Consider the following 112550-nt stretch of genomic DNA (forward strand, 5'->3'; position numbering starts at 1 on the left):
TGGGGCCTTCCGGCGTCAGGGCCTCGAACCCCCGGATGGCAGCGGCCACCTGACGCGCTGCGACCTCGCCCTGGACAACGACGGGCCAGACCAGCACATGGCAGGGCCAGCGCTCGCGGATGCGGTGCAGGATGTCGCGGATCACCGCGCCGGTCGGACTGGTGATCACGCCGATCACGCGGGGATAGCGGGGCAGGGCGCTCTTGCGGCCCGGTTCGAACAGGCCCTCGTCGCGCAGCTTCGCTTTCAGCCGCTCCAGCTGGGCCAGCAGGGCGCCGGCGCCGGCCGCTTCCATGCTGTCGATGACGATCTGGTAGCTGGAGCGCGCCGGATAGCTGGTGATCTTGCCGGTGACGATGACCTCCAGCCCCGTCTCGGGCTGGATCGACAGGCCGCGCACCTGCCCCTTCCAGACCACGCCGTCCAGCGAGGCCTTGTCGTCCTTGAGCGTCAGATAGACATGGCCCGAGGCATGGCGATTGACCTTGGAAATCTCGCCGCGCAGCCGGACATGGCCGAACCGGTCCTCGAGCGTGCGCTTTAGGGCGAAGGCCAGCTCGGAGATCGAGACGGCGGGATTGTTGTCGCCCGTCGTCGGAGCGGCCGGGGCGGTCCCCTCGAAGGCATAGGAATCGTCGGTCATGTACCCTCAGGCTTAGACCCCCGGAGGTCCGACAGGCAATGTTGGGGACGGGCGGCTTGACCCCACGGCCCGGTGCCGTCATGTCGCGGGCATGAATATCCTCCTCGTCGGATCGGGTGGGCGCGAGCATGCGCTGGCCTGGAAAATCGCCCAGTCGCCGCTGTGCCGGAAGCTGGTCATCGCACCGGGCAACCCGGGCATGGAGCGGCTCGGCGAGCTGCGCAGCGATGTGCGCGCCGACGATGCCGGGGCGCTGGCCGCGCTGGCGCGTGAGATCAAGGCCGATCTGGTGGTCGTGGGCCCGGAGATGGCGCTGGAAGCCGGGCTGGCCGACCGGCTGGACAAGGTGGGCATCCCCTGTTTCGGGCCGACGGCCAAGGCCGCGCGGCTGGAGACCTCCAAGGCGTTCGCCAAGGCCTTTCTGGAGCGGCATGACATCCCGACAGCGGGCTATGGGGTCTATGAGACGCTGAAGGACGCGCGCGAGGCGCTGTCGGTGTTTCGGCCGCCCTATGTGATCAAGGCCGACGGTCTGGCGGCCGGCAAGGGGGTGGCGATCAGCCCCGACCGCAAGGATGCCGAGGCCGAGATCGAGCGGATGCTGGGCGGCCGGTTCGGCAGCGCCGGGGCCCGGGTGGTCATCGAGGAGTTCATGGAGGGCGAGGAGGGCTCTCTGTTCGCCCTGTGCGACGGCAAGACCGCGCGCCTGTTCGGCGGGGCCCAGGACCACAAGCGGGCCTTTGACGGCGACCTCGGCCCCAACACGGGCGGGATGGGGGCCTATTCGCCCGCGCCGGTGTTCACGCCCGAAATGGTCGAGGCGGTCGAGAGCCGGATCGTCAAGCCGACCATGGAGGGCATGGCGGCCGAGGGCCATCCCTATCGCGGGGTGCTGTACGTCGGCCTGATGGCGACGGAGGACGGGCCGCGCGTGGTCGAGTTCAACGCCCGCTTCGGCGATCCGGAATGCCAGGTGCTGATGATGCGGCTGAAGAGCGATCTGGTGCCGCTGCTGCTGGCCTGCGCGCGGGGGGATGCCTCGCGGGCGCCGGAGCCCGAGTTCCACGACGGTGTGGTGATCACCGTCGTGCTGGCAGCCAAGGGCTATCCCGACAGTCCGCTGACGGGGTCGGTCATCCGGGGCGCCGAACAGGACTTCGGCCCCGATGTGAAGGTCTTCCACGCGGGTACGAAGCGGCGCGAGGACGGCTGCCTGATCGCCTCGGGCGGTCGGGTGCTGAACGTCTGTGCCCGCGGAGCCGATATCGCCGAGGCGCGCGAGCGGGCCTATGCCGCTGTGCGCAAGATCGACTGGCCCGGCGGGTTCCACCGCTCGGACATCGGCTGGCGGGCGATGGAGCCGCGCTAGGCCGCCTGACGCGCCTGTTCGGGAAGCTGGGTGACGGTCTCGATCAGCTCGGCCGCGTCGAAGGGCTTGGCCAGATGGCGGTCGGCGCCGGCGGCCTGGGCGGCGGCCACGTGTTCGGCCAGGGCGTTGGCGGTCAGCATGACAACCGGGGTGCGCTCGCGGCCGTCGCTGGCCTCGATTGACCGGATTTCCCGCGTGGCAGTCAGGCCGTCCATCACCGGCATCTGCATATCCATCAGGACGATATCGAACCGGTCCTCGCGATAGGCGTCGACGGCCTGCTGACCGTTTTCGACCAGAACCATGCGGGCGCCGACCTGGGACAGGATCAGCTCGACCACCTTGCGGTTGGTGGGATGGTCGTCGGCGACCAGAATGTTCAGACCCTCGCGGCTTTCGGCCATCGGGGCCGCAGGCGCCTCGTCCACCGGCGCGGCGACCCGCTTGAGCGGGACCGACAGCATGAAGCAGGCGCCGCCGCCGGGCTCGCTCTCGCAGTCGAGAGTGCCGCCCATCATTTCCGCCAGCTGGCGGCAGATGGCGAGGCCGAGGCCCGAGCCCCCGAACTGGCGGGTGATACCGCCGTCGGCCTGTTCGAAGCGGCTGAACAGCCTATCGCGGGTGGCCGCGTCGAAGCCGATGCCGGTGTCCGAGACCGCCAGCCTCAGGGTCTCGCGACCGCTGGCTTCCACGCCCGCGCCGATCGTCAGCTGGACCATGCCATCGGCGGTGAACTTCACGGCATTGGACACAAGGTTGGTCAGGATCTGCTTCAGCCGGACTACATCGCCCTCGATCCAGCGGGGGCAGTCTTCGGCGATCTCGACCATGTACTGCAGGCCCTTCTCGCGGGCGCTTTCGGCGTAGAGCTGGGCGGCTTCCTCGACCGCCTGATGCAGGTCCATGGGTTCGGGCGTCAGCTGCAGTCGTCCGGATTCGACCCGGGCGAGGTCGAGGATGTCGCTAAGCAGGATCTGGAGCGTGCGGCCCGAGGCGTCGATCAGCTTGAGCATATTGCGCTGCTCTTCGCTGAGGTCGGTGTGCGACAGGGCCTGGGCCACGCCGATGACGCCATTCAGGGGCGTGCGGATCTCGTGGCTCATATTGGCGAGGAACTGGCTCTTGGCGGCATTGGCCGCCTCGGCGGCGTCGCGCGCCTCGGCGAGGGCCTGGGCGTCGCGCTTCAGCTCGGTGATGTCATTGACCGCCGTGACGATCCCGCCGGCGGCCGTCATCCGGTCCTGGACGCGCAGCCAGCGATTGCCGGCGATGGGCTGTTCCAGGGTGTTGGACAGGCTCTTGCGCGCCTCAATGCGACTGGCGATCCACTCTTCCTCGCGTCCGATGGCCTCCTGGTAGAGGCCCTCGGAAATGCCGATCTCGAGGATCTGGCGGAAGGTCATGCCCCGCTCGAGTTTGGAGCAAAGCTCCGGGTTCACCTCGGCGTAGCGGGCATTCCACAGGACCAGCCGGTCCTGGGAGTCGTAGAAGCCGAGGCCGTCGGGCATGGCGTCGATGGCTTCACGCAACTGGCGCAGCGCGCTGGTGCGCGACCAGTAGGTCAGTCCGGTTGAGGCCGCCGCCGCCACGACCAGAACACCGATGGCCGCGGCGATCACGCCCAGCACCTCAATTCCGTAATAGGCGGTGCCCTCGACGGCGAGCGACGGGTCCGGGGTGATGGTGGAGGCGCCCATGGCGATGAAGTGGAGCGCGCTGACGGCGAGGGTGCCGGTAAAAGCTGCGCCCAGGGTGAATTTCCAGCCGCCCCGGGAATGCAGCCAGCCTGCCAGGGTGGCGAACACCATACTGGTCAGCAGGGCGGTAGCGACCAGGGCCGGGTCCCAGCTCAGGGTACCCGGCATACGCAGGGCCGACATGCCCACGAAATGCATGGCGGCCACGCCGCAGATGCCGAACAGACCGGCGAGGATGCGCGCGGCAAGGGTGCTCTTGCCGGCCAGGGCGATCAGGGCAGTGCCGGACGCGGCCCCCAGGGCGAGGGCGAGCGAGGCGAAGGTCAGGCCCATGTCATAGGCCAGAGGAATACCGGGATCGTAGCCGAGCATGCTGGTGAAGTGGGTGGTCCAGACCGCCAGTCCGCCCGTCACCACGGCGCCGGCACCGAACGCCAGCCGCGTCTGACCGCGTGACCGGCGCGCGCGCTCATACAGCGACATCGCCGTCATGAGGCCCCCCAGACAGACGGTGGCCGCAAGAGCGACCATCACCCAGTGGTGCTGGGTCGTCAGACAGAGCAGTACGGTATTCACGTAGACGCCATTCCCCTATTCGCGGGAGAAGCTAGGCCGGAGTCGTGAATATTCCGTGCGTTCGGGCAATTCCCGCAGCGCCAAAGGCTGTCTTGCGGATTTCACACTTCCCGCGCATCACAGGGCATGCCTGACGTCCAGACCTCTTCGCCCGTCGTGCCGTCGCCCGGGTCGCGCCTGTGGACGGCGGGGGCGTCCGGGGGTCTCGCAGTGCTGATCCTGCTGGCGCTGGCAGTCTACGATCCGGCCCATGCGGCGCCGCTGATCGGTGGTGCGCTGCTGGTGGCGGTTACCACCTGGCTGGTCGCCAATCAGAGGCCCGTCATGCCGGAAGGGAATGAGGATTCGGACGGGGGCACCCGTGACGAGACCCGGCCGGCCGGTCAGATTGCCCTGCTCGAAGAGGTGTTCGAAACCGTCAGCGACCCGCTGCTGGTCGTGCGGGGCGGGGAGCCCGACGACATGGCCGGGCGCCGGGTTGTGCTGGCCAACCGGGCAGCGCGAGACCTGCTGCGCATCCCGCGCGAGGGGGCGATTCTGGTTTCGGTGCTGCGTGATCCGACCCTGCTGGAAGCCGTGGACGAGGCCCTGTTCGGCGGGGTCAGCCGCGAGACCAATTTCGACTCGGGCGGGGTGCAGGCCCGGCACTGGCGGGCGATGACCCGGCCGCTGCCGGCCTCGGCGACCGAGACGCTGGCGCTGGTGCGGTTGCGCGACGAGACCGATGTGCGGCGCATGGAGCTGATGCGGGTCGATTTCCTCGCCAATGCAAGCCACGAGCTGAGGACGCCGCTGGCCTCGTTGTCGGGCTTCATCGAGACGTTGAAGGGCCATGCGCGCGAGGACTCGGTCGCCCGCGATCGCTTCCTGGACATCATGGCGGCGCAGGCCGAACGGATGTCGCGGCTGGTCGCGGACCTGCTGTCGCTGAGTCGGATAGAGCTGAACGAGCACGTGCCGCCGTCGGGGCATCTGGATCTGGGCCGGGCGACGACGGATGTGGTGGACGCGCTGAGCGTGCTGACCCAGCAGCAGGGGGTCGAGATCGCGGTGGCCGCACCGGACGACGCCGTCCGCATCCGTGGCGAGCGCGACGAGATCGTTCAGGTGATCCAGAACCTGATCGACAATGCGATCAAATATTCGCCGCGCGACGGCCGGATCGAGGTGGACATCCGCACGGGCCTGTCGCCCGCAGAGGCGGCCGCGTCGCGCATGACGGGGGCCGCGCGCCTGCCGCTTCTGACGCCGGACCGGGGCGAGGACCTGACCTATGCCGCCGTGACGGTGCGCGACCACGGGCCGGGCATGTCACGCGAGCACCTGCCGCGCCTGACCGAGCGATTCTATAGGGTCGAGGGTCAAAAGAGCGGCGAGCGGCCCGGTACGGGGCTGGGTCTGGCGATCGTCAAACACATTGTGAACCGGCATCGCGGCGGGCTGGTCGTGGAGAGCATACCGGGTGAGGGCGCGGCCTTTACCGCCTTCTTTCCCCTGTCGAATCGCACGGCTGTGACAGAACCTCTGACGGTGTAACCGAACTGTCATGGACCCGTCGTAATCCGCTGACCAATCGCGGGCAGGGTCCGCGCACTTTCATGGTGGCCCGCACGGCGACCTGATTCCCCGTATCGCGGACCTCGATGACCCTGACCGTCCTTCTGATCGTGATCCTGCTGGCGGCGGCGGCCTTTGTGCTGGGCCGGCGCCGGGCGGCGCGTCGGGCCGAGGCCCTGACCGGGCGGGCCCGGGCCCATTCGCGCCCGGTGCAGCACGGGGCCTATGCGATGATCTGGGTCGCGGCACCGGCCCTGTTCGTGCTGATCGCCCTGTCGATCCTGTCCGGCCCGATTTCGCACCAGCTGATCCAGACCGGTCAGCCCGAGGCCGTCGAGCGCCTTGAAGGCTTCCGCAAGAATGCCTTCGTCGCCGACGCGGCGCGGGTCGCTGACGGAGAGCCGGCCCAGGCCATCTGGGAGCCCGAGGTCGCCCAGCACCTGGCCCCCGAAGGCGCCCGGGCCGCCCGCATACAAACGACCCTGATGTGGGCCGGTGTGGTCGGGGCCCTGCTGGCGGGACTGGTCGGCGGTCTGGTCGCCTTCATGCGGATCCGTCCGGACTTCCGTGCGCGCAACCGGGTCGAGGGCTGGATCGTGGGGTTGCTGCTGGTCTGTTCGGCCATCGCCATCCTGACGACCATCGGCATCATTGCCTCGCTGCTGATCGATGCGACGCGCTTCTTCTCGGCCGTGCCGCTGCCGGAGTTCCTGTTCGGCACCCAGTGGAGCCCGCAGACTGCCATCCGCGCCGACCAGGTGGGCTCGACCGGGGCGTTCGGCGCCCTTCCGCTGTTCGCCGGGACCTTCCTGATCATGCTGATCGCCATGGCCGTGGCCGCGCCGGTCGGCCTGTTTGCGGCCATCTATCTGTCGGAATACGCCGGGGCCGCCAGCCGCGCGATCATCAAGCCGGTTCTGGAGATTCTGGCCGGGGTGCCGACCGTGGTCTACGGCTTCTTTGCCGCGCTGACGGTGGGGCCGGCCTTCCGCGAGGGCTTCAACACCCTGGGGCGCTGGCTGGTCGGTGGACCGCTGGACGGGCTGGGGCAGTATCTGATGCTGGTCCAGAACCAGATGGCGCTGGTCGCCGGGGCCGTCATGGGCATCATGCTGATCCCGTTCGTCTCGTCCCTGTCCGACGACATCCTGAATGCCGTGCCGCAGTCGCTGCGCGACGGCTCCTATGCCATGGGGGCCACCAAGTCGGAGACCGTCAGCCGGGTGCTGATGCCCGCCGCCCTGCCGGGGGTGGCCGGTGCGCTGCTGCTGGCCATGTCGCGCGCCATCGGCGAGACGATGATCGTGACCATGGCCGCAGGTCTGGCCGCGCGGCTGACGCTCAATCCCCTGGACACGGTCACCACGGTGACGGTGCAGATCGTGACCCTGCTGACCGGGGACCAGGAGTTCAACTCGACCAAGACGCTGGCCGCTTTCGGCCTGGGCCTGACCCTGTTCGTGGTCACCCTGGCGCTGAACGTCATCGCCCAGCGCATCGTCCAGACGTATCGGCAGCAGTATGACTGAGACCCGTGACGCCCTGGCGGCGACCCGTCTGGAGCGGCTGAGAGGCGGGCTGAAGCGCCGCTATGCCCGCGAGATGCGGTTCCGCATGTACGGCATCCTGGCCATCGCCGTGGCCGTGGCCTTCCTCGCGCTGCTGCTGGGCCGGATCGTGGAGCAGGGACACACTGCCTTCTATGCCCACGAGGTGTCGGTGCCGGTCTATCTGGACCCGGCCAAGATCGATCCGTCCTATCCGCAGGGCACCAATTTCGAGCAGATGGTCGCCGAGCAGCAACTGGCGACGCAGGGCCTGAGCGGCGATGCCGCCGGGCCGATGGCCGCCGAGATGCGCGGCCTGTTCTCGTCCGAGCTGAAGTTCCAGGTCGCCGAGCAGGTGGCTGCCGATCCGTCGCTGATCGGGCAGACGGTGACCTTCGACGTGCCTGTGTCGGATGACGCCGACCTGTTCTTCAAGGGCAAGATTTCGCGCGACACGCCGTCGGAGCAACGCCGCCTGACCGACCGCCAGATCGGCTGGCTGGACCAGATGGAAGACGCCGGCCGGGTGCACAGCCACTTCAACGCCCGCCTGTTCACCAGCGGGGACTCGACCGAGGCGGAGCTGGCCGGGGTGCTGGGGGCCGTGGTCGGTTCGGCCCTGATGCTGATGGTGACGGCCCTGCTGGCCATTCCGGTCGGCGTTGCGGCGGCGGTCTATCTGGAAGAGTTCGCGCCCCGGAACCGGCTGAGCGCCCTGATCGAGGTCAACATCAACAACTTGGCCGCCGTGCCGTCGATCGTCTACGGCCTGCTGGGTCTGGCGCTGTTCATCAACTGGATGCACCTGCCGCGGTCGTCGCCGCTGGTGGGGGGTCTGGTGCTGGCGCTGATGGCCCTGCCGACCATCATCATCGCCACCCGCTCGTCGCTGAAGGCGGTGCCGCCGTCGATCCGCGAGGCGGCCCTGGCCATGGGGGCGAGCCGCACCCAGACGGTGTTCCAGCACGTCCTGCCGCTCGCCCTGCCGGGCGTCATGACCGGCGCGATCATCTCGCTGGCGCACGCGCTGGGCGAGACCGCGCCCCTGCTGCTGATCGGCATGGTCAGCTTCATTCCGGGTGTCGCCAGCTCGATCACCGAGCCGAGCGGCGCCCTGCCGTCCCTCATCTACATCTGGGAGAATGCCTCGGAGCGCGCGTTCCACGAACGGACCGCCGCGGCCATCATGGTTCTCCTCGCCTTCATGATCGTGATGAACGCCGCCGCCATCCTGCTGCGGCGTCATTTCGAGCGCCGGTGGTAAACGCATGAAACAGACGATCTATCGCTCGCAGGACGGACTGGAAGGGGGCGCGCCCGCCGCCGGGGTGCCGGCCGAACTGGCCGCCGCCGCCCAGGCCGCCACCGACCCCAAGGGCGCCGCGCCCGTCGGCCCGACCAAGATCGCCGCGCGCGACGTGTCGGTCTTCTATGGTGACAAGCAGGCGCTGTTCGACGTCAGCCTGGACATTCCGGACAAGACGGTCACCGCGCTGATCGGCCCGTCGGGCTGTGGCAAGTCGACCTTCCTGCGCACCATGAACCGGATGAACGACACCATCGCCGGCGCCAAGGTGACGGGCCGGATCGAGATGGACGGCGAGGACATCAACGCCCGCTCGCTGGACCCGGTGCTGCTGCGCGCCCGCGTCGGCATGGTGTTCCAGAAGCCCAACCCCTTCCCGAAGTCGATCTTCGAGAACGTCGCCTATGGCCCGCGCATCCACGGCCTGACCCGGTCCAAGGATGAACTGGCGGGGGTGGTCGAGGAATCCCTGCGTCGTGCCGGCCTGTGGGAAGAGGTCGCCGACCGTCTGCACTCGGCGGGCACGGGCCTGTCGGGTGGCCAGCAGCAGCGTCTGGTGATCGCCCGCGCCATCGCGGTCAATCCGGAAGTGATCCTGATGGACGAGCCGTGCTCGGCCCTGGACCCGATCGCCACCGCCAAGATCGAGGAGCTGATCGACGAGCTGCGCGAGCGCTATTGCATCGTCATCGTCACCCACTCGATGGCCCAGGCGGCCCGGGTGTCGCAGCGCACCGCCTTCTTCCACATGGGGCGGCTGGTCGAGACCGGCGATACCGAGGAAATCTTCACGAATCCGCGGGAACGGCGCACGCTCGACTACATCACCGGCCGGTTCGGATAGGGCACCCGATGAACCAGCACACCGTCAAATCCTACGGGGACGAGCTGAACCAGCTGACGGCCATCGTCGCCCGCATGGGGGGACTGGCCGAGGCGCAGGTGGCCGATGCGATCGAGTCGGTGGCGCGTCGCGACGTCGCCCTGGCCCGTGCGGTCGTCGAGCGCGATGCCCGGCTGGACGCCCTTCATGCCGATATCGAGAAGAAGGCCATCCGCCTGATCGCCCTGCGCCAGCCGGTCGCCTCGGACCTGCGCAAGACGCTGTCGGCGATGAAGCTGGCGGTCGACCTCGAGCGCACGGGTGACCTGGCCCGCAATATCTCGAAGCGCGCCCTGATCCTGGCCGAGGGCGAGCCGATGCTGCCCCTGACCCGGTCGATCGAGCGGATGGGCAAGCTGGTGTCGAACCGGCTGCGCGATGTGCTGGATGCCTACACGGCCTCGGACGTCGACCGGGCGATGGGCGTCTGGACCTCGGACGACGAGGTCGACGAGCACTACAACAGCCTGTTCCGGGAATTGCTGACCTATATGATGGGCGATCCGCGCACCATCACGGCCTGCACCCACCTGCTGTTCATGGCCAAGAACCTGGAGCGGATCGGCGACCACGCGACCAATATCGCCGAGACCATCCACTATGAGATCACCGGCGGCGACATGATCGGTGAACGGCCGCGCTGGACGCCGACCCCGTCGGATTCCGATGTGATGGCGGCCGACGATCCCCTGCGTCCGCAAGAGTCCTGAGACCGGAGACCCCTATCGTGCAGCCCTATGTTCTTGTGATGGAAGACGAGGACGCGCTGGCGACCTTGCTTCAGTACAATCTGGAAAAGGAAGGCTACCGCGTCGTGGTGGCCGGCGACGGCGAGGAAGGCCTTGTCCAGATCGACGAGCGCCTGCCCGATCTGGTGCTGCTGGACTGGATGCTGCCCAAGGTGTCCGGCATCGAGGTGTGTCGGCGCATCCGCGGACGGCCCGAGACCCGCAACCTGCCGATCATCATGCTGACGGCGCGCGGCGAGGAAACCGACCGGGTGCGCGGTCTGGATACCGGCGCCGATGACTATCTGACCAAGCCTTTCTCGATGACCGAGCTGATCGCCCGCATCCGGGCGGTGCTGCGCCGCATCCGTCCGGGCCTGGCCGACGACCGGATCAACCACGGCGACATCGTCATCGACCGGGTGGCCCACCGGGTGCGCCGGGCGGGCAAGGAAATCCACCTCGGCCCGACCGAATTCCGCCTGCTGGATCACTTCATGCAGCACCCGGGCCGGGTGTTCAGCCGCGAGCAGCTGCTGGACGCGGTGTGGGGCTCGGACGTCTATGTCGAGGCGCGCACGGTCGATGTGCACGTCGGCCGCCTGCGCAAGGCCCTGAACGTCGAGGGCACCGCCAACCCGATCCGCACCGTGCGCTCGGCGGGCTATTCGCTGGACCTGGACGGGTAGGTCGCGCACTCTCGGGGCCAGCAGTGGCGGACGAGAGGAGAATGCCGATGTTGGGACTGGCCTTGGCCGCGACTTTGGCGGCCCTCTCGCCGTGTGACGCGCCCGTGGGCACGTCGATGCTGCTGGACACCGATGCGCGCATCATTGTGATCGGGGAGTTGCATGGCACTGCCGAGGTGCCGGCGGCCTTTGCGGAAATGGTGTGCGAGGCGGCGCAGCGCGGGCCGGTGACCGTGGCGCTGGAACTGCCGCAGGGCATGCAGCCGGAGATGGATGCCTTTCTGGCCGCCGAGGATGATGCCGCCGCGCTGCTGGCGCTGGAGGGCACGCCCTTTCTGGACCCCACGATGATAGATGGCCGCACCAGCCTGGCCATGGTGGCGATGCTGAACCGGATCCGGGCGCTGCGGGCCGAAGGGCTCGATGTCACCATTCACCTGTTTCAGCCGTCGAGTGGCCGCCCTGCCGGCTTCGTCCAGAGCTGGTACGAACTGGACATGGCCAAGGCGTTGTCCGAAGGGATCTATGCCCGGCCGGAGGCGAGGGTACTGGCGCTCGTTGGAAACCTCCACGCCAGCAAGACGGCGATAGACGACATGCCACACGTTGGCCTGCCAGCCTTCGCCCACTTTCGCCCGGCGGAAGTGTTCTCACTGCAGGTGATGTGGCAAGGCGGGGAGGCCTGGACCTGCAATCCCGAGTGCGGATCCCACGCCTATCCTTCCGCTCATGATGCCAGCGCCCGCGGCGTCATTCTGGAGCCGGATGACGAGGGGGCGTACGATGGCCTGCTGGCGGTCGGACCGACGACGGCATCGCCGCCGGTCCAAGCCGAATAATCAGACGGCCGCCCCTGCCTCCAGCTCATAGACCTTGGCGCAGTATTCGCAGGTGACGTGGATCTTGCCGTCGGGCTCGACCATCTCGGCGCGTTCCTCGTCGGTGAAGCTGTCGAGGACGGTGGCGATGCGGTCAGGCGAGCAGCGGCAGTGGGCCACGAGCGGCTGGGCAGCCTCGAGGCGCACGCCGTCCTCGTGGAACAGGCGATAGAGCAGGGTCTCTGACGGGACCAGGGGATCGATCAACTCGTCGGCGCCGATGGTGCGGAACAGGGCGCGGGCGCGGTCCCAGGCATCCTCGGTATCACCGCGCGCGGCATCGCCGGCCAGCCGCTGGATCATCATGCCGCCCGCACGCCAGGCGCTGCCGGTGTCGTCGGTCAGGCGGCCGACGGCGAGACGCACCTCGGTCGGGATCTGCTCGGACTGCTGGAAATAGTGCTCGGCGCACAGCGACAGGCTGTCGCCCTCGATGGGGGTAATGCCCTGGTGGCGTTCGAAGTCCGGCCCCTGGTCGAGGGTCATGACGAACACGCCCTTGCCCAGCAGGCGGTGCGCGCCGGGTCGGGCCTGATCCGCAGTCAGGGCGGCCAGTTCCCCTTCGTCATAGCGGCAGTAGCCGCGCAGCGTGCCCTCGGTGCCGTAGTCGGCGACGACGTAACGGACCGGGCCGTCGCCCTGGGCCTGCAGGATCAGGCGGCCCTCGAACTTGAGCGCCGAGCCGATCAGGGACGCGAGCGCGCAGGCTTCGCCCAGCAGCTCGGCCACCGGGTCCGGATAGGCGTGCGCCGACAGCACGGCGTCGATGGCCGGGCCCATGCGCACGATGCGGCCGCGCACGGGCTGGTCCTGGATCTGGAAGGCGGCAACCCGGTCGTCGGGCAGGCGGGAGGCGTCGGTCACGTCGATATCCTGTGAGGCAAGGGCGCACAGATAGGGGGAGGGGGCGGCCAATTTAAGCCCTTGCAAGCGTTGCCTTATGATATGGCCGGAAACCCCGGCGGGGGCTGTGCCGTTGTTCCCGTGCCCCTCACAGTGATCACAAGGCGTCCGATGTCTTCCAAGCCCCAGCTGAAACCGCTCAAGGATCAGGCGATCGTCATCACCGGGGCCACGTCGGGCGTGGGCCTGACGACGGCGCGGCGGGCGGCGCGGGCGGGGGCCTGTGTGTTCCTGATCGCGCGGGGCGAACAGGACCTGAAGACGCTGTGCGAGGACATCCAGGCCGAGGGCGGCCGGGTGGCCTGGGCCGCAGCCGATGTCGCCGACTATGACGCCCTGTCCGAAGCCGCCGACAAGTGCCGGCGCCTGTTCGGTGGGTTCGACACCTGGGTGAACAATGCCGGCGTGTCGATCTTCGGCCCGATCCGCGAGACCACGCTGGAGGACCAGCGGCGCCTGTTCGAGACCAACTACTGGGGCGTGGTGAACGGTTCGCTGATCGCCGTCGAGCATCTGCGCGGCCGCCCCGGCGGCGGGGCCATCGTCAATGTCGGCTCGATCCTGTCGGATGCGCCCATCCCGCTGCAGGGCATCTATGCCGCATCGAAACATGCGGTGAAGGGCTTCACCAATTCGCTGCGGATGGAGTTGATCCGCGAAAAGGCGCCGGTGTCGCTGAGCCTGGTCAAGCCGGCCGCGATCGACACGCCCTACAACCGTCATGCCCGAAATCTGACCGGTCAGGCCGTGCAGAATCCGCAGCCGGTCTATGGCACGCATGTGGTGGCGGACACGGTCCTCTATTGCGCCAGCCATCCGATCCGCGAGATCACCGTGGGCGGGGGCGGTCGGCTGATCGCCTCCTTCTATTCAGCCCTGCCGGGGGTTGCCGAGCCGCTGTTCGCGCGCTTTGCTCCGTCGATGATGCGCGACAAGACCCACGACTATCACCCCTGGGATGACGGTCTGTACGACCCGACCAATGACGGCCTGGCGGACGAACTGCATTATCCGGTGGTGCGCCGCTTCAGCACCCTGGCCGAGGTGCGCAAGCACCCGGGGATCGCCGGGACGGTCGTGGCCCTGCTGGCGGCCGTCGGGGTGGGCTACATCCTGCTGAACCAGAAGTCCGGGCCGACGCGGTTCGAGCGCTGGAAGGCGCAGGCTGACCCGCGGCGCTGGCGAATGCCGTCGATGCCGTCCATGCCCTGGCTGTCGCGCCTGCGCTCTGACGGCATGGATGGACGGCTTGAGGCCGTTCAGGCCGAGCTGGACCGCTACGGCGGGCGTGCGCGTCGCGGCCTGGAGCAGGCCGGAGGTCGGGCGCGCCGCTATGCTGCCGATGCCGGCGGCTATGCCCGGGACCACGCGAAGGAGGGCGGGGCGGTGGCCGCCGCCACGGCCCTGCTGGGTGTGCTGGCGCTGCTGGCCATGAAGACCGGCCAGAGCGACGACTGAGCCGTTGCTGCACGTGCGAAGGTGGGCCAAGGTCGGCCCATGACCGCGCCGACCCTGATCTTCGACTTCGATTCGACCCTCGTCGCCTTCGAGACGCTGGAGGTGCTGGCCGAGCTGTCGCTGGCCGACGCCCCCGATGCGGCGGCGATCCGGGCCGAGATCGCGGCCCTGACGGATCAGGCGATGGCGGGATCGCTCGGCTTTGGCGAGGCGCTTGAGCGGCGGCTGGCCCTGTTGCCGTTGAAGCGCGAGCATGTGGAGGCCCTGGCGGAACGGGCCGTGGCGCGGCTGGCGCCGTCGGTCGCCCGCAACGTCGAGACCCTGCGGGGGCATGCGGATCACATCGTGATCGTGTCCGGGGGCTTTCGCGAGGTGATCGCGCCCGTGGCCCGGCATCTGGGCGTTCCGGACGAGCGGATCCTGGCCAATGACCTGATCTATGACGACACGGGCCGGGTGACCGGTGCCGACCGCACCAATCCCCTGTCCATGGATGGAGGCAAGGTCACGGCGATCGGGGCCCTGGACCTGTCGGGGCCGGTGGTCATGGTGGGCGACGGCTGGACGGATGCCGAGGTGCGGCTGGCGGGCCTGGCTGACCGGTTCCATGCCTTTTGCGAGGTGGTGCGCCGCCCGCGCGTGGTCGAGGCGGCCGACGCCGTCGCCGTATCGCTGGACGAGGTCCTGCACGCCGAAGCCCTGATCGGGCGCTGGTCCTATCCCCGCAGCCGCATTCGCGTGCTGTTGCTGGAAGCGGTTCATCCGGCGGCGGTGAAGGCGCTGGAAGATGCCGGATATTCGGTCGAATGCGAGAGCGGGGCGCTCGACGAGGATGCCCTGATCGAGCGGCTGAAGGGCGTTCATGTGCTGGGCCTGCGCTCCAAGACGGTGCTGAGCGAACGGGTCATCGAACGGGCGGACCGGCTGATGGCGGTCGGCGCCTTTTGCATCGGTACCAACCAGATCGATCTGGATGCGGCCAGCCGGCGCGGGATCGCCGTGTTCAACGCCCCCTATTCGAACACCCGTTCGGTGGTCGAGCTGGCCATCGGCGTGCTGATTGCCCTGATGCGAGGCGTGGTGGATCGCTCGACCGCCATGCATGAGGGCCGCTGGATCAAGAGCGCCAAGGGCTCGCGCGAGCTGCGCGGCAAGACGCTGGGCATCGTCGGCTATGGGGCGATCGGCTCGCAGCTGTCGGTGCTGGCCGAGGCGCTGGGCATGCGGGTGATCTATCACGACCTGTCCGAGCGGCTGGCGCTGGGCAATGCGCGGCCGGTGGACAGCCTCGACGCCCTGCTGGCCGAGGCCGACGCGGTCAGCCTGCATGTCGACGGGCGGGCGGGAAACCGGATGCTGATCGGGGCGGCGCAGCTGGCGCGCATGAAGCCGGGGGCGCTGCTGCTCAACCTGTCTCGTGGGCATGTGGTGGACGTGGATGCGCTGGCGGCGGCGCTGTCGGACGGGCGGCTGGGCGGCGCGGCCGTGGATGTCTTTCCCGAAGAGCCGCGCACCAATCAGGATCCGTTCGACAGCCCCCTGCGCGGGCTGGCCAATGTCATCCTGACCCCGCATGTCGGCGGGTCGACCGAGGAGGCGCAGGAGGCCATCGGCGCCTTCGCGGCCTCACGCCTGCTGGGCTATCTGAACCGGGGGGACACGACCTTCTGCGTCAACCTGCCGAATGTGCAGCTGTCGGATGTGCAGGGGGCCCACCGGCTGCTGCACATCCACCAAAACCAGCCGGGGGTGCTGGCCGCTCTCAACCAGGCGCTCTCGGACGCGGGGCTGAACATTCTGGGCCAGCATCTGAAGACCGACGGTCGCACCGGCTATGTCATCACGGACGTGGATCGTGACTATCAGGCGGGGGCCCTGGAGGTGCTGAAGGGTGTGCCCGGAACGCTGCGGTTCCGGACCTTGTACTGAGAGTTGACCCAACGGCATCTTGCACAGCGCCTGCGGGCGCGCGCACTATGTCCCCCAACGGTCGGGCTTCACGACCGAGGGAGGATCAACATGTCTCGTTTCATGCGTAATGCCGCAGCTGCGGCCCTGACTCTGGCCGCCGGCGTCGCCCTTGCGGGGACCGCCAGTGCCCAGAGCTATAGCCGTCTGGTCGTGTTCGGGGACAGCCTGAGCGACAACGGCAACCTGTTCCTGTTCACCGGCGGCACCCAGCCGCCCGCGCCCTTCTACTATCAGGGCCGGTTCTCGACGGGGCCGGTGTTCGTGGAACTGCTGGGCTTCAACCTGGGCCGGTTCGCGGCCGGGGACTCGAACGCCGGCAGCATCAACTATGCCTTCGGCGGTGCCCGCACGGATCTGGCCGGAGCGCCTCCCGGAATGCGGACCCAGCTGAACGCCTATCTCGGCGGCGGCGGCACCTTTGGCCCGAATGATCTGGTCAGCGTGCTGGGCGGCGCCAACAACATCTTCCAGGGCCTGCCCGCCGCCGGGGCCTCGAGCAATCCGGCCGGAGCCATCCAGGTCGTGTCGCTGGCCGCAGCCGCCGACATCAACCTGATCGTGAACAATGTGGCCACGGCCGGAGCCGGCACCATCCTGGTCACCAATCTGCCCAAGCTGAGCCTGACGCCGCAGTTCGCCAACTCGCCGGCCGCGCCGCTGGCCGACTATGCGGTAACGACGTTCAACGGCGCCCTGCTGAGCGGTCTGAACACCGTGGCGGCCAACCAGCCCGGCTCCAACATCATCCTGATGGACCTGTTCAAGATCGGTGACACCATCGCCGGCAATCCGACGGCCTTCGGCGTGACCAATGTCACGGACCCCTGCTTCAACCAGGTCGCCCTGACCCTGTGCTCGAACCCGGATGATTATTTCTATCTGGACGGTGTGCACCCGACGGCGGCCGGTCACCGGGCCATTGCCAGCCTGGCCAACGACTATCTGTACTATGGTGACCGCGGTGCCGCGACGGCCCACCAGGGCGAAGTGTCGATGCGCCAGCGCGAGGACTCGCTGGATATGGGCTCCGAGGCCCTGTCCGGCTGGGCCGCCTGGGAGCCGGGTCACACCAGCCTGGACGTCAGCCTGATGGGCGACCGGACGGACGTGGACGCGCGCGGGATCGTGCCGGAAGCCGAGGTCGAGGGCCAGGGCATCCGCCTGGCGCTGGAACACAGCATGTCCGCATCGTGGAAGATGGGCGTGGCCGGCAGCTATCGGGAGGCCGAGACCATCGCCGGGCCGACCCGCTTCGACAGCGAGAATTTCTCGTTCGACGCCTTCCTCGGCTGGCGGTCGGGCCCGATGTTCGCGAACGTCACGGCCGGCGCCTCGCGCGACACCTATGACGACATCCAGCGCGCCACGGGCGTGGGCCCCGTCGTCCATACCGGCGAGACCGAGGGCTACAGCCGCGGTGTCCGGGTGCAGGGCGGAACCTGGTTCGACATGGGCGGCATCGCCCTGTCGCCGCGCGTTGCGCTGACCTGGGCCTCCACCGACGTGGACGGCTATATCGAAAACGGTGTGGCCGCCCAGTACGCCTATGAGGACCGCACGGTCGAAGGTCTGACCGGCGAGGTCAGCCTGCGCGCCGAGGGCGGCATCGAGGGCGTGACCTTCTATGTCGAAGGTGGCTATCGCGACAGCCTGGATGACAGCTCCGACCCGGTCGGCACCGGCATTGCCGGCAGCCCGTCGCAGGTGCTGTACCGCGAGGTCGAGGACGCCATGGGTGGCCAGATGCTGGCCCAGGTGGGTGCCGAGGTCGACTGGGGCCCCGCCCGCGTCGGTCTGGGGCTGAAGGGACGCTTCGGCGACAATGCCGACAGCTTCGTCGGTGGCATCACCCTGCGCATGCCGCTGCAGTAGCCTCCAGCTATACTGCTGAATGAAGGAGGGCGGGGCCGCAGGGCTCCGCCCTTTTTCATGCCGAAAGGTTCCCGGGGTGCGACGGTCTGCCACGCCGGGTGCCTCATTCTCGTCGAAGGCGACCTTCAGAACGCGCCCTCATCGATTGAGACCGGTGCCTGTCCCACGGGGACCCGCCGCTCCTCCTGCCGCACGTTCCAGAACGGAGACGCCGCCAGATGCGACGCCTTGACGCCCGACTGCGTACCCTCGCCACCCAATCCGGCCAGTCCCTGGGACTGGTCGCCATGGCCGTGATGGCCATGGCCGCCGCCCCCATCGCCCTGCCCACCGGTGATCCTGCCGCTATGGAAGACGAAGGGCCGGTCGCCCCACCCGTCGTGGCCGTGGCGGAGCCCGCAGGCCCTGTGACCCGGGAAATCCGCTTCGAGATGCCGCTCAAGGGCTATGCCATCAACTCGCGCTTCGGCATGCGGCGTCTCGGCGGAGAGGGTGCTGCCCGTCCGCACAACGGCGTGGATATGGCGGCCCCGACGGGCACGGGCGTGTTCGCCTCGGCCGAGGGCGTCGTAGTGCGCACCGGCTATCAGCCCGAGGGCTACGGTCGCTTCGTCGAGGTCGCCCACCCGAACGGCATGACCACCAAATATGCGCACATGAGCCGCGTGGACGTGGCGACCGGCATGGCTGTGGCCGGCGGCGATCGCCTGGGCCTGGTGGGTTCGACCGGCTATTCGACCGGGCCGCACCTGCATTTCGAAGTGCGCCGCGGCGGTTCGCCGATCAATCCGGCCCGCGTGCTGGAGCGCAGCTTTGACGTGGTGGTGATCGAGGGCTCCTGAGCCCCGACCTGTCTTCATGACAAGGAATTCATGAAAACCCGACCGGATACGGCCCGGCTCAGGTTGTCAAAGACCCTTTACATATCCTAGGAGTCCCCCTGTCGAGTTTTTAAAGGGGGGCGCTATGGACGCCGCACTCAGCCTGAATGGCATCAGCAAACGCTATGGCGGGTTCCAGGCGGTCAAGGATCTGAGCTTCTCGGTTCCGAAGGGGAGCATCTGTGGCTTCCTGGGGCCGAACGGGGCGGGCAAGACGTCCACCCTGCGCATGATCCTGGGCCTGCAGCCGCAGACCTCGGGCACGCTGGAAATCCTTGGGGCGTCCGATGGACGGCAGGTGCGCAACCGCATCGGCTTCCTCCCGGAAGAGCGCGGCCTCTACAAGAAGATGACCCCGGTCGATGCGATCGCCTTCTTCGGCGCCCTGAAGGGCCTGCCGTCCGGCGAGGGGCGCAAGCGTGCCCGCATCATGCTGAAAGAGCAGGGGCTGGAGCACGCCCAGGCCAAGAAGATGAAGGAGCTGTCCAAGGGCATGGCCCAGAAGGTGCAGCTGATCGCCTCGGTGGTGCACAAGCCCGAGTTCGTGATCCTCGATGAGCCCTTCTCGGGCCTGGATCCGATGAACCAGCAGGGTCTGGAAGAGATGATCCGCGGGCTGGCCGCCGATGGCGCCACCGTGCTGTTCTCGACCCACGTCATGCAGCACGCCGAACGCCTGTGCGACAAGGTGGTGCTGCTGGCCCGGGGCCAGAAGGCCTTTGAGGGCACGGTCGACGAGGCGCGCAGCCAGACGCTGCGGCACCTGTCGCTGGAAGGGGACATCGCAGCCGAGGCGGTCCGGGCCCTGCCGGGCGTCGCCTCGGTCGAGACGGTCCGTCAGGATGGCGAGGTCAAGACGCTCAAGGCCCAGCTGAACGCTGGCGCCCGGGGGCAGGAGACGCTCAAGGCGGCCTTCTTGGGCGGTCTGGACGTGCGCAGCTTCGAACTGCGCGAACCGACCCTGCACGACGCCTTCATCCACCTGACGGGGGTCGACCCCAATCAGGACCAGACCGTCAAACGGGCCGAGACGATGGAGGCCGCCCGATGAACCGCATTCTGTTGATCGCTCGGCGCGAATTCGCCGCCTACGCCATGACCGTCGGCTTCTGGCTGTCACTGCTGGCTTTGCCGATGTTTGCCTTGCTGGGCGTGGCCATGCCCATGCTTATGAAGAGCAGTGAGCCGGTGCGAGAGGTCGTGCTGCTTGAGGACGGACCCCAGGCATCCGGTCTTGCGGCGGCTGTCCGCGAGGCACTCGCGACGGATGTCGAGCGTCAGGCCGAGATCGCCCGCGAGGCTGCAGAGAAGGCCGGAGAATTCGCAGGTGCGGGCATGGGCGCCGAGGCGGCCGCCGGCGCTGCATCTAGCGTGGCCAGACCGAAACTGAATCTGGTCGAGGCCCCGGATGATCTGGCCGACACCGTCACTGCAGAAGAGCGCGAGGCGCGCATCCGCTACTATCTGGGCGACGAGGTCGAGAAGGCGCAACAGCTCGATGCCGTCGTCATCCTGACCCGCAATGAGGAGGGGCGACCGACCGCGCGGGTATGGTCCCGCCGGGCGACGGACAACACGGTGCGCAACTTTGTTCGCGACGCCATGAAGGACGCCAATCGGGCCGAGGTCTTCGGCGAAGCGGGGATCGATCCGGCCATCGTTCGGGAAACCGGCGCCTATGATCCCAAGGTGGTGGTACTGTCACCCAGTGCCGCCAGCGGCGGAGAGGTGTCCTTCCGCGACAAGCTGCCAGGGATCATCGGCTTCGGCTCGGCCTTCCTGCTGTGGTCGCTGATCATCACCGGCGCCTCGATCCTGCTGAACAGCGTGATGGAAGAGAAGTCGAACAAGATCCTCGAGGTGCTGATGTCCTCGGCCTCGGCGACCGAAATCCTGACCGGCAAGGTGCTGGGCGTGGCCATGCTGACCGCGACCGTGCTGTTGGCGTGGGGCGGGATCGGGGCGGCGGGCCTGCTGAACTTCGCGCCCGAGCAGGCCATGAATGTGGGGCAGATCCTGCTGACCGACGGCATGCTGCTCTATTTCGCGGCCTACGCCATCGGCGGCTATCTGATGTATGCGGTACTGTTTGCCGCCATCGGCGCCTTCTGCGAGACGCCGCGCGACGCCCAGACGCTGATGGGGCCGATCATGATGGTGCTGGTCGTGCCGATCATCGTGGTGCAGATGGCGCTTCAGACCCCCGACGCCCCGCTGGTCAAGATCCTGTCCTGGGTGCCGTTCTTCACGCCCTTCCTGATGGCGGCCCGGGCCCACTCCGACCCGCCCATGATCGAGATCGTGGGCACGATGGTGGGCATGTTCGCCATGGCCCTGTTCATGGTCTGGGTCGCGGGGCGGGCCTTCCGCGCCGGCGCCCTGTCGGACGTGAAGCTGAGCTGGAAGAGCTTCCTCGGCGCCGTCCGGGGTGGGGGACGGTAGGGACCCTGCGTCACCTCCCCGTCAGCGACGGGGAGGGGGACCCGCCCGCAGCAACTCGCGCACAGCAAAAGGCCGCCCCGGTTTCCCGGGGCGGCCTTGAAGCATTTCAGCCTTGTCGCGGGGTTTAGCGGCCGCGCGGCTTGGGCATCGGCAGCAGGCCTTCGCGCTGGGCGCGCTTGCGGGCCAGCTTGCGGGCGCGACGGACGGCCTCGGCCTTTTGACGGGCGCGCTTTTCCGACGGCTTTTCGTAGTGCACGTGGCGCTTCATTTCACGGAAGCTGCCTTCGCGCTGCATCTTCTTCTTCAGGGCCTTGAGCGCCTGATCGACGTTGTTGTCGCGGACGAAAATCTGAACCAGGGGTCTCTCTCCTTTGACTGCCCGCCGCGTCCTTTCTGAAGGGAGACGGGCAGACAAAAACACGGTTTCCCGCAAACCGAGGGCTTCCGGGTGAAGGCGAGCCGGATACACGAACCCGCCCCCCCTGTCCAGTTCGGTGTCGCAGATCGTCGCGGCCTGTTGCGGGGGCTCGTCAGTCTGATGTGGCAGGCCTATCATGCCGCCATGTCTTCCGTCGACGATGCCGATCTGTGGGCCCGGGAAACCGAACAGGCCGTGCTGGACCAGGCCGTGCTGCTTGCGCCACGACTGGGCTGGAGCCCGGCCATGGTGCGCGCCGCCGCACAGGCTGCGGGCCTGTCGCAGGGGGACCAGGACCTGCTGCTGCCGCACGGGCCGCGCGACCTGGCGGCCCTGCTGTCGCGCCGTCACGACGACCGGGCCTTTGCCGCCCTGGCCGAGGTCGATCCCGCCTCGCTCAAGATTCGCGAACGCATTGCCCGGGGCATTTCGGCGCGGATGGAAGCCGGGGCCGAAGACCTTGAGGCCTGTCGCAAATGCGCGGGCTTTCTGGCCCTGCCGTCCAACAGCGATCTGGGTCTGAAGCTGGCGTGGGAGACGGCCGACCGGCTGTGGGTCTGGGCCGGGGACACGGCCACGGACTGGAACCACTATTCGAAGCGCACCATCCTGTCCGGCATCCTGATTCCCGCCCTGACGATGCGCTGGTTCGACGGTCGCGACACGGCCGAGGCATTTGTCGCCGACCGCATCGAGAACGTCATGGCCTTCGAGAAGTGGAAGGCCGGCAAGGACTTTGACGCCCCGCTGCGCAAGGTCACCGAAGTGCTCAGCCGGATGCGATACGGGCCGAAGGCCGAGGCCTAGAGCAGGGGCCTAGAGCGGGCGCACGCGGTTGACGTGGGCCATCTTGCGGCCGGGGCGGGCCTCGCCCTTGCCATAGAGGTGCAGCCGCATGTCGGACTTGCCAGCCAGCTTTTCCCACTGGTCGATGTCGTCGCCCAGCAGATTGGTCATTTCGACGTGGGCGTGGGCATTGGTGGGGCCCAGCGGCCAGCCGGTGATGGCGCGGATGTGCTGTTCGAACTGGTCGCAGACGCAGCCGTCCTGGGTCCAGTGGCCGGTGTTGTGGACGCGGGGGGCGATCTCGTTGACCAGCAGGCGGCTTTCGCCGAGGTCGAACAGCTCGATGCCCAGCACGCCGACATAGTCCAGCTGTTCCAGTACCGCGCGGGCGATGGCGCGGGCCCGGCGCTCGGTCTTTGACTCGACCTCGGCGGGAGCAACGGTGGTCTTGAGGATGCCGTCCCTGTGAGTGTTCCAGCCCAGCGGATAGACGGCGGTCTTTCCGTCCCAGCCGCGGGCGCAGATGATCGACAGCTCGCGCACGAAGGTGGCCTTGGCCTCCAGCACGGCGGGCCGTTCGCCGATGGCACGCCAGGCGCCGGCGGCCTGTTTCGCGGATTTGATCCAGACCTGGCCCTTGCCGTCATAGCCCTCGCGCCGGGTCTTGAGCAGGGCGGGCAGGGGGATGACCTTCAGGGCTGTCTCGAGCGAGGCCAGGTCATCGACCATGGCGAATTCGACAGTGGGAACGCCGGCCTCGTTGAGGAAGGTCTTCTCGAGGATCCGGTCCTGGGCGACGGCCAGGGCGCGCGGGCCGGGGGCAACGCGCACGCCGGTTTCGGCCAGCAGCTCGACCGAGCGGGCGGGGACGTTCTCGAACTCGAAGGTGACGACGTCACAGACCCGGCCGAACACATTGAGGGCCGTCGGATCGTCATAGGCGGCGACGATCTGGCCGCGCGAGACGCGCCCGGCGGGGCTGTTTTCCTCGGGGTCGAGGATGACGACATCGAAGCCGAGGCTGGAGGCGGCCTGGGACAGCATCCGCCCAAGCTGGCCGCCGCCAAGAATGCCGACGGTCGAACCGGGGGGCAGGGCGGAGGGAAGCGGGGCGGGATCGGCGCTCATCAGTCCTCGACGGTATCGGGTACGGATTCGGTCTGGGCCTCGCGGAAGGCGTCCAGCCGCCCGGCCAGCACGGGGTCGTTCAGCGACAGTATCTGGGCGGCGAGGATGCCGGCATTCTTCGCACCGGCCTCGCCGATGGCCAGGGTGCCGACCGGGATGCCGCCGGGCATCTGGACGATCGACAGCAGGGAATCGAGGCCGCTGAGGGCCTTGGACTGCACCGGCACGCCCAGCACGGGCAGGGAGGTCATGGAGGCGACCATGCCGGGCAGGTGGGCGGCGCCGCCGGCCCCGGCGATAATGACCTTGATGCCCTTGTCGCGGGCCTCGCGGGCGAAGGCGACCATGCGGTCCGGCGTGCGGTGGGCCGAGACGACCCGGGCCGACCAGGCCACGCCCAGACGGTCGAGGCTGTCGGTGGCGGCCTTCATGGTGGGCCAGTCCGAGCGGCTGCCCATGATGACGGCGACCGGCGCCGTGTCATCGCCGGAGGGCGGTGTCGGTTCCACGGAGGACGGGGCCATGGGTGTCCCTCGAAGGCGCGCCCGTGCGGGCGGGAAGGGGCCGGTTACAGCACCCGCGTTGCGCCTGCAACCAAGCACGGTAGCATCAGGGCGGGCGAGAGCGCCTGAGTCGGGCCGTCGGGGCCCGTCGACTGACTGTGGAGCCCTGCCGTTTCCGTGTCCCAGACCGCCGTCCCCGTTGCCGATCCCGAAGCCCTGGAGGCCGAACTGCAACGGCTGCGGGCCGAGGTGGAGGCCCTGCGCGCGCGCGCCGAGGCGGCCGAGGCGGCGGCGGACCACGATGTCCTGACCCCGGCGCTGAACCGGCGCGGCTTCGTCACGGCGCTCCACCGGGCCATGGCCTATTGCAAGCGGCATCAGGTGCCCGCCGTGCTGCTCTATCTGGACCTGGACGGCTTCAAGGGAGTCAATGACACCCACGGCCACGCAGCGGGCGACGCGGCCCTGGTCCGCGTGGCCGAGCTGATGCGCGACAATCTGCGGGAATCGGATGCGGTCGGCCGGCTGGGCGGGGACGAGTTCGGCCTGTTGCTGATGAATGCCGGGGTCGAGGAGGGCCGGGACAAGGCCGCCCGCCTGTCAGAGACGCTCAGGACCGAGGGGTTCGTCCATGAGGGCCGACGCATTCCGCTGGGCGGATCGTTCGGAGTCCGGGCCTGGAACGGTCAGGCCGATGTCGAGACCTGGCTCGCCGAGGCGGACGCCGCCATGTGGCTGAGGAAGCCGGGGCGCTGACGCCGGACGTCAGGCGATGATGTCGGGAAGGATGCGGTCCTCGATCTTCACGATCTCGTCGCGGAGGGCCAGTTTTTTTCGCTTCAGGCGGGCGATGCGGAGTTGGTCCGGGACGGCGGTTTCGGACAGGGCCTCGATGGCCGCATCCAGATCAGCGTGCTCCTGACGCAGGCCCTTCAGACGGATGTGGAGGGCCAGTTCCTCTTCCGTAAGACTCGCGTCGTCGTTCATCGCTGCCGATTACCCCTGAAGTCGCGGTTATATACCCGAGCCGGGCTCAGGCCGAAAGACACGCGGCGAGACGGGTCAGCTCATTTCGCGGCGTAACCGGCGACCAGGCGCGGGCGACGGCGACCAGGGCGGTCAGGCTGTCGGAGCCGGCGCCCGCCTCACGCGGCAGATGCTCCAGCGCCTGCATCAGATGGTGTTCAGCGCGGCGCTCCAGCTCGATGGTCTTCTGGCGCATGTCCAGACGGGCGCCGGGCTCCAGATCCGGGTGGGGCGACTTCAGGCGGCGGCGCAGGGCGCGCAGGGGCTCCACCGTCGTCTCGTCCCAGGCGCGGGCGATGTCGCAGGCGGCCTCCACGGTCTCGCCCGAGGCAGCCTCGCCCCGCGCCGCCAGCCAGGTTGCCCAGAGCAGCAGGGGCACATTCTGTCCGTGCCGGTCCTGCAGCTCGAGACAGGCGTCGGACACGCCCTCACGGCCATACGCCTCGAGCGCCCAGTCCCAGAAGGCGGGGGCGCTCACGCCGACGCTCCGCCGGTCAGGCCGCTCCAGCGGCGCACCGGGGTCCAGTCGAGGTCGAACAGGTCCAGCACCCGGCCGACGCTCTGGTCGATCATCTGCTCCAGACTGTCGGGGCGGGCATAGAGGGCGGGCAGGGGCGGGGCGATGATGGCGCCCATCTCGGACAGGGCGGTCAGGGTGCGCAGATGGCCGAGGTGCAGCGGGGTCTCGCGCACCATCAGGACCAGACGCCGGCGCTCCTTGAGCGTGACGTCGGCGGCGCGGGTCAGCAGGGTCGAGGTGATGCCGGTGGCGATCTCTCCGGCGCTGCGGATCGAGCAGGGGGCGATCACCATGCCGCGCGTGCGGAACGAGCCCGAGGCGATCGAGGCGCCGACGTCACCGACCTTGTGCACCACATCGGCGCGGTCGGTCAGGTCCTGGGGCGAGAGGTCGGTTTCCTGCGACAGGGTCAGCAGGGCGGCGCGCGAGACGACGAGGTGCGACGAAACGCCCAGGTCGCGCAGGGCGTCCAGCATGCGCACGCCGTAGATTACGCCCGACGCGCCGCTGATGCCGACGATCAGGGGTCTTTGGTCCGTTTGTACGGCAGCGTTCACAACTTTGACCCTTTTGCCGGAGAGGCTGATCAGGCCCGGCGGCGGCCGGAATCACCGAAACGTGATTCCACACGGTCGTCGGACGGGCGCTCAATCTACTGGTCCCTTAGACAAGGAGGCGCAAGCCATGACCATCGAGGCGCGTATTCGCGAACTGGGAAACCGTCACCGCAATCTGGATGCCGCGATCCAGAAGGAAACGACCCACCCGGCCACCGATCCGCTGTACCTCAAGTCTTTGAAGCTGCGAAAACTCAGGCTCAAGGAGCAGATTGCCGGGCTTGAGCGACAGAGCGGCTAGCCAGACGCCACCCAGAAATGACGACGGCCCCGGAGATACTCCGGGGCCGTTTCTGTTTGGGCGTTGAACGCGGCGTCAGTCGTTCGAGCCGAACACGGACTCGGCCGTGTGATGGTCGCGGCGCTCGGCGGCTTCCGGCTCGAACTCGGCCTCGGCGGCCGGCTCGGCGTCGGCCGACTGCAGGGTCGCGCCGCCCTTCCTGGCGTCCTCGCGGGCCTTCTTCTCGGCCGCCTTCTTGATCACCTCGTCGAGGGCGATCTGGCCGACCAGGCCCAGGGTTACGGGGTCGACCGGCTTGATGTTGGCGCTGTTCCAGTGGGTGCGGTTGCGCACCGTCTCGATTGTGGCCTTGGTCGTGCCGAGCAGTTTGGCGATCTGGGCGTCGGCCACCTCGGGGTGGTTCTTGACGAACCACATGATGGCGTCGGGGCGATCCTGACGGCGCGAGACGGGGGTGTAGCGCGGCGGAGCCTTGGCGGGCTTGAGCAGTTCGGCGTGGCGGCTGACCACGGCCTTCATGCGGTAGCTGGAGTCGGACTGGGCCTTGTCCAGTTCGTCGCGGGTCAGCTGGCCGTTGACCAGCGGGTCGGCGCCGCGGATGTCGCGCGCCACGTCGCCGTCGGCGATGCCGCGAACCTCGAGCGGGTGCAGGCCGCAGAAGTCGGCGATCTGCTCGAAGGTCAGCGAGGAATTGTCCACCAGCCAGACCGCAGTGGCCTTGGGCATGAGAATGTCGGTCATGACGTCGTTCCGGTTCAGGAGGGCTCCGGAAGGCGGAGCCGGAAACAGCGGCGCCCGACCTTTCGGCCGGGCGCGGAGAGTTTCCGTATAGGCCCATTCGCCTGAAAAGAAAACGCCATATGGCGAGGTCATACAGCCAAGGTTCATCTGCGACAGTGAACAGTGAGGCTCATGGAGGCGTTTGGGCCTCGGGACCTTTGGTGGAGGAAAGACGATGTTGAATTTGGCAGGCATGGCCGCCGTATCGGCCCTGGTCATGGGCGGCAGCGCCCCGGTGATGGATCATCAGGATCCGCAGCGGGCGCCGGGCAACTATCAGGATCCGCAGCGGGTCGCCCCCCGTGGCAGCTATTCGCGCACCTGTAGCGGCGACTATGTGAACCAAGGCCGGCTGTACGCCGACTGCCGTGACGAGCGCGGCCGGATTCGCGGCACCTCGATCGAACTGAACCGCTGCGGCCCCTATGACATCGCCAATGACAACGGACGTCTGGTCTGCGGCCCGGTCCGCGGGGACTTTGAAGACAGGCGCAACGACAATGGCGGCGGCTGGGGTGGTGGCAACGGCGGCTGGGGCAACCGGGCCGAGATCACTGTCTATCGGGACGCCCGCTTCCGTGGGGCCTCGACGACCTTCACGGGCGAAATCCCGAACCTGGATCGCACGGGCTTCAACGACCAGATCAGCTCCATGCGCTTCCGCGGCGAGTGGGAGGTCTGCTCGGACGCCTATTTCCGGGGCAACTGCCAGCGCTTCAACGGCGATGTCAGCAATCTGGACCGCTGGGGCCTGAACGATCGCATCTCGTCGCTGCGGCCCGTGGGCCGGGGTGGCCGGGGCGACCGCTGGTAATCAGCCGGTCACCAGAACGATCTTGCCGATGTGCTCGCCCGCTTCCAGCCGGAGGTGGGCGAGACCGGCATCCTTCAGCGGGAAGGTCGCCTCGATCGGCGGCCGCACCTGGCCCGCCTCAACCCAGGGCCAGGCGATGCGTCGGACCTCGGCCATCAGCCTGGCCTTTTCGTCGGCACTGCGGGACCGGAGGGTCGACCCGGTCAGCACGATCCGCTTCAGCATCATCCGCATCAGGTCGATTTCGGCCCGCGCGCCGCTGAGGGTGGCGATCACGCACCAGCGCCCGCCGGGCTTGAGCACCGCCTGATTGAGGGCGGCATAGTCGGCGCCCACCATATCCAGAATGACGTCGGCCCCTCCGGCCTCGCGAACGGCGGCCTCCAGATCGTCCGAGCCGGCATCGAGGCTTAGGTCCGCGCCCAGATCGCGCGCCGCCCGGGCCTTGGCCTCGCCGCGCGAGGTGGCGATGACGCGGGCGCCGGCCGCCTTGGCCATCTGGATGGCGGTGACGCCGATGCCGCTGGTCGCGCCGTGGATCAGGAAGGTCTCTCCGGCCTTCAACCGGCCGTCCTCGAACACATTGGTGAAGACGGTCGAAAGGGTCTCGGGCAGGGCGGCGGCCTGAACGAGCTCCATGTTGTCGGGAACGGGGAAAAGGTGCCGGGCGTCAACGAGCGCCTGTTCGGCATAGCCGCCCCCGCCAAGCAGGGCGCACACCCGGTCGCCAACGGACCAGCCGCTCACGCCCTCGCCCAGCCGGTCGATCTCGCCTGCAATCTCGAGGCCCAGGGTCTCCGGAGCACCGGGCGGCGGGGGATAGAGGCCCTGACGCTGCAACAGGTCGGGGCGGTTGATCCCGGCAGCCCGCACCCGGATGCGGACCTGGCCGACGGCCGGTTCGAGGTCCGGCACCTCGACCAGCGTGAGCGCCGTCGCGGGACCTGTGCCGCCCTCGATGGTGATCTGTTTCATGGGGCCGCCCTTGCAATCATCCGTGTCCGGGCGTTCAGATAGGCCCCTGAGACGCGTGAACCAAGGAGGCGGACATGTTGATCGACGACGCCGAACCGCGGCCGCAGCGGGGGGATCTGGTGGCCCGGCTGGCCCGCGAGGACCTGGATCTCTATTCCGTCGAGGAATGTGAGCAGCGGATCGTCGAGCTGGAATCCGAGATCGAACGGGTGCGAACCGCCATGAAGGGCAAGACGGCGCGCAAGTCCGCCGCCGATGCGCTCTTCAACTTCGGCTCGTAACGGCACGGCGGGCGTGGCATGACCGTTGCAGGCAACCGGGAGGCCGGGCTTTACGCGTGGCAAACGGGTATAGCTGCAGGTACTGAGTGTTGATGACCGAAGAGACGTCCATGCCCCACCCCCTGCCGGGTGCCGCCGCCGGAGACGCACGGCTGTCTGTGGTGACGGAGTTTGCCGGCTCGGACCTGTTCGACCGCACCTTCCGCGAAGGCATGGAACTGGTCGAAGAGACAGCGGCCTATCTGGATGGCGAGGGCCGTCGGGACTCCAAGCTGCTGTCGCGGGCGACCGCGCTCGCCTATGCGGGCGAAAGCATGCGCCTGACCACCCGGCTGATGCAGATTGCGTCCTGGCTGCTGGTGCAGCGGGCCGTGCGCGAAGGCGACATGACCGCCAGCGCCGCCTGTGAGCCGCGCTATCGCCTCGCCGCCCGAAAGATCGATGCCGAGACCCCGCCGCCCGCCGACCTGCCGATCGCCCTGGTCGAGTATGGCGTGCGGGCCGAGAAGCTCTACGACCGGATCCACTATCTGGACCGGCGCATGTACGTCGATGCCACACCGCCGGCGGACACACCCAACCCGGTTCAGAGCCAGTTCGACCGCCTGTCGGCGGCCTTCGGCGGAGGCCCTGCGGCCAGCTGATCCGGCCTACGGCCCGACGTCGTTCGCATCGACGCGGCCGTCCTGCACCGCGCGGGGCAGGGAGACGGCGATGCCGAGCGCCTCGGCCAGCTTTTCGTCGCGATTGTAGACGTCCTCGCGGAAGGCCACTCGGCCCTGACCGTCGACAAAGGCGGTCCAGTACAGCAGGCGCACGCCGATTTCCCGTCCGGTGGTCACACGGGTGGTGCGGCGGGTTTCCTGGGCCGTGTCGAACTCGGCCAGCTTCTGCGGGTCGGGCGACAGCAGCAGGCGGGCAAAGTCGACCGCGTCCTGCACCCGCACGCAGCCGTGGCTGCGGTGGCGATAGGCCAGGTTGAAAGCCGCCTTGGACGGGGTGTCGTGCAGGAAGATGGCGTAGCTGTCGCGCAGCTCGAACTTCACATAGCCGAGGGCCGAGTGGGGGCCTGCGCGCTGAATGACCGTGCCGTTCGAGACGTACATGTCATTGGCGGCCAGATAGCCGGGGCCACGGGGCAGGATCTCGTTCCGGGCAATGCCGGCGGGCACGTACCAGGGGGGATTGGCGACGACCGAGGCGAACGGCTTTTCGAGGCTGGGCGTCTGGTTGGCCGCAGAGCCGACCACGACCCGGTTCGAGTGAACGGGGCGCCCGTCCTTCCAGTAGACCATGATGGCGGCGGCCGTATTGACCTCGATCCGCTCGGGCTCGACGTCGCGAGCCAGCCAGCGGCGGCGTTCGAGGTTGAGGGCGATCTGGCGGGCGCGGTCCTCGGCCGAGGCCGAGAGAGACTGCTGGGTGCCCGAGCCGATGCGGGCGTCGACCACCAGGCCGTGACGAACCTGGAAGCTGCGGACCGCTTCCTGAAGCTCGGGGCCGTAGTAGTTGTCGGCCAGACCCAGAAGGCGCGCGCCTTCGGCCGCAGGCAGGTCGCCTTCCGCCACCAGACGCCGGATCAGGGTCGGGATGCGGCGATCCACGTCGCCGGGCTCGATATTGGCGCCGATGCTGAAGGTCGGCCAGCCACCGTCCTCGCGGATCATGCGGCGGTAGCGGACATAGCCCGCCGACAGATTGTTGTAGCCGATGTCGGTGGGGGCCAGACCCTCGTACCAGGACACCAGGTCGCGATTCAGGGCCTGATAGAGGCCGAGCGGCAGGTCGATGCGGTTCTTGCGCATCTCCCACAGGTCCTCGACCGTCTCGGGGCGGATGCGACCCTCGCTGAGCACGCGGGCGTAGCGCAGGGCGGCGGCCGTGGTCAGCATCTCGGCCATGCCGCGATTGGCAGCCAGGGCGTCGAAGTCGAAGAAGTCGTACTGGGCCAGACCGTGGCGCTCGGCCTTCGAGGCTGCGTTGCGGAGGGCCTGGAGGCGCGGCGCCGTCCAGACAGGCGTCCAGCCGTTCATCTCATAGAAGGCGCGCACGTCCGGCTGCTCGATCTCGGGCAGGCGGGCCAGCTGGTCATTGAAGCTGTTGTAGAAGGCGACGGCGGCCGGATCGCGCGACGGGGGAACGCCTTGAGGGCGGCCCATCGGCGGGTCCTGCGGGGCATTCTGCGCATGGGCGGCCTGGGCGGCCCCCATGATGGCGGCGGTGGCCGCTCCCAGACCCAGTTGTCGACGCGTAATCATCTGGCGTGTGCCGTTCCGTTCGTGGCGAAGGGCGGGTGCGCCCCCGTCAAATCATAATCGACGCCAGCTTATCGGCGTTCCAGACAAACAGAAAGCGCCGCCCCCGAGGGACGGCGCTCTGTGTCTTCCGGGACGCACCCGAGAAAGTCAGGCCGAAGCCTACTTCTTCATGAAGCCGCCGAACTTCGAGTTGAAGCGCGACACGCGACCGGCGCGGTCCATCAGGTGCTGGTTGCCGCCGGTCCAGGCCGGGTGCGTCAGCGGATCGATGTCCAGGTTCAGGGTCGCGCCTTCCTTCTGGTAGGTCGAGCGCGTCTGGTAGGAGGTGCCATCCGTCATCGTCACGGTGATGAAGTGATAGTCGGGGTGGGTGTCCGCTTTCATCGCGTTGGTCCGGTCTGTTCGGGCGCGGTGACGATGCCGACCGTCGGTGCGCAAAAATGGGAAACCCGCCGAAAGCTCCGGCGGGAGAGGGGCGGCGTTTACACCGGGTAGCGTTCCGGGGCAAGAGGCGCAGGCCATGACCGCCACGCCCCCGTCTTCCCCCACCGTTGCCGATCCGGATGCCGGAGCCCAGGGTCGCCCCGGCGCGGGCGCCCAGTTGAGCGAGCGGCTGAGCGAGGCGGGCGAGCGCCGCAGCCGGCAGAAGGATATCCGCCCGCTTCTGCGCCTGTGGCCGTTCGCCGTCCAGCACCGGGGCCATGTGGCCCTGTCGGTGTTCTGGCTGCTGATGTCGACCGGAGCGTCGCTGGGCCTGACGGTGACTTCGCGCGGGGCCATCGACAACGGATTCGAGGCCGGGGGCACCCGGCTGGACTTCTGGTTCCTGCTGCTGGGCCTGAATGCCCTGTTCCTCGGGGTGTCATCGGCGGTGCGGTATTATTTCGTGACGCGGACGGGCGAGCGGATCATCGCGGACCTGCGCACGGCGCTGTTTCGCCGGGTGCTGACGCTGGATCCGGCCTTCTTCGTGCGGATGAGGACGGGCGAGGTGCTGTCGCGCCTGACGACGGACATCCAGCTGATCGACACCCTGATGACGACGTCCATCAGCTTTGCCCTGCGCAATCTGCTGACCATGATCGGCGGGCTGATCCTGCTGTTCGTGGTCAGTCCCAAGCTGACGGGGCTGGTGCTGCTGGTGGTGCCGCTACTGATCCTGCCGCTGTTCCTGTTCGGGCGGGTGGTGCGGAAGCTCACGGTCGCATCGCAGGACCGCTTTGCCGAGGCCGTCGGATTTGCCGGCGAGAGCGTCGATGCGATCGAGACCGTGCAGGCGTTCGGGCGCGAGGCCTCGACCATCGGACGCTTTGGCGCATCGGTCGAGGCGGCGTTCGGCGTGTCGCTGAAGCGGATCCGCGCGCGGGCGTGGATGACGGCCATGATCATCACCCTGATGTTCGGGGGGGTGACCCTGGTGCTGTGGCTGGGCGCGCAGGATGTGATCGCCGGCCGGATGTCGCCCGGGGCGCTGCTGCAGTTCGTGCTGCTGTCGGTGTTCGTCGCCGGAGCCGTCGGTGCGCTGGGCGAAAGCTGGGGCGATGTGCAGAAGGCCGCCGGTGCCATGCAGAGGGTCGACGAGCTGATGCGGGCCTCGCCCGACATTCGCCCGCCCGCGCGGCCCGCCGCCCTGCCGCAGCCGCCCGTGGGTGCCGTGGAGATGCGCGAGGTCAATTTCGCCTATCCGGGGCGGCCGGACCTGCCCGCCCTGAAGGACTTCACCCTGGCCGTGCAGCCGGGCGAGACCGTGGCGCTGGTCGGGCCGTCGGGGGCGGGCAAGTCGACGGTCTTCCGCCTGTTGCTGCGCTTCTATGATCCGCAGTCGGGGCAGGTGAGGGTGGACGGGGTCGAGGCCTCGACCGTCGACCCGGTCGACCTGCGGGCGCGCTTTGCCTGGGTCTCGCAGGAGGCGCCGCTGTTCTCGGGATCGGCGCTGGAGAACATCCGCTTCGGTCGTGAGGATGCGCCGCTGGAGGACGTCCGGGATGTGGCCGAACGGGCCCAAGCCCTGTCCTTCGTGGAGGCCTTGCCGGAAGGGTTCGACACGCCGCTGGGCGAGCGGGCGCGCAGTCTGTCGGGCGGCCAGCGCCAGAGGCTGGCCATCGCCCGGGCCCTGATCCGTCAGGCGCCGATCCTGCTGCTGGATGAGGCAACCAGCGCGCTGGATGCCGAGAATGAGCGTCTGGTGCAGGTGGCGCTGGATGAGGCCATGCAGGCGCGCACGACCTTGGTGATCGCCCACCGTCTGGCGACCGTGCTGCGGGCCGACCGGATCGTCGTCATGGACGAAGGGCGTGTGGTCGAGGTCGGCACCCACGCCGAGCTGGTCGCGCGCGGCGGTCTGTACGCCCGTCTGGCCCGGCTGCAGTTCCGGGCCGACTGAACCGGCGGATCAGGTCGCGCGCAGGATGGCGGCGATCTGGGGATGCAGGTCGGAGTTGGCGACCAGGATTTGCTGGCCGTCGTGCACATTGCCGGTGCCGTCGATGGTCGAGGCCACACCGCCGGCCTCGGTCACGAACAGCAGGCCCGCCGCCACGTCCCAAGGCTTGAGATTGCGCTCCCAGAAGGCGTCGTAACGACCGGCGGCCACCCAGGCGAGGTCGAGCGCCGCAGAACCCAGACGCCGGATGCCGGCGACCCGCTGGCCCATGGCGTGGATGTCCTTGATCGCCTGGCCGTGGCCCGTCTTGCCCATGAAGGGCAGGCCCGTGCCGATCAGGCACTGGCTGAGGTCCTTGCGGCCGGTCACGCGGATGCGGCTGTCGTTCAGATAGGCGCCCTTGCCCTTTTCGGCCCAGAACAGCTCGTTCATCACCGGGTTGAAGGTGACGCCCGCCACGATCTCGGCCGTACCGTCCGGCGCGCGCCGCTCCAGCGCCACGGTGATGGCGAAGTGGGGCATGGCGTGCATGAAGTTGGTGGTGCCGTCGATCGGATCGACGATCCAGGTGTGCGACTTGTCAGTCCCCTCGATCAGGCCGCGCTCCTCACCGAGGAAGCCATAGCCCGGGCGCGCCTTGGTCAGCAGTTCGAACAGGGTCTGCTCGGCCTTGATGTCGGCAGCGGTGACGAAGTCGGCGGGGCCCTTGCGGGACACCTGCAGCTGGGCGACCTCGCCGAAGTCGCGCAGCATCGGACGGGCGGTCTTGCGGACCGCGTCGATCATGGTTTGCAGAAGGGCAGAGGCGAGGGCCATGGGGAATCTCCTGGTCCACAAGTCCTGAAAGGCATCGGCCCGGACAGGCGGAGAAGTTCAAGAAAGAGGACGGCCCGGCTGGACCGCCCGGATCAGTCCGCGCGGCGGACGTATTCGCCGGTGCTGGTGTCGACCACGATCTTTTCGCCCGTCGACATATAGGGCGGGATCATGATGCGCACGCCGTTGTTGGCGATGGCCGGCTTGTAGGAGGACGAGGCGGTCTGGCCCTTCACGGTCGGCTCGGTCTCGACGACCTCGAGGACGACCTGCTCCGGCAGTTCCAGGCCGATCGGACGACCCTCGTGGCTCTCGATCACCACCTTCATGCCTTCCTGCAGGTAGGGGATGCGGTCTTCGCCGACCCAGTCCTTCTGCAGTTCGATCTGCTCGTAGTTCTCGTCGTCCATGAAGACCAGCGAGTCGCCGTTGTCGAACAGATAGGAATAGTCCCGCTGTTCTAGGGTGACGCGCTCGACCTTGTCTTCCGACCGGAAGCGCTCGTTCAGCTTGTTGCCGGTCTCGAGGTTCTTGGCCTCGACGTTGGCGAAGGCGCCGCCCTTGCCCGGCTTGACGTGGCTGGCCTTGGTGACGACCCACAGGCCGCCGTTGTGCTGCAGGACCATGCCGGGCTTGATGGTGTTGCCGTTGATTTTCATAGGGTCACAGGGGGATGGGGCGGCGCGGACGGCGCCTCTTTGAACTGGCGCGGACCCCTAGAGCACACCGTTGAAAAGGGCAAGGCTGCCTCCAGATTGCATCTTGCCGAACAACGCAACCGGAGATAAGAAATAACGTCGATACACACTCAGGGGTAGAAACATGACCGCGACCACAGTTGATGCTGCTGACGTCGAGTACATTCTGAGCCTGAGCGACGAGGACCTCGCCGCCGAGCTGGTGACCGCCGGTGCCGGCACGGAGTACGACGACCCCGGTGTGGAGAGCGCGCTGATGATGGTCGCGAAAATCTCGAAGAGCTCGACCGCCTTGCCGGGCAACTGGTTCCTGGAACGGGCGGAAAGAATGTTTCGCCGGGCCTGGCCCACAATCAGAGGCCCGATATGCCGCGCCTACAAAGACAATCCTGAATTGGAATTTGGCGGCGTTGAGTGGCTGACCTACCTGATCAATGTCGTAGCGCCTGGGTCTGGCATCGGCAGCCGCCTTGTGGCCCGCCTTATCCGATGGGCCGTCAAGGAAGGGCTCGACGCCCTTTGCGAGGTTGACACCTAGCCCACCGGATCAGGTGCGGTCAGTTGGCGTCGTCCACGCGATTGGCCAGCCGGACGCCGGATCCTATGGGCGAGGCCATCTTGCCCGCCCGACCGTCCATCTTGCGGGCCTCGTGGGCGAAGGCGGCGGCCATGCCGGCCGATGACATGGCGGCGGCGATCTGCAGCCAGCGGCTGGCGGGCCGGAGCGCAATCCAGACGGCATTGACGACCTGGGCGGCGCCCCACAGGCCGAGCGCACGCGTACGCTCGGGGCGCGCCGGGGCATTCCAGACGCGCAGCGCCGACAGGGTGGTGGCCGAGAACATGGCCGGCAGGATCAGGCCCAGCGAGCCGCGAGGGCGTTCCGTGACCGGCTGGTCCTCGCCGCCCTTCCGACGCGGTCGGATAGAGAGATTGGCGATCGTGGCCGCAGCGAAGGCAAAGCCCACGGTCAGACCCACGCCCATCAGGACGTGCGAGCCCTCGCGGTCGCGGGCATTGATCAGGTCGACCGCTTCGTCGCGGACGTCATCAAGGTCGAGCATTCCGTCACCTCCAGCCTTCGGAGGGAATGACCCGGACCGACGTCCGTTCCCGATCCGTTGCCCGATCAGTTCCCGGTGGCGCCCGCGTCGGTGACGATCTCCTTCATCGCCGACTGCAGATAGTTCTGGGCGCCCATCAGCTCGATCAGCTTGTGCTGGTTCTCGAGGAAGTCGATGTGCTCCTCGGTGTCGGCGAGGATGCGCATCAGAAGATCACGGCTGACGTAGTCGCGGGCTTCCTCGCACTGGGTGACGGCGGCCGAGGTGGCCTTGCGGCTGTCCAGCTCGAGCTGGAGGTCGGCGCCCAGGCATTCTATGGGATCCTCGCCCACCTTCAGCTTGTGCAGGTCCTGCAGGTTGGGCAGGCCATCGAGGAACAGGATGCGCTTGATGAGCATGTCGGCATGCTTCATCTCGCCGATCGATTCTTCGTAGATGACGTTGCCGAGGTGCGACAGGCCCCAGCTCTCGAACATGCGGGCATGCAGGAAGTACTGGTTCACCGCCGTCAGTTCGTTGGTCAGCACCGCATTGAGGGTGCGGATGATCGCCGGATCGCCCTTCATGGCCGAGGCCCTTCTCATTGGAGGCGGCTGATCCGCGGTCGCGCGGAATCATCGCCTGTTTCAAGCACGGGCGAAGTGTAGCACAGGGCCGGGATGCGGCCAAAAATAATCTGATATTTCAGTAAGATGAGAACGAGTTTGCGTTTCGCTCTCGACAGGCGCGGTGGCTATTCGGCCGCCATGGCCCAGGATTCCCGAGTGTCCTGAATGATCTGGCGCATTTCGCAAACGCATTTGGCGCACTGGGCGGTGCACTGGTTGTGGGCGAAGACCTCACGCGGGCGGGTGGCGCCGGCATCGATGGCGCGGGCGACGTCGCGGGGTCGCAGGCCGTTACAGTTACAGACATACACGGGCAGGCACGCCAGGCTAGTTGATAACGCCTCGCTATAGCATCGATAAGGGCGACTGCAAATCGTTCGCATGCGCATTCCGGCGTTGACGAATGCGGCCCGGCGTCGCACTTGCGGCGCATGGCCAAGATCCCTGCCTCGACCCGCCCGCCGTGCCGGCTGTATCTGATCACGCCGCCGGCCCTGCCCGATCTGGCGGGCTTTGCGGATCGCCTCGGCGAAGCGCTGGACGCGGGGGACGTGGCGGCCCTGCAGATCCGCCTCAAGGACGTGCCCGACAACGACATCCGTCGCGCCGTCGAGGTGCTGGCGCCCGTGGCCCAGGCCCGCGGCGTGGCCGTCATCATGAACGACCGGGCCGATCTGGCGCGCGGGTGCGACGGTGTGCATCTGGGCCAGCAGGACGGCTCGGTGGCCGAGGCGCGGCGCCTGCTGGGCGCGGACGCCATGATCGGCGTGACCTGTCACGACAGTCGGCATCTGGCCATGGAGGCCGCCGAGGCCGGGGCGGACTATGTGGCCTTCGGCGCCTTTTTCCCGACGCGCACCAAGGCGGTGCAGCACGTCGCGAAGCCCGACCTGTTGGCGATCTGGCAGGAAACCATGGAGATTCCGTGCGTGGCCATCGGCGGCATCACTGTGGACAATGCCGCGGACCTGGCCCGGGCCGGGGCCGATTTCGTCGCCGTGAGCAGCGGCGTCTGGGATCACCCGCGTGGACCGGGTGCGGCCGTACGAGAGTTGAACACTGCAATTCGCGCGTAAGCTTCAGGGGATATTAAAGGCCGGACCTTAAGCATCACGGGCTGTTTGAGTGATGTGGATAAGCCGAATGCCTCTCAGCCCCGCGCTGGATGTCGCCAAGCCTGCCCGGCCCGACGCTGCCTCGATGAGGCCGGCGACTGTCACCGAACGTGTCAGCGAGCCTGTATTCTCGCAGCCGTTGGTACCGATCCTGACGGCGGTGGGCGTGGCCCTGCTGATCGTGCTGTCGATCAATTTCGCCCGGACAGCGGGCCTGGTGGCCGCGCTGTGGGGCGCCGGCGGTCTGGCGACCGTGGTCTGGCTTCGGACCTCGCGCGGCAATGTCTATGACCTCGCCTATGGTGGGCTGGTCGCCCTCGGCATTCTTGTCGGGGAGTTCCTGGTCGGAAATCCGCCGCTGCTCTCGGTGATGTTCACCGTTGCCAATATGATCGAGATTGTGCTGGCGGTGACGTTGGCCCGCCGGTTCGCGCCGGGCCTGAACCTGAGCACCGTCACCGGATGCGGGCGATTCCTGCTGGGGGCGGCGCTGATTGCGCCCGTTCCTGCGGCCCTGTTCGCCGCGCTGTGCCTCTATGCCATGAGTGGCGCGGACATTGGCGCCTCCTTCCAGACATGGTGGTTCGGACATGCCTTGGGGCTGGCCATCATCGGGACCTTTGGTCTGGCGCTGACGCGCGGGCACATGCAGGTGCTGCGCCGTCCGTGGAAGGTCGTCGAGACACTGGTGCTTCTCGGCCTGCTGACCGCCGCCTCGGTGCTGGTCTTCTGGTTCGCTACGGTTCCGATGAGCTTCATCGTCATCCCGCTGCTGATCCTGATCGCCGTGCGGCTGCGCGTGCTCGGCATTGCCACGGCCCTGATGATCACCACCGTCATTGCCGTGGGCAGTGCCATGCTTGGACATGGTCCGTTCGCTCTGAGCGGCGAGGTGGCGGACCGCGCTGTGCTGGCCCAGGTGATGGTCCTGCTGGGCTTCCTGCCCATTCTGCTGGTGGCGGCCCTGCTGGAAGAGCGCGATCTGCTGGCCGAGCGTGCGCGCGCCGGTCAGGTGCGGGCCGAGCGGGCCTCGGAGGCCAAGTCGCGCCTGCTGGCCAATGTGGCCCACGAGATCAAGAGCCCCGTGGGGGGCATTATCGGTATCGGCGAGCTGTGGAAGTCCGGGCAGATCGGTGAGGTCACCGATGCCCAGAAGGACATGGCCGACATGCTGGTCCGCACCTCGCGTCAGATCGAGGCCCTGTCGCATGACCTTCTGGACGTCGCCCGCGCCGAGTCGGGTGCGGTTAAGGTCGATCTGCGGCCCACGGATGTGCACGGTGTGCTCGAGGACGTGGCCCGCGTCACGGCGCTGCGTCCGGATGCGGCGGGCGTCCGGATCGAGATGGAATGCGCCGTCGACGGCATGGTGGTGCTGGCGGACTCGCAGCGTCTGGCGCAGGTGCTCGGCAATCTGTCCAGCAATGCGGTCAAGTATGGCGGATCCGGGGGGGTGGTGACGCTCAAGGCCATCCGCGTGACCGGCGCCGTGCGGATCGAGGTCATCGATCGCGGCCCCGGCCTGTCGCCGGAGAAGCAGGCGCAATTGTTCGAACCGTTCAACCGGCTGGGTCTGGAACGCTCGACCATCGAGGGCCACGGCATCGGTCTGGCGCTGGCCAAACGTCTGGTCGAACTGCAGCGCGGGGATATTGGCGTGGTGTCAGAGCCCGGGGCAGGGGCCACCTTCTGGGTGGAGCTGCCGGCGGCCTGATCTGCAGCACTTGCGCTCGGCAGGCGGGCGGACGATGGTTCGCCCCATGAAGATGACCTCGCTGATCCCGTCCGGCGCCGCCGCGGCCCTCGCGCTTGCCGCTATCGCGTTCGCACCCGCCGTCGCCTCGGCCCAGGAGGCCGATGCCAGCGACATCACCCGCGACCTGAACAGTGGCCCGCCCGTGGCCACTCCGACACCGTCACCTGTCCCTGTGCCCCGCCCGGCACCCGTGCCCCGTCCGGCGCCCGTGCCCCGGCCTGTACCCACACCGACCCCACAGGCTCAGCCTCAGCCTTCGACAGAACCCGAGGCCGTTGCGCCGCCGGCAGCGCCGGCTCCCGGGGTGGCGACGGCTCCGGCTGCGCCTGCGCCGGTTGCCCTTACGCTGGCCGAGCGCCGGGCCCTGCCGTTCCGCATCGACCTGCCGGCGGACGGCGCCCTGTATGCCGGCCGATCAGGACCGGACTTCGACATCTATTCCGTTCGTCGCGAGGGCCGCGGCCTGCTGATGATCTATGTCGGACCGACCCCGGACTTTCCCATCTATACCGGCGAGGAGCGTCAGCGGGCCGGACGGCGATCCATCGTGGTGACCGAGGATGGCAAGACCCTGGCGCTGGAGCACCTGTTCCGTCTCCGCGATGGCGTGCAAATCCACATCTGGGTGTCGGCCGTTACCGACGAGGACCGCGCCCTGGCCGATGCGATCGGCCATACGATCGAGCCGCGCTAGGCGGCTCTTCGTACCGGCCGGGTCTGTCCGTCGGGTAGCAGGCGCAGGCCGCGCGCCCCGGTCATGATCAGGACCTCCTGTCCCGCACGGGCCCAGGCCGCCAGGGTTTCCTGATAGGGCGCGCGCCGCCAGTCGTGGGGTCGAGCCGCGTCGCATTCGACGATCAGGCGGCGGCCCTGATCCTCGCTGTGCAGGACAAAGCCACAGGTGGAGGGCTTCCACTCCGGCCCGAGGGCGTCGGTCAGCAGCCACAGGCAGTTGAAGATGCGACAGTCGACGGGGCGGTCAGCGTAGATCCGGCATCCTGCCGACTTGCTGAAGTGGCTGCACCAGCGGCCGGCCGGCTTTTCGAGGGCGGTGACGCCCATCAGCTTGCAGCACAGGCCGCAGCCGTCACACGACCGGTCCGACGCGCCTTGCAGGGTCAGGTTTCCGACCGCACGGCCAGGTCACCTCCGGCCATTTCCAGATCGTCGAGCGGGCCGTCCTTGGGCATCGTCGTCTCCTGCTGCGCGGAAAGGCTTGCCATGAGGGGGCCGAATCCGCAAACCTGCAAATGATTATCAATTACGACTCAGGGAGGCGGCCATGATCCTGATGATGGCGCCGGCGGGCGGGCTGGCACGGCTGCTGGATTTCGACCTAGAGCACCTCGCGCCTCGACAGGTGCCAGAGGGCAAGGGTCAGGACCAGCAGGCCCCCGCCCAGACCCAGCCCCAGCGCGGTGTGCATGCGCCATCCGTCGGTCGCCAGCATGTTGATCGGCATCTGCCAGGGCAGGAAGACGCCGATGCGGGCCGAGGTGGCGACCACGGCAAAGAAGGTGCCGCCGATCCCGACCACCAGCCCCGGAACGAAGCTTGAGAAGCGGAGCGCCAGCCACAACTGGACCGCGATCAGCAGCACCGCCGCCAGATAGATGCGCCCCATGGTCTCCAGATAGGCCCGGGTCTCGAATGCGCCGGTCGGGTCGAGCTGCGGCTTGAGGGTCACCGCCAGTCGCACTGCGGCCCAGCTCAGCACGAGGACTGCGACGCTCATAAGGGCGACCACGAGGAAGACGCTGACGGCCTTGGCGGCATAGAGGGTCCAGCGGCGCAGGGGCAGGGCGCGAAGGTGGTCCCATGAGCGGGGGCTGTGCTCCATCTGGGCGACGAGGGCGGTAAGGGCCGTCACGCTCATCGGCAGCATGAAGAAGGCCCAGATCCCGAGGCAGCCGATCATCCACATGTCCCACGGCTGGGGGGTCTTGCCGCGCAGCACATTGAAGAAGGTAAAGACGGCGATCAGGCCGGGGGCGGCGACCGCGAGGGCGGCGGCCAGCGAGCGATTGAGTTTGCGCAGTTCGACAGTCAGAACCCGTAGCATCAGGCAGCCTCCTCGGTCGGGGTCGGGGACATCAGGGTGATGTCGCGATAGATGTCTTCCAGGGACCGGGGGCAGGGGCTCAGCTCATGCACCCCGATACCGGCCTCGACCAGGGTGCGGTTCAGCTGGCGCGCGACGCCCGGCGCATCATCGGACGGCCGCAGGCTGACCAGCCCCCCTTCCGGTTCGACGGACAGCGTCAGGCCCAGACCCGCCAGCAGGGCGCGGGCCTGCTCGGGGGCATCGCAGCCCAGTCTCAGGCGGGGCGCCTGACCGGCGCGCAGACTGACCAGATCATCTTCGAGCACCAGACGGCCCTGATGAACGATGCCGACGCGGTCGGCGACGTGCTCGACCTCGCCCAGCAGGTGGCTGGACAGCAGGACGGTGGCCCCGGTGCGCACCGGCAGGTCGCGCAGGAAGATCCGCATGTCGGCAATGCCGTCGGGGTCGAGGCCATTGGTGGGCTCGTCGAGGATCAGCACCGCCGGGGATCCCAGCATGGCCCGCGCAATGCCCAATCGCTGGCGCATGCCGAGCGAATAGCCGCCCACGCGGCGATCGGCCTGTCGGCGCAGGTCGACGATCTCCAAGACCCGGTCGACCTCATTGCGGGACAGGCCCAGGAGGGTGCGGGTGATGTCCAGATTCTCGCGCCCCGAAAGGTGGGCGTAGAAGCCGTGGGCCTCCAGCAGGGCGCCCATGCAGCGTGCGGCGCCCAGCCGGTCGGCCCGGGCATCGATGCCGGCGATCCGGATCGTGCCTTGGTCGGCGCGGATCAGGCCCAGCAGCATCTTGAGCGTCGTGGTCTTGCCGGCCCCGTTACGGCCCATGAATCCATAGACACAGCCTTTGGGGACATTCAGCGAAACGGCGTCGACGGCAAGGGTGGCGCCGAAGCGACGCGTCAGGTTTCGGGTCTCGATGGCGAGCATGTGCAGCCTCTCGTGTTTTAACTCTTGTATAAAGTTGCGAGGCGTGGAAATTTAAGTCAAGATTAAAGTTCAGACAGGAAGGATCCCATGGCCGCTGACGACCTCGCCCGCTTTCGCACCCTGTGTGGCCACTACCGATGGCTGGCCGTGTTCATGGTGGTCAGCGTCGGTGCCCTGCTGGCCCTGATGTATTTCGTGGCTCCGGCGATCCTGGCGGCGCGGGGAGACTTCAGGGGCACGCCCAACGGCTGGCTGAGCGCGGTGGTCTGGGGAGCGCCGTCGCTGTTCTACCTCTATGCCGTCTGGTCACTGGGCCAGGCCATGGGGCGTCTGGCCAAGGGTGACCTGATCCAGCCCACACTGGCACGGGCGCTGAGGCGGGTCGGGCTGGCCCTTGGGATCGGTGGTGTGCTGAGCGTGTTCGGCGTGACCAATCTGACGCGGCTCATCCAGAGCGGGCATGGGGGCTGGCTGCATTTCGACGTCAGCGGCATGACGCTGGGCATGATCGGCGGGGCGCTGTTCCTGCTGGGCCGGGTGCTGGACCAGGCGACGGCCGTTCAGGCCGAGCTGGACGAGATGATCTGAATGCCCGTTCGCGTGACCCTTGATGCCGTTCTGGCCAAGCGCGGCCGGACGGCGCGCGACCTGGCCGCCGAAGTCGGCCTGAGCGAGACACAGATGTCCCTGTTCCGGTCGGGCAAGGTGAAGGGCATCCGCTTTTCGACCCTCGCCCGAATGTGCGCGGCGCTGGGGTGCCGGCCCGCAGACCTGCTGGACTACGAGCACGACCCGGCGGATCTGGCCGCTCCCGAAAACGACTGAGGGCGCGCTCCTCGCGGAACGCGCCCCCGATGTCGTCGGTGTAGTGAGGCCTAGCGGCGCGGGAAGTAGTTGTTCTCGCGGTCGGCGTCGGCGGTCTCCCAGTTGGGATCGACCTCTGTCTGCACCAGGGTCTTGTCGGTCACATACTGCCAGCTGACTTCCTGGTTGTTGAAGCGCCAGATCTCGGCCGGGATGCGGACGATCTCGCTGGTGCCGTCCTCGAAGGTCAGCTTCAGGATGATCGGCATCACCACGCCGCCGACGTTCTTGAAGGTGAAGCGGTAGACGTTCGAGTCGAACGAGTCGGCCTCGGCGATCATGGCCGTCATGCCGTCACGGGCGCCCTGGCCGATGGCCCGGCGCTGCTCTTCGGTCAGCGGATAGCCGTGGTCGGCGGTGTCGTCGTAGGCATCGATGCCCGGATTGCGCTCGATAACCGTCTCGATGCCGCTGTTGTTGGCGACCGTCAGCGGCACCGGCGGGGTGTCGTTGTTGGTGTTGCCCCCCGTGGACGGGCGACGGGCCGGACGGTCGGCATCGGTTTCCGGACGGGCCTTGATGACGTTCTCGACCGAGATGTCGACGTGGTCGGTCGAATAGAACCAGCCGCGCCAGAACCAGTCGAGGTCCATGCCCGAGCTCTCTTCCATGGTGCGGAAGAAGTCATAGGGCGTGGCGCGCTTGAACTGCCAGCGGCGCGCATATTCCTGGAAGGCGCGGTCGAACAGCTCGCGGCCCATGACGGTCTCGCGCAGGACGACCAGGGCGGTGCCGGGCTTGCGGTAGCCGATATTCCCCTGATTCAGGGCGGTGTCGTAGCGGGTCATCAGGGGGACCTGATTGTCCGATGTCATATAGCCGATGATGCCGCGCGGCTCGCCGCTGGCCGGGAAGTCCGGGTCCCACAGCTTGGTCGCCTGGTATTCGAGGAAGGTGTTGATGCCCTCGTCCATCCAGGTCCACTGACGCTCGTCGCTGTTGACGATCATCGGGAAATAGATGTGCCCGATCTCGTGGATGATGACGTCGACGAGAGCGTATTTGGTGCGGTCGCCGTTGATGATGTTGCCTTCGGCGTCCCGCGTCGGACGGGCGCCGTTGAAGGTGATCATCGGGTATTCCATCCCGCCCACCGGGCCGTTGACGGACTGGGCCGTGGGATAGGGGTAGGGGAAGGTGAAGGAGCTGTAGACGTCGATGGCGTGGGCCACGGCGCGGGTGGAATAGGTATCCCACATCGGCCGCGCTTCCTTGGTGTAGAAGGACATGGCCATCACGGTCGGGGCGCCGGGCGCGTCCTGTTCGACGGCCATGGCATCCCAGACGAAGCCGCGCGAGGACGCCCAGGCGAAGTCACGGACGTTCTCGGCCCGGAAGCGCCAGGTGCGGGTGTCGGTGGAGCGTCCCTGTTCGCGGGCGAGGGCCTCGTCGGGCGTGACGACATAGACCGGCTCGTCGGTGCTGCGACGGGCCTCGGCCATGCGGGCCTGCTGCTCGCGGGTCAGGACGTCGCGGCCGTTCTGAAGCTCGCCCGAGGCGGCCACGATGTGGTCCGCCGGAACGGTGATCGAGACTTCGTAATTGCCGAACTCGAGGGGGAATTCGCCGGAGCCGAGGAAGGGCAGGGTGTGCCAGCCCTCATAGTCGGAGTAGGCGGCCAGGCGCGGGAACCACTGGGCCGCCTGGAAGATGCAGTTGCCGGCGGGCGTCGGCCCGGGGAAGCACTCATAGCCGCTGCGGGCGCCGGTCACGGCGGTCTCGCCGAACGGCATGCGGTAGCTCATGTCGAACACAAAGGTCTCGCCGGGCGCCAGCGGACGCGGCAGGTCCACGCGCAGGAGGGCGTCGACCTGGGTGGTGTTCAGCGCGCGACCGTCGGTGCCCTTGACCTGGATGTCCGAGAAGCCGCCTTCCCAGGTTTCGCTGCGCGCCAGCCCCAAGGTCTCATAGCGGCTGTAGGTCTCGGACGAGGAGGAAGGCGAGGCCACGCTGGCCATCGAGCCCTTGGCCATGTCCTGCTGGTCCAGCAGGATCCAGACGTAGGTCAGGGTGTCTGGCGAGTTGTTGTGATAGGTGATCCGCTGGCTGCCGCTGAGGGATTTGGTATCCTCGTCGAACCGAACGTCGATGACGTAATCGACCTGCTGCTGCCAGTAGCGGTATCCGGGCGCGCCCGAAGCGGTGCGATAGTCGTTGGGGCTGGGCCAGCCCTCGCCCTCGAACTGGCGGAAGGCATCCTCATAGGTGCCGCGGCTCTGGTCGACGGCGCCGACACTGACCTGGGCCATGGCGGACCCCGCCATGAGGGCCGCCGTCCCGACGGCAGCAAGCAGAAGACCGATACGCATGGAAACCCCACTGGATTGAACACCCCGAATGGGCGGGGACCTTAACGGGCCGGCGGGGGGGCGCAAGCGGCGGAATATTACAGACAGTTCACAGTCCGCGTCGGCCCAGCCAGCCCTGGACCAGTTGCGGCCAGGCCGCGGCGGGCCGGCCCTCGATCAGGCGGATGCCAAAGCCATGGCCGCCCTCCTCGAACAGGTGCATCTCGACCGGCACGGCGTCGCGGCGGAGGGTGTCGGCCAGCATGAGCGAATTCTCGACCGGCACGGCGGTGTCGTCCATGGCGTGAAGCAGGAAGGTCGGGGCCGCGCCCTGCCAGTCCATCTGTTCCAGACTGTAGGCGGCGATCCGGTCGGGGGAGGGGTTTTCACCCAGCAGCTCGCGCCGCGACCCGGCGTGGGCGAAGGGGTCGGTCAGGGTCGCCACCGGATAGAGCAGGATCAGGGCATCCGGCCGGTGCGAGGCATCGTCGAGGGCATCGACCGCGGCATAGGTCGCATCGCGCCGGGCGCCCAGCAGACCGGCCAGATGGCCACCGGCGGAAGCCCCCAGCACGACCACCTGCTCCGGCGAGCGGCCCTCGGCCAGCGCCTGACCCCGGACCAGTCTCAGGGCGCGCTGGGCGTCCTGAAGCGGGGCGTCGGGCCCGGCGGCCCATCCGTCAGCGGGCAGGCGATAGCGCAGGACGTAACAGGTGTAGCCCATGGCGGCGAACACATGCGCGCAGTCCATGCCCTCCTTGTCGACCACAGCCCAGCGATAGCCGCCGCCCGGAATCAGCAGGAGGGAGACACCGTTGGCCTCAGCCGGCCGCACCACGGTCAGCAGGGGGTCGCGCGTGTGTTTCGCGATCCGGTCGTGATAGCCGGGGTCGGTCGAGCGCTCGATCACCTCGGCGGTGACCGTCACGGCCTCGCCGCCCGGCGCCGCGCCGGGCCACAGGCGCAGTGTTTCGATCGTCGGTTCGTCGGCGGCCAGCGCCAGACCGGGCGACATCAGCCCCAGAGCGGTGAGACCCAGAGCCTGCCGCCGGTCCAGCATGGCGGGATCAGACCCGCTCGACGGCCATGGCGACGGCTTCGCCGCCACCGATGCAGAGCGAGGCCACGCCCTTCGTCTTGCCTTCGGCTTCCAGCGCGCCGAGCAGGGTGGCGAGGATACGGGCGCCCGAGGCCCCGATCGGGTGGCCGAGGGCGCAGGCGCCGCCGTTGATGTTCACCTTGTCGCGGCTCATGCCCATTTCCTTCATGGCGATCATCGGCACGACGGCAAAGGCTTCGTTGATCTCCCACAGGTCGACGTCGTCGACCGACCAGCCGGCCTTCTTCAGGGCCTTCTGCATGGCGGGCACGGGGGCGGTGGTGAACAGGCCGGGCTCATGGGCGTGCGCCGCGTGGGCGACGACCCGGGCGACGATCGGCAGGTTCATGGCCTTGGCGACGCTCTCGCGGGTCATGACCAGGGCGGCGGCGCCGTCCGAGATCGAGCTGGCATTGGCGGCGGTGATGGTGCCGTCCTTGGCGAAGGCTGGACGCAGGGTCGGGATCTTCTCGGGGCGGGCCTTGCCCGGCTGTTCGTCGGTGGTGACCGTCTCGGTGCCCTTGCGCGTGGTCACCTCGACCGGGGTGATCTCGGCCTCGAAGGCGCCCTTTTCGATGGCGGCATTGGCGCGGCGCAGGGACTCGATGGCGTATTCGTCCTGCTGCTCACGGGTGAACTGATACTGGCCGGCGGTGTCTTCGGCGAAGGCGCCCATAAGCTTGCCGGGGGTGTAGGCGTCCTCGAGACCGTCCATGTACATGGTGTCGACGATCACATCGTGGCCGATGCGGGCGCCGCCGCGGTGCTTGTTCATGACGTAGGGGGCGCCGGTCATCGACTCCATGCCGCCGGCGACGATGACGTCGGCTGTGCCGGCAAGAAGAGCATCGTGACCCATGATGGCGGCCTGCATGCCCGAGCCGCACATCTTGTTGACGGTGGTTGCCTCGACATGTTTGCCCAGACCGGCGCCGATGGCGGCCTGTCGGGCCGGGGCCTGGCCCAGACCGGCCGGCAACACGCAGCCCATGAAGATCTGCTCGACCTTGTCGGCGGGGACGCCGGCACGATCGACGGCGGCCTTGACGGCGGTGGCGCCCAGATCGGTCGCCTTCACGCCGCTCAGGGCGCCCTGGAAGCCGCCCATCGGGGTGCGGGCAAAGGCGACGATGACGACGGGATCATTGGATTGGGTCATGGAAAACTGTCCCTGAACTCGAATTTGGATGGGGGCTAGATCGGCCTTTGTGCGCTGCAACGCAAGTCTGTTCGCAGCTGCGGTCAGTCGGCGGGCGGGCGGCGGGGGCCGAACAACTTGCGCCTCTGCCGGGCCAGAGCCAGCGGACGGCCGTCGGGCGCGAAGGCCACGCCGTCGTCCAACGCCCAGCCCCCGGAGACGTCGCGGGTGCAGAACTGGAAGATGGCCCAGCCCTCCGGCGACGTGTCGGGCGTGATGGGCTCGATCAGGTCATAGCGCAGATCGACGCTGGCCGACGGCACCGGCGGCAGGGGCAGCACGCTCATGTAGGACGGGAAGATGCCGTCCAGCAGGAAGCACAGGGTCAGCTCGTCCAGAGGCCGGCCGTCGCGCGTGCGCATCCAGAGTCGCAGCGTCGGGTCGGTCAGGGGCGCGCCGCCACCCAGCTTCGGGCCGCCGTCGAACCGGTGCTCGATATAGCGCGTGAACCAGGGGGCAAGGCGCGGGTCGACCGGCGTGGGATCAAGGGCATCGAATGGCGTGGGCGAGGGCGTGAGGGGCCGCACCTCCGGGCCGTGGCCCAGCGTGCCAAAGGTCCCCATGGCCGTCAGGGCCGGTCGACCGGGCTGTCCCGCGCGGACGGAGGCATAGGCTACGGATCGACCGCCCCGGTCGAGGGAGGGCGTGAAGGTGATGCCCTCGAACCGGGCGGCGGCCAGATACTGCACCGTCAAAGTCATCAGCGGGGGCTGGATATCCAGACCCTCACGCATGGCCCGCACGGCCAGCGCCGCCATCAGGCCCCCGAAAGGAGCCCCCCTCAGCGGGTCGGTGGCGAGGGGCGCATTGGAGAAGTCCGGGGTCAGGGTCGCGATGCGCGCGACGTCCTCGCCAGGGCGCAGCGCAAGGGCGTCATCAAGGGACTGGACAGGCTCGGAGAGGGTCATGGGGCTACAGGTGCGGCGAGTGCATTGCTAAAAAGGACGGACGTCGGAGCATAGAGGCAGGGTTCAGAATAACAACCCACTTGCAATCAGGCTGCCGTGACGTCACTTTTTGCACATGGGACGCACCGCAGACTATTCCCGACAGAGCTGTTCGATCGCCGCCACCCTCGAGGTGATCGGCGATCCATGGACGCTGCTGGTCATTCGTGACGCCTTTCAGGGCGTGAGCCGCTTCGAGCAGTGGCAGGACCGCCTGGGCGTGGCGCGCAATGTGCTGGCCGCCCGGCTCAAAACCCTGGTCGCGCATGGCGTGCTGGAGGTCCGGCCCTATTCGGAACGGCCCCCGCGCAACGAATATGTGCTGACGGCCAAGGGCAAGGATCTCTCGGACGTGTTGCTGACGATGCACGGCTGGGGCTCCAAGCACCTGTATGGCGAGGCAGACTCGGGCGTGACCTTCACCCACAAGACCTGTGGGTCGGAGCTGTCGCCGCGTCTGGCCTGTTCCTGCTGCGGCGAGATCGTGAAGCGGAGCGACATCGCGGTCGCCTTTGAAGCTGACCGGCCCACGGTCGCCGATGTGCTGCCCAAGGACGAAGCGGCCTGATCGTGTCGCCGGCCGTCACCCTGATCGGCAGCCCGGTCTCGCCTTATGTGCGCAAGGTGCTGGCCTGCTGCGCCATCAAGGGTGTCGAGGTGAAGGTCGACCCGATCTCCCCGTTTCTGGGGGACGACGGCTTTTCGAAGATCAGCCCGCTGAGGCGTATTCCGGTCTGGATCGAGGGTGACTTCACCCTGTGCGACTCGAGCGCCATCGTGCAGTACATCGAGGAGACGCGGTCCGGGCCGGCGCTGTGGCCGGCCGATCCGAAGGCCCGGGCGCAGGCGCGCTGGCTGGAGGAGTACGGCGACACCCGGCTGTTCGACGTTCTGGGCTGGAAGCTCTTCTTCCAGATGGCGCTCAAGCCGCACTTCTTCGGCGGCGAGACGGACCAGGCGGCGGTCGCCCATGCGCGCGACGTCGAACTGCCCGAGATCCTCGACTATCTGGAGAGCGTTTCGCCGCAGGAGGGCTTCCTGTTCGGCGAGGCGGTGTGCGTGGCGGATTTCGCGGTGACGGCGGCGTGCATGAACCTTGAGACGATCCGGGTGCGGGTGACCGCCGACCGCTGGCCGCGTTTTGCAGGCCTGATCGCGCGGGTACAGGACACACCGCTCGGCAATCTCAACCGGCTGGCGGGACGTCTGATGAGGGCGCCGCTGGAGCAGCATCGCGATTTGCTGCCGGAGTTCGGGCTGGCGGCGACGGAAACGACCCTGCTGGGCCGCGAGGTCCGACGCGGGCCGATGACGGCGAACTAGGCGGGCACCGTCAGCGGATCCCGTCCCCCTTCAGGGCGATAAGGGGGATGACGATGTCTTCCTCGTCGTCGAGATGGCGCGTCAGCGAGGGCAGGGCCGCGTCAAAGGCATCGGCCAGCCGGTGGGCCGGCGAGGCCGCATCCGGTGCATTGCCGGCCACCGCCATGTGAAATCCCCGCCCGGCCTCGAACAGGGCCTGCAGATGGCCATGGACAGCGTCGTGATCCCGGTCCAGCAGGTCTATGCCTGCGGCGATGTCGGGCTCCATCTGGCGGAAAACCGGGAAATAGTGCCCGCTCTCGATGCGATGATGACCGTCCAGGTGCTGCAGGAAGGCCTGCAACGCCGGGATCAGCTGCGCATGCAGGCCCCGGGGATTGGCGGGGTCCGCCCGAAAGGCCGTGGTCAGGCCGGTCATGTGGTCGCCGTGGTGCCGGAAACCGGCATGCATCTGCAGCCAGTGCGCAGCGACGGGGTTCAGCCCGGCCTCGCCCCATCGGCTGCGCGGAAAGCGGTCGCGAAGGGCCAGCCACTCGCCCGGCAAACCCTGCCGATGCGCCAGATCGAGGGGATCAGACAACCGCGGTCGTGCTCGCGATGAAGCCACCGCCCAGCAGGCGGTCCGGATCGGCCGGGTCGTAGAGGGCGCAGGCCTGACCCGGAGACACGCCTTCCTCGCCCTCGTCGAAGGCCACGCCGACCGCGTCGCCGTCACGGAACAGGCGGGCGGGCAGGGGCGGGCGGGTCGAGCGCACGCGGGCCAGCACCGGACGCCCGGCGGCGGCGGCCGTCTGGATGTCGGCTTCGTCGCCCAACCAGTTGGTCTCTTCCAGAGTCAGCGAACCGGTCAGCAGGGCCTCACGGGGCCCGACGATGACGCGGCGGGTCTCGGGCTCAAGCCGGACGACGAACAGGGGATCGCCCACAGCGACGTTCAGGCCCCGGCGCTGGCCGATGGTATAGTCGGTGATGCCGGAGTGGGTGCCCAGCACGCGGCCGTCCATGTGCACGATCTCGCCCGCCTCACGCCCTTGCGGACGCAGCCGGTCGATCAGGGTCCGATAGTCGCCGGACGGCACGAAACAGATGTCCTGGCTATCCGGCTTGGCGGCGATGCGCAGGCCGAGGTCGGCCGCCAGACCCCGGACCTGGGGTTTTTCCAGATCGGCCAGCGGGAAGCGCAGATAGTCCAGCTGGTCGCGGGTGGTGGCGAACAGGAAGTAGGATTGGTCGCGCGAGGGGTCGATGGCCTTGCGCATCTGGCTGCGGCCGTCGGGGCCGACGGCGCGACGCACATAGTGGCCGGTCGCCATGGCCTCGGCGCCCAGATCGCGCGCGACATCCAGCAGGTCGCGGAACTTGACGGTCTGGTTGCAGCGGATGCAGGGGACCGGCGTGCGCCCTTCCAGATAGCTGTCGGCGAACTGGTCGATCACCGCCTCGCGGAAGCGGCTTTCGTAATCGAGCACATAGTGGGGGATGCCGAGGGTCTCGGCGGCCAGACGGGCGTCGTGGATGTCCTGACCCGCGCAGCAGGCGCCCTTCTTCTTGAGCGCAGCACCGTGATCGTAGAGCTGCAGCGTGACGCCCACGACGTCATAGCCCGCCTTGTGCAGCAGGGCCGCCACCACGGTGGAGTCCACGCCGCCGGACATGGCAGCCACCACGCGCGATCCGACCGGCAGGCCCACAGCCGCGCGCGCGGAGGCGATGGCCGCGTCCATGTCGGCCGGAGCCATCGCGGGAATGGGGCAGGCGGTATCCTGCGGGCGGGAGATCACCGTGGTCATGCGCGGCATATAGAGGGCCTGCCCGGCTTTTTCGAGGCTCCGATACGCAGATGGCCGCCCCTGCGTCGCAGGAGCGGCCATCTCAAGCCTTCGGGGAGAAGAAGCCTAGTTGCGGTAATGCTGGATGCGGGTCGTCCGCAGCCCCTGCATGCCCCACTTGTCGATGGCCTTTTGCCAGGCCAGGAATTCCTCGGCGGTCAGGCGGTAGCGCGCCAGTGCATCCTCAAGGCTCAGCAGCCCTCCGCGCACAGCGGCCACGACCTCGGCCTTCCGGCGGATCACCCAGCGGTCCGTGTTGACCGGCGGCAGATCGCGCAGGGTCAACGGCGTGCCCGTGGGGCCGACCACATAGGCTTCACCGTCCTTGTTCAGTCGTCGCTCTTGCAACATGGGCTTATGCCTCTTTCACCACCATCACTGAGCGGAACCATAAGCCTCTGGCGCTAAAGGCCGTTTAAGCGTCGTGGTGAAGGAAGGGCTAACGCGCCGCCGCCGGGACGACGCGTTTCGCGGGGCTGAAAGGGTCATTTTTTCCATCGAATTCGACCTCCTCAGGCCCCGGATCAGCGTTTGATGCTGATCAGTTCGGCCAGCATTTCGTCGGCCGTGGTGATGATCTTGGACGAGGCCGAATAGGCCCGCTGGGTGGTGATCAGGCCGGTGAACTCGGCGGACAGGTCGACCGTGGAGGCCTCCAGCTGGGACGCGCCGATGTAGCCGGCGCCGCCCGATCCGGCCGTCTTGAGGTTGAACGTGCCGGAGCCCTGGCTGACGCGGAAGGCGTTGCCCGCCACCTCGGTCAGGCTGTCGGCGCTGGGGAAGGTGGCGATGGCGACCTGGGCGATCTTGCGGGTCACGCCGTTGTCGAAGATGGCGGTCACGAAGCCGCGTTCGTCAATCTTGACCTCGCTCAGGTTGCCGAAGGCCGTACCGTTGGTGATGGTGGCCTGGACGACCGAGGCGCTGTCGTACTGGGTCAGGCCACCGGCGGCGGCCGTCAGGTCGAAGGACAGGGTCTGCTCGTCGATGCCGAGGCCCGCAGCCCAGTTGAACTCGCCCGCCGCCGGAGCGCCGGCGCTGGAGGCGCCGAAGTCCAGGGTGGCGGTGGCCGGGTCGGCGAACAGGGCCTGGGCGCCCAGGGCCTGCATGGCGTTGACGTCGAGACGGCCGTCCTGGGTGAAGGCCACCAGACCGGTCTTCAGCTGACCGTTGGCCAGACCGGCACCGGTGACGACGTCGCCGGACGGAATGGCGCGGATTTCGGCATACCACTGGTTCGGCGTGGTGCTCTTGAGGAAGGACATGGCGATGGTGCGCTGGCCGCCCTTGGAGTCCGAGACCGGAATGGTGACCTCGAAGTCGGGCTTCACGCCCGTGCCGGTTTCCGGATCCCACATGGCCATGGAGTTGGTCAGCGGGTCATAGGCGGTCGGCCCCGGCGGGACGGCGGCCGCGTCGGTCGCCTCGCTGGAGATCACCTGGCTGGATTTCAGGTTGGCGTTCAGCTGGATGCGGGTGGTGGCCTCGGCCGTGCCGCCGACTGAGCCGACGTTGATGGTGCGCAGGCGCGACAGGTCGGACGGGTCGGTGGCGATGTCGCCGTTGGCATCGACCGGCCAGCCCTGCAGGTACAGGCCCGCCGTGTTCTTCAGATAGCCGAGGTTGTCGACGCGGAAGGCACCGGCGCGGGTGAACAGGCGGGTGTCGGTAACCTCAAGGTTTTCCGGCTTTTCCGTCACGACGAAGAAGCCTTGACCGGCGATGCCCAGATCGGTGGCCGAGGTCGTGCGCTGCAGCTGACCGTTCTGGCTGATGAAGTGGCGGGCGGCCGCCTGGACGCCACCGGCCGAATAGCCGGACCCCTGGCTCTGGCTGTTGACCACGGTAGCGAACTCGCTGCTGGTCCGCTTGTAGCCGACGGTGTTCACGTTCGCGATGTTCTGCGAGATCGCGGCGAGGGCGGCGGAGTTGGCGGTCAGGCCTGAAACGCCGGCCAGCAGGGCGCTGTTGATGCTCATGGGGTACTCTCCTTAGGACAGGAATTTCAGGGGGTTCATGGCCGAGGCAATCGAGGCCATCAGGCTCTCGTCCTCTTCCGGATCGGTGGGTGTGGTGGGGCTGGCCGCGCTGCCTTCCTGCAGGGCGATCACGCTGCTGAGCGGCAGGATGGAGCCGCCCACGGTCAGATACGGCTGGCCGTCATAGAGCTCGACGCCCGAGATGCGGCCGCGGATCAGGACCTGGCTGTCGACGGCCTCTCCGGCGCCGTCCTTGGCCACGACCTTCAGCGTATAGACACCGCCTTCGGACACCTGGCCGCCGCCGGTCGTCTGGCCGTTCCAGGTGAAGTCGTGCACGCCGTCGGTGGTCTCGGGGGCGTCACCCGACCAGACGACATTGCCGCTGCCGTCGACGACCTGGAGGGTGACCTCGGCGGCGTTGCCGGCCAGCTCATAGCTCCAGGAGGCCTCGCCGTCCTCGAAGCGGGTGGCGGACCAGACGGCCGTCGCGTCCTTGCCGATATAGGTGGCGGCCGTGTTCAGGCCGGTGCCCTGCTGGGCGGCCAGCAGGCTGGTTAGCAGGTCGTTGGTCAGCAGTTGCTGCTCGACGCCGGCCATCTGGGTCAGCTGCGCGGTGAACTCGTTGGAATCGACCGGGGACAGCGGGTCCTGGTTCTTCAACTGGGCGGTCAGCAGGCTGAGGAAGGTCTCGAAATTGCTGAACAGGCTGGTCGTACCGGCCCCGATCCGGTTGGCGGCAGCATTGGTGGTGATGGCATCGACCATGGATCAGACCTTCAGATCGACGCGGTCGCGCGTCAGGGTAAGGGGTTGCCAGACTGCGGCCTCGATCACCGGCGTATCCGCCTGATCGTGGAGGCTGGAGGCGCGGGAGAAGGCGCGACGGTCAAAGCCGCCAAAGCCCTGACCGGCCGATGACGGGTCGCGCTCGGTGAACTGCAGGGCGTCGTTGTCGAGGTGCAGGCCGGCCTGTTCCAGCTGGCGACGCAGCTCATCCGCCCGGCCCCGGAGCTCGGTCGCGGCGGCCGGATTGTCGAACGCCAGACGCGCGGCCAGGCGACCGTCGGAGTCGATCTCGAGGCTGACGTCGACGCGGCCCAGCCCCTCGGGCGTCAGGGCCATTTCGAAGCGGGTCGTGCGTCCGCTCAGGCGGTTCTGGATCTGGGCGGCGATCAGGGCGGTGGTCTCGACCGTCGCGCGCGACAGGGTCGAGAGGCCGAGGTTACGGTCATGCACAGCCGGGCTGAGCTTGAACTCGCCCGAGGGCTGGCCGCCGGTGTTCAGGGCGCCCTCTGCACCGCCGTCGAGAGCCTGAGCCGGGGGAGGGGCCACCGGCTCGCCTGCGGTCCGGGCCACCGGAACCGGCGCCTGGGGTGCCGTGGCCGTCGGGGTGGCGCCCCCGGGCGCAGGCGCAGGGGTTTGCGGACCGGTGGCGCCGTCCGAGGTCTCGCGCGCCTTCGTGCCCGACGCCGGCTCGGCGGCATTGGACGACCGTCCGGATGCAGCTTCACGCGCCTCGTGCGTGGCCAGCAGCCGTTTGATCAGGGTCGGAGCGACAGCCGGGGTCGGTTGCTGACCTTGCGCGGCGGCATCGGGCGTCCTGGCCTGCGCGGGCGCCTGCTCTGCGGCTTCCGGCAGCGGTTCGGTCGACGGGCCCGGGTTCACCTGGGCGGCGTCGGCGTTCTTCTTGCCCGCGACGACCGTCGGCTGATCCGGCAGGACCGGCGGGCCCTCTGCGGGCTTACCGACCGTCGGGGGCACGTGCGGCAGGACTTCGGGGCGGCCCTGGTCCCTGGCTGTCGTCTCGGCTTCATGCGGGAGGATCTGGGGTTCGATGGGCTTCGTCGTCGTCACCGGCGGTTCGTCGGGCAGAACCTCCGGCGTCTCCCCGGGCTTTGCGGTGTTGACGGGGGCAGGGGGAAGGATCTGGGGCTGGCCGTCCGCTTCGGCCGGGACGAGGGTCTGGGCATCGGTGTCCTGGAGGTCGGCGTCCACTGTCACCTTGTCAGCGACGTCAGCGTCGGCACTCCGCCGGACGGGAGCTGCGGCCTGCACCGGCGCTTCCACCTGTTGCATGTCGCCGAGGATGTCGGCGAAGGCCTGACCGGCTGCGGCACTGCCGGCACGCCCCGGGGACCGGGTCGCGGCCTCGGTGGCCGCCCCGCCCTGCAGGGGAGTGAAGACAGTGTCTGCGCGCATCGGGCCGGTGCCCCTCCGAAATGGTTCCAGCCCGGACGGACCGGGCCGGCCAAACCCGTCGCAAGGGCCGGGCCACTTCGGCGATGGCTAGAAAAACCAACGAAAGCAAAGCGTTTTAACCCAATCAGGAAACGGCACCTTCACCCTGCCGGGGCGAAACTTGCCGTGCGGGCGGACGATTCTTGCCCGGTGGTCCGGGCGGCCGGCACGGGCCGTTCGGCTTGGCCCGACCCTTGCGCCGAAATCGGTCGAAGGAATGAGCGCCGATTATGAACGCCAAGAATTACAATGACCTGGCCTCGAGCCCTGCCGTCCCTGCCGGGCAAATTGCGCAGGCGTGCGGGAAGAGCTTGCCGGGTAACGCCCGTCCGGAGGTCTGCTGATGTCGCTGAATGCCATCATGAATACGGCCAACAGTGGCCTGACGGCAGCCCAGACCCAGCTGCGCGTGGTTTCGGACAATGTGTCGAACGTCAACACGCCGGGCTATGTGCGCAAGATCGCCGAGCAGCAGACCCTGGTCAGCATGGGCGTGGGTTCGGGCGTCGAGGTGGCGCGCATCCGTCTGGCCACCGACCGCTTCCTGCAGGCCGCCAGCTTCAACGCGGGGGCCGACGCCGCCCGTCAGTCGGTTCGCTATGAACTCTATGACCGGCTGCAGGGTCTATTCGGTGATCCGGGCGGGGACAATGGCTTCTTCCAGGGCGTCGACAAGGCGTTTGCCGCCTTCGCCGCCGCGGCCGAGGACCCGGCGTCGTCGCCGCGCCGGCAGGAAGCCCTGTTCCGCACCCAGGCGCTGTTCGACGAAGGCAATCGCATCGCCGGGCAGATCCAGGCCGTGCGCGAGGACGCCGATGGCCGCATCCAGAGCGCCGTCGATCAGGCCAACAGCCTGCTGCAACAGATCGAGGCCCTGAACATCGAGATCGCGCGGTCCAGCGCGATCGGCGGTGACGGCTCGGGCGCCGAGACGGCGCAGGCGGCCCTGATCGGCCAGCTGTCCGAGCTCATGGACGTCCGCGTTTCGACCCGGTCGGTCGGCGGGGTGTCGATCCGGACGGGGGCCGGGGTGCTGCTGGCCGGCGAGGGCCATGCGACGCTGGAGTACAACCGCGCCGGCACGGTCAATGCCGAGACCGCCTTCAACGAAATCTGGGTGACCGAACCGCGCGGACAGAAACGCCCCCTGCTGGAAAGCATCACCTCGGGCGAGATCAAGGGGCTGGTCGAGACGCGCGACATCGAGGCGCCCCAGGTCGCCGAGCGTCTGGCCGAACTGCTGACGCGGGTCGCGGACGAGCTGAACCGCGCGCACAATGCCAACTCCTCGGTGCCGGCGCCCACGACCCTGACGGGGCGCAACGTCGGCCAGTCGCTGGAAACGGCCCTGACCGGCTTCACCGGTAATACGGCGGTGGCGGTAACCAACACTGCGGGCCAGGTGCAGGCCCGGGCCGACATCGTGTTCGGCGCGGGGACGATCACTATCAACGGCACGGCCACCACGCCGGCGGGCTTTCTGGCCACCCTGAACGCCGAGCTGGGGGGCGCGGCGACCGCCAGCTTCACCAACGGCGTACTCAGCCTTTCGGCGACGGGTACCAATGGGGTGGTGGTGGCTGACGACCCCGCCAATCCGTCGAACAAGATCGGTCGCGGATTCTCGCACTTCTTTGGTCTGAACGACCTGATCACCAGCGACCGCCCGGCCATTTACCAGACAGGCCTGACCACCAGCTCGCCGCACGGCTTCACGCCCGGCGAGACCATGACCCTGCGTTTCACGGGAGAGACAGGCGCCAAGATTCGCGACCTGAGCGTGGCCATCCCTGCGGGCGGGACGGTCGGCGACCTGCTGACGGCCCTGAACGATCCCGCGACCGGGGTCGGACGGTTCGGGTCGTTCGTGCTGGACAGCACGGACGGCACCCTGAGGTTCAACGCCCTCAACACCCCGGCCCCGCGCATCTCGGTGCTGGAAGACCGGACGACCCAGGTGCCGTCGGGTGTGTCGATCACCGAGCTGTTCGGCATCGGCGGCGGCGTTCGTGCTTCGCGCGGCGACGGCTTTTCGATGCGCACCGACATTCGCCAGAGCCCCTCGCTGCTCGGCCTGGCGCGCTTCGACTTCGCCGCGGGCGTCGGCAGCACGGCCTTGACGTCCGGGGACGGACGCGGGGCGCTGGGGCTGGCGGACGCCGGTCAGGTCAACGCCGCCTTCCAGAGCGCGGGCGACTCCCTGGGCGGGCAGATTTCGGCGTCCCGCTATGCGTCCGAACTGGCCGGGGATATCGGCGGACGGGCGGCCCTGACCAAGACCGCCATGGACAGCGCGGTGGCGCTGCACAGCGAGGCCGCTGCCCGCCAGCGCGCCGAGGAAGGCGTCAATTTGGACGAGGAACTGGTGCTGATGACCACCTATCAGCAGGCCTTTAACGCCTCGGCGCGCCTGATACAGGCCGCCCGGGACCTCTATGACATTCTGTTGGGAATGGTCTGATGCATCGCGTCTCTACCTTTGGAAACTACCAGACGGCCCTGCTGGACCTGATGACGGCCCAGAGCCGCGCGCAGGAGGCCCAGGAGCGGGTCTCGACCCAGAAGGTCGCCACCGACCTGACAGGGTTCGGCCGCAGCTCCGAGACGTTGACGGCGCTCAAGTCGACCCAGAGCCGCATCCAGGGCTTCATCGAGGCGGGCGAAACGGTCGCGGCCCGGCTGGAAACCCAGAGCCTCGCCCTGAACCGCACTGCCGAAGGCGTTGGTGGCGCGCGCGAAGCGATCGCCGCCGCGCTGGCCAGCGGCCGAACCGACGGCCTGATGCTGGAAATCCAGGGCTATTACCAGATCACCCAGGACGGGCTGAACAGCCGTCACCAGAACCGCTATCTGTTCGCAGGCGGCCAGAGCGCCGACGCCCCGGTCACGGCCATGACCCTCGCCGATCTGGCGGCGCTGCCGTCGGCGGCGGACGCCTTTGCCAATGACACCCTGAAGCAGGTGTCGCGCCTCGACGAGGGGACCTGGATGGAAACCGGCTTCCTCGCCAACGAGATCGGTGAGCCCGCCTTCGACATCTTCCGCGACATCCAGCTGTATCATCAGACCACGCCGCTGAACGGCAGCATGGATGACGCGACGCGGGATTTCCTGACCGCCCAGCTGAACCGTCTGGATCAGGCACGCGAGACGGTGACGAACTTTGGCGCGCGCAACGGCTCGCTGCAGAACCGGGTCGACTCGATCCTGTCGTCGCAGAACACCCAGAAGGTGGCGCTGGACGAGATGCTTTCGAAAAAGACCGATGCCGATCTGGCAGAGGCGTTGACCGATCTGGAGCTGTCGCAGGTGGCCATCCAGGCGTCGGCGCAGGTGATCAACCAGCTGCGACAGGTCTCGTTGCTGAATTTCCTGAGCTGACAGCAACCCGGCCGACGTCGGCGCATTTGACACAGGTTCCGCCGACTACGCGGCTCCGGCCCTGTCCGGAGTGATTTCCTCGTGGGCAAAACGCGGCTTCCGTTTTAGTTAAGACCCCATGGCGACCGCCGATTTCGAGATTGAGAGCGACGAGGCGGGGGCCCGCCTGCGCCTGATCGGCGACTGGACCACGGCGGGACTCTCGCGCCACCGGGGCCGGCTTGGCCCGCGCTTGGGCCGTGAGCTCGGCGACCGGTCGGTCAAGGCCCTCGACCTGTCAGACATGGGCCGGCTGGATACGACCGGTGCCCTGATCCTGTCGCGGGTGCTGGGCCGGGATCTCGACGCCGATGCCTGGTCTTCGCGTCCGGAGGCCGGTCGCATCTACCAGCGGGTGGTCAAGGTCGAGTGCAATGAGGGGAAACCCCTCAAGCGCACGCGGGGCCTGACCCGCATGTTCGCCAAGATCGGGCACGGCGTCTACGACATCGGTGGCGAGGCCATCCTGTCGATGGCTTTCCTCGGCCGCCTTATCACGGCGACCGGATCGGCCCTTAAACACCCCGGGCGCATCCGCTGGCCTGCCTGGGTCAGCCAGATCGAACGCGCGGGTCTGGATGCCATTCCGATCGTGGCTGTCACCTCCTTCTTCATCGGCGCCGTGGTGGCCTTCATCGGCGCGGACCTGCTGCAACAGTTCGGCTTCGACGTCTTTGCCGTCGAACTGATCGCCATCTCGGTGCTGCGGGAATTCGCCGTGGTGATCGCGGCTATCCTTCTGGCCGGCAGGTCCTCGTCTTCGTTTGCGGCCGAGATCGGGTCGATGAAGATGAATCAGGAAATCGATGCCATGCAGGTCATGGGCGTCAATCCGTTCCAGGCGCTGGTCATTCCGCGGCTGGCGGCCATGGTGATCATGCTGCCGCTGCTGACCTTCATCGCCATGTTGGCCGGTCTGTTCGGCGGCGCACTGGTCGCCTGGAGCCAGCTGTCGCTCGGGCCGGACTTCTTCCTCCAGCGGTTGGGGACCATTACCGACATCGGCAACCACCTGTTTGTCGGTCTGGTGAAGGCGCCCGTGTTCGCCGTGGTGGTGGCCGCCATCGGCTGTCGCCAGGGCATGGCGGTATCGGGCGATGTCGAGTCGCTGGGGCGCCGCGTGACCGCCGCCGTGGTGCAGGCGATCTTTGCCATCATCTTCCTCGACGCCGTGTTCGCCCTGATCTTCCTGGAGCTGAACCTGTGACCGGGGAGAAGGACGTCGTCATCGAGGTCGAGGGCCTGCTTAGCCAGTTCGGCGACCGGGTGATCCACGAGGATCTGGACCTGACCGTCGAGAAGGGTCAGATTCTTGGCGTGGTGGGGGGCTCAGGCACGGGCAAGACCGTGCTGCTCAACACCATCATCGGTCTCAAGGAGCCCGACGGTGGCGTCGTCCGGCTGCTGGGGCACGACATGGCCGCCGCAACCAAGGAAGAGCTGGCCGACATTGAGCGCCGCACAGGGGTGCTGTTCCAGCAGGGGGCCCTGTTCTCGGCGCTGAGCGTTCTGCAGAACGTGGCCTCGCCGCTGGTCGAGCACACCGACCTGCCGCGCAGCCTGATCGAGGAAATCGCGGCGATGAAGATCGCCCTGGTCGGTCTGGGCCCCGAGTCGCATCACCTGAAGCCGGCCGAATTGTCGGGTGGGATGCGCAAGCGCGCCGGTCTGGCCCGCGCCCTGGCGCTGGATCCCGAACTGCTGTTCCTCGACGAGCCGACTGCGGGTCTGGACCCGATCGGGGCGGCGGCCTTTGACGAGCTGATCCGGTCGCTGGCCGACGACCTGGGGCTGACCGTCTTTATGATCACCCACGATCTGGATAGCCTGTACGCCATCTGCGACAAGGTCGCGGTGCTGGCGGACAAACATGTCGTGAACACGGCCACGGTTTCCGAGCTCGAGCGTTCGGACCATCCATGGATCCGGGAATATTTCCACGGTCCGCGGGGGCGCGCTGCCCACAGGACCGGCTGAGGAGCCACACAGGATATGGAAAGAGACGCCCACTACGCCGCAGTCGGCATCGCCACGGTCGCCCTGGCCGCGGCGCTGATCATCTTCTCGATCTGGCTGGCGCGCCTGTCGTTCAACGAGGAATACGACCTCTACGATATCGTCTTCTACGGACCTGTGCGCGGCCTGTCGGAGGGCGGCGAGGTGCACTTCAACGGCATCCGGGTCGGCATCGTCACGGACCTGAGGCTGGACCCGGAGAAGGGCGACCAGGTCGTGGCCCGCATCCGCGTCGACGCCACGACGCCGATCCGCGTGACCTCGCGCGCCCAGCTGGAGCCGCAGGGCATCACCGGCCTGAACTACATCCAGATCACGGCCGGCACCGAGGGCAGCGCCCTGCTGAAGAGCCAGTATCCCAACAATGTCGTCCCTGTACTGCAAAGTCAGCCCAGCCCGATCGCCGAGCTGTTGTCCGGGTCCGGCACTGTGCTGGCCCAGACGGTCGACGCCCTGAATCGTATCAACCGGGTGCTGTCCGACGAGAACATTCGCTCCTTCTCGCTCAGCCTGAAGAACATCGAGTCCCTGACCACCGAGTTCGAGGCTCGCAAGGGCATGTTCGACGAGCTGGAGCAGGCGCTGGTCCGCGCCAATGCCGCCATGGCCGAATATCAGGCGCTGGGCGAATCCGCCCGTCGCCTGATCGAGACGGATGGCCAGCAGGCCGTGAACAACCTCAACCGCGCCGCCGACCAGGCCGCCCAGGCAGCAGAGTCCGCCAATCGCATCGTCGAGGGTCTGGAGGGGCCGGTGAACGACTTTGCCGCCAGTGGCTTGCCCCAGCTGGAGGAAGCCATCCGCGGTCTGGATGCGGCCACCCGCTCGCTGGAGGACCTGGTCGACGAGGTCCGGACCAGCCCGCGCGAGTTCATCTCGCGGCCCTCATCGAATGAACTGGAGGTTCAGCCATGATCCCGGGATCGACCCTGTTCCTGCGCCGCGGCCTCGCCGGTCTGGCTGCTCTGACGGTGGCCGGTCTGGGGCTGGCCGGGTGTGCCCTGCTGTCGACGCCCGATCCGGTGCAGCTGTACCGCTTCGGCCCGCTGGACAGTGCCTTTGTCGGCGAGCGCAGCCCGGCGACAGTGCAGGTGGCCCTGCGACGGATCGAGTTTCCCGACGCCGTCTCCGGTGAGCGCATTCTGGCCGTGACGGGCAATGAGGCCGCCTATATCGGGGGCGCCCGCTGGGTATCGGACGCCGAGGACCTCTATACCCAGAGCCTCGAGACGGCGTTCGCCGGCAGTCCGTCCAATGTGCGACTGATCGGAGGGCGGGAGCTGACTCGCGCCGATGTCTCGCTCGATGTGGATGTGACGACCTTCGAGACCCGCTATGCCTCAGCGGGCGGGGTGCCACGGGTGGTCATCTCGGCGCGCGCACGCCTGCTGAGCATGCCCGCGCGGGACGTGATCTCGGAACAGGTCTTCTCGGTCAGCCAGCCGGCGGACGAGAACCGGATCAGCGCCATTGTGGCGGCCTATGACGCGGCCACCCAGGATCTGAACCAGCAGATCGTCGCCTGGACCGAGGCCAATGTCGGCCGGGCGGCAGCCGCCCGCTAGCCGTTTCGCAGGCTTTCCAGCCGGGCCACCTGGGCCTTGCGGCGGTCCAGCGCGGCCGAGACGTCGGCGCGGATGCGGTTGAGCGTGGCCAGCAACTGATCGCGCAGGGCCTCCAGCTCCGACACGTCGGGGCGGACCTTGCGCGGGCGCTTGCGATCCAGCCCCAGCCGGGCGGTCCAGTCCTCCTGCCAGTGGGAAAACGCCGGGGCCGCGCGCCGCAGGGCGTCGGTCGCCCAGGCGTCGGCATTCTGGACGGCACGGACGCAGGGCAGGGCGGTGACGCCCGAGGCCCGATGGCGGTCCAGATCGTCGACGCGGGTGCGCAGTGCCGCCTGCGGGTCCCGGGGAGCGTCTTCGCCCTCACCGGCCACAGGCGGCGGGACAAGCGCCTCGAGCGCCACCTGGACGTGGCCGTTGATCTCGCGCACGCCGTCACGGAGGGCCTGCAAGGCGCCCTCCATCGCCTGACCGCGGCTTTCGACGCCCTTCAGCCGCTCCTCGATTTCCGCAAGTGTGTCGCCGACCGTCCGGACGGCGGCCTGAAAGGCGCCTCTGAACCGCTTGAGCCGACCATTGCGGCTGTCGAACAGGCCGCCCAGCCCGCTGCGGGGCACCAGATCGCGGGGGCGAAGGCCCTCGATGCAGCTGACCAGATGATCCAGCCGGGCGACGGCCTCGGTCAGGTCGCCGGTGCGCGCCTCGGCCAGCACGCGGTCGAGACAGTCGCGCACGGCCGCCCGCGAGCGCTCGCCATAGGCCGAGGCTTCATCCGCATGCAGTTCAGTCTGCATGCCCGCCAGCCGGTCGGACTCCGGCGCGGGGATCGCCCACGCGCGCACACTGCTGCCATCCGCCATCACATCACCCTCCGCTTCGGCCTGTTCCGGCCGATTGGCGGGACTATGCCAGCGACTTGAGTTTTTCGGAAATTGTGTAGCTGGCCTCGGTCTTTGCCGCGACCTCTTCCAGCGTCACGCCGTCGGCCAGTTCGATCAGCTCCAGCCCCGCGCCGTCCGGCTTGACGTCAAAGACGCACAGGTCGGTGATGATGCGGCTGACCACGCCCGTGCCGGTCAGCGGCAGGGTGCAGGCCTTCAGGACCTTGGACTGGCCGTGCTTGTTGGCGTGATCCATGACCACCACCACGCGCTTGACGCCGGCGACCAGATCCATGGCGCCGCCCATCCCCTTCACCAGCTTGCCCGGGATCATCCAGTTGGCGATGTCGCCGTTCTCGGCCACTTCCATGGCGCCGAGGATGGACAGGTTGATGTGGCCCCCGCGGATCATGGCGAAGCTGTCGGCCGAGCTGAAATAGCTGGTCTCCGGGATCTCCGAAATGGTCTGCTTGCCGGCGTTGATCAGGTCGGGGTCGACCTCGTCCTCATAGGGGAAGGGGCCCATGCCCAGCATGCCGTTCTCGGACTGGAGGGTGACCTCCATGCCGTCGGGAATGTAGTTGGCGACCAGGGTCGGGATGCCGATGCCCAGGTTCACGTAGAAGCCGTCCTGCAGCTCTTTCGCGGCGCGTTCAGCCAGTTGTTCGCGGGTGCGGGGCATGAGTGCTCCTAGCTTTCAGAGTGGTGGACGAGATACTCGGGCGGAACGGAATCGACCAGCCAGACCCCATTGTCGGCCTGGTAGAAGACGGCGTTCCGGGCGGCCATCGCTCGGCAGTCGATCCTGAGTACCACGGGCGCGCCGTGCCGCTGGCCGACCTTCACTGCGGTTTCGACATCGGACGACAGATGAACCTGGCGGCGCGACATTGGGCGAAGGCCTTCGGCGAGAATGCTGTCGAGGAAACGGGCGGCGGTGCCGTGATAGAGCGTCATCGGCGGCTCCTTCGGCGTCAACCTCAAGTCAACATCGACCGAATGCCCTTGAGCGGCGCGGATCGAGACGCCGTCTTCCGAAAGACTGAAGCGCTTCTTGTCACTCTCGGCGACCAGTCGATCAATATCTGAGCGGGAAAGAGGATGCCCCATGGCGGCCAAGCCGGTGAGAAGATCGTCGACCGGCACCCAGCCGCCATCGCCTAGCACCAGCCCCGCTTGGGCTGGGTCGTGTCGAAGGACGAGGCTTAGCAACTTGCTGGCTTTGACGTCGGACATTTGGATCAGGCGCTTTCGCGCGTCCGCACGGTGCGCTGTTCGATGCGCTTTTCGAAAGTGCCCTTGATCAGGCGGTCGACATAGATGCCCGGGGTGTGGATCTGGTCGGGGTCCAGCGAGCCGGTGGGCACGATTTCCTCGACCTCGACCACGCAGGCCTTGCCCGCCGTCGCCATCATCGGATTGAAGTTGCGGGCGGTCTTGCGGAACATCAGATTGCCGCGCTCGTCCGCCTTCCAGGCCTTGACGATCGACAGGTCGGCGACCAGCCCCGTTTCCATCACATAGTCGCGCCCGTCGAAGTTGCGGACTTCCTTGCCCTCGGCCACCAGGGTGCCGACGCCGGTCGCGGTGAAGAAGGCCGGGATGCCCGCGCCGCCGGCCCGGATCCGCTCAGCCAGGGTGCCCTGGGGGTTGAACTCCAGCTCCAGCTCACCGGCCAGATACTGGCGCTCGAACTCCTTGTTCTCGCCGACGTAGGACGAGATCATCTTCTTGATCTGCCGGGTTTCCAGCAGCTGGCCGAGGCCGAACCCGTCGACGCCGGCGTTGTTGGAGATGACCGTCATCCCCTTGGTGCCGCTGTCGCGCAGGGCGGCGATCAGGTTCTCGGGGATGCCGCACAGGCCGAAGCCGCCGGCCATCACGGTCATACCGTCGAAGGTCAGACCTTCGAGCGCACTCTTGGCGTCAGGGTAGAGTTTCCTCATCGCTTCCTCTTATTTTCATCGTCTGATGAAATTGGGTCCGTCTGTTCGGTCTCTAGTGTGACCGGTCGCGGGGGGCAACCCCGCAGCGGGTCACAGTGCCGTGCCGTGGGTCACCGGACGGACCGGGGGACGGCCGCGTACGCGATAGCGCGCGCCCTTGAGCATCAGTTTGATCGCTTCCCAGTGAATGGCGGCGATCACCTTCCAGGTCAGCAGCGGATGGGACCAGAAGGCGCGGGCCAGATGGGCGTCGTCGAGCGGTCGATGCTGCCCGGCGAAGGTGGCCGTCAGGATCGGTTCGTCGCCGCGTCTGACATTCACCGTTACCGACAGATCATCGCCCGGCGGGCGGACGACCAAGTCGTAGGTCAGACCCATGTCCATGAAGGGGCTGACGAAGAAGCGTTTGGGCGCGCTTTGGCGAACGGGACCGGCATCAGCCTCGGGTCTGGCGATCAGATAGCTGTGCCGCTCGCCAAAGGTGTTTGACACTTCATAGACGAGGGCCCTGAGCGCCCCGTCCGGCCCGTAGCAGAAGTAGACGCTGAGCGGATTGAAGCCGTAGCCCAGAATGCGCGGCATGGTCAGCAGCCGGATGGGGCCCCCGTCTAAAGCGATCCCGGCGGCTGACAGATGATCCTCGATCTGGGTGCGCAGGGGGCGCGGATCGCCCGGAGCGCCATAGTCGGCGGCGTGCCAGCGCATCAGACCCCTGCGACCGGGCCGCAGCCATTTCAGCCGCGAAAGCTTGTCCCCGGCGGCATCGAGATCGAGCAGCAGCATATAGACGCGGTAGCGCAGCCGGTGGTCGAACGGGCGCACGCGCCGGTGGGTCACCTCACCGACGTAGAGACCGAAGGCGGGTGTGGCGGTCGTCACGCGGCTCGTTCGAGCGCCACGCCGGGAGCGGGGCCCAGGTGAATGCGACCGCTCTCGTTTTCAACCGACCAGGGCCTGCGGACGCCGCCCAATTGCTCGGCCACGGCGAGGCCCGCCTGGATGCCGTCCTCGTGGAAGCCCGAACCGAACCAGGCGCCGCAAAACCAGACATTGCGGCGTCCTTGCAGGCTCCAGAGCTGCTTCTGCGCCTCCAGCGCCGCGGCGTTGAAGACAGGGTGCTCATAGTCCCATTCGCCGAGCACGGTCTCGGGCGCGGGCTCGACGGCGGGGTTCAGGCTGACGAACAGGGGCGGGCCCTCAAGGCTCTGCAGTTCGTTCATCCAGTAGGTGACGCCGCCCTCGCCGGCGCGCTCGGAGAAGCCGAGATGGCTCCACGCTGCCCAGGCCTTGCGCCGCTTGGGCATCAGCCGGGTGTCCCGGTGCAGGACGGCCCGGTTCGGGCGATAGGCGATCGCGCCCAGCAGGTCCCGTTCCTCTGCCGACGGCGATTCCAGCAGGCGCAGGGCCTGATCCGAATGGGTGGCCAGCACCACGGCATCGAACCGCTCGAACCGGCCGTCGCGAAAGCGCAGGGCGGCCTCGTCGCGGCCCCGGACCACGCTCTCGATACCGGCATGGGTGACGACCGTGCCGGCGAAGTCGGCCAGCAGGCGCGACACATATTCCCGTGACCCGCCGGTCACGGTGCGCCAGGTCGGGCGCAGGTCGTACTTGAGCAGATTGTGGTTCATGTAGAACCGGACGAAGGCCGCAGCCGGATAGTCCGTCATCTGGTTGAGCGTGCACGACCAGATGGCTGCCGCCTGGGGCAGCAGGTGCGCGTCGCGAAACAGCGGACCGTAGCCCGAGCGTGTCAGATAGGAGTCGAGGGTCTCGCCGCTGCGCTCCAGCTCGGGCAGGTCCTTCGGCGCCTGCTTCTGGAAGCGCAGCAGATCGCCGATCATGCGCCAGAATTTGGGGCTGGCGTAGTTGCGCTTCTGGGCGAACAGGGCGCTCACCCCATGGCTGGAATACTCCAGCGCCCCGTCGTCGATGGATACCGCAAACGACATATAGGCCGGCTGGGTCGGCACCTTCAGATGGTCGAACAGCGCGGTGAGGTTCGGGTAGTTGTCCTCGTTGAAGACGATGAATCCTGTGTCGACCGCGGTAGGGGTGCCGGTGTCCTCGACGGTGACCGTATGGCTGTGCCCGCCGATGCGGTCGTCGGCCTCGTACAGGGTCACCTGATGGCGCTTTGACAGCAGCCAGGCCGCCGAAAGACCCGCTATCCCGGAACCGATGACAGCGATCCTGAGGCCGGTCGCACGGGCGGGATCGGGGTCCGAAGTCACGAGATGGGGGTTCATGGTCTCTCCCTGGGGCCGTCTTTCGGGAAGCTACGCGGCGGCGGGCAGGTCAGATGACTCATCCGGACTCCGGCGGCGCTCGTAAATGTCCAAAACCGGACACATCCGGGCGGAGCCTTTACGCCCGGAGCGACGTTTGGTTGCCAGCTTTGCCATAGGACCGGGCCCTCCATGAATCCTGCCACCGCCGCCATCCGTCAGCTTCAGGACGCGCCCTTTCCCGATCCGGTCACGCGCTGGGCCATCGACAGTCTGGTGACCGAGGCGCGCAAGCGACTGGACCGCGAGGCGCCGCACGACGAGGGGGCCTTCGCCCGGTCGATGACCGAGCGTCCTGTGGCCGAACACACCGAAGCGGCCAATGATCAGCACTATGAGCTGCCGCCCGAATTCTTCGAGATCTGCCTGGGCGACCGGCTGAAATACTCCTGCTGCCTCTATCCGACCGGCGACGAGACCCTGGACGAGGCCGAGGTTCTGGCGCTGCGGGAGACCTGCGAGCATGCCGATCTGGCGGACGGCCAGACCATTCTGGAGCTGGGCTGCGGATGGGGGTCGCTGAGCCTCTGGATGGCCGAGCAGTTTCCGGCCGCGCGGATCGTCGCCGTCTCCAACAGTCACGGCCAGCGCGGGCATATCGAGGCCGAGGCCCGGGCGCGCGGCCTGCAGAACCTGACCGTCATTACCTGTGACATGAATGACTTCGAGCCCCCCGCCGATGTGGTGGGCCGGATCGACCGGATCGTCTCGGTCGAGATGTTCGAGCACATGGCCAACTGGCGCGCCCTGCTGACCCGGGCGCGCAGCTGGCTGAAGCCGGACGGGCGGATGTTCATCCATATCTTCACCCACCGCGATGCGCCTTACCGGTTCGACCACACCGACAGCGGCGACTTCATCGCCCAGCACTTCTTCACCGGCGGCGTCATGCCCAGCCGGGGCCTGATCCGGCAGTTCCCCGATCTGTTCGAGGTCGAGAGCGAATGGACCTGGAACGGCGAGCACTATGCCCGCACCGCGCGGCACTGGCTGGCCAATATGGATCAGAACGCCGACCGCGTGGCCGAACTGATGGAAGCGACCTATGGCGATCAGGCCCGGCTGTGGACCCGGCGCTGGCGCCGCTTCTATCTGGCGACGGCAGGTCTGTTCGGAAATGACGGAGGCCGCACCTGGGCGGTCAGCCACTATCGCCTCAAGCCCGTGGCGGGCTGAGCAGGGAGGAACGACATGCTGAAATATCTGGCGGGCTATCTGGGCGCGGGTCTGGCGTTCGCGGCGATCGACGCCGTCTGGCTGACCACCATGACCAACCGCGTCTACAAGCCGATCCTCGGCCCGATCCTGGCGGACAAGCCGGACATGAAGGCGGCGGTGGCCTTTTATCTGATCTACATCGCCGGGATTGTGTTCTTCGCGATTTCGCCGGCGCTGCGGGACGGTGGACTGGCGCGGGCGGCCCTGAACGGTGCGGTCCTCGGCTTCGTCGCCTATGCCACCTATGACCTGACCAATCAGGCGACTCTGAATGTCTGGTCCAGTCGGCTGACCCTGATTGATCTGGCGTGGGGCACGGTGCTGACCCTGTCGGCGTCGAGCATCGGTTACCTGGCCGCGCGCTGGGCCGAGGGGCGGCTGGGCAGCTGACGCATTTTAACCCTGTTGTTCGCCACACGGGCGCAAGGCCTGTATACGGGGATCGTATCGGTTAATCTGACCCTTCGGCCTGTCAGTTCGGCCAGAGGTTTCGTCGGGGGACGGCGTGCGCGCGGGTATCAATGCTTTGACGGTGGCCTTCGTGGTCGGGGTGCTTTCCGGCCTGCTGCTGACGCCGGACGGTCGGGCCTGGCTGGCGCATCCGACCCTGATGCTGGGCGGACAGGCCAATGCCTCCGCCTCTCCGGCCGAGGCCGGGGCGGTCGAGGCGGCCCCGGTCGAGACCGTCGCGGCCCCGGTTCCGCAAAGCACGCTCAAGGCCCGCTACGCCGATGGCAAGCTGACCATCGGCGTGTTCGGCGACTCCATGGCCGATGGCCTGTGGGCCGCCCTGTACCGCGATCTGGGCGATCTGGACGGCGTCAAGGTCGTCAAGTTCAGCGAGGTGTCGACCGGGCTCAGCCGCTATGACTACGTCGACATCCAGGCCAAGAGCACCCGCCAGCTGTCGGAGCGCCCGGTTGATGTGGCGGTGGTCCTGTTCGGCACCAATGACGCCCAGGCCATTTCCATCGACGGGCAGATACACCCCTTCGGCAGCGAAGGCTGGAAGGCTGCCTATGCCCAGCGCATCGACAATCTGGTCGCGCTGATGCGTTCGCGCGGGGTGGAGGTCTACTGGGTCGGCCTGCCGCGCATGAAGAGCAGTGGCTTTGACGGACGCATGGCGATTATCAACGCGGTCGTCGAGGCACGCATGGCCGCGCTGGGCGTGCCGTATTTCGACACTGTGGCCCTGACCTCGAACGAGGCCGGCGGCTACGAGGCCTATCTCAGCGATGACAGCGGGCGCCGCCGCCTGATGCGGGCGGGTGACGGCATCCACATGAGCATGAACGGCTATCTGCGCATGGCCGGGCCGGTGGCCGGGCGGCTCAAGCAGGATATGGGCGTCGACGACGAGGCGCCGTCCGAACCGGTCGCGCCCTGATCCATGGTGCGCGCCGGGGCTGCCTTCGCGGGCGCGATCCTGATGCTGGCGGCGTCGGCCTGTCGCGCCCAGACCCCCTATATCCCGACCGAGCGCCCCGCGCCGGGTGACACCGTCTGTGGGCAGCCGGTCTGTGGTGCAGATGCCCTTCATCCGGCCTTCGAACGGCTGGAGGTGACCGAGCGCGGCGAAGGCCGCTTCCGCATCCTTCAGATCGGCGACAGCCATACGGCGGGGGACCAGATCAGCGGTCAGTTGCGCGGCCGGATGCAGGCGCGCTTCGGGCGCGGCGGACGGGGAGTCCTGCCGCCCGGCGTGCCCTATGCCGGCTATGCGCCGCGTCAGGCGCAGGTAGAGGCGACGGGCGCCACCTATCTGCCGGCCCCGCTGATCGCGGGCGGCACGCGGGTGCCCATGGGGCTGGCGGGCGGGCAGGGGCGTCTGGAGCCCGGCGACGACCGGTTGATCCTGACGCTCGACCCCGGCGTACCGCTGGAGCGTGTCGGCGTCTGCGGCCAGGCCGGGCCCGACCGGGGCGCCCTGTGGCTGATCCCGGACATCGGACTGGCTCATCCGGTCGTGTTCCGCGGCGAGGAGGCCCGCCCCCTGTGCGCGGAGGTCTCGGTGTCGGCAGCGGCCACCAGCGTCACCCTGATCGCCTCGGACGGCCCGGTGGTGCTGGATGATGTGCGGCTGGAGTCGGCCGGTGGGCTGAGCCTGTCCAATCTCGGGGTGGTGGGTTCGACCCTTATGGACATGGCGGGACGCGACGAAGCCACGGCCCGCGCCCAACTGGGTGCCGATGCCCCGGACCTGATCCTCCTGGCCTATGGCGTCAACGAGGGCTTCGACGCGGGGCTGGACCCGGTGGCCTACGAGCAGGCGCTGCGAGCCCGCATCGCCTGGCTGCGGACAGTGGTGCCGGACGCGGCCGTAATGATCCTGCTGGCCCCTGAGGGGCTTCGCCGTCGCGCACCGGCCTCCGGGCCGGAACGCTGGTCACAAAGCTGTGGCAGCGAGGGCGAATGGCAGGTGCCGCCCACCCTGGCTCTGGTCCGGGATGTGCAACGCCGGGTGTCCGAAGACTTGGGTGTGGCATTCTGGGACTGGTACGGGCGTATGGGCGGGGCATGTTCAGCGGATCGACTGGCGGGCGCGACCGATCCCCTTATGCGGGGGGACCGGGTGCATTTCACCGCAGCCGGGGCCGAGTGGATCGGCGACATTCTGGCCGACGACCTGCTGGCGACCTATGACGGCTGGCGCGCCGCGCGGACGGGCGGGGACTGACGCATGCTGTTCCCGACGCTCGCCTTCGGCGTCTTCTTCCTTTTCGTCTATTTCACCTCGTGGTCGCTGGATCGCGAGAACGGCCGGCGCAAGCTGTTCCTGCTGCTGGCCAGCTGGTTCTTCTATGCCCAGTGGGACTGGCGGTTCGTCGGCCTGCTGATCCTGTCGGCCGTGCTGAACTGGGGCGTGGCCGCCCTGATCGCGCGCAATGACAACGACAGTCAGCGCAAATGGCTGGTGGCGCTGGGCGTCGCCGTGAACCTGATCATCCTCGGCTTCTTCAAATACTACGGCTTCTTCATCGAGCAGATGGGCGCCCTGCTGGCTCAGGTCGGCTGGGAACGCGACCTGCCGCTGTTGCAGGTGGTGCTGCCGGTCGGGATCAGCTTCTTCACCTTCCAGGGCATCAGCTATGTGGTGGATGTTCACCGGCGAAAGACCGAGCCGGCCAACAGCCTGCTCGACGTCATGCTGTTGATGAGCTTCTTCCCGCATCTGGTTGCGGGACCGATCGTGCGGGCCTCGGATTTGCTGCCCCAGTTCGCCAGGGCACCGCGCCTGACGCGCGAGGCGGCGACGCTTGGCCTGCTGCTGATCGTCTGGGGCCTGTTCAAGAAGACGATCATCGCCTCGGAGCTGGCGGTCAATCTGGTCGATCCGGTGTTCTTTGACCCCTCGGCCTATGGCGCGGGCGACATTGCCGCGGCGGTCTATGGCTATGCCGTCCAGATCTATTGCGACTTCTCGGCCTATTCGGACATGGCCATCGGGATCGCGGCCCTGCTGGGCTATTCCTTCCCGCGCAATTTCGACCAGCCCTATCGCGCGGCCTCGATGCAGCAGTTCTGGCGGCGCTGGCACATCAGCCTGTCCAGCTGGCTGCGGGACTATCTGTATGTGCCGCTGGGGGGCGGCAAGAAGGGGCTCGTTTCGTCCAGCATCAATGTGATGATCACCATGCTGCTGGGCGGGCTGTGGCACGGGGCGGCCTGGACCTTTGTCGCATGGGGCGCGCTGCACGGCGGGGTGCAGGTGATGGAGCGGGTCGGACGGGCGATCGTCGGCGACCGCAAGGTCATTCCGACCGTCATCGGCGTCCTGATCACCTTCCACATCGTCTGCCTGGGCTGGATCCTGTTCCGGGCCGAGACCTTCGATCTGGCCATGGCCATGCTGCAGGGGCTGGGCCGGATGGGACCGCTGGCCCTCGCCACGCCCTTCATGCTGGGGCTGATCGTGATCGGTCTGGGTATGCACTGGCTGCCGCCGCGCGCGGCCGAGGGGCTGGCGGTGCGCCTGAAGGCTGCGCCGTCCTTGACGCTGGGCCTGCTGATCGGGGCGGCCTTCCTGCTGGTCGAGGCCATGCGCCCGGACGGCGTGGCCCCCTTCATCTATTTCCAGTTCTAGGGGAGGGTAGAGCACTATGGCCGATCACCCCGATGATCCGAACGAGCCGCGCGATCCGCTGGACCCGTTCCCCACCGACTTTCCGGCACCGCCGCCCTCGCGCTTTCCGCCCGTCGGGCAGGAGGTCGCGCCGCCGACCGAAAGCCCGGCCGAAGCGCCGGTCGATCCGACCGATCCGCCCAGCGACTGGAACGTCCGGGCCGACGCCCACGACATGCCGGTCGAGACGGAGAAGGTCAGTCGGCTGAAGGTTCTGGGGCGTCTGGCCTTTCCGCCCCCGCCGCCGGCGGACGAGGCGACCCTGGCCGCCCGCGACCGCCGCTGGGCCAGCCGCGTGATCGTGGTCGTCGCGGTCTTCCTGCTGATCTTCAACGGGGCCTCGATCCAGAACTGGGCCCGGCAGCAGCCGCCCAACTGGTTCACGGTAACCGTTCAGCAGATCGCCGACGTCTGGATGGGCCAGATCGCGCAACTCGGCGCCGACAAGCCGCGTCAGGGCATTCGCGAAACCTATCAGGCGGCGCATGACGCCCGCTTTCCGGAACAGGACCCGGCCTGAGGCAAACGCGCGCTTGACCGCCGCGCGCGGGCGCCCCTAGCTTGCCGCGCCTCCATGTCGGGGGTGATCAAGGGGGTGAGTATCATGCGGTATCGTCACTGGATGAACGGACTTTCGGCTCTGGCGATGGCGAGCGTCCTCGTGGTGCCCTCGGTGGTGCTGGCGCAGAGCGCGGCCACCGATCCGATCACCTATCAGCAGCCCCCCGCGCCGATCGCGCAGATCCTCGACACCAAGCCGAGCGCTGCGCCGAGCCTGAGCCCGGATCGCGACACCCTGGCCCTGTTCGACCGGTCGAATCTGGCGCCGATCTCCGAACTGGCCGAGCCCATGCTGCGGCTGGGCGGCTATCGCATCAATCCGCGCAACACCGGCCCGGCCAACAGCCGCGTCAGCTGGCTGACGGGCCTCAGCCTGAAGGGGCTGGACGGCGCAGAGGCCGAGGACGTCGCCCTGCCGGAGGGCGCACGCTTTACCGCGCCCAGCTGGTCGCCGGATGGCAGCGGCATTGCCTTCCTGATGGACGAACCCGAGGGTCTGGCGCTGTGGGTCGTCGATGTGGAGAGCCGCGAGGCCCGCCGCCTGACCGCGCCGATCGTCAATGCCGCCGCCGGGACGGGCATCGACTGGCTGCCCGACAGCTCGGGCCTGCTGATCCGGGCCATCCCGGAAGGCCGCGGCGCCGCTCCGGACGTGACCCGTCCGCCGTCCGGCCCGATCGTCGAGCAGAGCATGGGCCGCGCCGCCCCGGTCCGGACCTATCAGGACCTGCTGTCCAATCCGGGCGACGAGGCCCTGTTCGAACACTATTTCACCAGCCAGCTGATGCTGGTGCCGCTGAACGGCGCGCCGAAGCGTATCGGCCAGCCCGGCGTGATTCTGGATGCCGCCCTGTCGCCGGATGGCCGCTTCATCCTGCAGACCGTGGCCAAGCGTCCCTTCAGCTATGTGGTGCCCGCGCGCCTGTTCCCCGCCGATGTGGTGGTCACCGACCTGAACGGGCGTCCGGTGCACCGGGTCGCCGACCTGCCGCTGCGGGACAATGTGCCGACGCCGTTCGATGCCGTGCCCACCGGTCCGCGCTCCGTGCAATGGCGGGCAGATGCCGACGCCACCCTGGTCTGGGTCGAGGCGCTGGACGGGGGCGATCCCGCCAATGACGTCGCTGCGCGCGACCGGGTGCTGATGCTGCAGGCCCCCTTCAACGGCCAGCCGACGACCCTGATCGACCTGCCGGAACGCTATGCGGGCATCCAGTGGGGCCGCGATGACGTCGCCCTGGTGAATACCCGCTGGTTCAACACCCGTCACGAAGCCCGCTATGTCGTCGATCCCTCGAACCCCGGCTCGGGGCGGGTGCTGATCGATCGCAACTATCAGGATCGCTACAACGATCCGGGCTATCCGGTCATGGAGCCGAACGGGCAGGGACGCACCCTGATCCGCTTCACCGACGATGGTTCGGCCATGGTCATGAGCGGCGCGGGCGCGACCCGTCAGGGCGAATATCCCTTCATCGCCACCATGGACCTGGCCACCGGCGAGCGCACCGAGCTGTGGCGGTCGGCACAGGGTGAGTACGAGACCCTTGTCGGCTTCCTGGACGAGGACGGCACCCGGCTGATCACCCGCCGCGAGACCCTGACAGAGCCGGCCAACATCCAGCTGCGCGACCTGTCGGACGGCAGCCGGACGGCCCTGACGGCCTTCCCCGATCCCGCCCCGCAACTGGCCGGCGTCACTCGTCAGCTGATCACCTATGAGCGCGCCGACGGCGTGCAGCTGTCGGGCACCCTCTATCTGCCGGCTGGCTATGACAAGGATCGCGACGGGCCCCTGCCGCTGTTGATGTGGGCCTATCCGGCCGAATTCACCGACGCCAGCGTGGCCGGTCAGGTGGTCGATACCGCCAACCGCTTCGTGCGCCCCGGTGGCTCCAGCCACCTGTTCCTGCTGACCCAGGGCTATGCCATCCTCGATGACCCCTCCATGCCGATCATCGGCGCGGAAGGGACGGAGCCCAACGACACCTATATCGAACAGCTGTCCGCCTCGGCGGCGGCGGCGGTCGATGCCGTGGTCGAGCTGGGCGTCGCCGACCGCGATCGCATCGCCGTCGGCGGGCACAGCTATGGCGCCTTCATGACCGCAAACCTGCTGGCCCACACCGACCTGTTCCGCACGGGCATCGCGCGCTCGGGCGCCTACAACCGGACCCTGACACCGTTCGGCTTCCAGGCCGAGCAGAGGACCTACTGGCAGGCGACCGAGACCTATACGGAGATGTCGCCCTTCACCTATGCCGATCAGGTCAATGAGCCGATCCTGCTGATCCACGGTGAGGCGGACGACAACTCCGGCACCTTCCCGATCCAGTCGGAGCGCTTCTATGCGGCGCTGAAGGGCCACGGCGCCACGGTCCGCTATGTCGTGCTGCCGCTGGAAGCCCACGGCTATCGCGCCCGGGAGTCGGTCGGCCACACCCTGTGGGAAATGACCCGCTGGCTGGACCAGTACGTCAAGAACGCCGGCCCGCGCGAGGACTGACCCCTCCGTTCGGATAGCGTCAGTTTTCGACAGGTGCAGTCTGGTCGAGGCATGGCACCCTCCCCGGGAAACCAAGGGAGGGTGCCATGTTCCATCGTGTGAAGCTGGCCGGGGCGGTCGTTCTGGCGTCCTTGTCGCTGGCGAGCTGTGAGTCGCTGATCACGGGCGGGGACCTGATCCGGGAGGGCGAGCCGATGGCGCGGTTCACATTTGAGAATCGGTCACGCGACCAGCCTTTCGACACCATTCTGATCTCGACCTGCGAGGCGTCGTCCTACGGTCTGGACCGCCTGCCCAACGGCGTGGTCATCCGTCCGGGCCAATCCTACACGTGGGACGTCTCGGCCGGCTGCTATGATACCATGGCCGGCAATGTCGGGGACGGATCCACCCGCAAACGGATCAACATTCCGCCGGGAACGCACTTCACGCTGTTCTATACCGGCGAGGGGGCCGACCCCTATCGGCAAGAAGTTCGCTAGCAGCGGGTCGGCGCGCCCGCCCGGCAGACGGGCGCATCCCGATCCTTCTCCTGCGTCAACCGCGATGTTCGCTAGGCTGGGCGGACACGGAATCGTTTGACGAGGGCCCCATGTCTGATCTGAACCGCCGGCTGATGACCCGCAAGTCCGATCTGGGCGAGACCCTGTTGGATGCCGTCCCCGCGCCCGAGCCTGTTGAAGGCGAGGTGGTGCTGGCGTTGGACCGGTTTTCGCTGACGACCAACAACATCACCTATGCCGCCTACGGCGACGCCATAGGCTACTGGAAGGTTTTTCCGACCGGGCGGGACGACTATGGGCTGATGCCGGTCTGGGGTTTTGCGGACGTCGTGGAGTCGCGCGCCGAGGGGATCGAGGTCGGGGCGCGGGTGTTCGGCTACTTCCCCATGGCCGACCGGCTGGTGGTCCAGGCCGAGAAGATCAGCAAGGGCGGGTTCGCCGACGCGGCGCCATGGCGCAAGGCGGTGCCCGACATCTACAACCGCTATGTGCTGTGCGCCGCCGACGCCAACTATGACGCGGCGCTGGAGAACCCGGAGGCCCTGTTCCGGCCGCTGTTCATCACCTCCTATACGGCGGTGGATTTCCTGCGCGAGCACGACTTCTTCGGTGCCAGACAGGTGGTGGTGTCCAGCGCCTCGTCCAAGACGGCCTATGGCGCGGCCTGGTGCATGGCCGGGGACGACGTGCGGCTGATCGCCCTGACCGGCGCACGCAACCGGGCCTTTGTGGAGGGGCTGGGGGCCTATCAGGAAGTCTGCGGCTATGACGAGATCGAAAGCCTGCCGACCGGCGTGCCGACGCTGTATCTGGATCTGGCGGGCGATCCCGAACTGCGGCGGCGGGTGCACGCCCGGTTTGGGGCGGACCTGACCTATGACTGCCTCGTCGGCTCGACCCAGGGTGACGCCTTTCCGACGGACGATCCCGGGCTGGTCGGACCGAAGCCCCGGTTCTTCTTCGCCGCTACCTGTCTGGACGCCCACCGGGAACGGGGCACGCTGCGCGCCTTTTATGAGCGCTTTTTCGCCGACCAGCGGGCCTTCTTCGAGCGGGTAATAGACCCGGCCGCGCCGTGGATCCGCATCGTAGAGCACCCGGGGCTGGACGCGGCGGCGAAAGTGGTGAGGTCACTCGCCGACGGCGTGTCGGACGCCGCGGAAGGGGCGGTGGTCCGCTGCCGTCCGGTTCGGTCGAGTCGTGTCGCAGACTGAGGAGACGATGGTGGGTGATGTAGGGCTCGAACCTACGACCCGCTGATTAAGAGTCAGCTGCTCTACCAACTGAGCTAATCACCCGTATCGTCCATCCGGGCGGGCCCGGTTGCGCGAAGGGGCCGGACATACTGTCTCGCCTTCCGGAACGCAAGGCCGTTTTCGTCGCAGGGCGGCGGGGATAGGGTGGGCGCACGGAATCGGGGGTGGCGCATGGCACGACGGGATCTGAGCGGGGCGGTCGACTTTGCCGTTCTGGAGGCCATGACCGGGGGCGACGACGCCATCTCCGAGGAGGTCCTGGCGCTGTTCGTTCAGCAGGCCGGGCTGTGGGCGCCGCTGCTCGATGTGCGCCATGAGGGCTGGCGCGATGCGGCCCATACGGTGCGGGGCGCCGCGGCCGGCATCGGGGCAGGGGCGCTGGCCGAAGCCTGTGCCACGGCCGAAGCGGCCGGGAAGAGCGAGGCGCCACCGCTGCTGGACCGGGTGCGGGACGCGCTGGACGCCGCCCTGGCCGATGTCGCCGCCTGGCGGCACGAGCTGATGCTGCGCGGGTTGAAGGGCTAGGCCCGCGTCCGGTCCCAGGTGGCCAGCTCGTGGGCGATGCAGCGGTCGATCAGCAGCCGCCAGACGGGCTCGGCAATGGCGGGCGACAGGCCCGCGCGCTCGGCCGAGGCCAGCACCTTGGCCACCACATCATCGATGCGGGCCTGATCGTGGACGACGTCGCGGCTGGGCTTGATGCGGGCGGCGGCGTCCATATAGCGCTGGCGTTCGGCCAGCAGGGTGACGAGGGCGCGGTCCAGCGCGTCGACGCCCTGACGGACCTCGGCCATGGAGGTGCAGGCTTCCGGCGCGGTGCGGGGGTCCACGGTCATACTATCCGACAAAGGCCCGCTCCAGCACATAGTCGCCCGGCTCGGCGTTCGAGCCTTCCTTCAGGCCATAGGTTTCCAGCAGTTCGCCGGCTTCCTTGATCATGGCCATGGACCCGCACAGCATGACCCGGTCGGTATTGGGCGAAAAGCCGATCGGCAGTTGCAGGTCAGCGAACACATCGCCCGAGCGGATGCGGTCCGTGATGCGGCCCGGGGTCTCGAATCGCTCGCGCGTCACGGTCGGATAATAGGACAGCTGGGTGCGGGCCTCGTCGCCCACCAGCGGATCCTCATGAATGCCGGTGGTGAAGAAGTCGCGATAGGCCAGATCGGCGACATTGCGCACGGTGTGGCACACGATCACCTGACCGAAGCGGCTGTAGGTCTCGGGATCCCGCGCCACGGAAAGCCAGGGGGCCAGTCCCGTGCCGGTCCCGATCAGCCACAGACGCTCGCCGCCCGTCAGCGCATCCAGCACCAGGGTGCCGGTCGGCTTCTTGCCCATCAGCACCGTGTCGCCGGCCACGATCTTTTGCAGGCGTGAGGTCAGGGGGCCGTCAGGCACCTTGATCGAGAAGAACTCCAGCTCCTCGGCCCAGTGCGGGCTGGCGATCGAATAGGCGCGCAGCAGCGGCTTGGCGCCGTCCTCGCCGGGCAGGCCGATCATGACGAATTCACCCGAGCGGAAGCGGAAATCCTCGGGGCGCTCGAGGGTGAAACTGAACAGCTGCCCGGTCCAGTGGTGCACGGACAGCACCTTCAGCGCGTGGAAGGGCGACGGCCGGGCAGGGGCGGCATCGGCCGGGGGGGCGGCCGGGGTCGACGAAAGGGTCTGGGTCATTGCGCCCTATCTAGAGCGAGACGCCCGTCAGCGAAACCCGGGTGAGGCGTTCGGTCCGCGAAGACATTTCCGGGGTGACGATCGGGAAAACCCGCACTAGCGTGCCGGCCATGCGCACATCGACCGTTCGACACTCCGCCTCCGCCCTTGCCCTTCTTTCCGCGACCGCCCTGGCCGGTCAGGTTCTGGCCCAGGAAGCCGAGCCCGGCGCGATCCTGACCCCTGAGCGGGTGTTTTCCAGTCCGTCGCTGAACGGGCCGGTGGCGCGCGGCGTCAGCCTGTCGCCGGACGGGGAGCTGGTCGCCTTCCTGCGATCGCGCGAAGACGATGTGAGTGTTCAGGACCTGTGGGCCGTGCCGGTCGACGGTGGCGAGCCCTTCAAACTGATCGATGCCCGGGCCCTGGTGCCGGATGCGGGTGAACTGTCCGAGGCGGAAAAGGCCCGGCGCGAGCGCATGCGGATCAGCGCCCGGGGCGTGGTCGAATACGCCTGGGACCAGCAGGGCCGCTATATCCTGGCGCCGCTGGAAGGCGACATCTTCCTGGCCGAACGGGACGGGGGCGCGGTGCGTCGCCTGACCGAGACCGAGGCCGATGAAATCGACGCCAAGGTCAGCCCGGACGGCAACTATGTGTCCTGGGTGCGGGATCAGGATCTGGTCGTCTATAACCTCGCCACCGGCCGAGAAATGGCGGTCACGACCGATGGCGAGGGGCTGATCACCTGGGCCACGGCCGAGTTCATCGCCCAGGAGGAGATGGACCGCGACACCGGCTACTGGTGGAGCCCGGACGAGCGCCACATCGCCCTGCAGCGCACCGACGAATCGACGGTCGACATCATCCCGCGGCTGGATATCTCCGGCGGTGGGGCCACTGTGATCGAGCAGCGCTACCCGCGCGCCGGCCGCCCGAATGCCTTGGTCGATCTGTACGTGGCCGACATCGAGACCGGTGAGCGGGTCAAGGTGGACCTGGGCGACAACCCTGACATCTATCTGGCGCGCGTGGCCTGGTCTTCGGATGGCGAGACCCTGTACGTCCAGCGCCAGTCGCGGGACCAGAAGACGCTGGACCTGATGGTCGTCGACCCGGCGACCGGCCAGTCTCGCGTGATCCTGACCCAGACCAGCGATGCCTGGGTGGGCCTGACGCACAATTTCCGTCCGCTGCCGGACGGCCGGTTCATCTGGTCGTCGGAGGAGAACGGCTGGCGGCACCTGTATCTGTATGACCGCGACGGCACCCTGATCCGCCCGATCACGACCGGCAACTATGCGGTCAAGAGCCTGGACGGACTGAACCCGGCGACCGGCGACGTCTTCTTCACCGCCTCGATGCGCGACGGCGAGGAATATCCCATCGAGCAGCAATTGTTCCGGGCCAGCCTGAACGAGACCATGACCCCGGTCGAGGTGACCCCGCGCGGCGGCTGGTGGTCGGCCTCGGTCAATGCCCGGGGCACGGCCTATGTCGGCAACTATACGGACCTCCAGACGCCGCCCCAGTCGGCCCTCTACCGGATCGACGGCACGCGGGTGCGCTGGATCGAGGAGAACCGGCTGGACGAGAGCCACCCGTTCTGGCCCTACCTCTCGCGTCGCCAGACCCCGACCTTCGGCACCCTGCAAAGCCATGGCGAGACGCTGGTCTGGCAGATGACGACCCCGCCGGGCTTCGATCCTTCGAAGACCTATCCGGTGGTGATGCAGGTGTATGGCGGCCCCTCGGGCGGGGGCGTGAAGGTGGGATGGCAGCCGGCAACCAGTCAACTGTTGACCGAGGCCGGATACATCGTCTTCCGCCTGGATAACCGGGGCGAGGGCGAGCGATCGGCGCGTTTCAAACAGGCCCTGTATCTCAAGATGGGCCAACCTGAGATCGAAGATCAGGTTCTGGCGGCCAACTATTTGAGATCGCTGCCCTATGTGGACGATGATCGTATCGCCATCATGGGCTGGTCCTACGGCGGCTTCATGAGCCTTATGGCGCTGACCGAGCCCGAAATGGGGCTGGCGGCTGCGATCTCGGGCGCGCCGCCGACCGAGTGGGGCCTGTACGACACCCATTATACCGAACGCTATATGTCGACGCCGGAGCTGAACCCCGAGGGCTATGCGGCCTCGGACGCCATTCCGCGGCTTGAAAACATGACCGGGCGGCTGCTGCTGATGCACGGCATGGCCGACGACAACGTCATCTTTGAAAACACCACCCGCGTGCTGGATGCGCTGCAGGTCCGGAGCCTTCCCTTCGAGACCATGCTCTATCCGGGTCAGCGCCACGGCATCCGGGGCAATGAGCGGGGGCTACACCAATGGCGGACCTATCTGGACTTCCTGGATCGCACGATCGGATCGCGTTCGCCGGCTGCGCAGGACTGATCGGCGCGGGCCTGCTGGCACTGACGACACCCGCCCAGGCCCAGGCCCAGGGCGCACCGACGGTTCCGCCCTTCATTGCCAACCGGCAGTGCGTGGCGGAAAGCGACCTGCCGCGGGGCGCACGAGCGTTGCTCGCCGATGCCCTGCGAGAGGCATCAGCCAAGGGTGGCGCGGCCTGCATCTGGTTGGCACGGGACTATCCGGGTGCCGGCCCCGGTGGCGCGTGGTGTATCGAGGTGGGTGCGGGAATTCAGTGTCACCGCACGGCCTACACTCGCGCTGATACAGCACGCGTTTCGGCCACGACATCGAGGATCACACGTACACCTTCTTCGGATCAGCTGCCCTCTCAAGAGGTGCAATTCACCGGTTCAACCGTGGTCGGGGAGCCCTCCGCCTGCGATGGCTTATCATTTCAGGTGTCGGAACTCTGCACCCAGGACCGGCTGACCACCAATGCCGTTATCACCTGGTCGCCGTCGGTGACTGCGCTGGACTGGTCGCCCGGCGACGGCATCCGGGGCATGCCGATTCTGATCAAGGACAATATCGAGACCTTCGACATGCCGACCACGGCGGGGTCGATGGCCTTGATCGACAATGCGCCGGGGCGTGACGCGCCGCTGGTCGCGCGCCTGCGGGCCGAGGGCGCCGTGATCCTCGGCAAGACCAATCTGTCGGAGTGGGCCAATATCCGCTCCTCGGACTCCATCAGCGGGTGGAGTGCGGTCGGCGGCCTGTCCCGCAATCCCTATGCGCTGGACCGGAATACCTGTGGCTCGTCCGCAGGGTCTGGGGCGGCGGTCGCGGCCGGACTGGCGCCGGCGGCCATCGGCACCGAGACGGACGGCTCGATCACCTGTCCGGCGGCCATCAACGGCATCGTCGGCTTCAAGCCCACCGTGGGCCTCGTGTCGCGCACCCATATTGTGCCGATCAGCCACAGCCAGGACACGGCAGGCCCGATGACCCGCACGGTTCGCGATGCCGCCTTGGTGCTGAGCGTTATCGCCGGCAGCGACCCGGCCGATCCTGCGACGGCCGAGGCCGACCGTCAGCGCGTGGATTTTGCCGCCGGCCTCGACGCCGGCTCGCTGCGCGGCCAGCGCATCGGCGTGATGCGGTTCCTGACCGGCTATTCGACCGGCACGGATCTGGTGTTCGAGGAGAATCTGAAGGCCTTGGAAGCGGCCGGGGCTATCCTGGTCGATATCACCGAAGGGCCGAACCGGGGCGCCATCGGCGGGGCCGAGTTTGCTGTGCTGCTGACCGAGCTGAAGGTGGACCTGAACCTCTATCTGGCTTCGACCGACCCGGCCCAGGTGCCGACCCGGACGCTGGCCGATGTGATCGCCTTCAACGAGGCCACGCCGCGCGAGCTGGCCCTGTTCGGCCAGGACATCTTCATTTCGGCCGAAGCGACGAATGGGCTGGACGATCCGGACTATATTGCCGCCCGCGAGCGCTCCTTCCGCCTGGCCGGTCCCGAGGGCATCGACAAGATGATGGCCGACCATGATGTGGTGGTGCTGATCGCGCCGACCACCGGCCCGGCCTGGACGACGGATGTGGTCAATGGCGATCACTATCTGGGCTCGGCCAGCCAGCTGGCGGCGGTGGCCGGCTATCCGCATCTGACGGTGCCCATGGGCTATGTCGACGGCCTCCCGGTGGGGATGAGCTTCATCGGCGGCAAATGGCAGGACCAGCAGGTGCTGTCGTACGGCTATGCCTTCGAGCAGGCGACCCAGGCCCGGCGCGATCCGGTGTTCGCCCCATCCGTCGACCGGATGGAGGCCGTGTCGCCACTGCTGCGGCCGCTGCAGTAGGGGCTCTCAGAGCATCCGCAGGGTGGCCCAGTTCAGGCGGAGGGCGCGCAGGCCAAACAGAATCATCCGGGGACAAAGGATAAGCCCTCCGGTTGCCGCCGCTATGAGGGTCGCCACGGCGTAGGGGTCGCCGTCGCGCAGGTCGCGCCACTTCCACATGACCGCGACGATCAGCAAGGCCAAGAGCGCACTGCCCAGCAGCGTGACCATCGTCCCGGTCAGCAGGCCGGCGAGGGCCTCTTCCTTGTCCTTCGGCGGTTTCATGCAGGCACCTTACGGCCTAGGTTCCGCCCGGCAAGGGGCTCAGTCGATGGGCTGGTGGGTGAAGCCGCTGACGCCGGTCAGGGGGCGGATGTCGCGTTCGATCTCGACCTCGCTCTCGGCATAGACCACAAGCAGTTCGGCCAGCGACATCAGGGCGTCCAGATGGATGCGCTCATAGCCATGGCTGGCATCGATACCGAACGTGACCAGCGCCGTCCGGATATCGGCGCCGGACTCGAGGGCCGAGGCCGAGTCCGAGCGGTAATAGCGGAATACGTCCTTCTGGAAGGGGATGTCGTGCTCGCGCGCCAGCCGGGCCAGCTTGCGCGACAGGTGCCAGTCGAACGGGCCGGTCTGGTCCGCCATGGCCAAGGTCACGCCGAACTCGGACGAATTCTGGCCGGGCGCGGTGGTGCCGTTGTCGATGGTGATCATGGCGGCGACGTCGGGCACCAGAACGGACGAGGCGCCCACGCCGACCTCTTCGGCGATGGTGATCAGGGCATAGGTGTCGACCTCCGGGGTGCGGCCCTCGCGGACCATGCACTCCAGCGCGGCCAGCAGGGTGGCGACCCCCGCCTTGTCGTCCAGATGGCGCGAGACGATGTAGCCGTTGTCGAGGAATTCCGGTTGGGGGTCGATGGCGATGATATCGCCAACCTCCACACCCAGCGCCTCGGTCGCGGCGCGGTCCGGCACGCGCTCGTCGATGCGCAGCTCCACCTGGGTCCAGGCGACGGGCTGGGTGTCGACCTCCTCGTTGAAGGTGTGGCCCGAGGCCTTGAGCGGCAGGATGGTGCCGCGGAACCGCTGGCCTTCGGAAAAGATGGTGGCGCGGGCTCCCTCGGCGAAGCGCGAGGACCAGTGGCCGATCGGCACGACCTCGAGCCGGCCGTTCTCCTTGATGCGCTTGACCTGGGCGCCCAGGGTATCGACGTGGGCGACCAGGGCGCGGGCGGGCTTGGCCTCCTTGCCCGGCAGCTTCGCCCGGATGGCGCCCCGCCGGGTCAGATCGAAGCCGAGGCCCAGCCGCTCCAGCTCGCGACAGACCTCCCAGACGGCCTCGTCCGTATAGCCTGTGGGGCTGGGGATGTTCAGCAGGCGGGACAGGCGTTCGGTGAGATAGTCGGCGTCGATGGCGGGCTTGGGCATGGGTCTCCCTGACTTTAGCCTTGGAGGGCACTCCGGCTGGCGGCGGCACCCGACAGCGGAAACAGAAGGTCGATGAAACGCTCGGCCGTGGGCTGCGGTTCGTGATTGGCCAGACCCGGGCGCTCATTGGCCTCGATGAAGCGATAGTCCGGGCCCCGGTGGTCGGGCACCATCAGGTCGATGCCGGTCACCGAGATGTCGATGGCGCGCGCCGCCATCACAGCGGCGTTGATCAGGGCGGGGTGCACCTCGCCCGTGACGTCGTGGATGGTCCCGCCCAGATGGAGGTTGGCGGCCTTGCGGACCCGGACCGCCTCGCCCTCGGGCGCGATGTCGTCGAGCGTATAGCCGGCCTCGGCGAGGGTGCGCCGGGTCTCCGCGTCCAGCGGAATGCGGGATTCTCCGCCGGTCGCGGCCTCACGCCTGCGGCTCTGGTGCGCGATCAGGTCCCGCAGGCTCGAGCGGCCGTCGCCGACCACGCGCGGCGGGCGGCGGATCGCGGCGGCCACGACCTTGAAGTCGATCACCACCAGGCGCAGGTCCTCCCCCGCGGCCTGTTCCTCGACCAGCACCTCAGGGCACAGGACGCGCGCTTCCTCGACGGCCGCCTCGACATCCTCAAGCGTCGTCAGGCCCACGGCTACGCCCTTGCCCTGTTCGCCTCGCGCGGGCTTGACCACCAGGGCCGGATGCCGCTCCAGGCCGACCTTGAGCGCCTCCCGATCGTCGGGGTCGTAGCGCTGCGGCACAGCCAGCCCGGCGTGTTCGACGATGCGGCGGGTCATGCGCTTGTCGTCGCAGATGCTGAGGGCCACGGCCGAGGTCAGCTCCGACAGGCTCTCGCGACAGCGAATGGTGCGGCCGCCCCAGGTCATGCGGACCAGCCCGCCCTCGGCGTCGATGATGTCGGTCGCAATGCCGCGCCTGCGCGCCTCATCGACAATTATCCGGGCATAGGGATTGAGATCGGCTGCCGGGTCCGGACCTTTGAACAGGGGCTCGTTGATCGGGTTCTTGCGCTTGACGCCGAAGAAGGAGACCCGCCGAAAGCCCAGCTTCTCGTAGAGGGCGATGGCCTGTTCGTTGTCGTGGATGACCGACAGATCCATATAGGCCAGCCCGCGCGTGCGGTAGTGCTCGGCCAGCCGCCGGACGAGGGCCTCTCCCACGCCCGGCTGGGTCGCCTGCGGATCGACTGCCAGACACCACAGCGACGAGCCTTCTTCCGGGTCGGAAAAGGCCTTCACATGATCGACGCCCGTGACGGTGCCGATGATGGCGCCGGTCGTTTCGTCCTCGGCGACGAAATAGGTGAGGGCCCGGTCGTCCTTGCGGGTGGTGAAGAAGTCGGGGCGGATCTGCACCATCCGCCGGGCGCCATAGATGCGGTTGACCGCCTCGATATCGGCATCCGAGGCCAGCCGTCGCACGGCGAACCCGCGCGGCTGACGCCGCCCCGGCTGATAGGTGGCCAGATCCAGCCGGAAGGTGTGCGACGGGTCGAGGAACACCTCCTGCGGGGCCGAGGCCAGCAGGACGTGCGGATTGCGGACATAGAAGGCGATGTCGCGGCGATCCGGTCCCTCGGCCCTGAGGGCCTCGATCAGCGGCCCGGCCTCGGTAAACGTCTGGGCGAACAGCAACCGCCCCCAGCCCATGTCGAGCACGGCATCGGGGGTCATCTCGCGCTCGGCGCCACCGACCATGGGCTTCAGCCCCTCGTGGCGCATGCGCTTCAGACGGTGCGGCGCGGCGCGCGGCTTCTGGCGGGGTGCCTCAGACGCCATGGGATTGCAGCCACATCTCGAGGACGGCCACTTGCCAGAGTTCCGATCCGCGCAGGGGGGTGATGTGGTCGCGCGGGGCGTCGAACAGGGTCTCGAGATAGGGTCGCTGGAACACGCCCCGTTCGCGGGCGGCCTGGCTGTTCAGGGCGTCACGGACCATCTCCAGATAGGGGCCGTCGATGTATTTGAGGGCCGGGACCGGGAAGTACCCCTTCTTTCGGTCGATGACCTCGGACGGAATGACCTGACGGGCGGCTTCCTTCAGCACACCCTTGCCGCCCTGGGACAGCTTGTGGTCCGGAGGGATGCGTCCCGCCAGTTCGACCAGTTCGTGGTCGAGGAAGGGCACCCGCGCCTCCAGCCCCCAGGCCATGGTCATATTGTCCACCCGCTTGACCGGGTCGTCGACCAGCATGACCTGGCTGTCGAGGCGCAGCGCCTTGTCGACCGGGGTCTCCGCGCCGGGCATGTCGAAATGGGCGCGCACGAGATCGAGACTGGCGTCGCGATCCGGCAGCAGGTCCGGATTGACCTGGGTCCGAAGGGTGGCGTCGCTGCGGTCGAAGAAGGCCCCGGCATAGGTCGAGACCGGATCGGTCGTGTCCAGCATCGGCGGGTACCAGTGATAGCCGCCGAAGACCTCGTCCGCGCCCTGGCCGGACTGAACCACCTTGATGTGCTTCGCGACCTCCTGACTGAGCAGGTAGAAGCCGACGTTGTCATAGCTGACCATCGGCTCCGACATGGCGCCGATGGTGACGGGCAGGGCGGCCATGAGCCGGTCGTGGGGCACGAAGATCTGATGGTGATCGGTGCCGTAATGGTTCGCGATCAGGTCGGAATAGACGAACTCGTCACCCTTTTCCTGATTGGCGGCCTCGAAGCCGACCGAGAAGGTCTGCAGACCCGTCTGGCCCAGCTCGGCCAGCAGGCCGACGACGAGGCTGGAGTCGACGCCGCCAGACAGCAGCACGCCCACCGGCACATCGGCGACCATGCGGCGTTTCACGGCGACGCGCAGCGCCTCCAGCACCTGGTCACGCCAGTCGTTGGCCGAGAGGCTGGCATCCTCTGCGCGGCGGACATTCTGCGGCGCCCAGTACAGTCGGTCGCGGGACGTGCCGTCGGCCTCGAAGATGCGCAGGGTGGCCGGGGGAAGCTTGCGCACGCCCGTCAGGATGGTGTGGGGCGGCGGCACCACGGCGTGGAAGGTCATATAGTGGTGCAGGCCGACCGGATCGATCGCGGTATCCACATCGCCGCCCGCCAGCAGTGACGGCAGGCTGGAGGCGAAGCGCAGGCGCTTGCCTCTTTGCGACAGATACAGCGGCTTGATGCCGAACCGGTCGCGGCCCATCACCACGCGGCCGCTGTCGCGTTCATGGATGACGAAGGCGAACATGCCGTGGAAACGATCGACGCAGGCCTCGCCCCAGGCGTGCCAGGCCTTGAGGATCACCTCGCTGTCGCCCTCCGAGAAGAAGCGATAGCCCATGCCCTGCAACTCGGCGCGCAGTTCGGGATAGTTATAGATACAGCCATTGAAAACCATCATCAGGCCGAGGTCGGCATCGACCATCGGCTGTTGGGCCTTGTCGCTGAGATCGATGATTTTCAGACGCCTGTGGCCGAAGGCGACGGGCCCTCTGGCCACCACCCCGCTGCCATCGGGGCCCCGGGGTGACAGCGCGCCGGTCATCCGCTCTACTGCGGAAAGATCCGCTGTCTGTCCGTCAAAATTGATCTCGCCACTCAGTCCACACATGGGCTGGTCCGGAACCTCGCGTCTCAGTTGGAAACAGGGGGCGCGATGTCGCCCGCACCCAAGCTTAACCGCTGCGGACCGGAACCGTTCCGGTCAGGTCTTGCGCGTGCCGGATCGCTGGCGTGCCCAGGCGGCGGTGGCCAGGGCGAGACCGCCAGCCAGCAGGGCGGCGCCAAGGCCATCCCAGAGGCCATCGCCCAGCAGGGCGCCGACCAGTCCGATCAGGCTGACGACCCCGATCAGAAGGGGCAGCCGAAAGATGCGCCACAGGCCCTGATCGCGCGGGCTCATCGGGCGCGCCTCCGCCGGACAATCCACAGATAGAGGCCGCTGCCGAGAATGACGATGGTGATCAGGTCCAGCACGGCCCAGACGATCTTGAGACCCAGCCCGCCATAGTCCCCGAAATGCAACGGCTGCGACAGGGACAGCGCCTTCACATACCAGGGCATGGGGGCCACGGCGGCCAGTTCGCCGGTGCGGGCGTCGATCAGGGCCGGTGTGATCAGATGGGTCGTGACGGGCGTGTCCCCGTGGAAGAAGACGGCATAGTGGTTGTCGGTGGAATAGTCCGAGCCGGGGAAGGCGACGAACTGCAGGGTCATGCCCGGCAGGGCCTCGCGGGCGCGGTTGACGGCGGCATCGAGCGAGGCGCGTTCATCCAGGGCGACCGGCCCGTCATAGGCCGCCGCGAGATCGGCAAGGGCCGTGTCCTTCCAGTGCGCGATGATCGGCACGGCCAGGGTGTTGACCACGCCGGTCGCCCCCACGACCACCACCCAGGCCACGGTGACGATCCCCAGCAGATTGTGCCAGTCCAGCCAGCGGGTGCGTGCCGAGCGTTCGGCCCGGACGGTGCCGAACGGCAGCCGCCGCATGAAGGGGGCGTAGAGCACCACGCCCGATACCACGGCCACCAGCAGCATCAGCCCCATGAGGCCGAGGAACAGCATTCCGCCCAGACCCAGGAACAGGTCGGTGTGGAGCTGCAGGATGAACTCCATGACCGGGTGGCCGGCGACAAGGGGCGCTGCCTCGCCGCTGGTCTGGTCGATCGGCTGGAAATTATAGGCCCCGGCCGGCGCGTCGGGCGCGCGGCTGGTGACGTTCACGACCGGGCGGTCGGTGTCGAAACTCATGAAGGTCGGCACGTCCCCCGGATGGCGCGCGAGGGCGGCGTCCAGAACCTGGTCAAGGTCCAGTCGCCGCCCGTCCGCATGGGTCGGGCTCCAGTCCTGATGCAGCAGGACCTCGTCGATCTCGTGGGCGAACACCAGGGGCAGTCCCGTGACGCAGAGCATCAACAGGAACACCGTCGAGATCAGGCTCGACCAGGTGTGAACCCGGGACCAGGCGCGGACCGTGCCGGACCGCATCCGCCTCAGAAGTCCGCCGACAGCGAGACGCTGACCGTGCGCGGGGCGCCGAGGCTCAGATAGTTGGCACCCGGATAGCCGCCGACGGCCACCCAGTGATCCTCATCAGCCAGGTTCTCGACCCGCGCCCGCAGGGTCAGCGGCCGACCGGCCGCCTCGAAGCCATAGCGCACGCCGGCGTCGAAGCGCGTCCAGGAGTCAAGCGTCACCGTATTGGCGGCATTGGCGTATTGCTCGCCCGTGTGCACCGCCCGGGCCTCGACGGTCAGGCCGGGCAGGGCAGGGACGTCCCATTCGACATTGGCGTTGAGCTGGAACTCCGGGACACCGATGGGGGCCATGCCGTCCATGGCGCCACCCGCCGTCCGGGTCAGTTCGGCATCGATCAGCGTCCAGCCGCCCAGCACGCGCAGGCCGTCGACCGGTTCACCGAACACGGTCAGCTCCAGGCCCTGGTTCCGCTGCTCGCCGTTGGCAGCAAAGACGTTGTTGTCGACGAAGGCGCTGGGCAGCGTCAGGCGGAACAGGCTGACCGTGCCGCCGTACCGGCCCAGGTCGAACTTGGCACCGACCTCGGCCTGCTCGCCGCGGAAGGGAGACAGGACTTCGCCCGCATTGGTGACCGGCACGCCGCCGGTGACCGCCGGGGCCGTCTGGCCGGGCGTCAGGGATTCGGCATAGTTGGCGTAGAAGGACACCCGCTCATCGGGGCGATAGACGAGGGCGAAGGCCGGGGTGGTCGCGTCCCCCTCGTATCCCGAGGTGAAGGCGCCGGTGTTGTAGTCATACGACCGCGTCTCAATCGACTGGTAGCGCACCCCGACGGTGGCCAGCAGGCGACCGTCCATGAAGGACAGGCGGTCGGCGATCGCGACACTGCTGTTCTCGACGCGCTCGGTGACATTCGGATTGTCCAGTGTGCCGCCGACGAAGAAGTCCGGCGTGGGCGGCGTTACATCCACCGGTGCATAGAGATCGCTGGCGAAACCGGCGAAGTTCGAGAAGGCATAGGCGTTCTCGGAGCGCGACCGCACGGTCGAGGCCGAGGCGACCAGTCGGTGGTCGACGGGGCCGGTCGAGACATCGGCGCGCAGGCCGATGTCGCCCGAGACGATCTGGTCCTCGCGGACATTGTCGAAGCGATAGGCGCTGAGCGTGCCGTCGGGCTGGGCCGTGGGATTGGCCAGCACATTCTGCTCCTTGCCCTGACGCCCGCCGATCGCGGCCCAGGCCGAGACGGTGTTGCTGAGGTCGAACTCACCACGCGCCACGCCGAACAGCTGGCGCTCATCGGTATAGGTCCAGGGCTGTGCGAAATTGCTGTCGGCCGCCGGCGGGGCGGGGATGGCGCCGGCCGGGGTCACCGTCGGACGGGGCGCATCGATGTGGTGGTCCTGCCAGCCGATATCTGCCGAGAAGCGCGCGCCGTCACCCCGGCGATCCAGACCCAGACCGATGACACTGAGCTGGCGATCCTGATCCTCGATACCGGTCTCGCCGTCACGACGCGCCAGGTTGAGGCGCAGGCCGTATTCATTTTCGAGGCCAAAGCGGCGCGAGACGTCGGCCGCCAGATAGGTCTCGCCGCCCCCCTCCAGACCGGCGGTCAGGCGGGTCAGGGGCTCACTGCCCGCCCGCTTCGGCATCAGGTTAAAGGCCCCGCCCACGCCGCTGCCGCCGGGGGCCGCGCCGTTCAGGAAGGCCGTGGCGCCGTGGAACACCTCGACGCGCTCGAGGAATTCGGCGGCCACGAATTGGCGCGGCAGCACGCCGTACAGACCGTTGTAGGTCATGTCGTCCGAATAGACCGGGAAGCCGCGGATAACATACAGCTCCTGGAAGTTGCCGAAACCCTTCGAGACCCGCACGACGGGGTCGTTCTGCAGGACGTCACCGACACTGCGGGCCTGCTGGTTGCGGGCCAGTTCCTCGGTGTAGGCGGTGAAGGCGAAGGGGGTCTCCATCAGGTCCATGGCCCCGAACAGGCCCACGCGGGCCCCCGTGGCGACCTGACCCCCGGCATAGGCTGGCGGCACCGTGACCTGCGAGCCGGTCACCACAATGTCGTCCACCCGGGTCTCCTGCGGGTCGGCCTGCTGGGCGAGGGCGGGCAGGGCCGGCGCCAGGGCGACCAGGGCGACAGACGACAGTAGGGCAAGACCACGCGGGGACACGACGTTACTCCAGTGCAAATAAGAATGCGTCGCAATACAGAGCCGGTCAGGGGTGCGCAAGAGGGCGGACATCTGGTCGCATCCCGACCGGCAGGGCGGGGCTGCCACAACAGGGCCTCGCGCATGTCCAAGATGTAACTTGCGGGTGCGGGCGGGCGTGCTAGTCGCGGGCAAAGCCGTCCGGCGCCTGACGCCCGTCAGACTGCATTGAACGGCATAAATTTTCTCTCTCGGACAGGCTCCTCCATGTCGAACCGCAAGCTGTTGATGGCGACCGCCCTGATTTTCGGCGGCACCCTGTGTCTGTCGGTCACACCCGCGCTGGCCCAGGACGCCGAGCAGGATCCGCCGGCGGCCACTGACGAGGAGGAGGCGGCGGACGAGGACTCGACCGAGGTCGATGAAGTTGTCGTCACGGCAGCTCGCCCGGATATCATCACAGCCGCTGACCGGATGATCTACAACGTCACCAACGACGTTCAGGCCCAGACCGGCTCGGTCGCCGACGTGCTGCGCAACGTCCCCGGCGTCGAGGTCGACCTGCAGGGCAATGTCAGCCTGCGCGGCGACGGCAATGTCACCATTCTGGTCGATGGGCGCCCGTCGGCCATGCTGCGCGGCGCCTCGCGCGCCGATGTGCTGCAGGCCATGTCGGGCAGCCAGATCGAGCGCGTCGAGGTGATCACCAACCCGTCGGCCGCCTTCAGCCCCGAGGGGAGTGGCGGCGTGATCAACCTCGTGACCAAGAGCACCCGGCCTGCAGTTACCTCGGTCGGCGTGCGCGCTTCGTGGGACGGCGGCGAGCGGGGCAATCTGTCGCTGAGCGGCAGCCGCACGAACAACGGCCTGACCCTCTCGGGCGACATCGGCCTGCGCCACAACGTCAGCGACTTCGAAAGCGAGTCCGTGCGTCTGCGCCCGGGCGCCACACCGGCGACGACTATCACCGAAGAGAGCCTCTCGAACGGCGAGAACACCAACACCTTCGGCAATGCGCGCCTGGGCGCCGACTATGATCTGAATGAACGCGACCGGATCAGCGGCGAGCTGAGCTACCGGGCCATCGACGTCGAGAACGACAACATCCAGATCTTTGAGCGCGCGGACGGCAACGGCACGGTCAGCGACCGCTATCAGCGTGTCCAGACCGGGGGCTTCTCGAACAACAATGTCGGCGGTCGCCTGTCATGGCGTCGCAAGTTCGAAGGCGACCAGCACGAACTGGCCGCGGATTTCGAGATCGACTCCAGCGAGTCCGAGCGCGATCTGGACCTTATCTCGACGACCCAGGTGGGCGGCGAGCCCGACTTCCTGCAGCGGACCGACAACGAGCAGCAGCGTGACGCCTATGGCTTCAAGCTCGATTACACCCGCCCCATGGGCGAGCGTCGCCTGCTCAAGATCGGCTACGAGGGCGATCTGGGCCAGGACTCGTTCGACTCCTTCGGTGCCCGCGGCGCGGATGAGGCCAGCCTTGCACCGGTCGCAGCCCTGACGAACCAGTTCGATTACGAGGAGTGGATCCACGCCGTCTACGCCACCTATGAGCGCCCCTTCGGCGATCTGGATGTGCAGGCCGGCCTGCGCATCGAACAGGTGGACTTCACCCTCGACCAGATCACGGACTCGATCACCGTCGAGCGCGACTATCTGAAGGCCTATCCGACCCTGAACTTCGGCTATCAGCTGACCGACAGCCAGCGTCTGCGTGGGGGCTACAGTCGCCGGATCAGCCGCCCGTCGCCCCAGGACCTGAATCCCTACACCGTCTACATCGACCCGCAGAACCTGCGCCGGGGCAACCCCGATCTCGACCCGGAGATCACCGACTCGTTCGAGCTGGGCTGGCAGATGCGCCAGGGCCAGACCTTCTACTCTGTCACCGCCTTCTACCGGGACAGCAGCGGCGGGGTGACGGATGTCTCGCAGGACATCGGCGGCGGCGTGGTGCTGACCACCCGCGAGAACCTGGGCGAGAGCCAGCGCACCGGCGTCGAGTTCATTGTCAACGGGAAGCTGGGCAGCAAGGTCACCTACAACGCCTCGGGCACGGTGTTCCGCAACGACATCTATGTCCCGGGTATCGCCGGCGGCATCGACCGCAGCGGCACCAGCGGCACGGCGCGCGCCTCGATCAACTGGCAGCCGACCGAGACCGACTTCTTCCAGCTGAACGGCTTCTATGTCGGTGAGCAGATCCAGGCCCAGAGCGAGCGCGGCGCGTTCGGCATGCTGAACATCGGCTATCGGCACAAGTTCACCGACACCTTCAGCATGGTGCTGACGGGCACCAACATCCTGGACACCGCCGAGATCGACGGCTTTACCGAGACGCCGGACTTCCAGGACCGCAGCCGGGTCAAGTTCATGAAGCCGACCTGGTATATCGGCCTGACCTATTCGTTCGGCAGCAGCCCGCGCCGGCAGGAACCCGCCTTCGACTTCGGCGCCCCCAGCATCCCGCAATAGCGCGCCCCAAACGACCAACGACAAGAGGCCGCCCCGGTGTCACGCCGGGGCGGCCTTTTTCGTTGGTGAGCCGCCTGGTGTGTCGCCAGTCCAACCGGGTCGGGGCGGCTGATGACGCTGCAGGTCATATCCGGCAATACGGTGGTATACTGGCACTCCACGGGCCGTCAGGGCTCGGTCATCGCCACGTCGGACGCGGCCGGCCAGATAGTCTCCGCCGCCGCCTGTCGCGCACGGAGCGACATCCCGCACGAACATGACCTGCCGCCGACCGGCAGCCCGTGCGGCTACTCTCTCAGCTTCTGTGATATCGAGGGGCTGCTGGCCCGGCGCGGCTCCATGTCAGCCAGCGAGCCCGCTCCAGATGCGATAAGCGCGAACGAATTCCTCAACTGTTTCAGCACCGCCAGCGCGTCCCGCACCCGTCTTTCCGCCCTGGCTCCGCGCCGATGTAAGCTGCCCGGTTGCCATGAGCGCCCGGTGCTATGGGAGGAGATCGAGACCATTCAGACCATTCAGACGGTAATTTTCGGAGTCTGAATCTCGCCGTTCAGGCCGTTTCAGACCATTCAGACGGCTATTTTTGGAGTGTAAAAGCGGCCGCGCCCAGGGGCCGGTGGCGGAGAGGGGGGGATTCGAACCCCCGGTACCCGTAAAGGCACGCCGCATTTCGAGTGCGGTACATTCAACCACTCTGCCACCTCTCCGCGGGGCCGTCGTATCCGGTTGAACGGACGGCTTCTCTAGTCGCACAGGGCCGAGGCTGCAAGGGGGCGAAAGATGGATTTCAGCGCAGGACCGGCAGGGGCAGGCCCAGGGTCTGTCCATCCAGCGGGTCGCTGGCGCTGCGGGTGAAAAGTTCGGCGGGGCGGCCGCCGGTGCCGGTGCTGAAACGGCCCGTGGCGCGCACCAGTCCTGTGCGCTCGACGCCCCGGCGGAAATTCTGCTTGTGCAGGGTCACGCCCGTGGTCGCCTCGGCGGCGCGTTGCAGGTCCGAGAGGGTGAAGGTGCCGGGCATCAGGTCGAACAGCACGGGCCGGTAGCGCAGCTTGCTGCGCAGGCGACCGAGGCCGGTGGCGAGGATCCGGCGGTGATCCGAGGCCATGGGTGCACCGGAGGGCAGGGCCGGGGCTGGCCGGTCGGCATCGCGCGCGGCCTCGACCACCAGGCCGGCCTCATAGAGCAGCTCATAGCGTTCCAGCACGCGACTGTCCGACCAGCGGGCCTCCGCCCCCGGAGCGAACAGGGCCTCGACGCGGGCGCGTCTGCGGGCGTCGCCGTCGGCCCAGTCCCTGAGGGCGCCCTCCAGCCCGGTCAGGGCGGGGGGGCGGCCCTGGCGGTGGTCTTCCCACGGGAAGAAGTCGAGCACCGGCCGCCAGCGGGCGTCTCCGTCGTGGCGCAGGATGGCGGCCGTGTCGGCGGCGTCGGCCGTCAGGGCCAGATAGCCGACCGAGACTTCGCGCAGGCGCTCGGGGCCCTGGGTGGCGCGGGGGGAATCCCGGCCGAGGTCACCGAAGGTGTAGAGTTGCTCGACATAGCCCGGACGAAATCCGGTCTGGTCGGTCACGAAGGCGCGCAGGGCCAGCTCGAACGTCCGGTCGCGGGCCGGGTCGAAGGGGCCGAAGGGCAGGGCGGCGCTCCCGTCTTCCGCCCGGGTGGTCAGAACCACGGCCTCGCCCAGCCTCAGGCCGATGACCACAGCCGACAGGCCGATGCGGATCCCGGTGGGCGAGGCGGGGCTGTTCATGATCAGGCCCGGCGTCCGGAGGCGCGGCGCGGCGCGCGGGGCGTCCAGGGGGCGGCGCGGGGCGCGACCGCCGCATCGCGCGCCGCGATCAGGGCGTGGTAGCGATCCATGTAGCGGGCCTGGGCGATGGAAGCAGGCTCGGGCCGGATCTCAAGCTCGTACCCGGCGGGCGGGCGGCCGAAGAAGCCGAGCGCCTCGCTCTTGCTGAAGCCGGCCAGCTGGGTGGCCTCGAAGTAGGCGCAGGCCTTGTCGGCCTTCTTGATCAGGGTCTTGATCGCCCGGGGGGTGCGGGCCGGCAGGCCGAACCGGACATGGATGGCGGTCTCAAGCCGCGCCTCGAAGTCCTTGTAGTTGACGCCCAGCGCCGACTTGAACGGCGAGATCATGTCGCCGATCACATATTCGGAGGCATCATGCAGCAGGGCCGCCAGCAACCACTGTGGCTCGATCTCCGGCTCGATGTGGGCGACGATCTCCTGAACGACGACGCTGTGCTGGGCGACCGAAAAGGCATGCTCGCCGACCGTCTGGCCGTTCCAGCGCGCCACGCGCGCCAGGCCATGGGCGATGTCCTCGATCTCGATGTCGAAGGGGGAGGGGTCGAGCAGGTCGAGCCGGCGCCCTGACAACATGCGTTGCCAGGCGCGGGGCGCGCGCGACGATGAAGAAGCTTCAGCCAAGTCGGTTCCTTTGATCAGGCGGTCAGGTGACCGATCCTGAGCGCGGGATCAAGAGCCGGAAGGAATTCCACTATTCGCCGACGTTGAGCGTCACCAGGGCGCGGGCATCCTCGAACACGGGGTCCTCGCCGGTTTCCTTGGCGCGCACGACGGCGATGACCAGGGGACCGCCGACCGGACCGCGGGCTTCATAGCCCACCAGCCGCCAGCCAATGCCTGTGGTCTGCCCGTCGGTGACGATCCAGGTGGCGCGGGTGGCGTCGCCCGAGGCACGGGTGCGGACGCGGGTGCCGTCTGCGGCGGCCTGAACGCTGACGCTGCCCTCGTCGTTGGCGCCTTCGATGTTCACCTGGGACGACGAGTCATCGGCATCGATGGAGATTCCCCCGATGCGGATGCTGGCGCGATCGCCGTCGGCATCAATGGACAGGCCGGGAGCGCGGATGTTGGCCTTGTCGCCCTCGGCTTCGACACTGACGCCGGGGGCCTCGACCGAGGCCCGATCGCCGGTCGCGGCAGCGGCCTCGGCATCGGCACGATCCTCTGCGGCCGAGGCATCGATGGCGGCGATGGTTTGGGGCATGTCGGCCGAGAGCCGGTCCTCGAAGGCCTTGAGCACTTCATCGACCGAGGTGCCGTCCAGGGGCTGGAGATGGAGGGTGACCTCGGCGCCACGCGGGCCGGCATAGACACAGACCTTGCCACCAGCCTGGGCGGTCCCCTTGCGGGTCAGGCTGCCCTGGGTCTCGGGGCACTGAAGGGTGTCGACCACACGCAGGACGCCCTTGCCCTCGCCCCCCGTGCGGGTGGTGGTAATACGGATGCCGGCGTCGTCTCCGCAGGCCACAAGCCCGCCGGAAACGATCAGAAGCGATGCCAGTGCAAGCGGCGAATATCGCATGAGCTACAGATCCTCTCTGGCCGCATCCTGAGCGGGTCGATGGCCGGAAATCCAGTGAAATCGCGGTAAGGCGCGGTTCAGCCGCCGGGACGAGCGCCCTCGCGGCGGTTCAGAAACGCAAGCCGTTCAAAGAGATGCACGTCCTGTTCGTTCTTGAGCAGGGCCCCGTGAAGGGGCGGAATGAGTTTCGACCCGCTGGATTCCCGGAGCGTCACCGGGTCGATGTCGTCCACCATCAACAGCTTCAGCCAGTCGAGCAGTTCAGAGGTCGAGGGCTTCTTCTTCAGGCCCGGCGTGTCGCGGATTTCATAGAAGGTGCGCAGGGCCTCGGAGACCAGCCGCGGCTTGAGGCCGGGGAAGTGGACATCGACGATCGCCTTCAGCGTCTCGGCGTCGGGGAAGCGGATGTAGTGGAAGAAGCAGCGGCGCAGGAAGGCGTCCGGCAGCTCCTTCTCATTGTTCGAGGTGATGATCACGATGGGGCGGGTCTCGGCCCGGATCGTCTCGCCGGTCTCCTGCACGAAGAACTCCATCCGATCGAGTTCCTGCAGCAGGTCGTTGGGGAATTCGATGTCCGCCTTGTCGATTTCGTCGATCAACAGGACGGGGCGGGTGGGGGCGGTGAACGCCTCCCACAGCTTGCCGGGCTTGAGGTAGTTCCGCACGTCGTGCACGCGGTCCTCGCCCAGCTGACTGTCGCGCAGGCGGCTGACGGCGTCATACTCATAGAGGCCGTTGTGGGCCTTGGTCGTCGACTTGATGTGCCAGGTGATGAGGGGGGCATCGAGGGCCCCCGCCAGTTCATAGGCCAAGACCGTCTTTCCGGTTCCCGGCTCGCCCTTGACCAGCAGGGGGCGCTCCAGCGCGACCGCCGCATTGACCGCAATCTTGAGGTCATCGGTGGCGATATACTGCTGCGTGCCCTTGAACTGGCTCATCCGCGGTCCTCCCGGCCTGTCGAATAGGTGAAGCGGTGGTAGCCCATCGCCCGGGAGGTGAACAGGGTTCAGGTGATCTGCTTGGGCGCAGGCGGGTCGCTGGCCGGGAAGCTCTCCTCGACCGCCTCATCCTGCAGCGCGTCCTGACGGCTGCCGGATTCCTTGACCCGCTCCTTCAGCTGGTCGGGCTTGCCGTGCTCACGCTCGGCCTTGCGGGCAAAGGGAGCATCCGTGTCGCTGTCGTCCTTGCCGGAGGATGCGTTCGTGGGGGCGTCGGCCATCTCAGGCTCCTGTCTTGATGCGGGTTACGGTGTCGCGATCGGCCAGGCCGGGATCTTCGTCATCGGGCGCCGCGTCTCCGGGCTTGCGGGTGAAATCGCGAACCTGCGCGTCCTCATCGACCAGAATATCGGTGCCGTCCTCTTCGCCCGTACGGGTCTCGTCGAAGGTCTCGGACTGGTCCTGTTGGTCGGGCATCTCGTTGTCCTGGGTCATGGTCATCTCCTGTCAGGGAGAGAACGGACCCGGGGCGGCGCCGTTCCGTCAGCCGGAGGCTCTTTCGGCGAGGGCGGTCGCGACGTCGGCGATCGCGGCATCCCATCCATCGAAGGCACGCGCGAAGGTTCGCATGCGAGGATAGAAGGGGTAGTGATCCGTCCCCAGCAGGTGCCAGTCGTCCGGGGCGTAGATCAGCCAGGTTTCGGCCCCGACGGCGGCGGCGATATTGGTCCCGGCGATCCCCGGCCCGATGACGACATCCATGGCCAGCGACAGGGCGGCCAGATCCTCCAGATCATTCTTGAGATCAATCGGGGGTGTCCACAGGCGGACTCCGGCGGCCTCGGCGGCGGCCAGATCCTCGCTCACGTCGCCGCACTGAAGATTGACCATGACGCAGCCCGGGGTGGTCAGCACCGGTTTCCACCGCTCGAAGCTGGAGAAGTAGCGGGCGCGAACGCCGGTCAGCACGAGGCTCTTCCAGTGAAGGCCCACCTTCACGCCGGGTCCTAGTGCTTCAACCTCGGCCTTCCAGTACGCGACCCGGGCCGGATCCGCCGTCAGATAGCCGGCGCGATCAGGGAAGGCCGCGACCGTGGGACGGAAGACCGGCATCAGGCTGGCCATCGGCACCCAGGCGTCGGCCTCGGGCGCATCCTCGCCTTCCATGAAGGGGATGTAGCGATAGAGCCGGCCCTCCATCTTCACCGCCTTGTGCCCGCCCACGATCGCCTTCGGGAAGGTCCTCTGGAACAGGTCCACGAGGCGCGCCTCAACGGCGACGATGACCTGCCCCTCGGGGCCGACCGCCTCGATCAGGTCGCCGAGGGTCGAGCCGAACACCATTTCATCGGCAATGCCCTGCTCGCCGATGACCAGCAGCTTCAGGCCCTTGAGCGGTTGGCGGGCAGGGTCCCAGCGAGGCCGGTCGACGACGGCGTGCATGGCCTCCGGCATGTCCGGGTTGAGACGGACTTCATAATCGGCCCAGCCGCCTTCGAGGTCGCCGGCGCCCAGTCTGAGCAGGGCGCGGGCCATGGTCATCATGGCCGTTTCATAGCCCGGCTCGGCGCCGGGGAGGGCGGCCTCGATATCCTCCAGCGCACCCTCAAGGTCACCGAGGGGCTGGCGAACATTGGCGCGGTTGTAGCGGGCCTTGGAGAAATCCGGATCGAGGCGCAGGGCCTCCTCGAAGAAGGTCAGGGCGGTGGCCATGTCCCCCTGGTCGCTCTGTACGGTGCCGAGGGTGTTCCACAGCAAGGCGCTCTCGGGCTCGACCTGGATCATGTCGCGCAGGACATCGACCGCCTCGGCATAGCGGTTGGCGTCACGCAGGACGCAGGCGAGGTTGTTGGTGGCGTCGACGTGCCCCGGCTCTACCGCGAGGAATTTGCGCAGCAGCTTTTCGGCGATCTCGAGCTGACCCAGCCGCTGAGCCAGCCGGCTGAGGTCATGGGCGATGTTGTTCTCTTCCGGCATCAGGGTGAGGGCCGCTTCATAGGCCGACAGGGCCTGGGCCAGATGGCCGGACTTTTCCTGACAGATGGCGAGCACGTGCCAGGCGAGGCCGCTCTTCTCGTCGATCTGCAGCACTTCAAGGCAGCGTTCGGCGCCGCGCCCATAGTCCTGGACCCGGACAGCGGCGACGGCCGATTTCAGCAGTTCGACCATCCGGCGCTGGGCCTTGGCGCTGCCGGCCCGTCCTGACAGCTTTCGCGACAGCCGGTTGAGCGCGTCGGTAGAGGCCGCGTCACCGGCCATGCCCTGGGCCACGGCAAACGGGCCGTGGGCAATGGGCGCCTGGCCTTCGGTCGATGAGGCGGGGGCGGAGTTCGACATGGACAGGTCCGGATCAGGCGAGTGACGAAGGGTCACCCTGGACCGTCAGTCACAACACACGGTTAACCACGCTTGTTTAGAGGCCTTTGGGTACAGTCGCGCCAGATTGCCGGAGCGGGACTGGAAAAGGGAGGCCCGCAGAATGCCGCTTAAACTGTCCTTGAAACCGGGTGAGCGCTTCGTGCTGAACGGGGCCGTGGTTCAGAACGGCGACCGCCGCAGTGTTCTGGTGCTCCAGAACAAGGCCAGCGTGCTGCGCGAGAAGGACATCATGCAGCCCGAGGAAGTGAACAGCCCCGCGCGCCGCATCTATTTCCCCGTCATGATGATGTATCTCGACGAGGCCGCCGCCCCGAAATTCCATGACGAGTTCACCCTGCGGGTCAGCGAATTCATGGGCGCGACGCGCAATCCTGAGGCCATGGCAGACTGTGTGGCGGCCTCCCGCCACGTCATGTCCCGTGAGTACTACAAGGCGCTGATGACGGCGCGCAAACTGATCGAATACGAAGAGCAGAGGTTGGGTCATGTCGCTTCAGGCGTACAGCAAGGCCGCGACGCGGACTGAAACTCCGCGCGAGATGGAGTACCGGCTGTTCGGCCAGGTAACGCGCGCCCTGATTCATGCTTCCCAGGTCGACAAGAGCGACGTGGCGACCCGGATCGACGCGCTGGACTGGAACCGTCGGGTGTGGTCGGCGCTGGCGACCGACTGTGCCGACCCCGGCAATGCCATGGGCGAGGCCCTGCGCGCCCAGATCATCTCGATCAGCCTGTTCGTCAGCCGTCACAGCTCGGAGATCATGCGTGGCGACGAGGATTTCGAGCCGCTGATCGATATCAACCGCATGATCATGCAGGGCCTGGCACCCGCTGCGTCGGAAGCCGCCTGACGATTTTTGCCGACCGGGAAGTCCTTGCCGGTCGCGCGGGAATTTCTCACAGAAAAAGCGTTTGAAATCATGCCGCTGAGCCCTCGAGGTCAGCGGCACTTTTCTTGCCTGTGCGAGGGTGAACCAGAACCGGTTCGACGGTCAGAAGACCGTTAACCCCACCGACCAGAATGGAAGGACCCGCCGATGAGCAATTCGGTCAACACCAACGTGGGCGCGATGATCGCGCTCCAGAACCTGAACGCCACCAACACCGAACTGGCGACGACCCAAAGCCGGATCAACACCGGCAAGAAGATCTCGTCGGTCAAGGACAATGGGGCCATCTGGGCAATCGCCCAGGGGCAGCGGGCCGAAATCGGAGCGCTGGGGGCGGTCAAACAGTCACTGGACCGGGGCGTTGCCGCGGTAGATGTGGCCCTGGCGGCGGGCGAGACGGTCTCTGACCTCTTGCTGCAACTGAAGGAGAAGGCCCTGGCGGCGACGGATGCGTCGCTCAAGACGGCGGCGCGTGCTGCCCTGAACGAGGATTTCCAGGCCCTGCGTGACCAGATCGCGACAGTGACCGCCAACGCCGAATTCAACGGGATCAACCTGCTGAAGACCGGCGCGACCGGTTTCAACGCCCTGGCCAATGCGCAAGGCAACGCCAGCATCACCGTGGGAGCGGAGGTGATGGCGCTGGGAAGCACCAATGTGACGGTCAGCACGACCCAGTCGATCGAAACGCTCTCCAAGGCGACGGCCTCCCTGGCGGTGGTCAATGCCTCCATCGACAACGTCTCGGGCGCTCTGGCGCGTCTGGGCACCAAGTCGAGGGCCCTGGAGACCCATCTCAAGTTCGTCGGCAACCTGTCCGACACGCTCGAGTCGGGGGTGGGCAATCTGGTCGACGCGGATCTGGCGAAGGAGAGCGCCAAGCTCCAGGCCCTGCAGACGAAGCAGCAGCTGGGAGTGCAGGCCCTGTCCATCGCGAACCAGACCCCGCAGCTGGTGCTGTCGCTGTTCCGCTAGGTTTCGGGTTCAGCCAACCTTGGGGCCGGAAGGTGATCCTTCCGGCCCCTCGTTATGTCGGATCAGGACAGCCCGGGCAGGGCGTGGCTCCAGGCGTCGAAGGTCCACTTCAGCACCCGCCAGATGACTTCCCACGCCAGCCAGACGAAGACGGTGAAGCCGACCACGCCGACCCAGCCGGCCGCGATGAAATAGCCGTCCCTCTGCATCAGGCCGAAGCCGAAGGTCGCCATGACGATGGCCGGCACCATATTGCCGCCCCAGATCGGCAGGATCAGGATGATGGCGAGCGCCGCCGAGGCGATACCGATGGCGATCTGGGCCACCTGTGACGTCATGAACAGCAGACGCGGGCGCGACAGCCGCTCGAACTTGCGGATGGTCGGCAGGACGCGCGCCACGGCCGAGCGATAGGTGGACCGATCCATCGATCCCTTCAGCGCCCACTTCGGCATCCAGACCTGGTCCGACTGAAAGGTCAGCTGCAACGCCAGCAGCAGGAGCGGCGCGCCCAGTACGGTGGTCGAGCCCGGCGGCAGGGGCAGGGCATTGATCAGCCCGAGGAAGACCATGAGGGCGCCGAAGCCGCGCTCGCCGAACGCATTGACCAGTTCGCCCATGTAGAGCTTGGGCCGGTCCGGCTCGCCGAGGTCTTCAAGCACCGTCGAGAAGCGGCGCGCGTCGGCTTCATAATCATAGTCGGGCATGGCGCGTCAGCCGGCTGGAGGGGACACCCCATCTAGGCATGTCGGCGCGGTGGCGCCACTTAACAAACCGCAATGACCGGCCTTACGTTGCCTGGGCACCCTGTTCCAGGTCCACGTCCAGCCCCTGCTCGCGCACCTTGCGGTAGAGGGTCGAGCGGCCGATGCCGAGCCGGCGCGCGATCTCGGACATATGGCCGGCATAGACCTCGATGGCATGCTGGATCAGGTCGCGTTCGATCTCTTCCAGTGTCCGGAGATGCCCCTTGCCATCCAGAATACGCACGGGCGCCTCGGGCATGGGCGGGAGATCTGCGGCAGCCGCAGCGGCGGTCGGCGCGGACGCGGCATCGACCTCGGGCGTCGGCATGGCCACCCCGGAAATCGCCGGGAAGTCATGCGGCTTCAGGAAGGGGCCGTCGGCCAGCACGATGGCGCGATAGACGGCATTCTCCAGCTGCCGGACATTGCCGGGCCAGTCGAAGGCCTTGAGCAGCTCGGCGGTCTCGGGGGCGCAGCCGACGACGCGCTTGCCTTCCTCGACATTGAAGCGGCCGATGAAGTGCTCGACCAGGGCAGCGATGTCCTCGCGGCGTTCGCGCAGGGCCGGGGCCTCGATCGGAAAGACGTTCAGGCGATAGAACAGGTCCTCGCGGAAGGCTCCCGCCGCGACCTGCCGGTCCAGTTCGCGGTTGGTGGCCGAGACGATCCGCACATCGACCTTGACCGGTCGCTTGGAGCCGACCGGGTCGATCTCGCCCTCCTGCAGGGCGCGCAACAGCTTGACCTGCATGTCCAGGGGCAGTTCGCCGATTTCGTCGAGGAACAGGGTGCCGCCGTCGGCCTCCTTGAACTTGCCGAGGTGTTTGTCGTGGGCGCCCGTGAAGCTGCCCTTCTCGTGACCGAACAGTATGGACTCCACCAGATTGGCCGGCAGGGCCCCGCAGTTCACGGCCACGAAGGGTCGTCCGGCCCGGTCGGAGGCGCCGTGGAGGGCGCGGGCGATGACTTCCTTGCCGACCCCGCTCTCGCCGGTGATCAGGACCGGAATGGTCGAACGGGCGGCGCGCACGCCCAGCGCCTTGACCATGCGCATCGGGGGGCTGTCGCCGACCAGATCGTCAAAGGTCGTGCGACCCGCATTGTGCTTCTTGAGGCGTCCGACCTCGGCGGTCAGCTGGGTCATCTGCAGGGCGTTGCGCACGCCCACCAGCAGACGCTCGGCGGACACTGGCTTGACGAAGAAGTCCTGGGCGCCGGCCTGCATGGCCTTGACCACACTCTCGATGCCCGCATTGGCGGTCAGCACGATCACGGGGGTGGTCACGCCCGCCGCGCGCAGTTCCGCCAGGCACTCCAGCCCCGACATGCCGGGCATGACCATGTCCAGAAGGACCACGTCGGCCCCGCCGCCGGTGGTGAGGCAGTCAATCGCCTCGCCGCCGTTCTCGGCCTGGCTGACGGCGAAGCCCTCGCGCTCCAGCACCGCCTGGACCAGGCGGCGTTGGGTCGGATCGTCGTCGACGACCAGAACGGTCTTGGCCATGGGGCACCCCTTGTCATCACCTGTGGCCGATCTCGGGGCAGGCCCCGGACTGGCTCGTTTCGGGACGGGTGTACCCTGGATGCGGTGAAGATCGGGTTGTCCGGCGTGGTGTGCGGGGGGTTAACGGCTCAGTCCAGGGCGATCAGTGGCGGCGCGGGGCCGGTCCGGCAGGCATAGACAAGAAAGTCCTCGGTCTGGGTCCCTGTGTCCAGACTGGGCCAGCGAGGCGCAGTAAACTTCAGCTGGTCGGCCCTCAGCATATCCCGCGGGTCCACCCGCTTGGCACCATCATGGCATCTGTTGGGGTTCCAGCTCCCCACCGCACGGAAGGCCCCTGACTCTTCTTCCACGAAGAGGAAGACACCCAGGCGAGTCGCCATCAGGACCTCATCTGCCCCGTCTCCGTCGAGATCCCTGAGAGTCGCGACGCAGTCCTCAGGCGTGCACTGCCATCGCGGATCGCCACGCGATACGTCCGCGAGAAAGCCCTCGGGCAGACTCGTGTCCTCGGGCCAGGCCCGGACCTCCGGTGCCCTGGTGCTGTTCGCCAGCGTTTCCCAGCGCTCGGTCTTGGCAATCTCCTCCTTGGCACGGCGCGCCACCTCGGCGTCCTTTGACTTAGTCAGACGCTCCAGCGCGGCCTTGCCCGCCTTGCCGCTCTCGACGCGCAGGAAGCGGTAATCAAACTGCTCGGGCGTGACCGCGCCGCGCTCGAGGCGGGCCATCTGGTCCATGACCGACAGGCGGGCGGGGTCCAGCACCGGGCTGAATAGCAACACGATCAGCACCACGGCCAGTGCGCCGGTGCCGATATTGGTTCGCTCCAGCGGCCGCATCCAGTCGCCTCTCCGCAGGCTCGACAGGGCGGCCCAGCCGTAGCCGACGGCATAGGCGGCACCGATGAGAATACAGGCGGCGACGATCACCCGGTCCGGGGTCAGGCCGTACTGGCCGATCCGCAGGGCCAGACCCGAGGTCGCGACCCCGATCAGGGGGATGAGCAGGAACCCTCCGGCAATGGCGGCCCAGCGCAGCACCAGCGGCGGGCGGGTGTCTTCGGTGCCGTCCTGATAGGCGGCGTTGATCAGGACGATCAGGACGGCGGCTGCGGCCAGCATCAGGGCGGTGGCCGACCCCTGCTCCCACAGCCCGGACAGGCCGGTGAAGGGCAGGGCGAACAGGAAGGCGGCCGTCAGCGCCGCGATCACCGGCAACAGCCACGACAGCAGCATCAGGATAACGGCGCGTACACCCCGGATCAGACCGTCGCGCACATCGGCCAGATGCACGGCCAAGGCAAAGGTCAGGCCGGTCAGCGGCAGGTTGAACCATGGCTCGGCCAGCAGGTTGCCGAAGGCCCGGATGCCGATCAGGTAGAACAGGCCCGCCCCAAGGAACAGCAGCAGCCAGAGAGCACCGGTGAAGCCGACCGACAGGGCCAGCTGCACACCGGCCTTCCAGGCGACATCGAAATAGAGCGGGTAGGGGGCAATCCGTTGGCCAGCCTGGTCAGCGGGGACGATCAGGTGGTGGGCGATGAACAGGGCGGCCGCCAGGAAGGGAAAGAGCGGGAGAGACAGGAAGGGCTCTCGCTGATCCATCAACGCCTGTCGCGCCACGTCGTACCAGCCGAGGAAGGCGAGCAGGGCGCAGGCGACCACGCCCCAGATGACCAGCGATCGCAGCTTCAGTCGCCCCAGCCCGCCCAGCAGGATGACGGGCAGATAGAGCGAGACGAGCGCCAGAGGGCCGAAAATCTCGGGCTGCGTCGCCGGCCAGAGAAGGGGCTGGTCATCGATGCTGAGAAAAAGGCCGTAGAGCGCAAAGCCCTGGAACAGACCGATCAGCAGGCGTGGCAGGATCAGGCTGTGATGGCCGGACGCCATGGACGCACGTGTGGTGGTGTCGGCATCGATCATGGTGGTCCTCCCCTGAAGGTATCTGGACACAGTTCGGGGGATGGCGCCAGACACACCCTGGTTCCCGCTGCCTTGCCAGCCCCGGGCCGCGACCCCATACCCAAGGGCATGAACGTACCCTTCAAGACGCCGCCCGCCGACCTGCCCCTCTGGGACCTGTCCGACCTCTACACCGGCAAGGAGGACCCGCGTCTGGCCGCCGATACGGACGCGGCCCGCGCGCTGGTTGACCAGATGAATGGCCTGTCCGGGCAGCTGGTCGCCGCACGCGCAGAGCCGGCCCTGCTGGGCGAGCGACTGGATCGGGCGATCGGTCTCTATGAGCAGGCGGCGGACCGGCTGGGCGCGCTGGGGGCCTATGCCTTCCTCGAGGCCTCCACCCGCCGCGACGACACGGAGGCCCAGGCCTTCGAGGCCGACGTCCGCCAGACCCTGACGGAGGTGTCGACCCCGACCGTCTGGCTGACCCTCGAGATCAACCAGCTGGAGGATGCCGAAATCGAGGCCGCCCTCGGCGCCCATTCCGCCGCCGCGCGCTGGCGCCCCTGGCTGCGTCGCGTGCGCCTGATGAAGCCGCATGAACTGTCGGCCGAACTGGAAACCTTCATCGCCGAACAGATGCCCATCTCGTCACAGTGGCCGCGTCTGTTTGACGAGACCCTGGCCGATCTGCGGATCGAGGCCGGCCGCGACACCCTGACCCTCAGCGAGGCGCTGAACGGCTTGTCGGACCCCAAGGCCGCGCGGCGCAAGGCAGTGGCCGAGGGCCTGACCACAGCCCTGAAGGGCGAAACCCGTACCCTGGCGCTGGTTCTGAACACGGTCGCTGCCGAGAAGGCGCTGGAGGATCGCAAGCGCGGGTTCAAACGTCCGGCGGACAGCCGCCATCTGGCCAATGAGGTCGATGGCGAGGCGGTAGATGCCATGGTCGAGGCGGTCACCGCCGCCTATCCGCGCCTGTCGCACCGCTACTATGCGGCAAAGGCCCGGGCGATGGGTCAAAAGACGCTCCACCACTGGGATCGCAATGCGCCGCTCACGACGAAGGCCCCGCGCGGCTTTGACTGGAGCGAAGGCCGCTCCATCGTGCTGGACAGCTTTTCGGATCTGGGGCCGGAGTTCGCCGAGCGCGCGGACACCTTCTTTGATCGGCGCTGGATCGACGCGCGCCCTCGCGCCGGCAAACAGTCGGGCGCCTATGCCCACCCGGTAACCGCGGATCGCCACCCCTATGTCTTCCTGAACTGGATGGGCGAGCGGCGCGATGTGCTGACGCTGGCGCACGAGCTGGGACACGGCGTGCACCAGACCCTGGCCGCCGAGGCCGGCAGCCTGCTGGCCGACACGCCGCTGACGCTCGCCGAGACGGCCTCCATCTTTGCCGAGGGGCTGACCTTTGACCGCCTGCTGGCCACGGCGCCCGAGAGCGAACGCCAAGGCCTGCTGGCCGGCCGCATCGAAGACGGTCTCAACACCGTCGTGCGCCAGATCGCCTTCCACCGTTTCGAGACCCGGTTCCACGATGCGCGGGCGAAGGGCGAGGTCGGCGCCGGCCGTATCGGCGAAATCTGGCTGGAGGAGATGGGCGCATCGCTGGGGCCCGCCGTCACCTTGAACGACGGCTATGAGCACTGGTGGGCCTATGTCAGCCACTTCGTCCACTCGCCCTTCTACGTCTACGCCTATGCCTTCGGCGATCTGCTGGTCGCGGCCCTGATGGAGACCCGCCGCAAGGATCCGGACGGATTTACGCCCCTTTACCGCGACCTGCTCGCGGCAGGGGGGGCGCGCCCCTACGATGTTGCGCTTCAGCCGTTCGGGCTCAACCCGCGCGATCCGGCGTTCTGGACCATCGGTTTGGGGCGTCTGGAGCGGCTCGTGGAGGCATTCGAGGAGACTCTGGAGCGATAGAGGCGAAGGGCGCGTTGTGTTCCGCAAGCGTAGCCATAAGCAAATGGTGCGACTGCTAATTCGCGGAATGTCAGAATAATAAACCTGATTAGCTGGGCGATGTGCAACAGGATTGCGGCGACGCCCTGTAGCTATTAGGATGAACTGCACGAATTTGTCTCGAAATCGTTAACAAATCCCTTGCCAAGTTCGCAGTTGCGATAAAGCTTTCGCATCTGCGTTCACGCATTCAGGGGGTACTGATGATGACGACCATGATCCGGGGGCTGACGTCGGGCGTCGGCTACAAGCGAACTCTTGGACTGCTGCTGGGGGGACTTGCCTCCCTTATGACCGCCGGAGCGGCCCAGGCGGCTCCGGCTCTGCTGGCGCACCAGGCGCCTCTGGAACTGGACGGATCGGCTTCCGGCTGGATCCTGACCTCGACGGCCCTGGTGCTGTTGATGACCCTGCCGGGGCTCGCGCTGTTCTATGGCGGCATGGTGCGCCGCAAGAATGTGATCGCAACCATCACCCAGTCGGTCGGCGTCGCCGCCGTCGTGACCCTGGCGTGGTTCGCGGCGGGCTACAGCCTGTCCTTCGGGGTCGGGCAGCCGATCGGCGCCTATTCGGGCGACGAGGTCAACAGCGTGATCGGCAGCCTGCAGGCCGCCTTCCTTCGCGGCGTGACCCCGGAAACCGCCCATGCCGTGGCGCCGGCCTTGCCCGAATATCTCTGGATCGCCTTCCAGATGACCTTCGCCATCATCACACCGGCGCTGGTCACCGGGGCCTTTGCCGAGCGGCTGAAATATTCGGGCCTGCTGCTGTTCACCGGACTGTGGACGCTGCTGGTCTATGCGCCGATCTGTCACTGGGTCTGGGGCGGCGGCTTCCTGGGGTCGGCCGGCGTGCTGGACTTCGCCGGCGGCGCGGTGGTGCACGTCAACTCGGGTGTCGCGGGCCTTGTATGCGCGGTCTTCCTAGGCGCGCGCCGGGGCTATGGGGTCAGCCCGATCGTCGCCCACAATCCGGTTCTGACCATGATCGGCGCGTCCCTGCTGCTGGTGGGCTGGATCGGCTTCAATGCCGGATCGGCCTGGGCGGCGGACGCGATCGCCTCGATCGCCCTGCTGAACACCCTGCTGGCCGCGATGGCGGCTTCGCTGACCTGGAAGATCGTCGAGGTGATCGAGAAGCGCAAACCGTCGCTGATCGGGGTCCTGTCCGGCCTCGTTGCCGGTCTGGTGGCCATCACTCCGGCGGCGGGCTTCGTTGACCCCATGGGCGCCGTGATCATCGGCCTGATCGCGGGTCCCGTCTGTTACGCGGCCTCGGTCTGGATCAAGAAGCTGCTGCGCTATGACGACAGCCTCGATGCCTTCGGTATCCACGGGGCCGGGGGCGTGGCCGGGGCCTTGCTGACCGGTGTCTTCGCCAGTTCGGCGGTGAATGCCGCAGGCGCCGATGCCGACGTCATGAAGCAGCTGTGGGGCCTCGGCGTCACTGCGGGCTGGAGCGCGGGTGTGACCTTCCTGATCCTGATCGTCTGCAAGTTCACGACGGGGCTCCGGGTCAGCGAGGCCCAGGAAGACGAGGGCCTCGACGGCCACCTTCACGGAGAGATTCTGGAAGCGTCCTGACGGGCGGTTCCAGCGAGTGCGGCAGCCGGCGTCCTCCCACGCCGGCTGCCGGAGGCCCGATCGGACCAGTTCCCGAGCGGTTGATGGCGTTTGCGTGCTTCCAACTCATTCAAAAGGGGATATCCGAATGAAGACCTTGATCGCCTGTGCTTCGGCCCTGGCCCTGTTTGCCACGGCCCAGGCCGCCCGGGCCCAGTCCGCTCCCGAGGTCAGCTATGACCTTGCC

At 67.7% G+C, this 112550-nt stretch carries 111 protein-coding genes and 2 tRNA genes (2 of these 113 running past the window's edge); 55 read left to right on the top strand and 58 right to left on the bottom strand.

Going from position 1 to position 112550, the window contains the following annotated elements:
- Positions 1-643: the 5' portion of an exodeoxyribonuclease VII large subunit gene (xseA, locus tag LC068_RS10955; protein ID WP_226637203.1), read on the bottom strand. Its footprint begins 830 nt before the window's first position; 643 of the gene's 1473 nt are visible here — the first part of the coding sequence; its start codon is at positions 641-643; its stop codon lies beyond the left edge, outside the window.
- Between the two features lie 91 nt (positions 644-734).
- On the opposite strand from xseA, the gene purD reads away from it, so the two are divergent.
- Positions 735-2012, top strand: a complete 1278-nt coding sequence (gene purD, locus LC068_RS10960) for a phosphoribosylamine--glycine ligase (RefSeq protein ID WP_226637205.1) — start codon at positions 735-737, stop codon at positions 2010-2012.
- On the opposite strand, the gene LC068_RS10965 is transcribed toward purD, so the two are convergent.
- The gene (locus tag LC068_RS10965; protein WP_226637206.1) at positions 2009-4285 is read right to left on the bottom strand and encodes an ATP-binding protein; all 2277 of its coding nucleotides are present in this window, start codon (positions 4283-4285) and stop codon (positions 2009-2011) included. The two genes, purD and LC068_RS10965, sit on opposite strands and share 4 nt — an antisense overlap.
- 126 nt (positions 4286-4411) lie before the next feature.
- On the opposite strand from LC068_RS10965, the gene LC068_RS10970 reads away from it, so the two are divergent.
- The 7 genes from LC068_RS10970 to LC068_RS11000 all read left to right on the top strand — a co-directional run bounded on the left by LC068_RS10970 (position 4412) and on the right by LC068_RS11000 (position 11834).
- Positions 4412-5821, top strand: a complete 1410-nt coding sequence (locus LC068_RS10970) for a sensor histidine kinase (RefSeq protein WP_226637207.1) — start codon at positions 4412-4414, stop codon at positions 5819-5821.
- Between the two features lie 107 nt (positions 5822-5928).
- A complete protein-coding gene (gene pstC, locus LC068_RS10975) occupies positions 5929-7371 on the top strand; it encodes a phosphate ABC transporter permease subunit PstC (protein ID WP_226637212.1) in 1443 nt (480 codons plus the stop codon).
- On the top strand, positions 7364-8653 hold the full coding sequence (gene pstA / locus LC068_RS10980; protein WP_226637213.1) for a phosphate ABC transporter permease PstA: 1290 nt from the start codon (positions 7364-7366) through the stop codon (positions 8651-8653). Before pstC ends, pstA begins: the two co-directional genes overlap by 8 nt.
- Positions 8654-8657: 4 nt before the next feature.
- Complete coding sequence (gene pstB / locus LC068_RS10985) at positions 8658-9539, top strand: phosphate ABC transporter ATP-binding protein PstB (protein ID WP_226637214.1); 882 nt, start codon at positions 8658-8660, stop codon at positions 9537-9539.
- 8 nt (positions 9540-9547) lie between these two features.
- Positions 9548-10288, top strand: a complete 741-nt coding sequence (phoU, locus tag LC068_RS10990) for a phosphate signaling complex protein PhoU (RefSeq protein ID WP_209119861.1) — start codon at positions 9548-9550, stop codon at positions 10286-10288.
- A 17-nt stretch (positions 10289-10305) separates the two neighbouring features.
- Entirely contained in the window at positions 10306-10995 is a 690-nt protein-coding gene (phoB, locus tag LC068_RS10995) for a phosphate regulon transcriptional regulator PhoB (RefSeq protein WP_209119860.1), read from the top strand.
- A gap of 47 nt (positions 10996-11042) precedes the next feature.
- Entirely contained in the window at positions 11043-11834 is a 792-nt protein-coding gene (locus LC068_RS11000) for a hypothetical protein (protein WP_226637215.1), read from the top strand.
- Here the strand turns inward: LC068_RS11000 and LC068_RS11005 are convergent, their stop codons facing one another.
- Positions 11835-12743, bottom strand: coding sequence for an Hsp33 family molecular chaperone (locus LC068_RS11005; RefSeq protein ID WP_226637479.1), 909 nt, complete (start codon positions 12741-12743; stop codon positions 11835-11837).
- A gap of 144 nt (positions 12744-12887) precedes the next feature.
- Between LC068_RS11005 and LC068_RS11010 the strand changes: the two genes are divergently transcribed.
- The 6 genes from LC068_RS11010 (at position 12888) to LC068_RS11040 (ending at position 21400) form a co-directional block, all read left to right on the top strand.
- The gene (locus LC068_RS11010) at positions 12888-14234 is read left to right on the top strand and encodes an SDR family oxidoreductase (RefSeq protein ID WP_226637216.1); all 1347 of its coding nucleotides are present in this window, start codon (positions 12888-12890) and stop codon (positions 14232-14234) included.
- Positions 14235-14273: 39 nt separating this feature from the next.
- Positions 14274-16163, top strand: coding sequence for a phosphoglycerate dehydrogenase (gene serA, locus LC068_RS13935; RefSeq protein ID WP_264182375.1), 1890 nt, complete (start codon positions 14274-14276; stop codon positions 16161-16163).
- Between the two features lie 90 nt (positions 16164-16253).
- On the top strand, positions 16254-18077 hold the full coding sequence (locus LC068_RS11025; RefSeq protein ID WP_226637219.1) for an autotransporter domain-containing protein: 1824 nt from the start codon (positions 16254-16256) through the stop codon (positions 18075-18077).
- A gap of 218 nt (positions 18078-18295) precedes the next feature.
- The gene (locus LC068_RS11030) at positions 18296-18919 is read left to right on the top strand and encodes a M23 family metallopeptidase (RefSeq protein ID WP_226637222.1); all 624 of its coding nucleotides are present in this window, start codon (positions 18296-18298) and stop codon (positions 18917-18919) included.
- 124 nt (positions 18920-19043) lie between these two features.
- Entirely contained in the window at positions 19044-20009 is a 966-nt protein-coding gene (locus tag LC068_RS11035) for an ABC transporter ATP-binding protein (protein WP_226637226.1), read from the top strand.
- Complete coding sequence (locus LC068_RS11040; protein WP_226637228.1) at positions 20006-21400, top strand: ABC transporter permease; 1395 nt, start codon at positions 20006-20008, stop codon at positions 21398-21400. Before LC068_RS11035 ends, LC068_RS11040 begins: the two co-directional genes overlap by 4 nt.
- 124 nt (positions 21401-21524) lie before the next feature.
- Here the strand turns inward: LC068_RS11040 and rpsU are convergent, their stop codons facing one another.
- On the bottom strand, positions 21525-21758 hold the full coding sequence (gene rpsU, locus LC068_RS11045; RefSeq protein WP_209119882.1) for a 30S ribosomal protein S21: 234 nt from the start codon (positions 21756-21758) through the stop codon (positions 21525-21527).
- A gap of 204 nt (positions 21759-21962) precedes the next feature.
- Here rpsU and LC068_RS11050 point away from each other — a divergent pair, with 204 nt between their 5' ends.
- Positions 21963-22625, top strand: a complete 663-nt coding sequence (locus tag LC068_RS11050; protein WP_226637229.1) for a COQ9 family protein — start codon at positions 21963-21965, stop codon at positions 22623-22625.
- Positions 22626-22634: 9 nt separating this feature from the next.
- Here LC068_RS11050 and LC068_RS11055 read toward each other — a convergent pair whose 3' ends face one another.
- Both LC068_RS11055 and purE read right to left on the bottom strand, forming a co-directional pair.
- Positions 22635-23732, bottom strand: coding sequence for a 5-(carboxyamino)imidazole ribonucleotide synthase (locus tag LC068_RS11055; RefSeq protein ID WP_226637230.1), 1098 nt, complete (start codon positions 23730-23732; stop codon positions 22635-22637).
- Complete coding sequence (gene purE, locus LC068_RS11060; RefSeq protein WP_226637231.1) at positions 23732-24256, bottom strand: 5-(carboxyamino)imidazole ribonucleotide mutase; 525 nt, start codon at positions 24254-24256, stop codon at positions 23732-23734. Before purE ends, LC068_RS11055 begins: the two co-directional genes overlap by 1 nt.
- A 156-nt stretch (positions 24257-24412) precedes the next feature.
- On the opposite strand from purE, the gene LC068_RS11065 reads away from it, so the two are divergent.
- Positions 24413-24991, top strand: coding sequence for a GGDEF domain-containing protein (locus LC068_RS11065; protein WP_226637233.1), 579 nt, complete (start codon positions 24413-24415; stop codon positions 24989-24991).
- A gap of 9 nt (positions 24992-25000) precedes the next feature.
- Here LC068_RS11065 and LC068_RS11070 read toward each other — a convergent pair whose 3' ends face one another.
- The 3 genes from LC068_RS11070 to LC068_RS11080 are packed head-to-tail and all read right to left on the bottom strand — an operon-like array spanning position 25001 to position 26338.
- Positions 25001-25222, bottom strand: coding sequence for a YdcH family protein (locus LC068_RS11070; protein ID WP_209119848.1), 222 nt, complete (start codon positions 25220-25222; stop codon positions 25001-25003).
- A gap of 46 nt (positions 25223-25268) precedes the next feature.
- Entirely contained in the window at positions 25269-25739 is a 471-nt protein-coding gene (locus LC068_RS11075) for a TIGR02444 family protein (protein ID WP_226637235.1), read from the bottom strand.
- Positions 25736-26338 carry a UbiX family flavin prenyltransferase gene (locus LC068_RS11080; protein WP_226637237.1) on the bottom strand — a complete coding sequence of 201 codons (603 nt, stop codon included), beginning with the start codon at positions 26336-26338 and terminating at the stop codon, positions 25736-25738. Before LC068_RS11080 ends, LC068_RS11075 begins: the two co-directional genes overlap by 4 nt.
- Positions 26339-26465: 127 nt before the next feature.
- Between LC068_RS11080 and LC068_RS11085 the strand changes: the two genes are divergently transcribed.
- Entirely contained in the window at positions 26466-26639 is a 174-nt protein-coding gene (locus LC068_RS11085) for a YdcH family protein (protein WP_209119845.1), read from the top strand.
- Positions 26640-26714: 75 nt separating this feature from the next.
- Here the strand turns inward: LC068_RS11085 and LC068_RS11090 are convergent, their stop codons facing one another.
- Positions 26715-27380 (bottom strand): DUF1013 domain-containing protein, encoded by a 666-nt coding sequence (locus LC068_RS11090; RefSeq protein WP_226637238.1) that lies wholly within the window; start codon positions 27378-27380, stop codon positions 26715-26717.
- Positions 27381-27594: 214 nt separating this feature from the next.
- Between LC068_RS11090 and LC068_RS11095 the strand changes: the two genes are divergently transcribed.
- Complete coding sequence (locus LC068_RS11095; RefSeq protein WP_226637239.1) at positions 27595-28233, top strand: beta/gamma crystallin-related protein; 639 nt, start codon at positions 27595-27597, stop codon at positions 28231-28233.
- Here LC068_RS11095 and LC068_RS11100 read toward each other — a convergent pair whose 3' ends face one another.
- On the bottom strand, positions 28234-29208 hold the full coding sequence (locus LC068_RS11100; RefSeq protein ID WP_226637240.1) for an NAD(P)H-quinone oxidoreductase: 975 nt from the start codon (positions 29206-29208) through the stop codon (positions 28234-28236). It abuts the gene before it with no gap.
- A gap of 74 nt (positions 29209-29282) precedes the next feature.
- On the opposite strand from LC068_RS11100, the gene LC068_RS11105 reads away from it, so the two are divergent.
- Positions 29283-29489 carry a DUF1192 domain-containing protein gene (locus tag LC068_RS11105; protein WP_226637242.1) on the top strand — a complete coding sequence of 69 codons (207 nt, stop codon included), beginning with the start codon at positions 29283-29285 and terminating at the stop codon, positions 29487-29489.
- 110 nt (positions 29490-29599) lie between these two features.
- Positions 29600-30133: a protease adaptor protein RcdA gene (rcdA, locus tag LC068_RS11110; protein ID WP_226637243.1), complete on the top strand. Its 534-nt coding sequence runs from the start codon at positions 29600-29602 to the stop codon at positions 30131-30133.
- 6 nt (positions 30134-30139) lie between these two features.
- On the opposite strand, the gene LC068_RS11115 is transcribed toward rcdA, so the two are convergent.
- Positions 30140-31747: a L,D-transpeptidase family protein gene (locus tag LC068_RS11115; RefSeq protein ID WP_226637244.1), complete on the bottom strand. Its 1608-nt coding sequence runs from the start codon at positions 31745-31747 to the stop codon at positions 30140-30142.
- Positions 31748-31906: 159 nt separating this feature from the next.
- Positions 31907-32131, bottom strand: a complete 225-nt coding sequence (gene rpmE, locus LC068_RS11120; RefSeq protein ID WP_226637245.1) for a 50S ribosomal protein L31 — start codon at positions 32129-32131, stop codon at positions 31907-31909.
- A 136-nt stretch (positions 32132-32267) separates the two neighbouring features.
- On the opposite strand from rpmE, the gene LC068_RS11125 reads away from it, so the two are divergent.
- Entirely contained in the window at positions 32268-34130 is a 1863-nt protein-coding gene (locus LC068_RS11125) for an ABC transporter transmembrane domain-containing protein (protein WP_226637246.1), read from the top strand.
- Positions 34131-34139: 9 nt separating this feature from the next.
- On the opposite strand, the gene LC068_RS11130 is transcribed toward LC068_RS11125, so the two are convergent.
- Entirely contained in the window at positions 34140-34946 is an 807-nt protein-coding gene (locus tag LC068_RS11130) for an inositol monophosphatase family protein (RefSeq protein ID WP_209119838.1), read from the bottom strand.
- A 92-nt stretch (positions 34947-35038) separates the two neighbouring features.
- Positions 35039-35605 carry an elongation factor P gene (gene efp, locus LC068_RS11135; protein WP_209119837.1) on the bottom strand — a complete coding sequence of 189 codons (567 nt, stop codon included), beginning with the start codon at positions 35603-35605 and terminating at the stop codon, positions 35039-35041.
- 163 nt (positions 35606-35768) lie between these two features.
- Between efp and LC068_RS11140 the strand changes: the two genes are divergently transcribed.
- A complete protein-coding gene (locus tag LC068_RS11140; RefSeq protein ID WP_226637247.1) occupies positions 35769-36182 on the top strand; it encodes a GNAT family N-acetyltransferase in 414 nt (137 codons plus the stop codon).
- Between the two features lie 19 nt (positions 36183-36201).
- Here LC068_RS11140 and LC068_RS11145 read toward each other — a convergent pair whose 3' ends face one another.
- The 3 genes from LC068_RS11145 to LC068_RS11155 form a co-directional block, all read right to left on the bottom strand.
- A complete protein-coding gene (locus LC068_RS11145; protein WP_226637248.1) occupies positions 36202-36708 on the bottom strand; it encodes a tryptophan-rich sensory protein in 507 nt (168 codons plus the stop codon).
- Between the two features lie 65 nt (positions 36709-36773).
- Complete coding sequence (gene bfr, locus LC068_RS11150; RefSeq protein ID WP_226637483.1) at positions 36774-37274, bottom strand: bacterioferritin; 501 nt, start codon at positions 37272-37274, stop codon at positions 36774-36776.
- A 167-nt stretch (positions 37275-37441) separates the two neighbouring features.
- Positions 37442-37627, bottom strand: a complete 186-nt coding sequence (locus LC068_RS11155) for a (2Fe-2S)-binding protein (RefSeq protein ID WP_226637249.1) — start codon at positions 37625-37627, stop codon at positions 37442-37444.
- Between the two features lie 120 nt (positions 37628-37747).
- Here LC068_RS11155 and thiE point away from each other — a divergent pair, with 120 nt between their 5' ends.
- The 3 genes from thiE to LC068_RS11170 all read left to right on the top strand — a co-directional run bounded on the left by thiE (position 37748) and on the right by LC068_RS11170 (position 40881).
- Positions 37748-38392 carry a thiamine phosphate synthase gene (thiE, locus tag LC068_RS11160; protein WP_226637250.1) on the top strand — a complete coding sequence of 215 codons (645 nt, stop codon included), beginning with the start codon at positions 37748-37750 and terminating at the stop codon, positions 38390-38392.
- A gap of 67 nt (positions 38393-38459) precedes the next feature.
- Positions 38460-40145, top strand: coding sequence for a sensor histidine kinase (locus LC068_RS11165; protein WP_226637251.1), 1686 nt, complete (start codon positions 38460-38462; stop codon positions 40143-40145).
- A 46-nt stretch (positions 40146-40191) separates the two neighbouring features.
- Positions 40192-40881, top strand: coding sequence for a hypothetical protein (locus LC068_RS11170; RefSeq protein ID WP_226637252.1), 690 nt, complete (start codon positions 40192-40194; stop codon positions 40879-40881).
- Here the strand turns inward: LC068_RS11170 and LC068_RS11175 are convergent.
- The 3 genes from LC068_RS11175 to LC068_RS11185 form a co-directional block, all read right to left on the bottom strand.
- Positions 40878-41249: a YkgJ family cysteine cluster protein gene (locus tag LC068_RS11175; RefSeq protein WP_226637253.1), complete on the bottom strand. Its 372-nt coding sequence runs from the start codon at positions 41247-41249 to the stop codon at positions 40878-40880. The two genes, LC068_RS11170 and LC068_RS11175, sit on opposite strands and share 4 nt — an antisense overlap.
- Before the next feature lie 274 nt (positions 41250-41523).
- Entirely contained in the window at positions 41524-42249 is a 726-nt protein-coding gene (locus LC068_RS11180; RefSeq protein ID WP_226637254.1) for an ABC transporter permease, read from the bottom strand.
- Complete coding sequence (locus tag LC068_RS11185; protein WP_226637255.1) at positions 42249-43184, bottom strand: ABC transporter ATP-binding protein; 936 nt, start codon at positions 43182-43184, stop codon at positions 42249-42251. Before LC068_RS11185 ends, LC068_RS11180 begins: the two co-directional genes overlap by 1 nt.
- Positions 43185-43271: 87 nt before the next feature.
- Here LC068_RS11185 and LC068_RS11190 point away from each other — a divergent pair, with 87 nt between their 5' ends.
- The gene (locus LC068_RS11190) at positions 43272-43772 is read left to right on the top strand and encodes a DUF2975 domain-containing protein (protein WP_226637258.1); all 501 of its coding nucleotides are present in this window, start codon (positions 43272-43274) and stop codon (positions 43770-43772) included.
- Positions 43773-44009 (top strand): helix-turn-helix domain-containing protein, encoded by a 237-nt coding sequence (locus LC068_RS11195; protein WP_209119826.1) that lies wholly within the window; start codon positions 43773-43775, stop codon positions 44007-44009. It abuts the gene before it with no gap.
- A gap of 50 nt (positions 44010-44059) precedes the next feature.
- On the opposite strand, the gene LC068_RS11200 is transcribed toward LC068_RS11195, so the two are convergent.
- The 4 genes from LC068_RS11200 to LC068_RS11215 all read right to left on the bottom strand — a co-directional run bounded on the left by LC068_RS11200 (position 44060) and on the right by LC068_RS11215 (position 49541).
- Positions 44060-46357: a M1 family metallopeptidase gene (locus tag LC068_RS11200; RefSeq protein ID WP_226637259.1), complete on the bottom strand. Its 2298-nt coding sequence runs from the start codon at positions 46355-46357 to the stop codon at positions 44060-44062.
- A gap of 88 nt (positions 46358-46445) precedes the next feature.
- Complete coding sequence (locus LC068_RS11205) at positions 46446-47396, bottom strand: alpha/beta hydrolase (RefSeq protein ID WP_226637260.1); 951 nt, start codon at positions 47394-47396, stop codon at positions 46446-46448.
- Between the two features lie 7 nt (positions 47397-47403).
- Positions 47404-48594 carry a thiolase family protein gene (locus tag LC068_RS11210; RefSeq protein WP_226637261.1) on the bottom strand — a complete coding sequence of 397 codons (1191 nt, stop codon included), beginning with the start codon at positions 48592-48594 and terminating at the stop codon, positions 47404-47406.
- Between the two features lie 83 nt (positions 48595-48677).
- The gene (locus LC068_RS11215; RefSeq protein WP_226637262.1) at positions 48678-49541 is read right to left on the bottom strand and encodes an acyl-CoA thioesterase; all 864 of its coding nucleotides are present in this window, start codon (positions 49539-49541) and stop codon (positions 48678-48680) included.
- Positions 49542-49656: 115 nt separating this feature from the next.
- Between LC068_RS11215 and LC068_RS11220 the strand changes: the two genes are divergently transcribed.
- Both LC068_RS11220 and LC068_RS11225 read left to right on the top strand, forming a co-directional pair.
- Entirely contained in the window at positions 49657-50148 is a 492-nt protein-coding gene (locus tag LC068_RS11220) for a winged helix-turn-helix transcriptional regulator (RefSeq protein ID WP_226637263.1), read from the top strand.
- A gap of 2 nt (positions 50149-50150) precedes the next feature.
- Positions 50151-50903, top strand: a complete 753-nt coding sequence (locus LC068_RS11225) for a glutathione S-transferase family protein (RefSeq protein WP_226637264.1) — start codon at positions 50151-50153, stop codon at positions 50901-50903.
- Positions 50904-50913: 10 nt separating this feature from the next.
- Here the strand turns inward: LC068_RS11225 and LC068_RS11230 are convergent, their stop codons facing one another.
- The 6 genes from LC068_RS11230 to LC068_RS11255 form a co-directional block, all read right to left on the bottom strand.
- Positions 50914-51483: a hemerythrin domain-containing protein gene (locus LC068_RS11230; RefSeq protein ID WP_226637265.1), complete on the bottom strand. Its 570-nt coding sequence runs from the start codon at positions 51481-51483 to the stop codon at positions 50914-50916.
- Positions 51476-52693, bottom strand: a complete 1218-nt coding sequence (mnmA, locus tag LC068_RS11235; RefSeq protein ID WP_404825213.1) for a tRNA 2-thiouridine(34) synthase MnmA — start codon at positions 52691-52693, stop codon at positions 51476-51478. Before mnmA ends, LC068_RS11230 begins: the two co-directional genes overlap by 8 nt.
- A gap of 105 nt (positions 52694-52798) precedes the next feature.
- A complete protein-coding gene (sciP, locus tag LC068_RS11240; protein ID WP_209119818.1) occupies positions 52799-53083 on the bottom strand; it encodes a CtrA inhibitor SciP in 285 nt (94 codons plus the stop codon).
- A 173-nt stretch (positions 53084-53256) separates the two neighbouring features.
- Positions 53257-54711, bottom strand: a complete 1455-nt coding sequence (gene flgE / locus LC068_RS11245) for a flagellar hook protein FlgE (protein ID WP_226637266.1) — start codon at positions 54709-54711, stop codon at positions 53257-53259.
- Positions 54712-54723: 12 nt separating this feature from the next.
- Positions 54724-55479, bottom strand: coding sequence for a flagellar hook assembly protein FlgD (locus LC068_RS11250; RefSeq protein ID WP_226637268.1), 756 nt, complete (start codon positions 55477-55479; stop codon positions 54724-54726).
- Positions 55480-55482: 3 nt separating this feature from the next.
- Entirely contained in the window at positions 55483-56913 is a 1431-nt protein-coding gene (locus LC068_RS11255) for a flagellar hook-length control protein FliK (protein ID WP_226637271.1), read from the bottom strand.
- A gap of 382 nt (positions 56914-57295) precedes the next feature.
- Between LC068_RS11255 and flgK the strand changes: the two genes are divergently transcribed.
- From flgK to LC068_RS11285, 6 genes are all read left to right on the top strand, one after another.
- Positions 57296-59413, top strand: coding sequence for a flagellar hook-associated protein FlgK (flgK, locus tag LC068_RS11260; RefSeq protein ID WP_226637273.1), 2118 nt, complete (start codon positions 57296-57298; stop codon positions 59411-59413).
- Positions 59413-60333, top strand: coding sequence for a flagellin (locus LC068_RS11265; protein ID WP_226637276.1), 921 nt, complete (start codon positions 59413-59415; stop codon positions 60331-60333). Before flgK ends, LC068_RS11265 begins: the two co-directional genes overlap by 1 nt.
- 118 nt (positions 60334-60451) lie before the next feature.
- Positions 60452-61579, top strand: a complete 1128-nt coding sequence (locus LC068_RS11270; RefSeq protein WP_226637278.1) for an MlaE family ABC transporter permease — start codon at positions 60452-60454, stop codon at positions 61577-61579.
- Positions 61576-62349, top strand: coding sequence for an ABC transporter ATP-binding protein (locus LC068_RS11275; RefSeq protein ID WP_226637280.1), 774 nt, complete (start codon positions 61576-61578; stop codon positions 62347-62349). Before LC068_RS11270 ends, LC068_RS11275 begins: the two co-directional genes overlap by 4 nt.
- 15 nt (positions 62350-62364) lie before the next feature.
- The gene (locus tag LC068_RS11280; protein ID WP_209119811.1) at positions 62365-63303 is read left to right on the top strand and encodes an MlaD family protein; all 939 of its coding nucleotides are present in this window, start codon (positions 62365-62367) and stop codon (positions 63301-63303) included.
- On the top strand, positions 63300-63953 hold the full coding sequence (locus LC068_RS11285) for an ABC-type transport auxiliary lipoprotein family protein (protein ID WP_226637282.1): 654 nt from the start codon (positions 63300-63302) through the stop codon (positions 63951-63953). Before LC068_RS11280 ends, LC068_RS11285 begins: the two co-directional genes overlap by 4 nt.
- Here LC068_RS11285 and LC068_RS11290 read toward each other — a convergent pair.
- The 6 genes from LC068_RS11290 to LC068_RS11315 form a co-directional block, all read right to left on the bottom strand.
- A complete protein-coding gene (locus LC068_RS11290; RefSeq protein WP_226637284.1) occupies positions 63950-64810 on the bottom strand; it encodes a hypothetical protein in 861 nt (286 codons plus the stop codon). The genes LC068_RS11285 and LC068_RS11290 overlap by 4 nt on opposite strands.
- Before the next feature lie 43 nt (positions 64811-64853).
- Complete coding sequence (locus LC068_RS11295; RefSeq protein WP_209119808.1) at positions 64854-65513, bottom strand: 3-oxoacid CoA-transferase subunit B; 660 nt, start codon at positions 65511-65513, stop codon at positions 64854-64856.
- Between the two features lie 8 nt (positions 65514-65521).
- Positions 65522-66067 (bottom strand): RNA 2'-phosphotransferase, encoded by a 546-nt coding sequence (locus LC068_RS11300; protein WP_226637287.1) that lies wholly within the window; start codon positions 66065-66067, stop codon positions 65522-65524.
- 5 nt (positions 66068-66072) lie between these two features.
- Complete coding sequence (locus tag LC068_RS11305) at positions 66073-66777, bottom strand: CoA transferase subunit A (protein WP_226637289.1); 705 nt, start codon at positions 66775-66777, stop codon at positions 66073-66075.
- 90 nt (positions 66778-66867) lie between these two features.
- Positions 66868-67656, bottom strand: coding sequence for a DUF1365 domain-containing protein (locus tag LC068_RS11310; RefSeq protein ID WP_226637290.1), 789 nt, complete (start codon positions 67654-67656; stop codon positions 66868-66870).
- Positions 67653-69026, bottom strand: a complete 1374-nt coding sequence (locus tag LC068_RS11315) for an NAD(P)/FAD-dependent oxidoreductase (RefSeq protein WP_226637292.1) — start codon at positions 69024-69026, stop codon at positions 67653-67655. Before LC068_RS11315 ends, LC068_RS11310 begins: the two co-directional genes overlap by 4 nt.
- Positions 69027-69197: 171 nt before the next feature.
- Between LC068_RS11315 and LC068_RS11320 the strand changes: the two genes are divergently transcribed.
- The 9 genes from LC068_RS11320 to LC068_RS11360 all read left to right on the top strand — a co-directional run bounded on the left by LC068_RS11320 (position 69198) and on the right by LC068_RS11360 (position 79193).
- Complete coding sequence (locus LC068_RS11320; RefSeq protein WP_226637295.1) at positions 69198-70241, top strand: SAM-dependent methyltransferase; 1044 nt, start codon at positions 69198-69200, stop codon at positions 70239-70241.
- 15 nt (positions 70242-70256) lie between these two features.
- A complete protein-coding gene (locus tag LC068_RS11325; protein WP_226637297.1) occupies positions 70257-70673 on the top strand; it encodes a DUF2177 family protein in 417 nt (138 codons plus the stop codon).
- A 115-nt stretch (positions 70674-70788) separates the two neighbouring features.
- Positions 70789-71673 (top strand): SGNH/GDSL hydrolase family protein, encoded by an 885-nt coding sequence (locus tag LC068_RS11330; protein WP_226637299.1) that lies wholly within the window; start codon positions 70789-70791, stop codon positions 71671-71673.
- A 3-nt stretch (positions 71674-71676) separates the two neighbouring features.
- A complete protein-coding gene (locus LC068_RS11335) occupies positions 71677-72963 on the top strand; it encodes a GDSL-type esterase/lipase family protein (protein ID WP_226637301.1) in 1287 nt (428 codons plus the stop codon).
- Between the two features lie 3 nt (positions 72964-72966).
- Positions 72967-74370 (top strand): MBOAT family O-acyltransferase, encoded by a 1404-nt coding sequence (locus tag LC068_RS11340; protein WP_226637304.1) that lies wholly within the window; start codon positions 72967-72969, stop codon positions 74368-74370.
- A 16-nt stretch (positions 74371-74386) separates the two neighbouring features.
- Positions 74387-74929, top strand: a complete 543-nt coding sequence (locus LC068_RS11345; protein ID WP_226637306.1) for a hypothetical protein — start codon at positions 74387-74389, stop codon at positions 74927-74929.
- 84 nt (positions 74930-75013) lie between these two features.
- On the top strand, positions 75014-77476 hold the full coding sequence (locus LC068_RS11350) for a S9 family peptidase (protein ID WP_226637308.1): 2463 nt from the start codon (positions 75014-75016) through the stop codon (positions 77474-77476).
- Between the two features lie 86 nt (positions 77477-77562).
- Positions 77563-77958, top strand: a complete 396-nt coding sequence (locus tag LC068_RS11355; RefSeq protein ID WP_209119798.1) for a hypothetical protein — start codon at positions 77563-77565, stop codon at positions 77956-77958.
- 110 nt (positions 77959-78068) lie between these two features.
- Positions 78069-79193: a DUF2855 family protein gene (locus tag LC068_RS11360; RefSeq protein ID WP_226637310.1), complete on the top strand. Its 1125-nt coding sequence runs from the start codon at positions 78069-78071 to the stop codon at positions 79191-79193.
- Positions 79194-79201: 8 nt separating this feature from the next.
- Here LC068_RS11360 and LC068_RS11365 read toward each other — a convergent pair.
- Positions 79202-79277, bottom strand: a tRNA-Lys gene (locus tag LC068_RS11365).
- 129 nt (positions 79278-79406) lie between these two features.
- On the opposite strand from LC068_RS11365, the gene LC068_RS11370 reads away from it, so the two are divergent.
- Positions 79407-79760, top strand: a complete 354-nt coding sequence (locus LC068_RS11370; RefSeq protein ID WP_226637312.1) for an Hpt domain-containing protein — start codon at positions 79407-79409, stop codon at positions 79758-79760.
- Here LC068_RS11370 and LC068_RS11375 read toward each other — a convergent pair.
- The gene (locus LC068_RS11375) at positions 79757-80071 is read right to left on the bottom strand and encodes a chorismate mutase (RefSeq protein WP_226637314.1); all 315 of its coding nucleotides are present in this window, start codon (positions 80069-80071) and stop codon (positions 79757-79759) included. The genes LC068_RS11370 and LC068_RS11375 overlap by 4 nt on opposite strands.
- 1 nt (position 80072) lies before the next feature.
- Positions 80073-80912, bottom strand: a complete 840-nt coding sequence (locus tag LC068_RS11380) for a ferredoxin--NADP reductase (protein ID WP_226637316.1) — start codon at positions 80910-80912, stop codon at positions 80073-80075.
- Between the two features lie 110 nt (positions 80913-81022).
- On the opposite strand from LC068_RS11380, the gene LC068_RS11385 reads away from it, so the two are divergent.
- Together LC068_RS11385 and LC068_RS11390 are read left to right on the top strand one after the other, a co-directional pair.
- A complete protein-coding gene (locus LC068_RS11385) occupies positions 81023-83296 on the top strand; it encodes a S9 family peptidase (protein WP_226637319.1) in 2274 nt (757 codons plus the stop codon).
- A gap of 464 nt (positions 83297-83760) precedes the next feature.
- Positions 83761-85125 carry an amidase gene (locus LC068_RS11390; protein ID WP_449727689.1) on the top strand — a complete coding sequence of 455 codons (1365 nt, stop codon included), beginning with the start codon at positions 83761-83763 and terminating at the stop codon, positions 85123-85125.
- A gap of 6 nt (positions 85126-85131) precedes the next feature.
- Here the strand turns inward: LC068_RS11390 and LC068_RS11395 are convergent, their stop codons facing one another.
- From LC068_RS11395 to LC068_RS11425, 7 genes are all read right to left on the bottom strand, one after another.
- Complete coding sequence (locus LC068_RS11395) at positions 85132-85389, bottom strand: hypothetical protein (protein WP_226637321.1); 258 nt, start codon at positions 85387-85389, stop codon at positions 85132-85134.
- 39 nt (positions 85390-85428) lie between these two features.
- Positions 85429-86541, bottom strand: coding sequence for an osmoprotectant NAGGN system M42 family peptidase (locus LC068_RS11400; protein WP_226637323.1), 1113 nt, complete (start codon positions 86539-86541; stop codon positions 85429-85431).
- Positions 86542-86555: 14 nt separating this feature from the next.
- Positions 86556-88328: an N-acetylglutaminylglutamine synthetase gene (gene ngg / locus LC068_RS11405; RefSeq protein WP_226637326.1), complete on the bottom strand. Its 1773-nt coding sequence runs from the start codon at positions 88326-88328 to the stop codon at positions 86556-86558.
- On the bottom strand, positions 88318-90093 hold the full coding sequence (locus LC068_RS11410; RefSeq protein WP_226637328.1) for an N-acetylglutaminylglutamine amidotransferase: 1776 nt from the start codon (positions 90091-90093) through the stop codon (positions 88318-88320). The genes ngg and LC068_RS11410 overlap by 11 nt, the downstream gene beginning before the upstream one ends.
- Positions 90094-90186: 93 nt before the next feature.
- Positions 90187-90384, bottom strand: a complete 198-nt coding sequence (locus LC068_RS11415; RefSeq protein ID WP_226637330.1) for a hypothetical protein — start codon at positions 90382-90384, stop codon at positions 90187-90189.
- Complete coding sequence (locus LC068_RS11420) at positions 90381-91469, bottom strand: PepSY-associated TM helix domain-containing protein (RefSeq protein ID WP_226637332.1); 1089 nt, start codon at positions 91467-91469, stop codon at positions 90381-90383. The genes LC068_RS11415 and LC068_RS11420 overlap by 4 nt, the downstream gene beginning before the upstream one ends.
- Before the next feature lie 5 nt (positions 91470-91474).
- Entirely contained in the window at positions 91475-93643 is a 2169-nt protein-coding gene (locus tag LC068_RS11425) for a TonB-dependent receptor (RefSeq protein ID WP_226637334.1), read from the bottom strand.
- A 246-nt stretch (positions 93644-93889) separates the two neighbouring features.
- Here LC068_RS11425 and LC068_RS11430 point away from each other — a divergent pair, with 246 nt between their 5' ends.
- Positions 93890-96112, top strand: a complete 2223-nt coding sequence (locus LC068_RS11430; protein WP_226637336.1) for a TonB-dependent receptor domain-containing protein — start codon at positions 93890-93892, stop codon at positions 96110-96112.
- 111 nt (positions 96113-96223) lie between these two features.
- Complete coding sequence (locus LC068_RS11435) at positions 96224-96652, top strand: hypothetical protein (protein ID WP_226637339.1); 429 nt, start codon at positions 96224-96226, stop codon at positions 96650-96652.
- A 77-nt stretch (positions 96653-96729) separates the two neighbouring features.
- Here LC068_RS11435 and LC068_RS11440 read toward each other — a convergent pair.
- The 8 genes from LC068_RS11440 to LC068_RS11475 form a co-directional block, all read right to left on the bottom strand.
- Positions 96730-96819, bottom strand: a tRNA-Ser gene (locus tag LC068_RS11440).
- Positions 96820-96899: 80 nt separating this feature from the next.
- Positions 96900-97859, bottom strand: coding sequence for an NUDIX hydrolase (locus LC068_RS11445; RefSeq protein ID WP_226637341.1), 960 nt, complete (start codon positions 97857-97859; stop codon positions 96900-96902).
- A 2-nt stretch (positions 97860-97861) separates the two neighbouring features.
- A complete protein-coding gene (locus LC068_RS11450) occupies positions 97862-98491 on the bottom strand; it encodes an HD family hydrolase (protein WP_226637344.1) in 630 nt (209 codons plus the stop codon).
- 118 nt (positions 98492-98609) lie between these two features.
- Positions 98610-99440: a methyltransferase type 11 gene (locus tag LC068_RS11455; RefSeq protein ID WP_226637346.1), complete on the bottom strand. Its 831-nt coding sequence runs from the start codon at positions 99438-99440 to the stop codon at positions 98610-98612.
- Between the two features lie 77 nt (positions 99441-99517).
- Positions 99518-100378 carry an AAA family ATPase gene (locus tag LC068_RS11460; RefSeq protein ID WP_226637348.1) on the bottom strand — a complete coding sequence of 287 codons (861 nt, stop codon included), beginning with the start codon at positions 100376-100378 and terminating at the stop codon, positions 99518-99520.
- A 68-nt stretch (positions 100379-100446) separates the two neighbouring features.
- Positions 100447-100659, bottom strand: coding sequence for a hypothetical protein (locus LC068_RS11465; RefSeq protein ID WP_209119540.1), 213 nt, complete (start codon positions 100657-100659; stop codon positions 100447-100449).
- Between the two features lies 1 nt (position 100660).
- The gene (locus tag LC068_RS11470) at positions 100661-100873 is read right to left on the bottom strand and encodes a hypothetical protein (protein WP_226637350.1); all 213 of its coding nucleotides are present in this window, start codon (positions 100871-100873) and stop codon (positions 100661-100663) included.
- A 48-nt stretch (positions 100874-100921) separates the two neighbouring features.
- The gene (locus tag LC068_RS11475) at positions 100922-102715 is read right to left on the bottom strand and encodes a tetratricopeptide repeat protein (protein WP_226637353.1); all 1794 of its coding nucleotides are present in this window, start codon (positions 102713-102715) and stop codon (positions 100922-100924) included.
- A 142-nt stretch (positions 102716-102857) separates the two neighbouring features.
- On the opposite strand from LC068_RS11475, the gene flbT reads away from it, so the two are divergent.
- From flbT to LC068_RS11490, 3 genes are all read left to right on the top strand, one after another.
- Positions 102858-103283 (top strand): flagellar biosynthesis repressor FlbT, encoded by a 426-nt coding sequence (gene flbT / locus LC068_RS11480; RefSeq protein ID WP_209119537.1) that lies wholly within the window; start codon positions 102858-102860, stop codon positions 103281-103283.
- A complete protein-coding gene (gene flaF / locus LC068_RS11485; protein WP_209119536.1) occupies positions 103243-103608 on the top strand; it encodes a flagellar biosynthesis regulator FlaF in 366 nt (121 codons plus the stop codon). Before flbT ends, flaF begins: the two co-directional genes overlap by 41 nt.
- 186 nt (positions 103609-103794) lie before the next feature.
- Positions 103795-104622 carry a flagellin gene (locus LC068_RS11490; RefSeq protein ID WP_226637355.1) on the top strand — a complete coding sequence of 276 codons (828 nt, stop codon included), beginning with the start codon at positions 103795-103797 and terminating at the stop codon, positions 104620-104622.
- 62 nt (positions 104623-104684) lie between these two features.
- On the opposite strand, the gene LC068_RS11495 is transcribed toward LC068_RS11490, so the two are convergent.
- From LC068_RS11495 to LC068_RS11505, 3 genes are all read right to left on the bottom strand, one after another.
- A complete protein-coding gene (locus tag LC068_RS11495) occupies positions 104685-105329 on the bottom strand; it encodes an exopolysaccharide biosynthesis protein (protein WP_226637357.1) in 645 nt (214 codons plus the stop codon).
- 82 nt (positions 105330-105411) lie between these two features.
- Complete coding sequence (locus tag LC068_RS11500) at positions 105412-106872, bottom strand: sigma-54-dependent transcriptional regulator (protein WP_226637358.1); 1461 nt, start codon at positions 106870-106872, stop codon at positions 105412-105414.
- 128 nt (positions 106873-107000) lie between these two features.
- Positions 107001-108791, bottom strand: coding sequence for a DUF4153 domain-containing protein (locus LC068_RS11505; protein WP_226637360.1), 1791 nt, complete (start codon positions 108789-108791; stop codon positions 107001-107003).
- Between the two features lie 108 nt (positions 108792-108899).
- On the opposite strand from LC068_RS11505, the gene LC068_RS11510 reads away from it, so the two are divergent.
- The 3 genes from LC068_RS11510 to LC068_RS11520 form a co-directional block, all read left to right on the top strand.
- On the top strand, positions 108900-110702 hold the full coding sequence (locus LC068_RS11510) for a M3 family oligoendopeptidase (protein WP_226637362.1): 1803 nt from the start codon (positions 108900-108902) through the stop codon (positions 110700-110702).
- A 329-nt stretch (positions 110703-111031) separates the two neighbouring features.
- Entirely contained in the window at positions 111032-112324 is a 1293-nt protein-coding gene (locus tag LC068_RS11515; RefSeq protein WP_226637488.1) for an ammonium transporter, read from the top strand.
- Between the two features lie 127 nt (positions 112325-112451).
- Positions 112452-112550, top strand: partial view of a TorF family putative porin gene (locus LC068_RS11520; RefSeq protein ID WP_226637364.1) — the 5' end (the start) only. 579 nt of this gene lie beyond the right edge of the window; the window shows 99 of its 678 coding nt (coding positions 1-99); its start codon is at positions 112452-112454; its stop codon lies beyond the right edge, outside the window.

Source organism: Brevundimonas poindexterae (assembly GCF_020524625.1).
Classification (GTDB): domain Bacteria; phylum Pseudomonadota; class Alphaproteobacteria; order Caulobacterales; family Caulobacteraceae; genus Brevundimonas; species Brevundimonas poindexterae_A.

Coding starts and splice junctions, on each gene's coding strand:
- purD (WP_226637205.1), top strand. CDS start 735: ATGAATATCCTCCTCGTCGGATCGGGTGGGCGCGAGCATGCGCTGGCC.
- LC068_RS10970 (WP_226637207.1), top strand. CDS start 4,412: ATGCCTGACGTCCAGACCTCTTCGCCCGTCGTGCCGTCGCCCGGGTCG.
- pstC (WP_226637212.1), top strand. CDS start 5,929: ATGACCCTGACCGTCCTTCTGATCGTGATCCTGCTGGCGGCGGCGGCC.
- pstA (WP_226637213.1), top strand. CDS start 7,364: ATGACTGAGACCCGTGACGCCCTGGCGGCGACCCGTCTGGAGCGGCTG.
- pstB (WP_226637214.1), top strand. CDS start 8,658: ATGAAACAGACGATCTATCGCTCGCAGGACGGACTGGAAGGGGGCGCG.
- phoU (WP_209119861.1), top strand. CDS start 9,548: ATGAACCAGCACACCGTCAAATCCTACGGGGACGAGCTGAACCAGCTG.
- LC068_RS11000 (WP_226637215.1), top strand. CDS start 11,043: ATGTTGGGACTGGCCTTGGCCGCGACTTTGGCGGCCCTCTCGCCGTGT.
- LC068_RS11010 (WP_226637216.1), top strand. CDS start 12,888: ATGTCTTCCAAGCCCCAGCTGAAACCGCTCAAGGATCAGGCGATCGTC.
- serA (WP_264182375.1), top strand. CDS start 14,274: ATGACCGCGCCGACCCTGATCTTCGACTTCGATTCGACCCTCGTCGCC.
- LC068_RS11025 (WP_226637219.1), top strand. CDS start 16,254: ATGTCTCGTTTCATGCGTAATGCCGCAGCTGCGGCCCTGACTCTGGCC.
- LC068_RS11030 (WP_226637222.1), top strand. CDS start 18,296: ATGCGACGCCTTGACGCCCGACTGCGTACCCTCGCCACCCAATCCGGC.
- LC068_RS11035 (WP_226637226.1), top strand. CDS start 19,044: ATGGACGCCGCACTCAGCCTGAATGGCATCAGCAAACGCTATGGCGGG.
- LC068_RS11040 (WP_226637228.1), top strand. CDS start 20,006: ATGAACCGCATTCTGTTGATCGCTCGGCGCGAATTCGCCGCCTACGCC.
- LC068_RS11050 (WP_226637229.1), top strand. CDS start 21,963: ATGTCTTCCGTCGACGATGCCGATCTGTGGGCCCGGGAAACCGAACAG.
- LC068_RS11055 (WP_226637230.1), bottom strand. CDS start 23,732: ATGAGCGCCGATCCCGCCCCGCTTCCCTCCGCCCTGCCCCCCGGTTCG.
- purE (WP_226637231.1), bottom strand. CDS start 24,256: ATGGCCCCGTCCTCCGTGGAACCGACACCGCCCTCCGGCGATGACACG.
- LC068_RS11070 (WP_209119848.1), bottom strand. CDS start 25,222: ATGAACGACGACGCGAGTCTTACGGAAGAGGAACTGGCCCTCCACATC.
- LC068_RS11085 (WP_209119845.1), top strand. CDS start 26,466: ATGACCATCGAGGCGCGTATTCGCGAACTGGGAAACCGTCACCGCAAT.
- LC068_RS11090 (WP_226637238.1), bottom strand. CDS start 27,380: ATGACCGACATTCTCATGCCCAAGGCCACTGCGGTCTGGCTGGTGGAC.
- LC068_RS11095 (WP_226637239.1), top strand. CDS start 27,595: ATGTTGAATTTGGCAGGCATGGCCGCCGTATCGGCCCTGGTCATGGGC.
- LC068_RS11100 (WP_226637240.1), bottom strand. CDS start 29,208: ATGAAACAGATCACCATCGAGGGCGGCACAGGTCCCGCGACGGCGCTC.
- LC068_RS11105 (WP_226637242.1), top strand. CDS start 29,283: ATGTTGATCGACGACGCCGAACCGCGGCCGCAGCGGGGGGATCTGGTG.
- rcdA (WP_226637243.1), top strand. CDS start 29,600: ATGCCCCACCCCCTGCCGGGTGCCGCCGCCGGAGACGCACGGCTGTCT.
- LC068_RS11115 (WP_226637244.1), bottom strand. CDS start 31,747: ATGATTACGCGTCGACAACTGGGTCTGGGAGCGGCCACCGCCGCCATC.
- rpmE (WP_226637245.1), bottom strand. CDS start 32,131: ATGAAAGCGGACACCCACCCCGACTATCACTTCATCACCGTGACGATG.
- LC068_RS11125 (WP_226637246.1), top strand. CDS start 32,268: ATGACCGCCACGCCCCCGTCTTCCCCCACCGTTGCCGATCCGGATGCC.
- LC068_RS11130 (WP_209119838.1), bottom strand. CDS start 34,946: ATGGCCCTCGCCTCTGCCCTTCTGCAAACCATGATCGACGCGGTCCGC.
- efp (WP_209119837.1), bottom strand. CDS start 35,605: ATGAAAATCAACGGCAACACCATCAAGCCCGGCATGGTCCTGCAGCAC.
- LC068_RS11140 (WP_226637247.1), top strand. CDS start 35,769: ATGACCGCGACCACAGTTGATGCTGCTGACGTCGAGTACATTCTGAGC.
- LC068_RS11145 (WP_226637248.1), bottom strand. CDS start 36,708: ATGCTCGACCTTGATGACGTCCGCGACGAAGCGGTCGACCTGATCAAT.
- bfr (WP_226637483.1), bottom strand. CDS start 37,274: ATGAAGGGCGATCCGGCGATCATCCGCACCCTCAATGCGGTGCTGACC.
- thiE (WP_226637250.1), top strand. CDS start 37,748: ATGGCCAAGATCCCTGCCTCGACCCGCCCGCCGTGCCGGCTGTATCTG.
- LC068_RS11165 (WP_226637251.1), top strand. CDS start 38,460: ATGCCTCTCAGCCCCGCGCTGGATGTCGCCAAGCCTGCCCGGCCCGAC.
- LC068_RS11170 (WP_226637252.1), top strand. CDS start 40,192: ATGAAGATGACCTCGCTGATCCCGTCCGGCGCCGCCGCGGCCCTCGCG.
- LC068_RS11175 (WP_226637253.1), bottom strand. CDS start 41,249: ATGGGCGTCACCGCCCTCGAAAAGCCGGCCGGCCGCTGGTGCAGCCAC.
- LC068_RS11180 (WP_226637254.1), bottom strand. CDS start 42,249: ATGCTACGGGTTCTGACTGTCGAACTGCGCAAACTCAATCGCTCGCTG.
- LC068_RS11185 (WP_226637255.1), bottom strand. CDS start 43,184: ATGCTCGCCATCGAGACCCGAAACCTGACGCGTCGCTTCGGCGCCACC.
- LC068_RS11190 (WP_226637258.1), top strand. CDS start 43,272: ATGGCCGCTGACGACCTCGCCCGCTTTCGCACCCTGTGTGGCCACTAC.
- LC068_RS11195 (WP_209119826.1), top strand. CDS start 43,773: ATGCCCGTTCGCGTGACCCTTGATGCCGTTCTGGCCAAGCGCGGCCGG.
- LC068_RS11200 (WP_226637259.1), bottom strand. CDS start 46,357: ATGCGTATCGGTCTTCTGCTTGCTGCCGTCGGGACGGCGGCCCTCATG.
- LC068_RS11205 (WP_226637260.1), bottom strand. CDS start 47,396: ATGCTGGACCGGCGGCAGGCTCTGGGTCTCACCGCTCTGGGGCTGATG.
- LC068_RS11210 (WP_226637261.1), bottom strand. CDS start 48,594: ATGACCCAATCCAATGATCCCGTCGTCATCGTCGCCTTTGCCCGCACC.
- LC068_RS11215 (WP_226637262.1), bottom strand. CDS start 49,541: ATGACCCTCTCCGAGCCTGTCCAGTCCCTTGATGACGCCCTTGCGCTG.
- LC068_RS11220 (WP_226637263.1), top strand. CDS start 49,657: ATGGGACGCACCGCAGACTATTCCCGACAGAGCTGTTCGATCGCCGCC.
- mnmA (WP_404825213.1), bottom strand. CDS start 52,693: ATGACCACGGTGATCTCCCGCCCGCAGGATACCGCCTGCCCCATTCCC.
- sciP (WP_209119818.1), bottom strand. CDS start 53,083: ATGTTGCAAGAGCGACGACTGAACAAGGACGGTGAAGCCTATGTGGTC.
- flgE (WP_226637266.1), bottom strand. CDS start 54,711: ATGAGCATCAACAGCGCCCTGCTGGCCGGCGTTTCAGGCCTGACCGCC.
- LC068_RS11250 (WP_226637268.1), bottom strand. CDS start 55,479: ATGGTCGATGCCATCACCACCAATGCTGCCGCCAACCGGATCGGGGCC.
- LC068_RS11255 (WP_226637271.1), bottom strand. CDS start 56,913: ATGCGCGCAGACACTGTCTTCACTCCCCTGCAGGGCGGGGCGGCCACC.
- flgK (WP_226637273.1), top strand. CDS start 57,296: ATGTCGCTGAATGCCATCATGAATACGGCCAACAGTGGCCTGACGGCA.
- LC068_RS11265 (WP_226637276.1), top strand. CDS start 59,413: ATGCATCGCGTCTCTACCTTTGGAAACTACCAGACGGCCCTGCTGGAC.
- LC068_RS11270 (WP_226637278.1), top strand. CDS start 60,452: ATGGCGACCGCCGATTTCGAGATTGAGAGCGACGAGGCGGGGGCCCGC.
- LC068_RS11280 (WP_209119811.1), top strand. CDS start 62,365: ATGGAAAGAGACGCCCACTACGCCGCAGTCGGCATCGCCACGGTCGCC.
- LC068_RS11285 (WP_226637282.1), top strand. CDS start 63,300: ATGATCCCGGGATCGACCCTGTTCCTGCGCCGCGGCCTCGCCGGTCTG.
- LC068_RS11290 (WP_226637284.1), bottom strand. CDS start 64,810: ATGGCGGATGGCAGCAGTGTGCGCGCGTGGGCGATCCCCGCGCCGGAG.
- LC068_RS11295 (WP_209119808.1), bottom strand. CDS start 65,513: ATGCCCCGCACCCGCGAACAACTGGCTGAACGCGCCGCGAAAGAGCTG.
- LC068_RS11300 (WP_226637287.1), bottom strand. CDS start 66,067: ATGTCCGACGTCAAAGCCAGCAAGTTGCTAAGCCTCGTCCTTCGACAC.
- LC068_RS11305 (WP_226637289.1), bottom strand. CDS start 66,777: ATGAGGAAACTCTACCCTGACGCCAAGAGTGCGCTCGAAGGTCTGACC.
- LC068_RS11315 (WP_226637292.1), bottom strand. CDS start 69,026: ATGAACCCCCATCTCGTGACTTCGGACCCCGATCCCGCCCGTGCGACC.
- LC068_RS11320 (WP_226637295.1), top strand. CDS start 69,198: ATGAATCCTGCCACCGCCGCCATCCGTCAGCTTCAGGACGCGCCCTTT.
- LC068_RS11325 (WP_226637297.1), top strand. CDS start 70,257: ATGCTGAAATATCTGGCGGGCTATCTGGGCGCGGGTCTGGCGTTCGCG.
- LC068_RS11335 (WP_226637301.1), top strand. CDS start 71,677: ATGGTGCGCGCCGGGGCTGCCTTCGCGGGCGCGATCCTGATGCTGGCG.
- LC068_RS11340 (WP_226637304.1), top strand. CDS start 72,967: ATGCTGTTCCCGACGCTCGCCTTCGGCGTCTTCTTCCTTTTCGTCTAT.
- LC068_RS11345 (WP_226637306.1), top strand. CDS start 74,387: ATGGCCGATCACCCCGATGATCCGAACGAGCCGCGCGATCCGCTGGAC.
- LC068_RS11350 (WP_226637308.1), top strand. CDS start 75,014: ATGCGGTATCGTCACTGGATGAACGGACTTTCGGCTCTGGCGATGGCG.
- LC068_RS11355 (WP_209119798.1), top strand. CDS start 77,563: ATGTTCCATCGTGTGAAGCTGGCCGGGGCGGTCGTTCTGGCGTCCTTG.
- LC068_RS11360 (WP_226637310.1), top strand. CDS start 78,069: ATGTCTGATCTGAACCGCCGGCTGATGACCCGCAAGTCCGATCTGGGC.
- LC068_RS11370 (WP_226637312.1), top strand. CDS start 79,407: ATGGCACGACGGGATCTGAGCGGGGCGGTCGACTTTGCCGTTCTGGAG.
- LC068_RS11375 (WP_226637314.1), bottom strand. CDS start 80,071: ATGACCGTGGACCCCCGCACCGCGCCGGAAGCCTGCACCTCCATGGCC.
- LC068_RS11380 (WP_226637316.1), bottom strand. CDS start 80,912: ATGACCCAGACCCTTTCGTCGACCCCGGCCGCCCCCCCGGCCGATGCC.
- LC068_RS11385 (WP_226637319.1), top strand. CDS start 81,023: ATGCGCACATCGACCGTTCGACACTCCGCCTCCGCCCTTGCCCTTCTT.
- LC068_RS11395 (WP_226637321.1), bottom strand. CDS start 85,389: ATGAAACCGCCGAAGGACAAGGAAGAGGCCCTCGCCGGCCTGCTGACC.
- LC068_RS11400 (WP_226637323.1), bottom strand. CDS start 86,541: ATGCCCAAGCCCGCCATCGACGCCGACTATCTCACCGAACGCCTGTCC.
- ngg (WP_226637326.1), bottom strand. CDS start 88,328: ATGGCGTCTGAGGCACCCCGCCAGAAGCCGCGCGCCGCGCCGCACCGT.
- LC068_RS11410 (WP_226637328.1), bottom strand. CDS start 90,093: ATGTGTGGACTGAGTGGCGAGATCAATTTTGACGGACAGACAGCGGAT.
- LC068_RS11415 (WP_226637330.1), bottom strand. CDS start 90,384: ATGAGCCCGCGCGATCAGGGCCTGTGGCGCATCTTTCGGCTGCCCCTT.
- LC068_RS11420 (WP_226637332.1), bottom strand. CDS start 91,469: ATGCGGTCCGGCACGGTCCGCGCCTGGTCCCGGGTTCACACCTGGTCG.
- LC068_RS11430 (WP_226637336.1), top strand. CDS start 93,890: ATGTCGAACCGCAAGCTGTTGATGGCGACCGCCCTGATTTTCGGCGGC.
- LC068_RS11435 (WP_226637339.1), top strand. CDS start 96,224: ATGACGCTGCAGGTCATATCCGGCAATACGGTGGTATACTGGCACTCC.
- LC068_RS11445 (WP_226637341.1), bottom strand. CDS start 97,859: ATGAACAGCCCCGCCTCGCCCACCGGGATCCGCATCGGCCTGTCGGCT.
- LC068_RS11450 (WP_226637344.1), bottom strand. CDS start 98,491: ATGTTGTCAGGGCGCCGGCTCGACCTGCTCGACCCCTCCCCCTTCGAC.
- LC068_RS11455 (WP_226637346.1), bottom strand. CDS start 99,440: ATGCGATATTCGCCGCTTGCACTGGCATCGCTTCTGATCGTTTCCGGC.
- LC068_RS11460 (WP_226637348.1), bottom strand. CDS start 100,378: ATGAGCCAGTTCAAGGGCACGCAGCAGTATATCGCCACCGATGACCTC.
- LC068_RS11465 (WP_209119540.1), bottom strand. CDS start 100,659: ATGGCCGACGCCCCCACGAACGCATCCTCCGGCAAGGACGACAGCGAC.
- LC068_RS11470 (WP_226637350.1), bottom strand. CDS start 100,873: ATGACCCAGGACAACGAGATGCCCGACCAACAGGACCAGTCCGAGACC.
- LC068_RS11475 (WP_226637353.1), bottom strand. CDS start 102,715: ATGTCGAACTCCGCCCCCGCCTCATCGACCGAAGGCCAGGCGCCCATT.
- flbT (WP_209119537.1), top strand. CDS start 102,858: ATGCCGCTTAAACTGTCCTTGAAACCGGGTGAGCGCTTCGTGCTGAAC.
- flaF (WP_209119536.1), top strand. CDS start 103,243: ATGTCGCTTCAGGCGTACAGCAAGGCCGCGACGCGGACTGAAACTCCG.
- LC068_RS11490 (WP_226637355.1), top strand. CDS start 103,795: ATGAGCAATTCGGTCAACACCAACGTGGGCGCGATGATCGCGCTCCAG.
- LC068_RS11495 (WP_226637357.1), bottom strand. CDS start 105,329: ATGCCCGACTATGATTATGAAGCCGACGCGCGCCGCTTCTCGACGGTG.
- LC068_RS11500 (WP_226637358.1), bottom strand. CDS start 106,872: ATGGCCAAGACCGTTCTGGTCGTCGACGACGATCCGACCCAACGCCGC.
- LC068_RS11505 (WP_226637360.1), bottom strand. CDS start 108,791: ATGATCGATGCCGACACCACCACACGTGCGTCCATGGCGTCCGGCCAT.
- LC068_RS11510 (WP_226637362.1), top strand. CDS start 108,900: ATGAACGTACCCTTCAAGACGCCGCCCGCCGACCTGCCCCTCTGGGAC.
- LC068_RS11515 (WP_226637488.1), top strand. CDS start 111,032: ATGACCGCCGGAGCGGCCCAGGCGGCTCCGGCTCTGCTGGCGCACCAG.